The 102749-nt window shown below is 62.8% G+C and carries 92 protein-coding genes and 2 tRNA genes; 45 read left to right on the plus strand and 49 right to left on the minus strand.

Annotation, left to right across the window (positions count from 1 at the left end):
- Positions 1-454: 454 nt before the first annotated feature.
- A complete protein-coding gene (locus L2I41_RS16150; protein WP_237154612.1) occupies positions 455-1825 on the plus strand; it encodes a methyl-accepting chemotaxis protein in 1371 nt (456 codons plus the stop codon).
- Positions 1826-1953: 128 nt separating this feature from the next.
- Here the strand turns inward: L2I41_RS16150 and L2I41_RS16155 are convergent, their stop codons facing one another.
- Positions 1954-2709 (minus strand): glucose 1-dehydrogenase, encoded by a 756-nt coding sequence (locus L2I41_RS16155; RefSeq protein WP_237154613.1) that lies wholly within the window; start codon positions 2707-2709, stop codon positions 1954-1956.
- An 81-nt stretch (positions 2710-2790) separates the two neighbouring features.
- Between L2I41_RS16155 and L2I41_RS16160 the strand changes: the two genes are divergently transcribed.
- The 4 genes from L2I41_RS16160 (at position 2791) to L2I41_RS16175 (ending at position 5079) form a co-directional block, all read left to right on the plus strand.
- The gene (locus L2I41_RS16160) at positions 2791-3120 is read left to right on the plus strand and encodes an ArsR/SmtB family transcription factor (protein ID WP_237154614.1); all 330 of its coding nucleotides are present in this window, start codon (positions 2791-2793) and stop codon (positions 3118-3120) included.
- A 43-nt stretch (positions 3121-3163) separates the two neighbouring features.
- Positions 3164-3670: a DUF1993 domain-containing protein gene (locus L2I41_RS16165; RefSeq protein ID WP_237154615.1), complete on the plus strand. Its 507-nt coding sequence runs from the start codon at positions 3164-3166 to the stop codon at positions 3668-3670.
- A gap of 96 nt (positions 3671-3766) precedes the next feature.
- Positions 3767-4198 carry a metallopeptidase family protein gene (locus tag L2I41_RS16170; RefSeq protein ID WP_237154616.1) on the plus strand — a complete coding sequence of 144 codons (432 nt, stop codon included), beginning with the start codon at positions 3767-3769 and terminating at the stop codon, positions 4196-4198.
- Positions 4195-5079, plus strand: coding sequence for an MBL fold metallo-hydrolase (locus L2I41_RS16175; protein WP_237154617.1), 885 nt, complete (start codon positions 4195-4197; stop codon positions 5077-5079). The genes L2I41_RS16170 and L2I41_RS16175 overlap by 4 nt, the downstream gene beginning before the upstream one ends.
- Positions 5080-5230: 151 nt before the next feature.
- Here L2I41_RS16175 and L2I41_RS16180 read toward each other — a convergent pair whose 3' ends face one another.
- A complete protein-coding gene (locus tag L2I41_RS16180; RefSeq protein WP_237154618.1) occupies positions 5231-5761 on the minus strand; it encodes a single-stranded DNA-binding protein in 531 nt (176 codons plus the stop codon).
- A gap of 441 nt (positions 5762-6202) precedes the next feature.
- On the opposite strand from L2I41_RS16180, the gene uvrA reads away from it, so the two are divergent.
- The 14 genes from uvrA to L2I41_RS16250 all read left to right on the plus strand — a co-directional run bounded on the left by uvrA (position 6203) and on the right by L2I41_RS16250 (position 21172).
- Positions 6203-9112 (plus strand): excinuclease ABC subunit UvrA, encoded by a 2910-nt coding sequence (gene uvrA, locus L2I41_RS16185; protein WP_237154619.1) that lies wholly within the window; start codon positions 6203-6205, stop codon positions 9110-9112.
- A 539-nt stretch (positions 9113-9651) separates the two neighbouring features.
- Complete coding sequence (locus tag L2I41_RS16190) at positions 9652-10830, plus strand: GGDEF domain-containing protein (RefSeq protein WP_237154620.1); 1179 nt, start codon at positions 9652-9654, stop codon at positions 10828-10830.
- Positions 10831-10931: 101 nt separating this feature from the next.
- Positions 10932-12035 carry a molybdopterin-binding domain-containing protein gene (locus L2I41_RS16195; protein ID WP_237154621.1) on the plus strand — a complete coding sequence of 368 codons (1104 nt, stop codon included), beginning with the start codon at positions 10932-10934 and terminating at the stop codon, positions 12033-12035.
- A complete protein-coding gene (locus L2I41_RS16200; RefSeq protein ID WP_237154622.1) occupies positions 12032-13669 on the plus strand; it encodes a formylmethanofuran dehydrogenase subunit A in 1638 nt (545 codons plus the stop codon). Before L2I41_RS16195 ends, L2I41_RS16200 begins: the two co-directional genes overlap by 4 nt.
- The gene (gene fhcD / locus L2I41_RS16205) at positions 13657-14562 is read left to right on the plus strand and encodes a formylmethanofuran--tetrahydromethanopterin N-formyltransferase (protein WP_237154623.1); all 906 of its coding nucleotides are present in this window, start codon (positions 13657-13659) and stop codon (positions 14560-14562) included. The genes L2I41_RS16200 and fhcD overlap by 13 nt, the downstream gene beginning before the upstream one ends.
- Positions 14562-15368 (plus strand): formylmethanofuran dehydrogenase subunit C, encoded by an 807-nt coding sequence (locus L2I41_RS16210; RefSeq protein ID WP_237154624.1) that lies wholly within the window; start codon positions 14562-14564, stop codon positions 15366-15368. The genes fhcD and L2I41_RS16210 overlap by 1 nt, the downstream gene beginning before the upstream one ends.
- 19 nt (positions 15369-15387) lie before the next feature.
- Positions 15388-16017 carry an FMN-binding negative transcriptional regulator gene (locus tag L2I41_RS16215; protein WP_237154625.1) on the plus strand — a complete coding sequence of 210 codons (630 nt, stop codon included), beginning with the start codon at positions 15388-15390 and terminating at the stop codon, positions 16015-16017.
- A gap of 119 nt (positions 16018-16136) precedes the next feature.
- Positions 16137-16952 (plus strand): dihydropteroate synthase, encoded by an 816-nt coding sequence (folP, locus tag L2I41_RS16220; protein WP_237154626.1) that lies wholly within the window; start codon positions 16137-16139, stop codon positions 16950-16952.
- Position 16953: 1 nt separating this feature from the next.
- Complete coding sequence (gene folB, locus L2I41_RS16225; protein WP_237154627.1) at positions 16954-17319, plus strand: dihydroneopterin aldolase; 366 nt, start codon at positions 16954-16956, stop codon at positions 17317-17319.
- The gene (gene folK, locus L2I41_RS16230; protein ID WP_390634340.1) at positions 17316-17786 is read left to right on the plus strand and encodes a 2-amino-4-hydroxy-6-hydroxymethyldihydropteridine diphosphokinase; all 471 of its coding nucleotides are present in this window, start codon (positions 17316-17318) and stop codon (positions 17784-17786) included. Before folB ends, folK begins: the two co-directional genes overlap by 4 nt.
- A 61-nt stretch (positions 17787-17847) precedes the next feature.
- On the plus strand, positions 17848-18534 hold the full coding sequence (locus L2I41_RS16235) for a (5-formylfuran-3-yl)methyl phosphate synthase (protein ID WP_237154628.1): 687 nt from the start codon (positions 17848-17850) through the stop codon (positions 18532-18534).
- Positions 18535-18542: 8 nt separating this feature from the next.
- A complete protein-coding gene (locus L2I41_RS16240) occupies positions 18543-19202 on the plus strand; it encodes an amino acid kinase family protein (RefSeq protein ID WP_237154629.1) in 660 nt (219 codons plus the stop codon).
- A 3-nt stretch (positions 19203-19205) separates the two neighbouring features.
- Positions 19206-20612, plus strand: coding sequence for a DUF6513 domain-containing protein (locus L2I41_RS16245; RefSeq protein WP_237154630.1), 1407 nt, complete (start codon positions 19206-19208; stop codon positions 20610-20612).
- Positions 20612-21172 (plus strand): DUF447 domain-containing protein, encoded by a 561-nt coding sequence (locus tag L2I41_RS16250; protein WP_237154631.1) that lies wholly within the window; start codon positions 20612-20614, stop codon positions 21170-21172. The genes L2I41_RS16245 and L2I41_RS16250 overlap by 1 nt, the downstream gene beginning before the upstream one ends.
- A 12-nt stretch (positions 21173-21184) precedes the next feature.
- Here L2I41_RS16250 and L2I41_RS16255 read toward each other — a convergent pair whose 3' ends face one another.
- The 4 genes from L2I41_RS16255 to L2I41_RS16270 form a co-directional block, all read right to left on the minus strand.
- Positions 21185-22867, minus strand: a complete 1683-nt coding sequence (locus L2I41_RS16255; RefSeq protein ID WP_237154632.1) for a tetratricopeptide repeat-containing diguanylate cyclase — start codon at positions 22865-22867, stop codon at positions 21185-21187.
- A 139-nt stretch (positions 22868-23006) separates the two neighbouring features.
- The gene (locus L2I41_RS16260; protein WP_237154633.1) at positions 23007-23777 is read right to left on the minus strand and encodes a metallophosphoesterase family protein; all 771 of its coding nucleotides are present in this window, start codon (positions 23775-23777) and stop codon (positions 23007-23009) included.
- 50 nt (positions 23778-23827) lie between these two features.
- Positions 23828-26548 carry a valine--tRNA ligase gene (locus L2I41_RS16265; RefSeq protein WP_237154634.1) on the minus strand — a complete coding sequence of 907 codons (2721 nt, stop codon included), beginning with the start codon at positions 26546-26548 and terminating at the stop codon, positions 23828-23830.
- 122 nt (positions 26549-26670) lie between these two features.
- Complete coding sequence (locus L2I41_RS16270; RefSeq protein WP_237154635.1) at positions 26671-26913, minus strand: hypothetical protein; 243 nt, start codon at positions 26911-26913, stop codon at positions 26671-26673.
- Positions 26914-27015: 102 nt separating this feature from the next.
- On the opposite strand from L2I41_RS16270, the gene L2I41_RS16275 reads away from it, so the two are divergent.
- A complete protein-coding gene (locus tag L2I41_RS16275) occupies positions 27016-27954 on the plus strand; it encodes a LysR substrate-binding domain-containing protein (RefSeq protein ID WP_237154636.1) in 939 nt (312 codons plus the stop codon).
- Between the two features lie 46 nt (positions 27955-28000).
- Here L2I41_RS16275 and L2I41_RS16280 read toward each other — a convergent pair whose 3' ends face one another.
- From L2I41_RS16280 to L2I41_RS16305, 6 genes are all read right to left on the minus strand, one after another.
- Positions 28001-28633: a PopZ family protein gene (locus tag L2I41_RS16280; protein WP_237154637.1), complete on the minus strand. Its 633-nt coding sequence runs from the start codon at positions 28631-28633 to the stop codon at positions 28001-28003.
- Between the two features lie 209 nt (positions 28634-28842).
- On the minus strand, positions 28843-30255 hold the full coding sequence (locus tag L2I41_RS16285) for a TolC family outer membrane protein (protein ID WP_237154638.1): 1413 nt from the start codon (positions 30253-30255) through the stop codon (positions 28843-28845).
- A gap of 375 nt (positions 30256-30630) precedes the next feature.
- Positions 30631-31287, minus strand: coding sequence for a protein-L-isoaspartate O-methyltransferase family protein (locus L2I41_RS16290; RefSeq protein WP_237154639.1), 657 nt, complete (start codon positions 31285-31287; stop codon positions 30631-30633).
- A gap of 139 nt (positions 31288-31426) precedes the next feature.
- Positions 31427-31500: transfer RNA gene (locus L2I41_RS16295), tRNA-Cys, on the minus strand.
- Positions 31501-31603: 103 nt separating this feature from the next.
- The gene (locus tag L2I41_RS16300; RefSeq protein WP_237154640.1) at positions 31604-31867 is read right to left on the minus strand and encodes a hypothetical protein; all 264 of its coding nucleotides are present in this window, start codon (positions 31865-31867) and stop codon (positions 31604-31606) included.
- Positions 31868-32420: 553 nt separating this feature from the next.
- Entirely contained in the window at positions 32421-32678 is a 258-nt protein-coding gene (locus L2I41_RS16305; RefSeq protein WP_237154641.1) for a PGPGW domain-containing protein, read from the minus strand.
- 249 nt (positions 32679-32927) lie between these two features.
- Between L2I41_RS16305 and L2I41_RS16310 the strand changes: the two genes are divergently transcribed.
- Positions 32928-33003 (plus strand) — tRNA-Asn (locus tag L2I41_RS16310).
- Positions 33004-33198: 195 nt separating this feature from the next.
- Here L2I41_RS16310 and L2I41_RS16315 read toward each other — a convergent pair.
- Positions 33199-34557, minus strand: coding sequence for an L-serine ammonia-lyase (locus L2I41_RS16315; protein ID WP_237154642.1), 1359 nt, complete (start codon positions 34555-34557; stop codon positions 33199-33201).
- A 415-nt stretch (positions 34558-34972) separates the two neighbouring features.
- Between L2I41_RS16315 and L2I41_RS16320 the strand changes: the two genes are divergently transcribed.
- The gene (locus tag L2I41_RS16320; protein WP_237154643.1) at positions 34973-36409 is read left to right on the plus strand and encodes a cryptochrome/photolyase family protein; all 1437 of its coding nucleotides are present in this window, start codon (positions 34973-34975) and stop codon (positions 36407-36409) included.
- A 78-nt stretch (positions 36410-36487) separates the two neighbouring features.
- Positions 36488-37636 carry a ribonuclease D gene (rnd, locus tag L2I41_RS16325; RefSeq protein ID WP_237154644.1) on the plus strand — a complete coding sequence of 383 codons (1149 nt, stop codon included), beginning with the start codon at positions 36488-36490 and terminating at the stop codon, positions 37634-37636.
- 10 nt (positions 37637-37646) lie between these two features.
- On the opposite strand, the gene L2I41_RS16330 is transcribed toward rnd, so the two are convergent.
- The 5 genes from L2I41_RS16330 to L2I41_RS16350 all read right to left on the minus strand — a co-directional run bounded on the left by L2I41_RS16330 (position 37647) and on the right by L2I41_RS16350 (position 43854).
- Positions 37647-39209: a Ppx/GppA phosphatase family protein gene (locus L2I41_RS16330; RefSeq protein WP_255720276.1), complete on the minus strand. Its 1563-nt coding sequence runs from the start codon at positions 39207-39209 to the stop codon at positions 37647-37649.
- Positions 39151-41367 (minus strand): RNA degradosome polyphosphate kinase, encoded by a 2217-nt coding sequence (locus tag L2I41_RS16335; protein ID WP_255720278.1) that lies wholly within the window; start codon positions 41365-41367, stop codon positions 39151-39153. Before L2I41_RS16335 ends, L2I41_RS16330 begins: the two co-directional genes overlap by 59 nt.
- A 124-nt stretch (positions 41368-41491) precedes the next feature.
- On the minus strand, positions 41492-42175 hold the full coding sequence (locus L2I41_RS16340; protein ID WP_237154645.1) for an HdaA/DnaA family protein: 684 nt from the start codon (positions 42173-42175) through the stop codon (positions 41492-41494).
- On the minus strand, positions 42172-43284 hold the full coding sequence (locus tag L2I41_RS16345; protein ID WP_237154646.1) for an AI-2E family transporter: 1113 nt from the start codon (positions 43282-43284) through the stop codon (positions 42172-42174). Before L2I41_RS16345 ends, L2I41_RS16340 begins: the two co-directional genes overlap by 4 nt.
- A 36-nt stretch (positions 43285-43320) precedes the next feature.
- Entirely contained in the window at positions 43321-43854 is a 534-nt protein-coding gene (locus L2I41_RS16350) for a CDP-alcohol phosphatidyltransferase family protein (protein ID WP_237154647.1), read from the minus strand.
- Positions 43855-44038: 184 nt separating this feature from the next.
- Here L2I41_RS16350 and purM point away from each other — a divergent pair, with 184 nt between their 5' ends.
- The 4 genes from purM (at position 44039) to L2I41_RS16370 (ending at position 46794) form a co-directional block, all read left to right on the plus strand.
- Positions 44039-45103 (plus strand): phosphoribosylformylglycinamidine cyclo-ligase, encoded by a 1065-nt coding sequence (gene purM, locus L2I41_RS16355; RefSeq protein ID WP_237154648.1) that lies wholly within the window; start codon positions 44039-44041, stop codon positions 45101-45103.
- A 49-nt stretch (positions 45104-45152) separates the two neighbouring features.
- Positions 45153-45809, plus strand: coding sequence for a phosphoribosylglycinamide formyltransferase (gene purN, locus L2I41_RS16360; protein WP_390634350.1), 657 nt, complete (start codon positions 45153-45155; stop codon positions 45807-45809).
- Positions 45810-45974: 165 nt separating this feature from the next.
- On the plus strand, positions 45975-46313 hold the full coding sequence (locus L2I41_RS16365; RefSeq protein WP_237154649.1) for an ArsR/SmtB family transcription factor: 339 nt from the start codon (positions 45975-45977) through the stop codon (positions 46311-46313).
- 1 nt (position 46314) lies between these two features.
- Positions 46315-46794, plus strand: coding sequence for an SRPBCC domain-containing protein (locus tag L2I41_RS16370; RefSeq protein WP_237154650.1), 480 nt, complete (start codon positions 46315-46317; stop codon positions 46792-46794).
- Here the strand turns inward: L2I41_RS16370 and L2I41_RS16375 are convergent, their stop codons facing one another.
- Entirely contained in the window at positions 46795-49029 is a 2235-nt protein-coding gene (locus L2I41_RS16375; protein WP_237154651.1) for a hypothetical protein, read from the minus strand.
- A 123-nt stretch (positions 49030-49152) separates the two neighbouring features.
- Positions 49153-49971, minus strand: a complete 819-nt coding sequence (fabI, locus tag L2I41_RS16380) for an enoyl-ACP reductase FabI (protein ID WP_237154652.1) — start codon at positions 49969-49971, stop codon at positions 49153-49155.
- 198 nt (positions 49972-50169) lie between these two features.
- Between fabI and L2I41_RS16385 the strand changes: the two genes are divergently transcribed.
- Positions 50170-51600 carry an FAD-binding oxidoreductase gene (locus tag L2I41_RS16385; protein ID WP_237154653.1) on the plus strand — a complete coding sequence of 477 codons (1431 nt, stop codon included), beginning with the start codon at positions 50170-50172 and terminating at the stop codon, positions 51598-51600.
- On the opposite strand, the gene L2I41_RS16390 is transcribed toward L2I41_RS16385, so the two are convergent.
- From L2I41_RS16390 to L2I41_RS16410, 5 genes are all read right to left on the minus strand, one after another.
- The gene (locus L2I41_RS16390) at positions 51584-52285 is read right to left on the minus strand and encodes a hypothetical protein (protein WP_237154654.1); all 702 of its coding nucleotides are present in this window, start codon (positions 52283-52285) and stop codon (positions 51584-51586) included. The genes L2I41_RS16385 and L2I41_RS16390 overlap by 17 nt on opposite strands.
- A 75-nt stretch (positions 52286-52360) precedes the next feature.
- Positions 52361-52630 carry a hypothetical protein gene (locus L2I41_RS16395; RefSeq protein WP_237154655.1) on the minus strand — a complete coding sequence of 90 codons (270 nt, stop codon included), beginning with the start codon at positions 52628-52630 and terminating at the stop codon, positions 52361-52363.
- 141 nt (positions 52631-52771) lie between these two features.
- Entirely contained in the window at positions 52772-53188 is a 417-nt protein-coding gene (locus L2I41_RS16400; RefSeq protein ID WP_237154656.1) for a TIGR02301 family protein, read from the minus strand.
- A 7-nt stretch (positions 53189-53195) separates the two neighbouring features.
- Positions 53196-53630: an NUDIX hydrolase gene (locus L2I41_RS16405; protein ID WP_237154657.1), complete on the minus strand. Its 435-nt coding sequence runs from the start codon at positions 53628-53630 to the stop codon at positions 53196-53198.
- A 5-nt stretch (positions 53631-53635) separates the two neighbouring features.
- A complete protein-coding gene (locus L2I41_RS16410; protein ID WP_237154658.1) occupies positions 53636-54229 on the minus strand; it encodes a hypothetical protein in 594 nt (197 codons plus the stop codon).
- Positions 54230-54256: 27 nt separating this feature from the next.
- Between L2I41_RS16410 and L2I41_RS16415 the strand changes: the two genes are divergently transcribed.
- Entirely contained in the window at positions 54257-54997 is a 741-nt protein-coding gene (locus tag L2I41_RS16415) for an SOS response-associated peptidase (protein ID WP_237154659.1), read from the plus strand.
- Between the two features lie 9 nt (positions 54998-55006).
- Here L2I41_RS16415 and trpC read toward each other — a convergent pair whose 3' ends face one another.
- From trpC to L2I41_RS16435, 4 genes are all read right to left on the minus strand, one after another.
- Positions 55007-55801: an indole-3-glycerol phosphate synthase TrpC gene (trpC, locus tag L2I41_RS16420; RefSeq protein WP_237154660.1), complete on the minus strand. Its 795-nt coding sequence runs from the start codon at positions 55799-55801 to the stop codon at positions 55007-55009.
- A 12-nt stretch (positions 55802-55813) separates the two neighbouring features.
- The gene (gene trpD / locus L2I41_RS16425) at positions 55814-56827 is read right to left on the minus strand and encodes an anthranilate phosphoribosyltransferase (protein WP_237154661.1); all 1014 of its coding nucleotides are present in this window, start codon (positions 56825-56827) and stop codon (positions 55814-55816) included.
- Positions 56828-56838: 11 nt separating this feature from the next.
- Positions 56839-58731, minus strand: a complete 1893-nt coding sequence (locus L2I41_RS16430) for a SurA N-terminal domain-containing protein (protein WP_237154662.1) — start codon at positions 58729-58731, stop codon at positions 56839-56841.
- A gap of 150 nt (positions 58732-58881) precedes the next feature.
- Positions 58882-59382, minus strand: a complete 501-nt coding sequence (locus L2I41_RS16435) for a TIGR00645 family protein (RefSeq protein WP_237154663.1) — start codon at positions 59380-59382, stop codon at positions 58882-58884.
- A gap of 153 nt (positions 59383-59535) precedes the next feature.
- Here L2I41_RS16435 and tpiA point away from each other — a divergent pair, with 153 nt between their 5' ends.
- The 5 genes from tpiA to lexA all read left to right on the plus strand — a co-directional run bounded on the left by tpiA (position 59536) and on the right by lexA (position 64408).
- Entirely contained in the window at positions 59536-60279 is a 744-nt protein-coding gene (gene tpiA, locus L2I41_RS16440) for a triose-phosphate isomerase (protein WP_237154664.1), read from the plus strand.
- Between the two features lie 209 nt (positions 60280-60488).
- Positions 60489-61811 carry a dihydroorotase gene (locus L2I41_RS16445; protein ID WP_237154665.1) on the plus strand — a complete coding sequence of 441 codons (1323 nt, stop codon included), beginning with the start codon at positions 60489-60491 and terminating at the stop codon, positions 61809-61811.
- Between the two features lie 9 nt (positions 61812-61820).
- Positions 61821-62303, plus strand: coding sequence for a cyclic pyranopterin monophosphate synthase MoaC (gene moaC / locus L2I41_RS16450; RefSeq protein WP_237154666.1), 483 nt, complete (start codon positions 61821-61823; stop codon positions 62301-62303).
- Positions 62304-62345: 42 nt separating this feature from the next.
- Positions 62346-63551: a molybdopterin molybdotransferase MoeA gene (locus tag L2I41_RS16455; protein ID WP_237154667.1), complete on the plus strand. Its 1206-nt coding sequence runs from the start codon at positions 62346-62348 to the stop codon at positions 63549-63551.
- 137 nt (positions 63552-63688) lie between these two features.
- On the plus strand, positions 63689-64408 hold the full coding sequence (gene lexA, locus L2I41_RS16460) for a transcriptional repressor LexA (protein WP_237154668.1): 720 nt from the start codon (positions 63689-63691) through the stop codon (positions 64406-64408).
- Between the two features lie 286 nt (positions 64409-64694).
- On the opposite strand, the gene L2I41_RS16465 is transcribed toward lexA, so the two are convergent.
- Positions 64695-66230, minus strand: coding sequence for an NAD(P)H-hydrate dehydratase (locus L2I41_RS16465; RefSeq protein WP_237154669.1), 1536 nt, complete (start codon positions 66228-66230; stop codon positions 64695-64697).
- Positions 66231-66621: 391 nt separating this feature from the next.
- On the opposite strand from L2I41_RS16465, the gene L2I41_RS16470 reads away from it, so the two are divergent.
- Together L2I41_RS16470 and glnA are read left to right on the plus strand one after the other, a co-directional pair.
- Positions 66622-66960, plus strand: a complete 339-nt coding sequence (locus L2I41_RS16470; protein ID WP_026790983.1) for a P-II family nitrogen regulator — start codon at positions 66622-66624, stop codon at positions 66958-66960.
- 204 nt (positions 66961-67164) lie between these two features.
- Complete coding sequence (gene glnA, locus L2I41_RS16475; RefSeq protein WP_237154670.1) at positions 67165-68574, plus strand: type I glutamate--ammonia ligase; 1410 nt, start codon at positions 67165-67167, stop codon at positions 68572-68574.
- Between the two features lie 109 nt (positions 68575-68683).
- Here glnA and L2I41_RS16480 read toward each other — a convergent pair whose 3' ends face one another.
- The 3 genes from L2I41_RS16480 to L2I41_RS16490 form a co-directional block, all read right to left on the minus strand.
- Positions 68684-69175 carry a hypothetical protein gene (locus tag L2I41_RS16480; protein WP_237154671.1) on the minus strand — a complete coding sequence of 164 codons (492 nt, stop codon included), beginning with the start codon at positions 69173-69175 and terminating at the stop codon, positions 68684-68686.
- 92 nt (positions 69176-69267) lie between these two features.
- Positions 69268-70518: an Hsp70 family protein gene (locus L2I41_RS16485; RefSeq protein WP_237154672.1), complete on the minus strand. Its 1251-nt coding sequence runs from the start codon at positions 70516-70518 to the stop codon at positions 69268-69270.
- Positions 70519-70583: 65 nt separating this feature from the next.
- The gene (locus tag L2I41_RS16490) at positions 70584-70742 is read right to left on the minus strand and encodes a hypothetical protein (protein ID WP_237154673.1); all 159 of its coding nucleotides are present in this window, start codon (positions 70740-70742) and stop codon (positions 70584-70586) included.
- 302 nt (positions 70743-71044) lie between these two features.
- On the opposite strand from L2I41_RS16490, the gene parE reads away from it, so the two are divergent.
- Together parE and L2I41_RS16500 are read left to right on the plus strand one after the other, a co-directional pair.
- Positions 71045-73078, plus strand: coding sequence for a DNA topoisomerase IV subunit B (gene parE, locus L2I41_RS16495; RefSeq protein WP_237154701.1), 2034 nt, complete (start codon positions 71045-71047; stop codon positions 73076-73078).
- Between the two features lie 101 nt (positions 73079-73179).
- Positions 73180-74073, plus strand: coding sequence for an SPFH domain-containing protein (locus L2I41_RS16500; RefSeq protein ID WP_237154674.1), 894 nt, complete (start codon positions 73180-73182; stop codon positions 74071-74073).
- A gap of 69 nt (positions 74074-74142) precedes the next feature.
- Here L2I41_RS16500 and L2I41_RS16505 read toward each other — a convergent pair whose 3' ends face one another.
- On the minus strand, positions 74143-74700 hold the full coding sequence (locus tag L2I41_RS16505) for a cupin domain-containing protein (RefSeq protein WP_237154675.1): 558 nt from the start codon (positions 74698-74700) through the stop codon (positions 74143-74145).
- Between the two features lie 304 nt (positions 74701-75004).
- On the opposite strand from L2I41_RS16505, the gene L2I41_RS16510 reads away from it, so the two are divergent.
- Together L2I41_RS16510 and L2I41_RS16515 are read left to right on the plus strand one after the other, a co-directional pair.
- Complete coding sequence (locus L2I41_RS16510; RefSeq protein ID WP_237154676.1) at positions 75005-76513, plus strand: DEAD/DEAH box helicase; 1509 nt, start codon at positions 75005-75007, stop codon at positions 76511-76513.
- A 206-nt stretch (positions 76514-76719) separates the two neighbouring features.
- Complete coding sequence (locus L2I41_RS16515) at positions 76720-77787, plus strand: GGDEF domain-containing protein (protein WP_237154677.1); 1068 nt, start codon at positions 76720-76722, stop codon at positions 77785-77787.
- A gap of 8 nt (positions 77788-77795) precedes the next feature.
- On the opposite strand, the gene L2I41_RS16520 is transcribed toward L2I41_RS16515, so the two are convergent.
- Complete coding sequence (locus L2I41_RS16520) at positions 77796-79856, minus strand: ComEC/Rec2 family competence protein (RefSeq protein WP_237154678.1); 2061 nt, start codon at positions 79854-79856, stop codon at positions 77796-77798.
- A 353-nt stretch (positions 79857-80209) separates the two neighbouring features.
- Here L2I41_RS16520 and gltX point away from each other — a divergent pair, with 353 nt between their 5' ends.
- Both gltX and gltA read left to right on the plus strand, forming a co-directional pair.
- Entirely contained in the window at positions 80210-81628 is a 1419-nt protein-coding gene (gltX, locus tag L2I41_RS16525) for a glutamate--tRNA ligase (RefSeq protein ID WP_237154679.1), read from the plus strand.
- A gap of 397 nt (positions 81629-82025) precedes the next feature.
- Complete coding sequence (gene gltA / locus L2I41_RS16530) at positions 82026-83318, plus strand: citrate synthase (RefSeq protein ID WP_237154680.1); 1293 nt, start codon at positions 82026-82028, stop codon at positions 83316-83318.
- Between the two features lie 90 nt (positions 83319-83408).
- Here gltA and lpxB read toward each other — a convergent pair whose 3' ends face one another.
- The 14 genes from lpxB to rpsB all read right to left on the minus strand — a co-directional run bounded on the left by lpxB (position 83409) and on the right by rpsB (position 98383).
- Positions 83409-84599 (minus strand): lipid-A-disaccharide synthase, encoded by a 1191-nt coding sequence (lpxB, locus tag L2I41_RS16535; RefSeq protein ID WP_237154681.1) that lies wholly within the window; start codon positions 84597-84599, stop codon positions 83409-83411.
- Positions 84596-85474, minus strand: coding sequence for an LpxI family protein (locus L2I41_RS16540; protein WP_237154682.1), 879 nt, complete (start codon positions 85472-85474; stop codon positions 84596-84598). Before L2I41_RS16540 ends, lpxB begins: the two co-directional genes overlap by 4 nt.
- On the minus strand, positions 85471-86277 hold the full coding sequence (gene lpxA / locus L2I41_RS16545) for an acyl-ACP--UDP-N-acetylglucosamine O-acyltransferase (protein WP_237154683.1): 807 nt from the start codon (positions 86275-86277) through the stop codon (positions 85471-85473). The genes L2I41_RS16540 and lpxA overlap by 4 nt, the downstream gene beginning before the upstream one ends.
- A 159-nt stretch (positions 86278-86436) precedes the next feature.
- Complete coding sequence (gene fabZ / locus L2I41_RS16550) at positions 86437-86862, minus strand: 3-hydroxyacyl-ACP dehydratase FabZ (protein WP_237154702.1); 426 nt, start codon at positions 86860-86862, stop codon at positions 86437-86439.
- Positions 86863-86909: 47 nt separating this feature from the next.
- Positions 86910-87959: a UDP-3-O-(3-hydroxymyristoyl)glucosamine N-acyltransferase gene (gene lpxD / locus L2I41_RS16555; RefSeq protein WP_237154684.1), complete on the minus strand. Its 1050-nt coding sequence runs from the start codon at positions 87957-87959 to the stop codon at positions 86910-86912.
- A 184-nt stretch (positions 87960-88143) separates the two neighbouring features.
- Positions 88144-90417 carry an outer membrane protein assembly factor BamA gene (bamA, locus tag L2I41_RS16560; RefSeq protein ID WP_237154685.1) on the minus strand — a complete coding sequence of 758 codons (2274 nt, stop codon included), beginning with the start codon at positions 90415-90417 and terminating at the stop codon, positions 88144-88146.
- Positions 90418-90667: 250 nt separating this feature from the next.
- Entirely contained in the window at positions 90668-91777 is a 1110-nt protein-coding gene (rseP, locus tag L2I41_RS16565) for an RIP metalloprotease RseP (protein WP_237154686.1), read from the minus strand.
- Between the two features lie 28 nt (positions 91778-91805).
- The gene (gene dxr, locus L2I41_RS16570) at positions 91806-93017 is read right to left on the minus strand and encodes a 1-deoxy-D-xylulose-5-phosphate reductoisomerase (RefSeq protein ID WP_237154687.1); all 1212 of its coding nucleotides are present in this window, start codon (positions 93015-93017) and stop codon (positions 91806-91808) included.
- Positions 93018-93022: 5 nt separating this feature from the next.
- A complete protein-coding gene (locus tag L2I41_RS16575) occupies positions 93023-93883 on the minus strand; it encodes a phosphatidate cytidylyltransferase (protein WP_237154688.1) in 861 nt (286 codons plus the stop codon).
- Complete coding sequence (locus L2I41_RS16580) at positions 93883-94641, minus strand: isoprenyl transferase (protein WP_255720288.1); 759 nt, start codon at positions 94639-94641, stop codon at positions 93883-93885. The genes L2I41_RS16575 and L2I41_RS16580 overlap by 1 nt, the downstream gene beginning before the upstream one ends.
- 234 nt (positions 94642-94875) lie before the next feature.
- Positions 94876-95439 (minus strand): ribosome recycling factor, encoded by a 564-nt coding sequence (frr, locus tag L2I41_RS16585; RefSeq protein WP_237154690.1) that lies wholly within the window; start codon positions 95437-95439, stop codon positions 94876-94878.
- A gap of 75 nt (positions 95440-95514) precedes the next feature.
- Complete coding sequence (pyrH, locus tag L2I41_RS16590; protein WP_237154691.1) at positions 95515-96231, minus strand: UMP kinase; 717 nt, start codon at positions 96229-96231, stop codon at positions 95515-95517.
- A gap of 225 nt (positions 96232-96456) precedes the next feature.
- Entirely contained in the window at positions 96457-97383 is a 927-nt protein-coding gene (gene tsf, locus L2I41_RS16595; protein WP_237154692.1) for a translation elongation factor Ts, read from the minus strand.
- A gap of 226 nt (positions 97384-97609) precedes the next feature.
- Complete coding sequence (gene rpsB / locus L2I41_RS16600; RefSeq protein ID WP_237154693.1) at positions 97610-98383, minus strand: 30S ribosomal protein S2; 774 nt, start codon at positions 98381-98383, stop codon at positions 97610-97612.
- Positions 98384-98951: 568 nt separating this feature from the next.
- Here rpsB and L2I41_RS16605 point away from each other — a divergent pair.
- The 3 genes from L2I41_RS16605 to L2I41_RS16615 are packed head-to-tail and all read left to right on the plus strand — an operon-like array spanning position 98952 to position 102181.
- The gene (locus tag L2I41_RS16605; RefSeq protein ID WP_237154694.1) at positions 98952-99440 is read left to right on the plus strand and encodes a MarR family winged helix-turn-helix transcriptional regulator; all 489 of its coding nucleotides are present in this window, start codon (positions 98952-98954) and stop codon (positions 99438-99440) included.
- A 15-nt stretch (positions 99441-99455) separates the two neighbouring features.
- Positions 99456-100649 (plus strand): HlyD family secretion protein, encoded by a 1194-nt coding sequence (locus L2I41_RS16610; RefSeq protein WP_237154695.1) that lies wholly within the window; start codon positions 99456-99458, stop codon positions 100647-100649.
- Positions 100646-102181, plus strand: a complete 1536-nt coding sequence (locus L2I41_RS16615; protein ID WP_237154696.1) for a DHA2 family efflux MFS transporter permease subunit — start codon at positions 100646-100648, stop codon at positions 102179-102181. The genes L2I41_RS16610 and L2I41_RS16615 overlap by 4 nt, the downstream gene beginning before the upstream one ends.
- Positions 102182-102749 lie beyond the last annotated feature (568 nt).

Here is a 102749-nt window from a genome sequence, read left to right on the forward strand (position 1 = left end):
ACGCCGTCTGTGACTTCACGCGGCATCGTCAACATGAGCGCCTTCTCTCTGGCTTCGAGCGTCTGACAGCACGAAGCACTCTGACGGCCTTGAGGCCAGCCAGGAATTTATAGTGTGTAGTCCGCCGCCGGTCTGGTTTTCACAACCCGACCGGCGGCTTTCTTGTGCGCAAGCTGCCCCCAGTGCCGCATCCGTCTGGTCTCCCGTACTGGAGGCTCTTCACATCAGGTGCCGATCGCCCCTGCGCCTCCGACCGCCAGATCTGATAGACCTCGCAATATTACCTATGTGATCGACGCATACATGAGATCAATGTGAAAATATTTTCAAATTGTTTTCAGATCAACCGAGCTCCATTGGCCCATCTCGCGTCTTTTCAATCTTAGAGAAACATTAAGCCCAATCACCGATGCTTGAGCAATCAACTCAATAAATACAACATCGGTTCAAAAGAATGAGTTCTCTGTCGCCAGCATACGCCGTCCGCATCAAGATGTACCTGGTCGACGAGGAGGTCCTGAGGCTCAAGCCAATTCTCGCACCACTCGTGGAAGCCTCGGTCGGCGGCTCGATAGAGCGAAATCACGCGGAGATTCCGAAGCTTGCCACAGCCTATGTGGCCGCCTTTGCCCAGTATGGAACGAAACTCGCGTCGAGCGACAAGCAGTCGACGATAGCCCTGTTTTCCAAGCCCTTCGACGGCGATTGGGAAGCGGCCTGTGAAGCCCGGGCGAAACTGGAGAAGTCGGCCGGCTTTGATGCCCGCTACCGGGCTACACTGGCCAGCCAGATCATGACCGACCTCTGTGTTGCCATCGGCCGCAAGAAGCGGTGGAGCGGCGTGCAGGCGGCCACGCTCTGCTCCGCAGCCATGCGCATCATCCAGCTCGATACCGCCATCGCCTTTGCCTGCCACACCGCGCTGGAAGCTTCGGCAAAGCGGGCGGATGTGAGTGACGCGGAACGGAACTTCGAGGGGTTCAACAAGTCCATCGCCGATATCGACGCGGCGATTGGCGCTGTTGCGCGCGAACTGTCCGAGGCATCCACCGAACTCAACAGCACCTTCGCAAAAGTGGTAGAGCAAACCGAAGATGCCGGGGCGTCGGCACATTCGACGTCGCACCACATCGGCACCACCGCGGCGGCGGCAGAAGAGGTTTCCGCCTCGATCAACGAGGTGGCGGGACAAGCGCAGGAAAGCGCGCGGCTTGCAGAACGCGCCGTCAACGAGACCGAAGTCAGCCGCGCCACGATCTTCGGGCTCGACGAGTCGGTGCAGAAGATCGGCTCGTTCGTCGACTTGATCGCCGACATCGCCTCGCAGACCAACCTGCTGGCGCTCAATGCCACAATCGAGGCGGCGCGTGCCGGCGAGGCTGGACGTGGATTTGCCGTGGTTGCCAGCGAAGTCAAGCAACTGGCCTCGCAGACGGCCAAGGCTACCGAGGAGATCTCCAACCAGATCTCGGTCGTTCAGACCGCAGCGCGCAAGTCGGTCGACGCCATTCAGTCCGCGACGATCATCATCGGCGATATCGCCCGGCTGGCGTCGTCGGTCTCGGATGCCGTGGTTGCACAGCAGTCTGCCAATGGCGAGATCGCCGAGGCCTCGGCGCTCGCAGTCGGCAAAGCCGAACAGGTCAACGCGGTGCTCAACGGCATTGGCGCCAGCGTTTCCAGGACTCGCGCCACCTCCGACCGGATCAATGCCATTGCCGGACGTCTCAACGGGCACACAGCGGCCTTGAAAGCCTCTGCCCGTGAAATGGCCGAACTGGCCGCCAGAAACTCGCAGGTCAAGGACCTCAAGCTGACCGGCTGACGGCTCCTTGGGAAGGGTCTGGCGGAATGGCTCAGCGGGAGCCATTCCGTATCTTGCATCTCCCAAGTGCGCCGGTGTCATTGCCGGCGGCGACCCTGGGTGCCCCGACGGGACTTCGCGTTGTCGTGTCAGACCTGTGCCAAGCCGCCGTCGACGCTGAGTTCGACGCCGGTGATGTAGCTTGCTGCGGGGGAGGCCAGGAAGGCGATCGCGTCGGCAATCTCTTCGGGTTCGCCGAAGCGCCCAAGCGGCGCGGATTGTGCGACGGCGGCCTTGAAGCCATCGACCTGGGCAGCGTCCATCTTGAGGCCGTTGGCCATGATCGGCGTCTCTACGGGACCGGGGCTGACAGCGTTCACACGGATACGGCGGGCCTTCAGGTCATTGGACCAGGAGCGCGCGAAGGAACGGACCGCCGCCTTGGATGCGTTGTAAAGGCTCAGGTTCGGCATGCCCTTGTTGGCGACGATGGAGGCGGTGAGCACCACGGAGCCACCATCCTTCAAGAGCGGCAGCATGGTCTGAACCGTGAAGAACAGGCCCTTGACGTTGATGTCGAAGGTCTTGTCGAAGGCGGCTTCATCGGTCTCGCCAAAGGTATTGCGCTCGGCGATGCCGGCGTTGGCGACAATCACATCCAGCCGGTCGCCAGCCGCAGAAATCTGATCCCGCAGGGCATTGAGATCAGCAAGGCTTGCAACGTCGGACCGTACGGCGACAGCCTTGGGGCCGAGGGTGGCACGGGCCGCCTCAAGCGAATCGGCATTGCGGCCGGTGATGTAGACCTTGGCGCCTTCCTTCACAAACAACTGCGCCGCGGCAAGGCCGATACCCGTTGAGCCACCGGTGACAAGTACGACCTGATCGAGGAACCTCTGGGACATGGCAAACTCCTGCTTCGTTATTTCCATAATTTCGAAATATAGAATTATTGAACTTTGTCAAGCCGCACTGTAGAAGGAGCCATGGCTCAATTTTTCCACCCAGCGACCGATGACATCACCCTGACGGGCGTGCTTGCCGCACTCGGCGATCCCGTGCGCCTCAGGATCGTGCGCAAACTTCACTGCCAGAAGGACGGGCTGAGCTGTCACGGGGCAACGCCCTGCGAGGGGCTGGCGCCATCGACGCTGTCACACCATTTTCGCATTCTTCGCGAATCCGGCGTTGTCCGGACCTCGAAGGTCGGCGTGAGCCACATCAACGTGTTGCGGGCCGAAGACCTGGAAATGCGCTTTCCGGGCGTGCTGCAAACGATCCTTGGGCAATCGCCCGAGAAGGACGCGGCCGCCTGACCTACGGCGGCGGCACGTCTCATAATCCACAGGGAGGACGTTCGTGACCATCAGCCTTTACTCCGCCGCAGCACCTGTCTTCGTCCAGATGCTGGGTGCGCTGTCGCGTGTACTCAAAAAGGCGGAAGGCTATGCCGCCGAGCGCAAGATCGACCCGTCGGTCTATCTCAACATGCGCCTTTGTGCCGACATGTTCCCGTTGACGCGTCAGGTCCAGATCGCCTGCGATCATGCCAAGGGTGCCACCGCCCGCTTGTCGGGCAGCGAGAATCCGAAGTTCGAGGACACGGAGGCAACGTTCGCGGAACTCCAGGCGCGCATCGAGAAGACCCTGGCTTTCGTGAAGAGCGTTCCGGCCGACAAGATCGACGGACAGGAAGAACGCCCCATCAACATCAGCTTCCCCGGCATGTCGCTGGATTTCACCGGGCAGGATTATCTGCTGCATTATGCTCTGCCCAACTTCTACTTCCACGTGACGACCGCCTACGCCATCCTGCGCCACGCTGGGGTGCCGCTCGGCAAGGCCGACTATTTCGGTCGCACCTGATCGAGACCGATCTTGCAGACCGGCGTTCGTTCGCCGGTCTGTTCATTTGCGGCGCCTGCCGCGGAGGCAGCAGCCCTCAAGTTGGGACAAGGCTCAATGACCCGGCAATCCTCTGATCACGATGCCACCTGGTGGAACGCCAAGGCGCCGGATATCGACCTCTTCGAACGCCTGGCTGCGGCAGCCTATGCGGAACTGCCCGAAGAGTTTCGCAAGCTGACCGGCGACGTTGAAATCCGGGTTGCCGACTTTCCCGACGAGGAAACATTCGAGGCGATGGAACTCGAAAGCGAGTTCGACCTGCTCGGCCTGTTCGTCGGTGTCGGCCTGGCCCATGACAGCGCCGTGCCGCAGACAGGGCAGATGCCGAACCGCGTCTGGCTCTACCGCCGGCCGATCCTCGACTATTGGGCCGAGCATGACGAGGCTCTGGGCGACATCGTCGCCCATGTGCTGGTGCACGAAATCGGCCACCACTTCGGTCTTTCCGACGACGACATGTATGGTATCGAGGACGGCACCCCATGACTGGTCACAACCTTACGGCCACCTTGCGCATCTTGACACCGTCACCCGGCGTCTACGCCTATTACGACGGGCGCATCGAGGGGCGGCGTCTGCACTCCCAGGCGGAGAACTGGCTCGACGACGGCGCCTACAAGCTTGGCATCGCCTCCTATGCCATCGTCGATGGCGACGAGGCGCTGGTCTACGACACACACATGACGCTGGATCATGCGCAAGCCGTGCGCCGGCATCTGCGATCGGTGGGCGTCGGGCACATTCGGGTGATGCTGAGCCATTGGCATGACGATCATGTGGCCGGCAACGCGGTGTTTGCCGACTGCGAGATCATCGCGCACAGGCTGACGCTGGCGGCGCTTTCGGAGCATCGGTTGAAGCTGGAAGCGGGTGATCCACCCATTCGGCCGCTGGTTCTGCCGAGCCACATCTACGAGGATCGCATCGATCTCAAGATCGGCAGCCGGCTGGTCTCGGCACGGCATTTCGACATTCACAGCGCTGACGGGACCGTGTTGCTGCTCGAAGATGCCGCCTTGTTGTTCGCCGGTGACACGGTGGAGGACACGGCGACCTATGTGTCCGAGCCCGAACATACTGCGAGGCATGTGAAGGAACTCAAGAGGCTCGCTGCCCTGCCCTTCAACCGCCTGCTCCCCTGCCACGGCGATCCGGACATCATCGCCGGTGGCGGCTACGAGCCGACGCTGATCGGGGCCAACCGGCGCTACCTCGAACGTCTGCTCGGCGGCGAGGGACGGGATGGCGAGAGCTTGGCCACCTTCGTCGCCGACGACATCAAGGCGGGCTTCATCACCTATTTTGCGCCTTACGAGGATGTGCACCGGGCGAATTTGAAGGCTATGGAAAGCGCAGGCCGCGTCTGACGCGGCCATGCCTGCCTGTTCGGTGCACTGATCCAATCGTCGACCTGCGCAGACTGCGCATGCCTGTTGCCGCACAAGCATGGCGGTCCATGACTCAGGATGAGTCGCCCTGACTCATCCTGACCTCATATGGACTCGCCGAAGACGGTCGTCAGAACGGGATCTCGTCGTCCATGTCGGAGCCGAAGTTCGACGGCGCCGCCGCCGGGGCGCGACCAGCGCCGCCGCTGCGCGGGCCGCCGCGGCTTTCCATCGGGCTCGACGAGCCGAAATCGGAACCGCCATCGCTGCCATAGTCGCCGACCTCGCCACGACCGCCACCGCCTTCGCCACGGCTGTCGAGAATGGTGAGTTCGCCGCGGAAGCGCTGCAGCACGATTTCCGTGGTGTAGCGTTCCTGGCCCTGCTGGTCGGTCCACTTGCGGGTCTGCAGCTGACCTTCGATGTAAACCTTGGAGCCCTTCTTGAGATACTGCTCGGCCACCTTGGCCAGGTTCTCGTTGAAGATGACCACCGAGTGCCACTCGGTCCGCTCCTTGCGTTCGCCGGACTGGCGGTCGCGCCAGTTTTCAGAGGTGGCGATGCGCAGGTTCACCACGGAGTCGCCCGAACCCATGCGGCGGACTTCCGGATCGCGCCCCAGATTGCCCACCAGGATCACCTTGTTGACGCTTCCCGCCATTGCCCTTCTCCTTGCCCACTGTTGGGCCCAATGCTGGGCCGATGCCCAAATGCCAAAGCCGCCGCCCGAAAGGCGACGGCAAAATCGCGTCACCCTAGCTCTCAGGCTTGCCTGGCGAAACCGGTAAGCTCGATTTTCCACAGCGGTGAAAAAGCGCTGGCGTCGCCAGATCGTTCCTGATACGTTCTAGCGAACGACAACGCCGGGCACAATGGAAATCTACACCGCCTGCAACTTTTCGGTTGAAGGTCGGAGGAGAGATTTGGCGATGTGAGCCTGCTGACAGGTATCGTCAGGAGAAGAGGCTAGGACTTGAACATTGCCGGCACGCCCGCTCCGAAGCGGACGGGCGTCGCACGGAGTGACTTGACGCGCGGCGCCAAGTCGATTTCTTGAAAGGTTCGGCCCCAGCGAGGCCTTGCAGTCGGGAACGGATGACCCATGACAACCAAGCAGACCAGCGCGTTCGATATTGCCCGCCGCCATCTCTCCGTCCGCGGCGCGCGCGAGCATAATCTCAAGAATGTGGACCTGGATCTGCCGCGCGACAGCCTGATCGTCATGACCGGCCTCAGCGGGTCGGGCAAGTCGTCGCTCGCCTTCGACACCATCTATGCCGAGGGCCAACGCCGCTATGTGGAGAGCCTGTCGGCTTATGCGCGCCAGTTCCTGGAGATGATGCAGAAGCCGGATGTGGACCAGATCGACGGCCTGTCGCCGGCCATCTCGATCGAGCAGAAGACCACCTCGCGCAATCCGCGCTCGACGGTGGGCACGGTCACCGAGATCTACGACTACATGCGCCTGCTGTTCGCGCGCGTCGGCATTCCCTATTCGCCGGCCACCGGCCTGCCGATCGAGAGCCAGACGGTCAGCCAGATGGTGGACCGGACGCTGGAGTTGCCCGAGGGCACGCGGCTCTATCTGCTGGCACCGATGATCCGCGGCCGCAAGGGCGAGTACAAGAAGGAACTGGCCGACCTGCAGAAGAAGGGCTTCCAGCGCGTCAAGATCGACGGCAGCTTCTACCCGATCGAGGAAGCGCCGGCACTGGACAAGAAGATCAAGCACGACATCGACGTGGTGGTGGACCGCATCGTGGTGCGCGCCGATCTTGCCGCGCGCCTTGCCGACAGTTTCGAGACCGCCCTGCATCTGGCCGACGGCATTGCCATCCTGGAGTTTGCCGACCGCAAGGAGGGCGAGGAAGAGGCCGAGCGGATCACCTTCTCGGAGAAATTCGCCTGCCCCGTCAGCGGCTTCACCATTTCGGAGATCGAGCCGCGGCTCTTCTCCTTCAACAATCCCTTCGGTGCCTGCCCCAAGTGCGACGGTCTCGGCACGACACTGCGTTTCGAGGCCGATCTGGTGGTGCCCGACGACAGCCTGTCGCTGCGCGGCGGCTGCGTCCTGCCCTGGGCCAAGACCGGGACGTCCTCGCCCTATTATGCGCAGACGCTCGAAGCCATCTGCCGGCATTTCAAGGCGTCGATGACCACGCCGTGGAAGGATCTGCCTGAAGAGGTCAAGCGCGTGATCCTGCACGGCTCCGGCGAAGACGAGATCACCTTCACCTATGACGACGGCTTGCGCACCTATACCACCAAGAAGAGCTTCGAAGGCGTGGTCGGCAATATCGAGCGGCGCTGGAAGGAAACCGATTCCGACGTTGTGCGCGAGGAGCTCGGGCGCTTCCAGTCGGATCATCCCTGCGAGGCTTGCAATGGCTATCGCCTGAAGCCGGAGGCGCTGGCCGTCAAGATCGCCGGTCTGCATGTGGGCGAGGTGTCGCGTCAGTCGATCCGGGAAGCGGGCGAGTGGTTCAACACCCTGCCGGAGCGGCTGACGGCCAAACAGAACGAGATTGCCGGGCGCATTCTCAAGGAAATCCGCGAGCGCCTGCGCTTTCTGAACGACGTCGGTCTCGATTATCTGACGCTGGCACGCTCCTCCGGAACGCTGTCGGGCGGCGAGAGCCAGCGCATTCGCCTGGCGAGCCAGATCGGTTCGGGTCTGACCGGCGTGCTCTACGTGCTGGACGAGCCGTCGATCGGCCTGCACCAGCGCGACAACGACCGGCTGATCGATACGCTCAAGCATCTGCGTGACCTCGGCAACACGGTGATCGTGGTCGAGCATGACGAGGATGCGATCCTCGCCGCCGACCATGTGGTGGACGTGGGGCCTGGCGCCGGCATTCACGGCGGCGAGATCATCGCTGAAGGCACGCCTTCGGAGATCATGGCCAATCCCAACAGTCTGACGGGCAAGTATCTCTCCGGCGCAATGGCGATCCCGGTGCCGGACAAGCGCCGCAAGCCGCAGAAGGGCAAGTATCTGCGCGTGGTCAATGCGCGCGCCAACAATCTCAAGAATGTCACGGCCGACATTCCGCTCGGCGTGTTCACCTGCGTCACCGGCGTGTCCGGCGGCGGCAAGTCGACCTTCCTGATCGAGACGCTGTTCAAGGCGGCGGCTCGACGGCTCAATGGCGCACGCGAGCAGGCGGCGGCACATGACCGCGTCGAGGGGCTCGAGTTGCTCGACAAGGTGATCGACATCGACCAGTCGCCGATCGGTCGCACGCCGCGGTCCAATCCGGCCACCTATACCGGCGCCTTCACGCCGATCCGCGAGTGGTTCGCCGGCCTGCCGGAATCCAAGGCGCGCGGCTATCAGGCCGGTCGCTTCTCCTTCAACGTGAAGGGCGGGCGCTGCGAAGCCTGCCAGGGCGACGGCGTCATCAAGATCGAGATGCACTTCCTGCCCGACGTGTACGTCACCTGCGACGTCTGCAAGGGCCATCGCTACAATCGCGAGACGCTGGAGGTGCATTTCAAGGGCAAGTCGATTGCCGACGTGCTCGACATGACCGTGGAGGAGGCCTGCGACTTCTTCCAGGCGGTGCCGTCGATCCGCGACAAGATGATCTCGCTGCGCGACGTGGGGCTCGGTTATGTCAAGGTCGGCCAGCAGGCGACGACACTGTCTGGCGGCGAGGCCCAACGCGTGAAGCTCGCCAAGGAATTGTCACGGCGCGCGACCGGCCGTACCCTTTACATCCTCGACGAGCCAACCACCGGCCTGCATTTCCATGACGTCGCCAAGCTCATGGAAATGCTGCACGAACTGGTGGAACAGGGCAATACCGTGGTGGTGATCGAGCATAATCTCGAAGTGATCAAGACCGCCGACTGGATCGTCGACATGGGCCCGGAAGGCGGTGATGGCGGCGGTCGGGTGGTGGCGGCAGGGACGCCGGAAGAGGTGATCAAGGTGCCCGACAGCTATACGGGACGCTATCTCAAGGATCTGCTCGGGCGGCGGCCAAAGCGGGCTGCGGCGGAGTGACGACAGTTTGGGCTTGCCCCGCCTCGCGGGGCAGCCGGGCGTCAGTTCAGGCTGCACCATTTCACCCGACTGCGGGCGCGGCATAGGCTCGGCGGCGTCATCCGGGGCCGTGCCGCTCTGACAGTGATGTGCTTGTGCGCGAGGCAGCTGAGAATGGGCCTTGATCCTGCTGACAGACGCAACCTGCACTTTTGACTGGCCGCTTCCCAGTTCAAGCTCCAGGGGCCTTTACTGCGGTGTTTCCAACCAACAGACGCAAGGGCCGAGAGAGGCTCAAGGTCTCCTGGCGGGATTCGGCAGGCAGCAGAAGTCTTGAGCCGATCCTGCGACCTTAGTAGCCTTCGAAAGATGGCCGAGCATTGCTGTTCACTGGAGGACGCAAACTCAAGCTTCGCACCCATATGAATATGAATTTCTGCATATTTGAAAAGATCCGCACCAAGATAACGTTTTGGAGATGCTCTGGAAGTATTTTGATTTCCAGCGGCTGTTGATGCTTACGATTATAGAGCCTGCTTGGCGCAACCGGTGCCCTCAAGATGCTTCAAATTCTCCAGTTCGACAACCCGACAGTTTTCAATCTGAATTTTGCGCTTCATATACTATCGATGTCAATAACCTTGCTCGTGGCCCTCAACACAGGTCGCGACAAGGGAATACTACTCATCTCGGCGTCGGATTTTTGTTACGCGGTCGGCTTCTTTCTCATGTCGTCCTACGACCTATTTCCAGACCTCGTCTGGGAGTTTGTGGGAAATCGTGTCGTGGATTTTGCAAGTGTCGTGGCGCTTGCCGGCATGGTCGTGTTTCTGCGGCGTCCTGCCTACTATCTCCTGCCGGGGCTGCTTTTCCTGCCGGCTTTTGCGCTCCAGTTCTACTACTTCGCTTTCGACAACTATGAGAACATGAAGGCGATCACGATAGCCGAGGCCGGATTTCGCGGAACCATCGCGCTTTACACGGCACTGGTCCTGATGTTCCGCAGCGACGACTCCTTGAGGCCCGCCTCGACCTGGGCCGGTCGTTTCTACGTACTCTGGTCGATGATGCTGGCAACACGCATCCTTTACTGGCTCATCTATTTTGACCCCGGTGTCACCGCACCAGATGCAGATCCGACGACGACCTATGCCCTGGCCGCCCGCATCATGCTGACCTTCATGATCGCGCCTTGCTATATCTGGATGGTGACGCGGCGGCTGGATCAGGAAATCCGGCACCAGGCGATTACCGATCCCCTGACAGGCGTCGCCAATCGTCGGCGGATCTGGGAAGTGGCGAGCCGGGCGCTCGACGACGCTCAACGCGGTTCGCAGCCCTTGTCGGTGCTGGCCCTCGACCTCGATCATTTCAAGCTGGTGAATGACACGCATGGCCACGCGGCTGGCGACCAGGTGCTGGTGGCCGTGGCCGCGGCCGTTTCCTCTGCCTTGCGCAGTGTGGACGTTCTCGCCCGAGTCGGGGGTGAAGAGTTTGCCGTGCTGTTGCCCGGAACCTCGCTCGAAGGAGCGCAGATCGTTGCCGAGAGGCTGAAGAAGGCGATCGCACAGATTTCCATCGCCTGTGAGGGCAATGTGCACCTGCGCGTGACGACCTCGATCGGGGTCGCGACAGCAGGACGCACGACCCGCACGTGGGACGAGTTGATCCGAAAGGCGGACAGAGCGCTCTACAGCGCCAAGCAAACCGGGCGAAACCGCGTGGTAGCGGCGGAATAGGCGGTTTGGGCTCCGCGACAAATGCCCGCTGGCCGAACGCTTGCCTCGCCCCGATTCGAAGTGCGATCATGGCACAAGGAACAACACGTGGGAGGCTTGCCTTGTCCGATCATCGTGGCACTCGGCCGAAAGGGCGGGAGAGCCTTGTCGAGACTGTCGAAAGTGCGGCGCGCCTCATTGCGAAGGCACGCCAGCCAGCCATCGGCGGGCTTGGCACAGACGTGGATGGCGTAAGGGCTGCCCTTGCGCTCGGCCTCAAGATTGGTGCCATCGTCGATCACGCAGCGACGGTCTACGAGCGGGTGGACCTGCGCGTCCTCTCCGACAGCGGCGTGATGGTCACCACGGCGGCGGAAGCCCGCCATCGCGGCGACCTGATCGTCCTGGTCGGGCCGGGCGCGGTGGCGTGGGCCGGTCACGCCAGCGTCTTCGACAACGGCGGCGGCCTCTATCCCTGGCGCGGACCGCGCGGGGTGCTTTGCATTGGAACCGGCGGCGCACGGCCGGCGCATATGGCCATAGACGGCGACGTGGCGGTGCTGGGTGACGATCTGCCACTGGACCGGGTGATCGGCCTGTTGCGCGCCCGGCTCGGCGGGCGGCCCGTTGCGGCATCGCCGGAAGGGCTCGATGTCACGGCCATCGACGCGGCGGCCTTGCAGATGAAGGCGGCGAGTTTTGGCGTGGTTGTCGCCGACGCCCATGACTTCGACCATGTGGCCTATGACAGCCTGATGGCGCTCGTGAAGGCGCTCAATGCGGAGACGCGCTTCACGACCTTGGCAGTTCCGGCGCACCACCATGGTCGCGGCGCCAATCTGGTGTCCGCCTGGACCACCGGCGGACGGCTGCCTGTCGGCATGGGACGGGGCTATCCAGAGCAGGACGATTGGCGCTTCGATCTCGAGCGGGCCGTGGGGGCCGGAGAAATCGATGCGCTGGTGTGGGTCGGGGCCCTCGGGCCGGAGCTGCCTGAATGGGCCGGCAAGGTGCCGACCGTGGCGCTGATCCACCACGGCGCGCAGGAATGCAGGGCCGACGTGGTGATCGAGGTCGGTGTCCCCGGCATCACCCATGCCGGCGTGTTGACCGACGCCATCCGCGATGGATTTGCGCATGTGGAACCTCGCGCGCCACAGGATCTGCCGTCGGTGGCCGAAGTTCTCAGCCTCCTTTCCGCCGCCATCAAGGACAAGGCAGCATGATTACCCAGCTCAAGGGCGGTACCGTCGTCGACCCCGTTTCCGGGGAGACCCGCGTTCGCGACGTCTTCATCGAGGATGGCCGCATCATTTCGTCCCCCGCCGCCGGCGAGGCCATTGACCAGGTGCATGACTGCCGGGGCAAGATCATCATGGCCGGCGCGGTGGACGTGCATTCGCACATCGCCGGCGGCAATGTGACCATGAGCCGGCTGCTTCTGCCGGAGCTGCATGTGAACGAAGCGCCGGGCGATGCCGGCCTGCCCTTCTCCACGTCGAAATGGTCGGGCTATGAGATCGGCCGTCTCTATGCGGAGATGGGCTACACGACGGTAATCGAGCCGGCTCTGGCACCGGCGCAGGCCATGCAGACCCATCTCGAGATGGCTGACATCCCGATCATTGACCGCGGCGCGCTGACGGTGGTGGGCAATGACGACCACTTTCTGAGTCAGCTGCGCGCCCGCGAAGGGCGCACCGCCATTCGCGACAGCATTGCCTATGCGTTGAAGGCCTCCAAGGGCCTGGGTCTCAAGGTGATCAATGCGGGCGGTCCCGCGGCATTCCATTCCGGTCTCCGGACCTTCGATCTGGACGATACGGTGCCGCACTACGGTGCGACGTCGCGGCAGATCGTGTCGGCACTCCTGACCGCCGTCGACGATATCGGCGTGCCGCATCCCCTGCATGTGCATGCCAACAATCTCGGCGCCATCGGTGCGCCGGATACCATCGATGCCACCATTGCCGCCGCCGAGGGGCGCCGGCTGCACTTCGCCCATATTCAGTTCTATGCCTACGGCAAGGACGCCGACGGCTCGATGCGCTCGGGTGCCGAGCAGATCGCCGCGGCACTGGCGGGTGCCCCCAACATCACCTGCGACGTGGGACAGGTGATGTTCGGCTCGACTGTGACGATTTCGCTCGACCTGATGAAGCAATGGTCCGGTTCGAAGTTTGCGTCCCCGCGCAAGTTCTCGATCACCGACGGCGATGCGGAAGGCGGCGGCGTGGTGCCCTTCGCCTACAAGGCCAAGAACTGGGTCAACTGCCTGCAATGGGCGATCGGCCTCGAGATCTTCCTGCTGTCGCCCGATCCCTGGCGGGTACTGTTGACCACCGACCATCCCAATGGCGGCGTGTTCACTTCCTATCCCGACATCATCCATCTGCTGATGAGCGCCGACGAGCGGGCGCGCTGGCTGGAGAGCATGCCCGAGAAAGTACGCGAGAAGTCGTCGCTTGCGTCGATGACGCGCGAATACAGCTTCGAGGAAATTGCCATCATGACGCGGGCTGCCCCGGCTCGGCTGCTTGGGCTGCACGACCGCGGCCATCTGAAGCCGGGCGCCGTGGCGGACGTGGCGGTCTACGACGACCTCGCCGATCGTGCCGCCATGTTCCGCTCGGCATCGCTGGTGTTCAAGGATGGGCGTGTGGCGGTGAAGGATGGAAAGGCGCTGGGCTGGATTGCCGGGCGCACATCGATCCTGACGCCGGACTATGATGCCCAGATGGACCGGCGAATGTCCGACTATCTCAACGACCGCTATGGCCTTGGCCCCGCAGCCTTCGCCGTGCCGGAAGCCGCCTTCGGCGAACGCAGCATCTTCAAGGTGGAACCATGCAGGACATGATCGTCAACGGCGTCCGCATCGATGACACCTTCGCCGAGGCCTTCGACATGTCGGCCACCGGGGTGGTGATCACGGCGCCGACACGCAAGTGGGCCGAGATTGCCGCCAAGACCATGACGGGCTTTGCCACCTCGGTGATCGCCTGCGGCTGCGAGGCGGCCATCGATTGCGAGCTGTCGCCCGAGGAGACGCCCGACGGGCGGCCCGGCTTCCGCGTGCTGATCTTCGGCTTTGACGCAGCCGGCCTCGAACTGCAGCTGCGCAATCGGGTGGGTCAGTGCGTGCTGACCTCTCCGGGCGCGGCCTGCTTTTCCGGCATCGACGGCGGCAAGCGGCTGAAGCTCGGCGCAACCTTGCGCTATTTCGGCGACGGCAACCAGATCGCCAAGAAGCTGGGTCGCAAGCGTTATTGGCGCGTCCCCGTCATGGAAGGCGAGTTCCTGATCGAGCATGACACGGGCATGGCGGATGTGGCGATCGGCGGCGGCAACGTGCTGATACTCGGCCGCAGCCAGGCGGAAGTGCTGGCGGCGGCCGAGGCGGCGGCGGAAGCGGCCATGACGGTGCCCGGCGTGATCCTGCCCTTCCCTGGCGGCATTGTGCGCTCCGGCTCCAAGGTCGGCTCCAAATATGCCGGCATGTTCGCCTCGACCAACAACGCCTTCTGCCCAAACCTGCGCGGAGAGCCGGGGTCGTTGCTCGACATGGATACCGGCTCCGTGCTCGAACTGGTGATGGACGGCCTCTCCTTCGAGGCCATTCTGGAATCCATGAAGCGCGCCCTGCACGCGGCCTGCGCCTTCGGCCCGGACAAGGGCATCCAGCGCATTTCTGCGGGCAATTACGGCGGCAATCTCGGCCGTCACCATTTCCGTCTGAGGGATATCGTCTGATGGCCGCGCTCACGTTTACGCTGAAGGCCGCCCCGCCCGAAAGGCTCGACCTTTCCCTGCTGGTTCCGGACAAGCTCAAGGATCTGTCGGCGCGCGAGATCGAGCGCCTCGGCATCGGGACAACGCCGACGGGCGTGGTGGTCGGGGATCTCTTCACCGTCAGCGGGACCGATCTGACGGATATCCGGTTTGCCGGCGGCTCTGACCGATTTGACGGCGTGGGAACCGGGCTCAAGGGCGCGTCCCTGCATGTGGACGGCGATGTCGGTGCCTATCTCGGGCGTGGCATGAAGTCGGGCAAGATCGTTGTCGCGGGGTCTTTGACCGGCCCCTATGGCGCGACTGCGGCGACTGGCGGGGTTATCCGCGTCACGGGGAATGCGGCCGACGCCACCGCCGCGTCCATTCCGGGCGCCATGGCCGGCTTGGCTGGGGCGACCCTGATCATCGAGGGCAATGCCGGCGATCTTCTCGGCGACCGGCTGAGGCGCGGCGTGATCCTGGTGCAAGGCAGTGTCGGTGCACTGGCGGGAGCGCGCATGGTCGGCGGCACGATCATAAGCGCGGCGCTCGGACGGCGCGCCGGCCAGGGCATGAAGCGCGGGACGCTGATTGCCGGAACGGTCGAGGATATCGAGCCGACTTTCGTCTTCTCGGGGAGCTATACGGAGGCCTTCCTGCCGCTCCTGCGCCGTTGGGTAGCGAGCGAAGCCGGGGCCGGCTTTGCCGCTCTGGTGCCTCAGGTGGCACAGCGCTATCGTGGGGACATGGCTTCGCTCGGCAAGGGCGAAATCCTGATCGGTTGACCACAGAGGACAGAACGCGGTGTATGTTCCGCCCGCCTTCCGGGAAGATGATCCGGCCGTCTTGCACGCGCTGATGCACGAGGTACGGCTTGCGAGCCTGGTGACGATGACGGCCGACGGGCTGATCGCCTCGCCGCTGCCGCTTCATCTGGTTCCGGACGAAGGGCCGCTCGGCACGCTCTATGGTCATCTGGCCAAGGCCAACATCCAGGGGACGCTGGCGCCGATCGGCCAGGCCCTGGTGATCTTCAGCGGGGCCGACGCCTATGTATCGCCGTCCTTCTATCCATCCAAGGCGGAGAGCGGCAAGGTGGTGCCAACCTGGAACTATGTGGTTGTGCATGCCTATGGCACGGTCGAGTTCTTCACCGACACGGCGCGCCTCAGGCCGCTGCTGGACAGGCTGACTGCGCGGCACGAGGCCGGCAGCCCCAGCCCGTGGACGCTTGACGATGCTCCAGCGGAGTATATCGCCGCGCAGATGAAGGGGATCATCGGGCTGCGCATCGAGATTTCCCGCCTGGACGGCAAATGCAAGCTCAGCCAGAACCGCAGCGCCGCCGACCAGGCAGGCGTGGCCGCAGGGCTGGCGGCAAGCGAAAGGCCTGGTGACCGCGACATATCCGAGCGGATGACGAAGACGGGTTGATTTTCGCCTGTGCTTCTGTCTGTTAAGCTTGGAAAACGTGGCTGTCCCAAGGGCTTGCTGCGGAGTTGTCGTCGGACCTCCCTGGAGCTGCCGACGCAGTCGAAACATGTGGACCCCCTATGGCCATTTCCTGTCTCCCCGAACTCGGCAAGCGCACCCTGGTGATGGGTATCCTGAACGTGACGCCGGACAGCTTTTCCGATGGCGGGCATTTTGCCGCCGTCGAGACGGCGCTGGCGCATGCGGCGGAGCTGGAAGCGGAAGGCGCTGACATCATCGACATCGGCGGTGAATCCACCCGTCCCGGCGCGACGGAAGTGCCGGTCGAGGAAGAGATCGCACGTGTGGTGCCGGTGATCGAGCGTCTGGCCACGCGCAGCTCGGTGCCGATCTCCATCGATACTTACAAGGCGCGTACTGCAGAGGCCGCTCTCAAGGCAGGCGCGAAGATCGTCAATGACGTCTGGGGCCTGCAGCGCGAGCCTGACATTGCAAAGGTGGCAGCGGCGCATGGAGCGCCGGTGATCATCATGCACAATCGTCAGGTGATCGACGGTGACATCGACATCATAGCCGACATGAAGGCGTTCTTTGCCCGCTCGATCGAGATCGCCCACAAGGCCGGCATTGCCGACGACCAGATCATTCTCGACCCCGGTGTCGGCTTCGGCAAGACCTTTCCGCAGCATCTGCAGGCCATCTCCAAGCTGCCGCAGATCAAGGCACTCGGCTATCCGGTGCTGATGGGCACTTCACGCAAGAGCCTGATCGGCATTCTCAACGACAACAAGCTGGCGCCCAAGGACCGGATCAACGGCACGATCGCATCGAACGCGGCCGCCATCCTTCTTGGTGCCGACATCATTCGCGTGCATGACGTGAGGGCGCATCGGGAAGCGGCCGCTGTCGCCGATGCCATCAAGGGCCAAATGTGACATGACCGACAAGATTTCCGTGCAGCGTATCGCCGTCTTTGCCTATCATGGGGTGTTTCAGGAGGAGAGCAAGCTCGGTCAGCGCTTCTACATCTCCTTCACTGCCGAACTCGACCTCAAGGCGGCAGGACAGAACGACGATCTCAGCAAGACCGTTCACTACGGCGAAATGACCGATGTGGTGGTTCGTGTGGCCACAATGCAGCGGTTCCGGCTGATCGAGGGGCTGGCGGAGACGATTGCTCGGGAACTGCTGGAGGGCTTCCCGCTGGTTGACGCCATCACCGTCAAGATCGAGAAGCCGGCGGCGCCGGTGACACATGTGATCGATACCGTCAGCCTGGAAATCACCAGGAGGCGCTCGTGATCGAAGCCGCGCTCAGCCTCGGCGGCAACCAGGGGGACGTGCGGTCGACGCTGACGACGGCGCTTGCCAAGCTGGAACAAGGGGGCGCGCGGATCAAGCGTCGCTCGTCGGACTACCAGACCCCGCCGTGGGGCAAGACCGACCAGCCGGCCTTCGTCAATGCCGCCGTGATCGTCGAGACCGACCTTGCAGCCCATGCGCTGCTCGAGCTCTGCCTGAAGGTCGAGCGGGAGCTCGGACGCATCCGCATGGAGCGCTGGGGGCCACGCATCATCGACATTGACGTGCTCACCTATGGCGACGCGGTCATCGACAGCGAAGATCTGAAGCTGCCGCATCCCTTCATCGCTGAACGGGGTTTCGTTCTGATTCCGCTTGCGGAGATCGCACCCGACCTGTTGGTTGGAGGCCATCGGGTGGCCGATCTCGCGGCGCGATTCGCCGACGAACCGATCGTGCGCCTTTGAGGCAAAGAACTGCGAAAGCCGGGGTGAACCTGGCGGACGAAGAGTGCGGGAGGAGACGCGCATGACCCGAATCCTTGTTTCGGTGACGAATGCTGCGGAAGCCGCCGCGGCCTTGTCGGCCGGTGCGCAGCTGATCGATGCCAAGGATCCCGCAAAAGGCGCACTCGGGGCGCTGCCGCCGACCACAGTCAAGGCGATCGTGGACGCCGTCGGTGGCAAGGTGGAAACATCGGCTGCCGCGGGAGATCACCCGTCTCTCAATCAGCTGATCGACCTGGCGAGTGCCGGTGCCGACTATGTCAAGGTGGCGATCCCCGGCGGAGACGAAGGTGCGGCTATGCTGAGCCTCATCGGCCGATCGCTCGCCGGTAGAACGAAACTCGTGGCCTTGTTTGCCGCGGATAAGGAACCTGCCCTCGACCTGGTTCCCGTTGCAGCCATGGCGGGATTCTCCGGCGTGATGCTGGATACGGTCGACAAGTCGGCGGGCCTCCTGTCGGTGATGGAAATGGCGGACATCGCCCATTTCGTCGCTGCGGCGCGACGCGCCAAGGTGATGGTAGGGCTGGCTGGTTCTCTGAAGATCGTCGACGTGGGAACGCTGTTGCCGTTGAAGCCGGATCTGCTTGGCTTTCGCGGTGGTGTCTGCATCGATGGAGATCGGAGCCAGGCGCTGGATCCATCGAAGATTCGCGCACTCATGGCCGCGATGGCCGTGCACGGGATCCGGTCGACAGCGGCGGAGTAAGGCAGGAAGTGGCACCCGTACCCTTCTCGCGCACTGGAAATCTGGTCATCGTGAAGATCGGTGGCAGCCTGGCCACCGACCGCGTTGCGCTTCACGGAATCATCGGCGACATCGGCCGTGCAGCCTGTCGCAGCGTCATCGTGCCCGGCGGAGGAGCCTTTGCAGACGCGGTCCGGAGCGTGCAGGCTGGCCTTGGCTTCAGCGACAAATTGGCTCACCGCTTGGCCATGCAGGCCATGAGCGATTACGCTGACGTACTGGCGGAACTCTACCCTCAGCTTGTGGTCACGCGCCTGAAGTATGAGATCGAAGCGGCACACCACGCGGGGCGAATCCCGGTGTGGTCGCCGGCAGTTCTGGAAGCCGGCGTGGCGGGTTTGCCGGAAAACTGGACTATCACCTCGGACAGTCTCGCCGCCTTCCTCGCGCGGAGCCTGCGGGCGAGCGCTCTGCTGCTGATCAAATCCGTGGATGGGCCCGATCTTGCGAGCGCCACGCATCTGACGAGCGCAGGGCTCACCGACGATGCCTTTCCTGATTTTGCCGGGGCACTCGACTGCCCTGTACGGCTCATCGGTCCTGCCAATCACGGAAGGCTCTCGGAATTGCTGGCGCGACCGGATAAGACGATAGGAACCGTTGTCCCCCAATCGTCATTGCCACACTGATCCATGTCCGACCGCCAAGATCACATCGTCCTGCTGACCGGCCACCTCGCCTTGCGACGGGTCGAAGCGGCCATGCAGTCCCTGAAGTCACCGCCATTCACCTGGTCGGTGATCGACGTCGGCGTGAAGGTGGCGGCGCTGATGACCGGGGAGATCATTCGCCGGCGCGTGAGCTTGCCGGAAGGAACGACCAAGGTAGTCGTGCCCGGGCGTTGCCGGGCCGATCTCGATCTCCTGGCGCAGCATTTCGGGGTCCCCGTGGAGCGGGGACCGGACGAAGCGGTGGACATTCCGCAGTATTTTGGCGGCAAGAGCCGTTCCGGGCGGCTCGATCGGCACGATCTGCGCATCTTTGCCGAGATTGTGGATGCGCCAGAAAGTGCCATCGAGGCGGTGCTGAAGCGCGCCGCAGCGCACAAGGCAGCGGGCGCTGACGTGATCGACATCGGCGGTCTGCCCGATACGCCGTTTCCGCATCTTGGCGAACTGGTGCAGGAGCTGAAGCGGCAGGGCTATCTGGTATCCGTCGATAGCGCCGACATCGGCGAGATCGAGACTGGCGTGAGAGCTGGCGCGGACTTCATCCTGTCGCTCAACGAAACCACGCTAGAACGCGGTATGGAGTTGCCGGCGACACCGGTGCTTGTGCCGGCATTGCCCGGCGACCTGCCGTCGCTGATCCGTGCCTGCGAGCGGATGGAGAAGCTTGGCCTGCCCTACATGGCCGATCCCATCCTCGATCCCATTCATTTCGGCTTCACCGAGTCCATTGCGCGATATCACCAGTTTCGCAAGGAGATGCCGCAGGCCGAGATGCTGATGGGGACGGGCAATCTCACCGAACTCACCGAAGCCGACACGACCGGCATCACAGCCGTGCTCACCGGAATCTGTTCGGAACTGTCGATCCGCAACGTGCTGATCGTGCAGGTGAGTCCCCATACTCGGCGCACCGTGCAGGAGCATGACGCGGCGCGGCGCATCATGCATGCGGCCAAGACAGACGGCGGACTGCCGAAGGGCTACTCGCAGGCACTGCTGGGGTTGCATGATCGCAAGCCATTTGCAAACACGCCGGAGGGCATTGCCGAGATGGCAGGCGAAGTGCGTGACGCCAACTTCCGCATTGAAGTCGCCGCAGACGGCATCCACGTCTACAATCGCGACCTGCATCAGGTCTACAGGGACGCCTTCGACTTCTTCCCGCATCTGGGCGTGGAATCCGATGGGGGGCACGCCTTCTATCTCGGCGCGGAGTTGACCAAGGCGGAGATCGCCCTGGCACTCGGCAAGCGTTATGCGCAAGACGCGCCGCTGGACTGGGGGATTTCTGCCGACCGGCGGCAGGAGGACCTCTCACGTCTGCAGGAGGCGGGACATACGCTGAAAGGCAAGGAGCGCAAGAGCTGATGCCCTTCATTCTGGAAACCATCATTGCGACACGCAACGCCGATGGGTCATTTCATGTGCGGCCTTACGGCCTGCACCGGGATGGGGACGAGTGGATCTTCCTCCCGTTTCGCCCGTCGCCGGCGATCGACAATCTGGCGCGCCATCCGTTTCTGGTTGCCTCACATCCCAGCGACGTACGAGTACTCGCCGGCTTCCTGACCGGGCGGTCGGAGTGGCCTTTGGTGCCGGCCGAGACGGTCGATGGCGTCCGACTTGCCGATACTTCCGGTCATATGGAGATGGAAGTGGTCGGCGTCGAGCAAGACGATGTCCGGCCCCGCTTCCGCTGCCGCGTCGTGCATGAAGTGGCCCATCGCGCCGTCACCGGCTTCAACCGGGCCCAGGCCGCCGTGCTGGAGGCGGCAATCCTGTCGACGCGGCTTGATCGGTTGCCGCCCGACAAGATCAAGGACGAGATCGCCTATCTGAAGATCGCCATCGACAAATGTGCGGGGCCGCAGGAGCTGGAAGCCTGGGGCTGGATCATCGAGAAAATCGGGGCAAGCGTTGCGCTTTGAGTGTCCGGGCTGTCAGACCGCGATGCGGTTTCTACCAGCATTCTTCGCCCGGTAAAGGCTTGCATCGGCGCGCCTAATCAAGCTGTCGCTGTCATCGCTCGGCGTGACTTCCGCCAGCCCGAAGCTTGCAGTGACCTGAAGCCCGGGCGCCAGGTTGTCCCACACATGGTTCGCAATGTGCTGACGCAAGCGCTCACAAATCCCATGAGCCCGGCCGAGGCCGGCGTCATCCAGCAGGATCATGAACTCCTCGCCGCCGTAGCGAATGGCAACATCATCGCCGCGAAGATCACCGCGCAGGATCTCGGCGATTTCCTTCAGCACCCTGTCCCCTGTGGAGTGCCCGAAGCGGTCGTTCACCGTCTTGAAATGATCGACGTCCACGAGGACGATTGAAAAGGCCTTGCTGTCGGCGCGGCTTGCGGCCAGTCGCTTTTTGAACTCCCTATCGAGGAAGTGGCGATTGAACAAACCCGTCAAGGCATCCTTGAGGGCCATCTCGTCGGCGCTTCTGGCAAGGGCGGCGAGCGACTTGATAGATCGCTCCAGCTTTTCGCTGTGATCGGACAGCTCACGATGGCGAGCAGCTGCCTTCTCAGCCTCGAGACGGGCATTCATCAGCGCGACGCGATCGACCATGATGGAGGCCTTGAGCGCGGCCTGAGCGCTGGAGATCTTGCGATCGAACTGATGATAGTCGCGATAGTGGCGCAGAGCTGCTCCGGTATCGCCGATCTGCTCGCAAGCCGTCGCCAGGCAACGGCAAATGTCGCGGCTCGATGTGTCTTCCGCAATGTCGGTTGAAAGCACCAGCGCCGCTTCAAGGACCGAGATGGCTTGTTCGGGCTGCTTCTGAATCAACAAGATCTTGCCGCGATAGTGGATGGCCGACAGCCCCAGGGAGCGATACTCGCGCGCGGCCGCAATCTGCTCCGTGCTGGCAAGAGCCTGGAATGCTTCGTCAAATCGCTCCAGCAGACCAAAGACGAAGCCAAGATTGCAAAGGATCAACGCCTCGCGGTAGGGATTGCTGGCCTTTCGTGCGAAGAACAGTGCCCGCTCGCCGTATGTCAGAGCCCTTTCCAGATCCTCCTTCGGCAGGTGCTGGCCGGTCTCGGCAAGATTATCCTCCCAGACACACAGATTGTCGGTCAGATTGTTGAGAATGCAGAACTTCTCCTCATCGCCGAGCTGCTCGGCATAAGCGAGAGCCTTGCGCATCATTTCATCGCTTGCCTGATGATGCCCAAGCTCATTCTGAAGCGTAGCGGCGCGATTGTGGCACCAGTAGAGAAGTTCTCCGTCGTCCAGACGGGTCGCAATCTCCAGCGCCTGTTCGATGTCCGTGAAGGCGTCTTCCAGCAGTCCCAGCAGTCTCTTTACCGCGACACCGAGGTAAAGCGTCGTGGCAATCAGATGATCGTCGCCAATCTGCCGTGCGGCAGCGGTTGCCTCGCCAATCACGGTGAAGGCCGCTTTCGGATCGCCCTGGACCATGTGGACCTTGGACAGCAGGATCAGTGCCTTGCTGCGCTGCATCTGATCTGCAGCCTCAAGGGCCATCGATACAGTCACCTCACCCAGCGCGCGCGCGTCGTCGTAGCGGCCAGCCAACCGGGCAGCCTCAGCAAAGTCATAGGCTTCCTGTGCCGTTGACGGCCTCAAGTCCGGCTTGATCTGACACGCGGTCTTCATGAAGGTTGGGAGCCCCGAAGCAATAATTTTGCAATGATGCACTTGAGAGTTTTGCGGATAAGCAATTTAACCGCTCAAGTTTGAACGAAATGCAAATATTTGCTGCAGAAAGAGCGACTTCACGGTCGCCAGGTCGGTCTCAGGCGATCCAGCCGCCTCCAAGAGCCTGACTCCATTCGCGGCGCCCCGCATCTGCCGCCATTTCCGCCACACGCCTGCTGTCATAGGGAATGGCATGATGGCTGACGCGCCAGGAGGCGCTCCCTCTTTCAGCGATCGCAAAGCGGGCGTCAGGACTGCCGACCTGCATGACGTGAACCGGATGGTCATCGGTATAGCCCGGGCAACCGACCGAACCGGGATTGACGATCGTCAGCCCGTGCGACGTTCGGACCACGCGCGGCACGTGGGTGTGGGCACAGAGTGCAAGGCTAGCAAAGACACCTGCCGGGATCGCCGAGGCGTGGGCCTCAACCTGCGCCTTGTCGGCAAGACGCATGCGCCCGGCCTCGACTGTCTCCAGCCAATAGGTCTCGTCGGAGGTCGGCGTGCCGTGGCAGCAGAAGATGTCGTCCAGAACCAGGGTGGCGGGCAGCGCTTCCAGCCACTGAAGATGACGCTCTTCAAGCTGGGCAAAGGCCACGCGATCCGATGGGCCTAGAACATCCAGCTCCCATTCGCCGAGGGAATGGCGCGGGACAGTGACAAGATAGCGATCATGATTGCCGGAAATGCAGACGATGTCGCTTCGCGCCATCAGCATATCCGCCGTGCGACGCGCTTCCAGCGGTCCGCTCAGGTGATCACCGAGACACACAATCCGGTCGCAGGTCATGCCTGACAGCTCGTGGAGTACCGCTTCGAGCGCGTCGGCGTTGCCATGGATATCAGCGATAACAGCGATGCGCATGAACGGCTCTCTCCATGAAAAAAGGGGGGCTTCTGGCCCCCCTCGCATTCCTACTTCAAGCGCTCCAGCGCCTCGCGGACCTTCGACAATCGCTCGGCGTAGCCCTCGCGTTTTGCCTTCTCTTCCTCGACCACTTCTTCAGGGGCCTTGGCGACGAAGGCAGCGTTGCCGAGCTTCTTGTCGATGCGCTCGATTTCACCGGCAAGCTTGGTCTCCTCCTTGCCGAGGCGACCGCGTTCGCCGTCGAGATCAACGACGCCGCTGAGCGGCAGCGCGATGGTGCCGTCGGCGGTAACGATCTGGGCCGACTGGCCGGGCGCCGCATCGGCGACGGAAACGTCGGACACGCGAGCCTGACGCTGGATTGCCGCCTTGTGGGTGTCGAACCAGGCCTTGACCTTGTCCGACGCCCCCACCAGCACCAGCGGCAGCAGCGTTGCCGGAGCAACATTCATCTCGGCACGAACCGAACGGATCTCGGTGATGACCGAAATCAGCCAGTTGATCTCGTCGGCCGCGTCGGTGGAGGCGGTGGAGCCTTCCGGCCATGCGGTCAGGACCAGAAGGCCGTCGCGCGCCGGACCGGACTTGCCGGTCTCCGCCCAGAGCTCTTCGGTGATGAAGGGCATGAAGGGATGCAGCACCTTCAGGATCTCGTCGATCACATAGGCGCAGGTGGCGCGCGTCTCTGCCTTGGCGGAGCCGTCTTCACCCGTGAGCACCGGCTTGGTGAACTCGAGATACCAGTCGCAGAAGTTGTTCCAGACGAAGCGGTAGATGGCAGCTGCCGCGTCGTTGAAGCGATAGGCGTCGACCGCCTCGGTGACCTCGGCGGCTGCCTTGCGAGCCTCGGTGACGATCCAGCGATTGAGGGTCTCGACGACCGTATCCGGATTGAAGCCGGCGACACGTTCGCAGCCGTTCATCTGGCTGAAACGCACGGCGTTCCAGAGCTTGGTGCCGAAGTTGCGGTAGCCGCCGACACGGCTGGTGGCGAGCTTGATGTCGCGCCCCTGCGCGGCCATGGCGGCCAGCGTGAAGCGCAGGGCGTCAGCGCCGAACTCGTCGATCAGGTTCAGCGGATCGATGACGTTGCCCTTGGACTTCGACATCTTGGCGCCCTTCTCGTCGCGGACGAGGGCGTGGATATAGACGTCCTTGAAGGGCTCGACGCCCATGAAGTGCTTGCCCATCATCATCATGCGGGCGACCCAGAAGAAGATGATGTCGAAGCCGGTCACCAGCACGTTGGTGGGATAGTAGCGGGCGAGCTCCGGCGTCTGGTCGGGCCAGCCGAGCGTGGAGAAGGGCCAGAGCGCAGAGGAGAACCAGGTGTCGAGCACGTCCTCGTCGCGCTTGAGCGGCGTGGGCTGGCCATAGTGAGCATCAGCCTCCGCCTGTGCGGCCGCTTCGCTTTCGGCAACGAAGGTCTTGCCATCCGGACCATACCAGGCCGGGATCTGGTGGCCCCACCACAGTTGGCGCGAGATGCACCAGGGCTGGATGTTCTCGAGCCAGTCGAAATAGGTCTTTTCCCAGTTCTTCGGCACGAAGCTGGTGCGGCCTTCCTTCACCGAGGCGATGACCGGTTCGGCCAGCACCTTGGCGTTGACATACCACTGGTCGGTGAGGAAGGGCTCGATCGGCACGCCGCCACGGTCGCCATGGGGGACCATGTGGACGTTGGGCTCGATCTTTTCGAGCAGGCCCTTTTCCTCGAAGGCAGCGACGATCATCTTGCGGGCGATGAAGCGGTCGAGGCCGTGCAGCTTCTCGACGGTTTCGTCCAGCTCGCTGGACGGATTGACGCCTTCAAAGAAGTCGGCGTTGTCCTTCAGCGCCAGCTTGGCTTCTATGTCGAGCACATTGATGGCCTTGAGATCATGGCGCTTGCCGACCTCGAAGTCGTTGAAATCATGCGCCGGAGTGATCTTCACCGCGCCGGTACCCTTCTCGGGGTCGGAATAGTCATCCGCAACGATGGGGATCAGACGGCCGACCAGCGGCAGCTTCACCAGCTTGCCGATGAGATGCTTGTAGCGATCATCTTCCGGGTTTACCGCCACGGCGACGTCGCCGAGCATCGTCTCGGGGCGCGTGGTGGCGACGACGATATAGGTGGCGGGATCTTCGCTGTCATAGCCCTCGCCGAGCGGATAGCGCAGATACCACAGGTGGCCCTTCACCTCGGTCTGGATCACCTCGAGATCGGAGATGGCCGTGAGCATCACCGGGTCCCAGTTCACAAGGCGCTTGTCCTTGTAGATCAGACCTTCGCGATAGAGCTGGACGAAGACCTTCAGCACGGACTTGGACAGGCCCTCGTCCATGGTGAAGCGTTCGCGCGACCAGTCGCAGGAAGCGCCGAGGCGCTTCAACTGATTGACGATGGTGCCGCCGGACTCCGCCTTCCACTCCCAGACCCGCTTGACGAAGGCCTCGCGGCCCATGTCACGGCGACCGGGCTGCTGGCGATCGCGCAGCTGGCGCTCCACCACCATCTGCGTGGCGATGCCGGCGTGATCGAGGCCCGGCTGCCAGAGAACGTCGCGACCGCGCATGCGCATGATGCGGACAAGGATGTCCTGCAGCGTGTTGTTCAGCGCGTGGCCCATGTGCAGCGAGCCGGTTACATTCGGCGGCGGGATGACGATGGTGAAGGGATCGCCCCCTTCCTTCTTGCCGGCACCGGCGGCAAAGGCCTTGGCATCTTCCCAGGCCTTGGCAATACGGGGCTCCACGTCCTGCGCTTCGAATGTCTTTTCCAGCATGATCGCCGTCTTTTTCCGTCACGATTTTGGGTCTGCGACGGTTAGCCCCTGGACGGCGGAAAATCAACAATGTTGGCAGCCGAGGTGGAGGACAATCGGACGCCGGGACAGCGACTGGCCGCCTACCAGCGGTGACTTGCCTGCTGCAACAGGCGACTCAGGCTCTCGTCTGACGCCTCACGCATCTGCCCTTCCGTCAGGCGCCCTTCCGTGAGGCCGATGTCGCGCAGCTCCGCAGCGCTCAGATCAGCCGTGTTGATTGCGGCGCGAATGCGCAGTCCGAAGCGCACGCGCGCCCTGACGAACCGCAGGAATTTTGCGAACAGATGGCCCTGCCCGGCCTGTGTGAGACCAGCATCGCTCATGGGATTACCCTTGACTGTTTGATGTCTATGATCACAGTTTGTCAGGTAATTCCGTTAGATACCAACGGAAGCTCCCTCTCTACCCATAAAGAGAGCTTATCCATGAAGCTGTCGCGCCAGATCCCTCTCAATACGCTGCGCGTCTTCGAAGCCGTGGCGCGCCTGATGAGCTTTACCAAGGCCGGTGCGGAACTCGGCATGACGCAGACGGCGGTCAGCTATCAGGTGAAGCTGCTGGAGGACACGCTGGAGACGCCGCTTTTCCTGCGTCGACCACGACAGATCGAGTTCACAGAGGCCGGCGCACGGTTGGCGCCCAAGGTGGCGGAGGCCTTCGCACTGATCGACGACGCGCTTGCGGGACTGAAGATGGTGCAGGATGAAACGCTGACCATCTCGACAACGCCGACCTTTGCCGCACATTGGCTGGCCCAGCGCATCGGCAAGTTCCAGCTCGCCGCGCCAAACATCGCCGTCCGCCTGCAGACCAGCCTTGACCTGTCCGACTTCAGCCGCGAACCCGTGGATCTCGCCATCCGCTATGGAACATCCGGCGGGCAAGGGCTCGCCAGCCACCATGTGATGCGGATCGACTATACTCCGATGTTGAGCCCTGCCCTCTTGGCAAGCGAAGGGCCGCTCACCGAGCCGCGCGATCTCTTGCGCCTTCGCCTCATCGACCCGGGTGATCCCTGGTGGCCCGCCTGGTTCAGCGCCGCTGGAGTGCCGGATGCCGATCTCAAGGGGCGCCCGCGCACACGCCTTGGCTCCCAGACCTTCGAGGCCAGTTCGGCCATTGCCGGGCATGGCGTTGCCATCCTCACGCCAGCCTTCTATCGGCCGGAAGTGGCAACGGGGCAGCTCGTTCAGCCGTTCTCACTGGTGTGCAGCGACGACCGCACCGGCTACTGGCTTGTCTATCCAGAAGGGCGAAAGCATCAGCCGAAGATACGAGCGTTCAGAGACTGGCTGCTGGCCGAAATCGCCGCCGATGAAAACATTCGCTATCTGGTCGGAAGCAACATGGCGCGATCGGACTGAGCTTCAGGCTCGCTGTGCAGCAGTCCGCCTTCACGAGGGCCGCGACTTATCGCCCACGCGATACGCGTTCGATCTCCGCCCGCACCAGCCGTTCGACGATCGCGGGCAGGTTCTCGTCCAGCCACCCCTTCAGCATGGGGCGCAGCATTTCCTTGACGAGATCATCCAGCGTCTTGGCATTGGCGGCGAGGATGGTGTGCGTGAGCTGACCGAAGGCCGAGTGAACCGATGCCCCGGTCGTCTCGGACACAAGAGGCTCTTCTTCCACCGGGTCCGGTCGGCGCGCTTCGACACGCGGAGCCGGCTTGGGCGCGACGCGAACCGGTTCGGGCTCCGGTTCGGGTTCCGGCTCAGGGGCTTCGGGCTCAACGAAAGCCAACTCTGCCTCGTCGGGGCGCAGCCCCTCCACGAGGTCGAGCACCTCCTCAGGCTCAGAGGCTGCCATCGCGCCAAGGTCGAGGACCTCAGCATCATCCTCGGCCTGAGCTTCCGTTTCATCCGACTGGGCGAAGAGACGATCAAGATCGTCTTCGGACATGTGTTCATTGGCAAAATCGGGCTCAGGCGCAGCTTTTGGTGCCGACTTGGCCGGCGCGTCCGACTCGTCCGAAATGATCCGACGAATGGAAGCCAGGATGTCTTCCATTGAAGGTTCAGCGGACTGGGCTGCCTTGGCCATCGATATCACTCCGCGCGGTACGCCTGAAACACGTCTGATGCCTCACAGGAGGCCCAGCAGAACAACCGGGAAAAGGCTGTCCTGATTCGATAATCCTTGAAAGTATAAGGTGTTTTCTTGAAAAGCGGTATGTCCAGAAAAGGAAAAGCCGGGGATTAACCCCGGCTGCCATTCATTTTTCACGCTTGTAACCATGAGCGGGCGAACCATCAGCGCCCATCAGGCGTGCGCAGGCCGAACCACTTGTCACGGACTTGGGTGTAGTGCTGCTCGGGCTTGTAGGCCGCGACCTTGAGGCCGAGGCGATCGTGGTCAAGGCGGCCCATGGCGGAGAGCACTGCATAGCTGGCAACCACAGAGTTCCGTTGAGCGCTGACAAGTTGGATCTTTGCGGCAATCAGGTCGCTTTGGGAGTTCAGAACATCAAGTGTGGTGCGCTGACCGACCTTCTGCTCTTCAATGACGCCTTCGAGTGCGAGTTGGCTAGCGTCCACCTGAGCTCGTGCAGCCCCAATTTGAGCAGACGAAGACTCAAGCACCCCCCACGCGGAGACAAGCGCAGTATTGACTTGGTCACGCACGGCGTCAGCTTGAATCCTAGCTTGACCGAGAGTTTCCTTAGCCTCACGAACCGATGAGTACTCGCTGCCCCCCTGATAGATCGGGATTGTCAGTTTACCCATTATGGAACCTGACAAGGACTCCGACCTGTCAAATGAAGCTCCACTGCCACTTAAATCATCGTAACTCTTTTCTACGGACGCAGTAATATTAAAGGTGGGCAATAATGCGCCCTCGGCAATCGCTACATTTGCTGCAGCAACATCGATGTTATTAATCGACGAGAGAATAGCTGGGTGCTCCTTCACCGATACGGAGACAGCTGTGTCAACTGATTTTGGGAGCAAGGCGCGAACGGTTCCCGGCTCTCTCAACGCTGTTGGCTTATGACCAATAACTTCCAAAAACGAAGCACTCGCACTGAGCAAATTTGCCTGCGATACACTGACCGCTGACGTAGCAGCAGCTAAAGCAGCCTCGGCCTGAGAAACGTCCGTCCTAGTGCCTTCGCCCACCTGAAATCTATCTCTGGCTGCACGCACCTGTTCTCGCAAGAACTCGACATTTGATTGACGCAAACTCAATATCTGTTGCGCTTCAATCACATCCATATATACGGTCACAGCATTCTGCAACGTAACCTGCTCGGTGTTGCGCAGCATCTCTCTTGCGGCACGAACTGCAGCCTCTGCGGCTTTGACGCCATTAGCGACTCGCCCACCAGTGTAGACCGGCTGGACAATCTGAAGCCCATAAGAGAACTGATACGCGTTCGTATCCGTTGGGTTGGGCTTTGCTAACTTGAGAGTCGGCTCACGACTACCGTCAGTCCACTGAGCGGTACCTTGAATGAATGCACTGATCGACGGCCTATACCCCGCCAGCGCCTGCGGCACACGTTCATCCGTCGCCCGCACGCCAGCCCGCGCCGCGTTCAGCGACGGGTTGTTCGAGTAAGCCGCCGACATGGCATCCAGCAGCGATTCTGCCGAGGCTGCGGAGGTCATGGCCAGAACGGCACAGAGCGCGCCGGACAGGAACAGAGTTCTATTGATTGCCAAGACGGACCTCACGCTGCTTGCTTTGTCGCTGGTACGATCAGCTTAGTGGTCCCGATCGAACGCGCATCTCACAGTTCCGTGAGGCGCAGCCCCTGACCGCCAAATCGTTAAACCAACGTTAATTGTCGCCGTTTCGCACTATAGTCGGAAGCCCCGCGAGCGAAAGGCGGCGACACCCTCAATCCACCGATAAGACCCGACTGGTGCACGGAAGCCACAGCTTTGTTCACCTGTGGGATCTATTTCTTTTGGTCATGTTTTCAAGACCATAGCTTGGGGCGAACAAAGAACGGCGTGCGCAGCAAAAAGGGCCGCCAGCGTTCGGCTGGCAGCCCTTTTGATTCTCCAGATAGAGATTCGCTGTCCGCGCGATCTTCAGAAGACGAATGCAGGCTCCGCAGCAAAGCCCGGCAGCAGCGGCACAGATGCATTGAACAATATGCGACCGGAAACATCCTTACCCGTGCGCAGGTAGACCTTGGCAACAGCGCTGTTGCCCTTGCCCTCGACCAGAAGGAGGCGGCCTCCGTCTGCCAGCTGCGCAGCCAATGCGCTCGGAAACTCTTCAACGGAACCGTTGAGAAGGATCACATCGAAAGGCCCCTTGTCGGCCGCACCGGTGGCGAGCTTGCCCGTGACCACGGTGACAGTGCCCAAACCGGACAAAGCCTTGGTGGCAGAGGAAGCAAAGCTGGCGTCTTCTTCGAGCGCAACGACAGAGCCGGCCAGGCGAGAGAGGACCGCAGCGCCGTAGCCCGTGGCACTGCCCACTTCGAGCACCTTGTCCGTGGCCTTCACGCCGGCTGCCTGAACGAGCTTGGCGAAGACCATCGGGTGCACCAGCACGCGCGACTTCTCCGACTCACCGACCGGCAGGTTGCGATCGATATAGGCCAACGCCTTGCGCGGCTCCGGCACGAAGTCCTCGCGCGCCACCGTCAGCATAGCGTCGATGATGCGAAGGTCGGTGACGTCGTTCGTCCTGACCTGACCATCAACCATCTTGGTGCGCAAAACCGAAAAATCGACCATGGCTTTCCGAGTCCCGTGTTCACAACATGCCGTCGGCATCCATTATCCGTCCGGCGCGCGCGAAACAAGCATTTCCGTGCGATGCACAAAATCCAATTGGAAATTGGTGCAAGTGGACTGCTGATTTTCATCTGGAAAATGGAGGCCACGGAGGGAATCGAACCCCCGTGCACGGATTTGCAATCCGCTGCGTCACCACTCCGCCACGTGGCCCCACGGCCCGGCTTATTATGGGAGTTCAGGGCGCGTTGCAAGAGGGGTAAAGCGCGCGCCCTGGAAAATGCGTGCCATGGGATGATTCCCTCGCCGCGAAAGGTCAGGCATTGGCAACGAGGCGGTCCTCGTTCATGGCCTGATAGGCAGCGATGTGGGCCACGCGCAGAGGCTCGACCTCATCAAAGGCACGCCCCTTCGACAGCAGAGAGCTCGCAGCCCGCTGTGCGTCGCGAACAGTGGCAAACACCTGGCCGTCGAGATCCCACACCTCGAACTTGACTGCGACAAAGCGGTAGGCGCCCCGCTCGGGAGCGGCGACCGCAACGGCCTGGCCTGCGACTTGGATGACTTCTGACTTTGACATGAAATAATCTCCTGGCCCGTAAAGCTACGGGTCATCATCTTGTTGAATTTTCTGATTGTTTGACTGGTGGCCGTCAGACGGCGCACATTCGCCAAAGTCGTTTCGAACACAGATGATCGGGAAGGAACGTGGAAAGGCATACATTCGTTCGCGTTACAAACGCTTCCGTAATGAATGTCATTTCAGACCTCCTTTCCCTAGGCTGCGGGTCTCATGCCCCCCGCTTGACGACACCTCATAAAGGCCAACGGCGACCAAAATATGACGTGCCCTTTGATGAGACTCCAAATCGGATTTTGAATCCTCGATTCAAGTCTAATTGGAATGAACTTTTTGTGAGATCCGAAAAGCTCGGCCCAATCTCGGAAAAATATGCCACACACAGCCGGTGGTGCAAAGGCGTAGAATTGCCAAGACTGCCGCATTTGGCGATTAACTTTGCGTGAACTGGCGAGGCGTGCTTCGTGAAAGTGCCGGATGGTAAACACGAGGTTAAGGCCGCCCGCCGAGGCTACATCGCCCCCCCCAACCTGCAATCTGGGCGGCGACGGCTCTAGCGGCGCCATCGCGCAACAAGGCGGGCGAACCAGACGTCCAGTCGGCGCCGCAATCGCCGAGCCCAGTGGGAATCGACGGAGAGAATCGCCAGCCCGACGGGAACCATCCAGAATCCCAATACCGGCAGAAATCCGAACAGCCCCAACAGCACGAAGAGAACACCGAGACCGGTCCGCGCCAATCGGCTCGCCGGCAATGGGATGGCGCGCCCCAGAATGCGGACGCGTGTCGGCTTGTCCTTGTGCGCTGTCATGCGGGTTCCCGTGTTGCAAGGCCGGATTCGCCCGGCTGGAGGCTCACTGCAAATCGGTACCCAAGCCTCCTGTTTCAATGCCGGCCTGTCCGGCATTTTCCACGAAACAAAAAATATCTTTTTGTTTCAGTTAGTTACTGGCAAAATGCACAAGATCCGACGGCAAAATGCACGAGTTTTGCAAATTCCTTCGCAAAGGGGCTTTGCAAACCGAAAGGGCTTTGTTATACGCACCGCCACCGAAGCTGTTCCGCGATAGCTCAGTTGGTAGAGCAGGTGACTGTTAATCACCGGGTCGTAGGTTCGAGTCCTACTCGCGGAGCCATCGGTTTCCAAACAAAATCAGAAGCTTGCCGTTGACCGGATGGTCAATGAATCCACACGTGCGAGCCGCTTGCCGACGGTCGCAAGGCGCGATCAATCGACAAGGTTTCGTGCGTGCGAGAACACAGCCGCCAGCTGTCCCTTGAGGGACGCTGGCGATGGCAAGGCGCTCAGGGAGTTGGCTTCGCCTGGCGGCTCAGCAGGCGGTCACGTTGACCGCGAGGCCGCCGAGGCTGGTTTCCTTGTATTTGCTCTGCATGTCCAGGCCGGTCTGGCGCATGGTCTCGATCACCGTGTCCAGGCTGACGATATGCTCGCCGTCGCCGTGCAAGGCGAGGGAGGCGGCATTGATCGCCTTCACGGCGCCAAAAGCGTTGCGCTCGATGCAGGGGATCTGCACGAGACCACCGACGGGATCGCAGGTCATGCCGAGGTGGTGCTCGATGGCAATTTCGGCTGCATTTTCGATCTGGGCGTTGCTGCCGCCGAGCGCGGCGCAAAGACCTGCCGCCGCCATGGCGGCCGCTGACCCTACCTCCCCCTGACAACCGACTTCGGCGCCGGAGATGGAGGCGTTGCGCTTGATGAGCCCGCCGATGGCCGTGGCGGCCAGGAAGAAGGTCCTGATTCCCTCGGCGTCCGCACCCGGGCAGAAGTCGCGGTAATAGCGCAAGACCGCCGGTACGACACCGGCAGCGCCATTGGTCGGCGCGGTGACGACACGACCGCCGGCGGCGTTCTCCTCATTCACGGCAATGGCAAAGCAGGAAACAAAGTCCATCACCGAATGCGGGGCCCGGTCGTTGGAGGCGTGTTTGGCCTCTATCCGTTCGAAGAGCTTTCGCGCACGACGCTTTACCTTGAGGCCACCGGACAGCTCGCCTTCCTGCATCAGGCCGCGATCGATACAGGCAAACATGGTAGCCGCAACACGATCGATCTCGTCGAGAACCTTGATTTCAGCCCGACGCGCGCGCTCGTTGGCCAGCGTCAGCGCGGCAACGCTGAGCCCGGCCGCCTCCGCCTGGATGAGCAGTTCTTCGGCCGTGCGATAGGGATAGGGTACACGGACATCCTCTGCACCTTGCCCTTCGTCACCGTCGCGAACGACGAAGCCGCCGCCCACCGAGTACCAGACCTCGGCATAGGCAACGTCGCCGCGCGAATCGAGCGCCTGGAACTGCATGGCATTCGGGTGGCGGGCAAAGGTCTCGATACAGTCGAAGACCACGTCGGTGTCCGGGTCGAAGGGGATGTGGCGGCCATTGGCCAGCACAAGACGTCGATCTTCCGCAAGTTCCGCCAACTCGGTTTCTGCGAGGTCAGGATCGAGACTGTCGGGACGCAAGCCCGCCAACCCGAGGATCATCGCCTTGTCGGTAGCATGGCCCTTGCCGGTCCAGGCGAGCGAGCCATAGGCGGTCGCGGTGATGCGCGCGACCTTGCCGAGATGGGGCTCGAGATTGTGCATGAAGGTCACCGCCGCACGCATCGGCCCGATCGTATGCGATGACGACGGCCCGATCCCGATCTTGAAGAGCTCGGCAAAGGTCACCGGTGCTTCCGCCGCAATCACGGGAGAGTGGTTGGCTGATTCAAGGCTGGGCGTGGGAAGCACTTCTGGACACCTGGACGTTCGGGGGGACGCTCGGGAACAAAGGCAATCGGATCAGATTGGCGTTCGGCAACCTACTCTGTTTCGGCTTGCCTTCATAATCCGGTTTCGGACGAAAAGCTTCGGAGACTTGCCAGAGCCGACGGCACCTTCGCGCAGGGCCGCACGGGGAGATCCGAGCCCGTTTGCGAAAAATGCCATCCTGTTCGATAAGTGGCCTGCGCTGTTATCATGTGATTGATACGTCTCGACACTTACATAGAAGCACTTATGGGTTACATCGACGGTGTCTCGCAAGTGCCATCAGTGCCAACACTTCGGCTAGGTTTGCGACATTTGGGACGTGGAGACCGACATGCAGCCAACACTGGTCTGGTTTCGCAACGACCTTCGGGTCACCGACAACTCAGCCTTGTCGCAAGCGGTCAGCGAGAACCGTCCTGTCATCGCGCTTTATGTCCTGGAGCGCTCCCCGAATCGCCGACCGCTTGGCGGGGCGACACGCTGGTGGCTGCATCACAGTCTCGTGGCCCTCTCTCAGGATCTGGCGCCCCTCGGCATCCCCTTGATGTTGCGCGAAGGGGACGCGGAAGCCGTTGTCACAGATGTCGTCAGGGCGGAAAACGTTGGCTCGGTGCACTGGAACCGGCGCTATGATGGTCCGGGCAAGGCGACGGACGCCGCACTCAAGCAGGCCCTGCGTATGGCTGGTGTCAGCGTATCGAGCCATGCCGGCTCGCTGCTCGCCGAACCGTGGACCGTCAAGACGAAGACGGGCGACGGCTTCCGGGTGTTCACGCCCTTCTGGCGCGCGCTGTCCGCTCGATTGCCGGACGCAGGCACTCCCCTGCCCCGGCCGAAGCCGGTGGCGGCGACGATCGTGGCGCGTCTTGATGAGATTGAGAAACTCAACCTCCTTCCGCGAGCGCCGGACTGGTCGGATGGTCTGGCTGAGGCGTGGAAGCCAGGCGAAGCGGCGGCGCGCCAACGTCTCGATGCGTTCATTGGCGGCGCGTTGCGCCAATATGCCGAAGAGCGTGACTTTCCAGCGGCGGCGCGAACATCGGGTCTCTCACCACATTTGCGGTTCGGCGAAATAAGCCCACTGCAGATCTATACGGCGGTCACCCAGGCGGCGGACAGCAGCGAAGCCTTGCGCGCCGGCGCAGACAAGTTTCTCGCCGAACTGGGCTGGCGGGACTTTTGCTGGCATTTGCTGCATTTCAATCCGGACCTCGCGACGCGCAACTTCCAACCCCGTTTCGACGGCTTTCCCTGGGGCGAAGCGGATCCGGTGCTGCTGAAGGCCTGGCAGCGCGGACAGACGGGCTATCCCATTGTTGACGCCGGCATGCGCGAGCTCTGGTGGACGGGCAGCATGCACAATCGCGTGCGAATGATCGTCGCGAGCTTCCTGTCAAAGCACCTGCTCATCGATTGGCGGCAAGGCGAAAGCTGGTTCTGGGATACGCTGGTGGACGCCGACGAGGCCTCCAATCCGGCAAGCTGGCAATGGGTTGCCGGATGTGGGGCGGATGCCGCGCCCTATTTCCGCATCTTCAATCCCATCCTGCAGAGCCGGAAATTTGATCCGGACGGGCGATACATCCGCCACTGGGTGCCCGAACTTGAGAGCCTTGGAAATGAGGAAATCCACTGGCCACACGAGGGGCGCGGACGGCTGGTCACATCAACGACGCCCTACCCTGCGCCGCTGGTTGATCATGACAGAGCCCGACAACGCGCGCTCGCGGCCTTCGAGCGGATCAAGTCCGGCGCAGGCGACGCGTAGAGACAGCATAAATTCGCCAAAATGTGGTGTGTGGGCGGGCGACAAAGCGGGTTGCATCGGCTATAGACGTGTTCAGCCATGTCTATGATTACTTCGACCCCCGCCCTCGCAGATGCCTGCGCCCACCTCGCCCGCTTTGACTTCGTCACCGTCGATACGGAGTTTCTCCGCGAAACGACCTTCTGGCCGAAGCTGTGCGTCATTCAACTCGCAAGTCCCGAGAGGGTCTTTGTCGTCGATGCCTTGGCCGACGGCCTGGATTTGACACCCTTCTTCGACTTGATGCGCAATGAGGCCGTGATCAAGGTGTTCCATGCCGCACGGCAAGACATCGAGATCATCTGGCATCTGGGCGGCTTCGTGCCACAGCGCGTGTTCGATACGCAGGTGGCCGCCATGGTCTGCGGCTTCGGCGATTCGATCTCCTATGATCAGCTGGTCGCGCGGGTGACCGGGGTCTCGCTCGACAAGTCGCACCGCTTCACCGATTGGTCGCGCCGCCCGCTCAGCCAGAGCCAGCTCGACTATGCGGAAGCGGACGTCACGCATCTGCGCGATGTCTATCGTCACCTCAGCGACACCCTCGCCGCACGCGGTCGTTCGGACTGGGTGAACGAGGAGATGAGCGTTCTGACCTCCGAGAGTACCTATCGCACTGAACCGGAAGATGCCTGGCAGCGCCTGCGCATGCGGGTGAAGAAGCCTCGGGAGCTGGTGATCCTCAAGGAGGTTGCTGCCTGGCGCGAACGCGAGGCGCAGGGACGCGACGTGCCGCGCTCGCGCGTGCTGAAGGACGACTCGCTGTTCGAGATCGCGACGCAGGGGCCGACGACCGTCGAGGCGCTCGGCCAGCTGCGGACGATTCCCAAGGGATGGGAACGCTCGCGTGCCGGCGAGGAAATCATTGCCGCGGTGAAGCGCGGTATCGCCGTGCCCAAGGAAGAGTGGCCGAAGCTGCCCAAGGGCCGCCAGGTGCCCGAAGGGACCGGCGCAGCGGTTGACCTGATGAAGGTGCTGCTCAAGCTCGTCTCGGAGAACGAGGGCGTTGCCTCCAAGGTGATCGCCACCGTCGACGATCTCGAAGACATTGCCGCGTCGGACAATGCGGACGTTCCGGCCTTGCACGGCTGGCGCCGCGAGATGTTCGGCGAACTCGCCCTAAAGCTCAAGCGCGGTCAGTTGGCCCTGAGCTTTGACGGCAAGAAAGTGGTCGCCATCGAACAGTAAGTGGCGGGGATTACCCCACCACTCTGATCACGGCGTCCCTCAGGCCGCCGACCTTGGCGAGCTGCACCAGCCGTTTGGAGAGGCGTTCGCCCACGAGATCGCCGAGGTTCGTCGGCAGTTCCAGAACCAGGCAATCGCCCTCGGCGTAGATCCGCGTCCGGGGGATGACCCCATGCATGGCCGCCGATACAAGATAGGCGACGCGCAGCACCGCACCGAGAATGCGGGCCCGCTCCTTGAGGCGCGTTGACGCCAGTTCGCGAATTCGCGGGCTGACGGCATCGTCGACAAGGCCGACATGCCGATAGAAGACTGCCAGCGCCAGATAGGCACGCCCAGGATGATCGACACCGACGAAGGCGGCGTTGGCAAGAATGCCGAGGCTCTGCTCGCCGCGATAGTCGGGATGGGCGCGCCAGCCGATATCCGACACAAGACAGCCCGCAGCCCGAAGGCGCTGCTCGTCCGGCGTCTCGTCGATACCGAGAGCAGCGAAGGCGGCGGCAGACCAGGGAATCAGCTCTTCCGCGTGGCGGGGCGAGCGCGAGCGAACGAGATTGAGTTCGCGACAGGCTTCGAGCAGCGGATCGCGGGCGCGTTCCTCCTCGCTGAGGTGCTCATAAAGGTAGCCCTCGCGCACGCCAAGGGCGGAGATCACCACATGAGCCGGACGAATGGCGCGGATAACCTGCTCCATGACCAATGCGCCGTAGGGCAACAACCCACGCCGTGACTTCGAGACCACGTCGATCTGGTCGATCGTCTCAAGGTCACGCCGGGCGATGATGCGGGCAAACTCGAGGGCCTCTTCCGCCGGGATGGTGTAGCCGTGCATCACGTGCAGCGGATAACCGGTCTCGAACATGTGCAGATGGGCCAGAGAACGCCAGGTGCCGCCGACGGCATAGAATGGCAAGCCGGCGCAAGGCATCTGTTGCGCCGCAGCTTCAAGGGCCTCGGCGACGATCTTTTCCGCCTTGCGAATGGAGCCCTCGGCCGCTTCCGACAGGCGCAACCCGCCAATGGGAAAGGTGCGGCCAACGCCGATGGCGCCATTTTCGATGCGGACGAGTTCCAGACTGCCACCGCCGAGATCACCGACGATGCCGTTGGCTTCATTGACGCCCGATCGTACGCCCATGGCCGACAGGCGCGCTTCGTCGGCGCCGGACAGGAGGTTGACCTTGACGCCGCAGATATCCTCGACGGCCTTCAGGAACTCCTGCCCATTGCTGGCATCGCGGGAGGCGGCTGTCGCCAGGATATAGGTCGCGACAGATTGGCTCTGGTCGGCCAGCATCTTGAAGCGGCGGATGGCGGCCAGCGCCTGCTCGACGGACTCGGCTTCCATGCGGCCGGTCGCCGCCAAGCCTTTGCCCAGGCCAGCCAGGATCTTTTCATTGAAGAGCATCGTCGGTGCGCGGGTCTGGCGTTCGTAGATCACCAGGCGCACCGAGTTGGAGCCGATATCAATGATGGAGACAGGCCCGTAGCCCTTCAGGCGGCCTGGTGCCTCACACCGGCAAAGAGCGCTTTCTGCGTCCGGAGAGTGACTTTGGTGCGTCTTTTTCAAGCGAATGCCCACGTCCCGAAAGTGAGGGGTTAGTCATGAAGTACTGATGCACATTGAACAGCTCGTCCCCCGCCTCGGGCACGATGCGCTCATGCGTTCCATCCGACAACAGGCGCCAGCTCTGCATGTTGTCGCGGAAATTCGCCACCATGATCTGATCCACCACCTGCGCGTGGACCGTCTCGGTCATCAACGGCACCAGAATCTCGACTCGTCGATCGAGATTGCGCGGCATCAGATCAGCAGAGCCGATGTAGACCTTCGCCTTGGGGTGTGGCAAGCCATGCCCGTTGCCGAAGCAGAAGATGCGGCTGTGCTCAAGGAAGCGGCCGACGATCGACTTCACGCGGATATTGTCGGAGAAACCCTGGATTTGCGGGCGCAGGCAACAGATGCCACGCACCACGATATCGATGGAAACGCCGGCCATGCTTGCCCGGTAGAGCGAATCGATGATCTGGGCATCCACAAGAGAATTCATCTTGAACCAGATCTGCGCGGGGCGACCGGCCTGCGCATGAGCGATTTCACCCTCGATGCCGTCGAGGATGGTCTTGCGCAAGGTCAGGGGGCTCATGGCCAGCGCGTTCAACGATTGCGGCTCGGCATAGCCGGTGATGAAGTTGAACACGCGCGCCACGTCCTGCGCGATGGTGTTGTTGGCCGTGAAATAGCTGAGGTCGGTATAGATCTTGGCAGTGATCGGGTGATAGTTGCCCGTGCCCAGATGACAGTAGGTCGTAAGACTCTGCCCTTCGCGACGAACGACCATGCTGAGCTTGGCGTGGGTCTTCAGTTCAAAGAAGCCGAAGACGACCTGGACGCCGGCCCTTTCGAGGTCGCGCGCCCAGCGGATGTTGGCCTCTTCGTCGAAACGCGCCTTGAGCTCGACGAGCGCCGTCACCGACTTGCCAGCCTCGGCGGCTTCGATGAGCGCCCGGACGATCGGGCTGTCGTAGGACGTCCGATACAGGGTCTGCTTGATGGCCACCACGTCAGGGTCGAGCGCCGCCTGATGCAGGAACTGCACCACCACGTCGAAGCTTTCATAGGGGTGATGGACCACCAGATCCTTCTGGCGGATGGCGGCGAAGCAGTCGCCGCCGTGTTCCTTGATACGCTCCGGATAGCGGGGGGCGTAGGGGATGAACTTCAGGTCAGGACGGTCGAGGCCGACAAGCTGGCTGAGTTCGTTGATCGCGAGCGCACCGTCCAGCAAGTGCACTTCGTCGGGCGTACAGCCGAGGGAGTTGGCGACGAAGTTGCGCAGCGAACCCGGCGTCGAGCTTTCGAACTCAAGGCGAATCACCGAGCCGCGGCGGCGACGCTTCAGTGCCGTTTCGAAGAGGCGGACCAGATCCTCGGCTTCTTCTTCAACTTCAAGGTCGCTGTCGCGGATGATGCGGAAGGCGCCCTGACCACGCACGGTATAGCCGGGGAACAACCGGCCGATGAACATGGTGATCAGCTGCTCCATCATGACGAAGCGCGCGACACCGGCCTGGCCCGGCAGCTCGGGCAGGCGGACGAAACGCTCGATCTTGGCGGCCATGCGAATGAGCGCCACCATGGAGACCTTGCCCGTCATCTTCACCAGATCAAGGGCGATGGTGAAGCCCAGGTTCGGGATGAAGGGGAAGGGATGGGCCGGGTCGACGGCCAGCGGCGTCAACACCGGGAAGATGGAGGAGAGGAAATAGTCCTCGAGCCAGGCTTCTTCCGACGGCTCCAGCTGGTCGGGGTTGACGAGGACGATGCCGACCTTCTCGATTTCCTTGCGCAGCGTCACCCAGCGGGCTTGCTGGGCGGCGGCAAGACTGGCGGCGGCGGCCGAAATCTTCACCAGCTGTTCGGAGGGTGTCAGACCATCGTCGGACAAGGTTGTGACGCGCTCGCGGATCTGCCCCTTGATGCCGGCAACGCGCACCATGAAGAACTCATCGAGGTTGTTGGCCGAGATCGACAAAAAGCGCAGACGCTCCAAGAGCGGATGGTGCGGGTTCTCGGATTCCTCGAGGACGCGGCGATTGAAGCCGAGCCAGGAAACCTCGCGATTGATGAAGCGTGCGGGATCGTCGAACATCGGATGATGTTCGATGGCGTGGGCGGTGGTCTGGGCGGCGGTCTGCTCAGTCTCGACGGCCGCAGTGTCGTTCATTTCCACAACGATCCCCTTGTCCTCTCGCACGGCGCCTTTGCGCCTCGAAGCTAACCGATACTATCGCCATTTCTTCTGCGTCACTATTGTGACAGTTCCACAAAATCACATTAGACGGCTTCGGTCATTCATCCTCAAAGGGATTGAGAACCTCCGCCGCAATGGCCCGCGTGATCTTGCGTCCACGCGCCAGGGATTCGCGATCCAGCGCGTCCACGAGCGTGCAGGCGGCTGCGAAGGATCGCTCCATGCGCAGCAGCAGATAGTCGAGCACGCCCGGATCCACCTCCAGCTGGCGGTCGGCCAGCAGCTTGACCATCACCTGCATCAGAAGTTCGTCATCGGGCGGGCCAAGGAAAGCGGGCTGGGCGGCGCGCAGACGGGAAATCAGATCGGGGAGCGACAGCCCCCAATCCTTGGGAATCGCGTGCGCCGTGATCAGCACCGACGCGCCGCGACCGCGTGCGGCGTTGAGGAGATGAAACAGCCCCTGTTCATCAAGCGCAGGATCATCCGCATCTTCCACCGCGACCGCACCACGAGAGACGAGGGCCATGGGGTCGGATCCCGCGAGATCGTGCGCGTCGATGATCTGCGCACCGCTCTTGGCGGCCCAGATGTTGACGAGATGGGTCTTGCCGGAGCCCTGCGGACCGATCAGCAGGACAACGGAAGCCGGCCAATCGGGCCATGCATCAATGAAGGCCGTGGCGTCGCGATTGGCCTCGCCCACCAGGAAGTCGGCCCGGCCATATTGTGGCTCGTGCGGCATGGTGAGGGGAAGCTGCTTGGGTTTGGTCCTGCTCATGAAACCTCGTCACGCCGTTCGTAATCCACTTCCAGCACCGGGTCGCCGGGAGGATGGCCGCGATAGAAAGAACTTGCTAGATACTTGCCGATGCCGAAGCGCACCAGCACGGCCATAGCCGCCGCGGCGGGAACCGCGACCAGCATGCCGACAAAGCCGAAGAGGTTGCCGAAGGCGAACAAGGCGAACATCAGCCACACCGGATGCAGCCCCACATGCGAGCCGATGAACTTGGGCTGCAGGATGTTACCTTCAATGAACTGCCCCACGGCGAAGATGGCAATGATGATGGTGATCGAGGTGTAATCGGGCCAAAATTGCATGACCGCGATACCGATCGCCAGCAAACCGCCGCCCATGGAGCCAACATAGGGGATGAAGCTGATCAGGCCGGCGAACAGACCGACCAACAGGCCGAACCGCAAGCCGGCGATCGACAGGGAGATCGCGTAGAACAGGCCGAGCAAGGTCGAGACGGTTACCTGACCACGGACGAAGTTGGACACACCATCATCCATTTCGCGCGCCAGGGCGCGAATGGTCTCCTGGTGATCGAGCGGCAGCCAGCTGTCGATCTTGCGGATCATGTGGTCCCAGTCGAGCAGCATGTAGAATGCGACCACCGGCGTCACCAACAGCAGCGAAGCAAGCCCCATGAGCGCCTGACCGCCGCTGAGCAGCGAGGTCAACAGACTTGATGCCCAGGACGCCCCGGATGACACCATGTCACCCAGCGAACTCTTCACGTCCGCCGGCGAGACATGCAGCACCTTGAACAGCTTGCTGCCGGCCTGTGCCGTGACGAACTTCTGCAGGCGGTTGAAGATATCCGGCAGGTGCGTGATCAGGCCGTAGAGCTGATCGCTCAAGACCGGCAGCATCAGAATCAGCAGCACCACGGCCGTGACGACGAAGACCGCGAGAATGAACAGCGTCGCCAGCACACGGGACAAGCCCAGAGCTTCAAGGCGATCGGCCAGCGGGTCAAGCAGATAGGCCAGCGCCATGCCGGCAACGAAGGGCAGGAGAATCGAGGAAAACAGATACAGGAAAATGCAGAACAGGAGAGCGAAGCCCATCCAGAACAGCAACGTATTGCGCAGCTTCACGGCAGCCCCTTGCTCCTCTTGCCCGATCGATCGCGGTCAGCCCTGCATGTAGCGCAGCCAGCCCTTGAGGTAGGCGGCAGCCGACAGCACCGTCAAGACCGCGACGAGCCAACCCATGATATCCACAAACTGTTCAAGGCGCCACGCCAGCCCGAGATCACCAAGGGTAATGGCCGCATAGGCGATCTGTGCCGCGGTGTTGGCCTTGGAAATGGGGAGTGGCACGATCGGCACCGGCTTGTTGGCCCCCCAGGAGAGAATGACGCCACCGACGATCAGCACGTCGCGGCTGACCACCAGCACCGTCAGCCAGACTGGCACATGCCCTTCGACCGCCAGCACGACGAAGATGGACACGAGAAGGGCCTTGTCGGCCACGGGGTCGAGCAGACGCCCGAGTTCGCTGGCCTGCCCCGGCACGTGCCGGGCGATGGCGCCGTCGACGCCATCGGAGATGCCGGCGGCCAGGAACAGGCCGAATGCCCAGCCGAAACTTCCATCGATCAACAGAAGTACGACCACTGGAACGGCGATCAGTCTGGCTATGGTGATGATGTTCGGAATGGTCATGCAGCCTCCCAACCACAGCCCAACGTAGTGATTATGTGATCCCCCTTCGTCGGCTTTCCAAGTCCGGACAGTCTCTACTTGCGCATTTTCCCTCCGAAATCGGTGGAACGGTCAGTTTCCCCTTGTCATTTGCGTCCGTTTCGGCTTTCACCCACAGCAACAGCAATCGTGGCGGATTACTCCCATGCAAGGCAGGAACGGTCTCACCTATCGCGACGCCGGTGTCGACATTGACGCGGGCAATGCCCTCGTCGATCGTATCAAGCCGCTGGTCAAGGCAACCCGGCGTGTGGGCGCGGATGCCGACATCGGCGGCTTCGGCGGCCTGTTCGATCTGGCGGCCTGCAAGTTCAAGGATCCGGTGCTGGTTGCCGCCAATGACGGGGTCGGCACCAAGCTGGCCGTCGCCATCGAAGCGAACATCCACGGCACCGTCGGCATCGACCTCGTGGCCATGAGCGTCAACGATCTCGTGGTGCAGGGTGCGGAGCCGCTGTTCTTCCTCGATTATTTCGCCACCGGCAAGCTCTCGGTGGACACCGCGACTGACGTGGTCGCCGGCATTGCGAACGGCTGCAAGATTGCCGGCTGCGCCCTGATCGGCGGCGAGACCGCCGAGATGCCCGGCATGTACAAGGACGGCGACTATGACCTCGCCGGCTTTGCCGTCGGCGCCGTCGAGCGGTCCGACATCCTGCCGCGCCCGACGGTGGCTGCGGGCGACGTGATCCTCGGCCTGGCGTCCTCGGGCGTGCATTCCAACGGCTACTCGCTGGTGCGCAAGATCGTCGAGCGTTCGGGCCTGAGCTATGCCGACGCCTCGCCCTTCGCCGAGGGCAAGTCGCTGGGTGAAGCTCTCCTCGAGCCGACGCGCATCTATGTGAAGCCGGTGCTGGCGGCTCATCGCGAGACGGGTGCCATCAAGGCGCTGGCGCATATCACCGGCGGCGGCTTCGTCGACAACATTCCGCGCGTACTGCCGGAGAAGATGTCGGCCCGCATCAATCTGGACGCCGTGCCGGTGCCGGCCGTGTTCGGCTGGCTGGCGGCGGTCGGCGGTCTCGATCAGGCGGAAATGGTGCGCACATTCAACTGCGGCGTCGGCATGATCGTCGTTGTGGCCCCTGAAGACGCCGACAAGGTTGCCGCGGTGTTTGCCCGTGAGGGCGAAAGTGTCGTGCGTCTTGGTGTCATGGAAGCCGACGAGGCCGGCCCGCGCACCCTGTTCGACGGGGCTCTGGCGATCTGAGGACTGAGGCGGTGGGGGATCTCCCCTGCCCCGACAAGACGGACAGGCAATGATGACCAAACTCCCGGTGGGCGTGCTGATTTCCGGTCGCGGCTCCAACATGGCGGCGCTGGTGGAAGCCTGCGAGGCGCCTGAGTTTCCGGCAAAGGTGGTCTGTGTCGTCGCCAACCGTCCGGATGCCAAGGGACTGGATTATGCCCGTGCCAAGGGGATCCCGGCCGTCCTGATCGACCACAAGGCTTATGGCTCCAAGGCCGAGTTCGAAACGGCGATGACGGCGGCACTTGAGGCAAATGGTGTCGGGTTTGTCTGCCTCGCCGGTTTCATGCGCATCCTGTCGCCGCAGTTCATCGAGCATTGGCGCGACCGGCTGATCAATATCCACCCCTCGCTGCTGCCGTCCTATCCGGGCCTGCACACCCATGAGCGGGCACTGGCCGATGGCGTGAAGCTCGCCGGTTGCACGGTGCATTTCGTGCGGGCGGAAATGGACGTCGGCCCGATCGTGGCGCAGGCGGCGGTGCCGGTGCTGACGGGTGATACACCCGACGATCTCGCCGCGCGCATTCTGACGGCAGAGCACAAGCTATACCCCGCTTGCCTCAGCATGATCGCCAAGGGTACGGCCAAGGTGGCTGACGAGCAGGTGGAGATCGCAGCGGAGGCCGTGGAGGCCGCGGCCCGGCTCTATTCGGCGGGCGTGTAAGCCGCAAGTCGCGGGCCTGCGATCAACAAACTGAAATTGATGACGGATTCAGACCGGGGGCAGACGCGCCCGGTCCGGCCCCCGTTTGCCATTCACTCGCCCTTGACAGCAAACCTTCCGGCCATTATTTAACCAATAAGCTAATTAACTGATAAGCTAATCACGATGCAAACCGACACGCTTTCCGCCACCTTCGCCGCCCTTGCCGATCCGACGCGTCGGGCCATCCTCGCGCGCCTCAGCGAGGGTGAGGCCAGCGTATCGGAGCTGGCCGAACCCTTTTCCATGAGCCTGCCGGGGATTTCCAAGCATCTGAAGGTTCTGGAATCGGCCGGTCTCATCAGCCGCAGCCGCAATGCGCAGTGGCGGCCGTGCAAGCTGGAAACAGAGCCACTCAAGGCCGTCGCGGGGTGGCTCGAAGGCTATCGCGCAATGTGGGAAGACAGGCTGGACCGGCTTGAAGCCTTCCTCAAACTCACCGACCCGAACGCCAGGGAGCACTGACATGCTGGACAAGTATCGCGACCACGCGCCGGCCGACAAGCCGATCATCGTCACATCGCGGATCATGGCGGCAACGGCGGAACGCATCTTCGCCGCATACTCGGATGCCGAGACCATTGGCCTCTGGTGGGGGCCGGACGGCTTCCGCACCACCACAACCCGCAGGGACTTCAGGGTCGGCGGGGAATGGCTCTACACCATGCACGGCCCCGACGGGACCGACTATCCCAACTATTCCGTCTTTCGGGAGATCGAGCCGAACAGCCGCATCGTCTACGATCACGGCACCGCACCGGACCAGCCGTTCATGTTCACCGGCGCGATCCTGTTCGAGCCGGTCAGCAGCGGCACGAAGGTGACCATCCTGCTCACCTTCGCCGGAACCGAGTTGCGCGACGAAGTCGTGATGAAATATGGCGCCGTCGAGGGCGGTATCCAGCATCTGGCCCGCCTCGACAGCTACATCACAAGCCAGCCCTGATCAGAAGCGCGGCTCCTTGCGGCCGTTGTCCGGCACCGGTTCATCTTGCCCGTCATCGACCATGTCGACGCGGATGACCGGTGCAGAGCCGGGCTCTTCCTCCTGAGCGTCGCTGCCGAAGGTCGGCTCACGGCGATCGTCGGCGTCTTCCTCCGAGTCTTCGACGTCGGGTGTCAGTTCGACACTCGGCGCGCGGCCGGAAAGCGTTGGGTAAGCCGGCACCACGTCGAGGCGGGAACTTTCGTAGGTTTCCTCAGGCTCGGCAGGGGCGACGATCTCGCGCGGCGGGACAGGCGCCACCGGCTCGACCGGGTGCGATGCGGCCTGCCGCGCCTGCACGGTCGGCTCCGGCGTCACCAAAGGCGAAGGCTCTGCCACCGGCTCTTCGACTGGTTCCGGAGCACCCTCATGCCAATCGTCGGCAACTTCGCTGGCGGCCACCGCCGCAGCGGCAGGAACAACGACGGCGGCGGCCGGGGCAACGGGGGCCGGCTCATCGGGGAACCACTTGGCGCTGCGCTGTTCCCAATAGCGATCCCAGGCCTTGCCGAGCACGGTCCGTCGACGCGGGAATGGGGCGAGCAGTGTGAACAGCAGACCCAGCACCGCCGGCGAGAAGTCGAGCGCCAACTGCAGGGCCACATAGCCCATCAGGCTGCCGGCATAGGACACCACCGCCCAGAACGGACGCAGCGGCACGAAGACCGGCACGTCATTGGCGTTGGTCAAGCGCACCGCGCTGTTGGGCACGGCATCCTCGCCGTGGAACAGGCGGTCGATGAAGCTGATGCTCTCGATGCGCGTTTCGACGGGGATGGCGAATTCCGGCGAGTTCTTCTTCGCCTCGATGTCGGTTTCGGCGGTGGTGGCCGCTTCTTCGACCGAATCGATCAAGGTGTTGATCTGGGTGAGGATCACGTCCTTCTTGGCGATGGTGCAGGAGGACCAGCCGGAGAAGAAGGCGTCGGAGTTGACGGTGGCGCGGGTTTCCTTGACGAAGGTGGCCACCGAGGGGAGCGCCGACGAGTTGTCGGTCTCCATGATCTTCTTGCGGATCACATCCGCCTGTGCCGCGAGATCGGGCTGCAGCTCTTCCAGCTTGCGCTCGGGGTTGCGGATGCGGGCGCGCAGGGCTTCGATGTCGGCCTTGATGTCGAGATTGGCATTCTTGCGCGTGTTGACCACGTCGAGAATGGTGCCGGTGCGGGCGGCGCTATCGGTGTAGAAAGTCCAGAGCGAGCCCTTGCCGGCGCCGCAGCCCTGCCCCGTCTTTTCCTCGTTGTCGGCCGCCGACTTCAGCTGGTTCGACATGTAGCTGAGCGCGCCTTCCAGCCGATTGGCCTCGATGGCGCGGATGCCGTCGACGCGCCGTTCGTAGGCGTCGAGCACGTCGGTGTACCAGAGATTATGGGCGCGAATGCCCTCGGTGCCGCCGACGCCGATGATGCCGAACACGGTGTGGATGGCGAGCGTCATCGGCACGAGCACGACGAAACCGACCATGTAGCCGAACAGGCGGGAGATCATGTTGGAAGCGAGGCGGATGCGCAGGAAGACGAAGTTCCAGCCCGCCCAGATGATCAGGGCGGCGAGCGCCGACAGACCGATGGGCACACCGAAGCGCACCAGCGGCGTGTCGAGCGGGTCGACGATCTCGTGATAGAAGCCGATGGCGGTGGTGGCGAAGGAGCCGACCATGGCCGCACCGGTGACGAAGGAGGCGATCTCGTACCAGCCGTTGGACGGCAGCTGCTTGAGTTCCGCCTTGTGGCGGGCGGAGGCGAGGCGGGCGGCGAGATATTCCTCGCGCTCTTCCTCGGTCATGCCCTCAAGCTTGCGGGCCGGATGCAGCCACAGCACGACGCCGCGATAGGCGAGCACGAAAATGGCGGTGAAGATCAGCCACGCCTGCCATTCCTGCACCGTGGCGCCATTGCCGGAGAAGGCATCGAACAGCGCGAGGGCGGCGGCAAAGCCACCGAAATAGACGGCAATGGTGCCGAAGGCATTGAAGGCCCTGGATTCACCGCCCCGCATCCACAGACCGATGGCCAGGCCGGCCATGCATATGACCAGCGCCAGGATCTCCCAGGTGGGCAGATCGGTGATGAGGGTCAGCACATGCCAGGCGATGGCAACGCCGAGGACGAAAGTCGCCACGGCATAGATGCGCTCATACCAATGCGAAAGAAAGCCGTTCAGCCGCTCGAAGAATGCATCTGCAGAAGTTTTCATGCCAAGCCCCACCCGTCATCGATCCGGAGAAATCGAATCAATACGTCTATTTAAAGGCTTGGGGCCGGACTGTCGCGCGGTTAGCCGCGCGATTTGCAGCGCAAACTGGAAAAGTGCCGCCGGTCAGTCCTTGACGACCGAGATATCGGGCGCATCCACAGCCTTCATGCCGACGACATGGTAGCCGCTGTCCACGTGATGCACTTCGCCGGTGACCGAACGGCCAAGGCTGGACAGGAAGTACAGGCCACTGTCGCCCACTTCCTCGATGGTCACGGTACGGCGCAGCGGCGCGTTATACTCGTTCCACTTCAGGATATAGCGGAAGTCGCCGATGCCCGAGGCGGCCAGCGTCTTGATCGGGCCGGCGGAGATGGCGTTGACGCGGATGTTCTTGGGGCCGAGGTCGACGGCGAGATACTTCACCGAAGCTTCAAGTGCGGCCTTGGCGACGCCCATGACGTTGTAGTTCGGCATCACCTTCTCGGCGCCGTAGTAGGTCAGCGTCAGGATCGAACCACCGTTGGGCATCAGCTTCTCGGCACGCTGGGCCACGGCCGTCAGCGAATAGACCGAGATCAGCATGGTCTTGGTGAAGTTGTCCTCGGTGGTGTCGACATAGCGACCGGTCAGTTCGTTCTTGTCGGAGAAGCCGATGGCGTGCACGAGGAAGTCGATGGTGCCCCACTTGCTTTCCAGCTCGGCGAACACGGCATCGATGCTGGCGGCGTCAGACACGTCGCAATGGCCGGCGACGATGCCGCCGAGCTCTTCGGCCAGCGGCTCGACACGCTTCTTCAGCGCGTCGCCCTGATAGGTGAGCGCAATCTCGGCACCGGCATTCTGCAGGGACTTGGCGATACCCCAGGCGATCGAGCGGTTGTTGGCGACGCCCATGATCAAACCGCGCTTGCCCGCCATCAATCCCTGTGTACCCGACATTTTATCACCCCGTACCAATTGCATCGCGTCATCGCTTCCCGGAATTTCCGACGGCCGCAACAGGGCGGCCAGCGCGATTGAATTTCCGGGTAAGGTTCTTTGCGACCGTATGACACAACGATTATGACAATAGCAAGTCATCCCGGTCCGGGTTGTCGTCCTCTCGACACGGCGGAACGCCACCTCTAACGTCCTCACATGATGAAGTTTCCTGCGCCCGACCTGATCGCCCGTTTCGCCGAGATTGTCTCGCCACGCCATGCCATCACCGATCCCGATCTGATGGGACGCTATCTGGTGGAATGGCGAGACTTGTTCCGTGGCGAGACCCCGCTCGTTCTGCGCCCCGGCAGTGTGGATGAAGTGGCTGCAATCCTGGCGCTGGCCAATGAAAGCGGTGTCGTCGTGGTCCCGCAGGGCGGCAATACCGGCCTCGTCGGCTCACAGATTCCCCCTCCGGGTTCAGGGGAGATCATCCTTTCTCTCGAACGACTTAACCGGATCAGGTCGATCGATCCGCAAGGCCTCAGCCTCGTGGTTGAGGCCGGAGCTACGCTTGAAGCGATCCACGCGGCGGCGGAAGAGGCGGATCGTCTGTTCCCCCTCACCCTGGCCAGCCAGGGCTCCTGCCAGATCGGCGGCAACATCGCGACCAATGCTGGCGGCACCGCTGTGCTGTCCTACGGCAACGCGCGCAGCCTGGTCCTCGGACTGGAAGTGGTGCTGGCCGACGGGCGGATCTGGAACGGCCTGAGGCGTCTCGGCAAGGACAATAGCGGTTATGATTTGAAACAAATGTTTATCGGCTCGGAAGGCACGCTCGGGGTGATCACGGCTGCAGCGCTCAAGCTTTTCCATCGCCCTCGCGGTCAGTCCGTCGCCTTCGCGTCCGTGGCCTCACCACGTGACGCGCTTGCGCTGCTCGGTCGGGCGCAAAGCATTGCCGGCTTCGGGTTGACCGGCTTCGAACTGATGATCGGCAAGGCCATGGAGTTCGCGCTGCGGCACATTCCCGGCAGTCGCTTGCCGGTGGGCGAGCCGGCGCCGTGGTATGTGCTCCTCGAGATATCCTCGGGCCTTTCCGAAGCCGAAGCCATGGCGGCCATGGAGCGGGTCCTGGGCGAAGCGCTCGAAGCCGAGGAGGTGGTGGACGCCACCCTCGCCGCCTCTCTGACGCAGTCGCAAGACTTCTGGAAGCTGCGTCACGGTCTCAGCGAAGTGCAGAAGCACGAAGGAGGTTCGATCAAGCACGACGTATCAGTGCCGACCGGCGATATGCCGGCTTTCCTCGAAGAAGCCATTTCTGCGGTGACCGAGGCTTTCCCGGGCTGCCGCCCGGCTGCCTTCGGCCACATGGGCGATGGCAACATCCACTTCAATGTCAGCCAGCCGGTTGGCGCCGACAAGGAGGCCTATCTGGCGCAGTGGGAGGCGATGAACGAAGTGGTACACCGCGTGGTGCTGAAATACGACGGTTCGGTTGCCGCCGAACACGGGGTCGGGCGCTTGAAGCTCGATCTCATCGCGCGCACCAAGCCCGAAGTGGACCTCGATCTGATGCGCACCTTGAAGGCCGCACTCGATCCCAAGGGGACGCTCAACCCCAACCGCGTCATTCGCCGGACATGAACAGCAGCCAGCGCCCGTCGGCAGCGATCTCGACACGATAGAACTCGTAGGCGCCCACCGCCTTCATGTCCTCGAAGTCTCCGGCGGTGAGGACTCGGTACACCTCGACCAGTTGGTGCTTGGTCAGGGAGTCCGGCGGGAACTCGGAGAAATAGGGCCAGATGTAGCGCTCGCGCGAGGTGCCGGGATCCTTGACCACCCAGCCGGCATCCAGCACGTCGAGCAGAATGGCCAGAGTTTCCAGCCCCTCGCCGTCGCCAGAACCGGCCTTGAGGATGTCGATCGGGTCGCCGTCGTCGAGTGCGGAGAAAGCCGGCGGGGGATTGGATAGACCGATGACCTGCCGCATCGCCTGCATGTCGCCGGCCATGGCCGCGGCGACGATGCGGCCGCGCATGTCGGCGACCTTTGGCGGCAAAGCCGAGAGATCGTAGTGCACGTCGGGGAGCAAAGCAGGAGACGCCCTTGGCGGAGCTGGCTCAATGACGGGCGGCTCGTCCGGATTATCCTCCGGCGTATCCCCCTGAATGATGTCATTGTTTCCCGGCACGGCCACATTCGGGCCGAGGCCGTTGTCCGAAGGGCCGGTGATCGACGGCTCCGTGCCGAATGCCTGCGCCTCGCCGCTGAAAGCAAGGATGGAAGCGCTCAGCACCAAGGCCAGCGGGAAGGCTGAAATCGACATTTTCACCAAACCGGAGAGACGCATCCGCATCCTCCAGGCGCCCGCGATCGGTTCGCGGCGCCTTCAAACAGGGTCTTACTGAAGCGTACGCAGCAGCGTGTAGCTGCCGGACGTGATCTTGGACGGCAACTCAGACACCATCTTGGCGACACTATCCTCGCCAAAGCACTCGACGAGTGTCGTGAGGGCAGCAAACAGCGCGGCATGCGCCATGGCGTCGACCGGAATGCCCTCATCATCGGCGTCGTCAAAAGCCCGTTCCATGTGATTCATGGCCCGATGCTTGAAATTCTCGCCCGCCGTGAATTCCACAGGCTCCAGCAGTTCGTCACGCACATCCGACATAGATAAACCCGCTTGTCAGGAGACGATTCGCCGGAGGATTACCCACCGGCCCTTGCTCCTTCGTGGTCGGCACACTAGCACCCTCTGCCGATTTCGCAATGCGGAGTCTTAAGCAGCGTTAACATGTTTGAAGATACGGGGTTAATTTGCGGGTAACCCTGAAGGCGGCGGCGGCGATACTGTCGGCGCTTCGCCACCGAAACGGGCCGTAATGCGCCGCGCAAGAGCCTCGCCCTCCCCCATCAGGCGCATGAGGATGTCGCGCGAACGATCCGTGCAAATGGTGTGGACGACTGCGAAGGTCCGCTCACCCCGATTGAAGGCCTCCACATAGGGGCGGCGATCGCCCCCCGTCAAGCCTTGCGCCTTGATCAGCTGCTCCATGCTCTGGCGCCAGTAGCCCCCGGCGCCACCGCAGAGGCGATCAAGATAGGAGACGCTGCCGACGACCTCGGAAAAGCGAAGGAGATCAGCCTGATAGGCGGGCGCAGGTGTCTGGCTGCGAGCGTCGGTGGCCGCCAGAGTCAACACGATCAGGAGCGCCGTCAGACCGCGCATGTGGACCTCAAGGCCGCACCATCTGGCGCGTCAGTTGGATGAAGCGATCGAGCCCCGTCGTCAGGGGCATCTTCGCCGCATCTTCGACGGAAACGAAGCGGGCATCAAGCGCGTCCGAGGCGAAGGCAGGCTCGGCGTTGGCCGCCGTTGTGGCGGCAAAGACCATCAGCACATAATGGCGACTGACGGTTCCCGCGGCGTCCCTGAGAATGATCTCGTGATGCAGCGGCTCGCCCTTCAGGACGATGCGCAGCCCGGTCTCCTCCAACGCCTCGCGGCGAACGGCATCTGCAAGCGCCTCGCCCCATTCCACGTGACCGCCCGGGAAACTCCACAGGCCTCCGAACGTCTCGCCGCCACGACGAACGAGCAGGACCTCGTTGCCGCGCCAGATGCCGGCGCTGACGCCAAGCCTTGGGATGGGTGGGGACTTCGAGACCATGATCTTCAGGAGAACAGGGCGTCGACGGCCTGCTGCGCGTCGCCCGATTCCTCAGTGACCATATCCACGACGGGCGCGCCGTTGATCAACCCCATGGCGTGCGCCAAGGCCGGCTTGATTCGCATCTCCGCCAGATCCTGGATCGTCTCGACAGGAAGGCAGTCCATGGGCGCCTCGCGAATCATGCGCTGGATGTCGCCGATCGCCTGTTCGACCTTGAAAATTGTTCGCTCGAAGGTTTCACGCCGATTGCGGTCCACGGTCTCATAGGCACGGATGGCGAGATCGCGGCCCTTGAAGTGCGACAGGAAGAAGTGATCGGTGTAACTGACCGGTGTCCAGGTCACCACGTCGGGGGCACAATCGGGCATCATCGGGAGCATGTCGATGAGCATGACCACCTCGTTGAAGTGGTTGAGGTAGTCCGTCGCAAGGCGCGTATCGGGATGAATATTGGCCTCTGCCAGACGAGCCGGCGAGAGCTCGTCATCCAGTAGCTCGCCATCCACGGAGGTCGCCATCGCGCCCAATTCAATTCCCCCATTCCGCTTGATAAATAGATTTACCTTGGCAAGGTTGCCAAAAGCCTTACGCAGCATATGAAAAAAGTCATTGGATCGAGACAGATGTGCGGACGATTTGCCCTGACCCTGCCGCCGGACGCCATGCGCCGATTGTTCCGCTATCCTGAGCAGCCGAACTTTCCGGCGCGCTACAATATTGCTCCGACCCAACCGATCGCCATCGTGCGCGAGAGCCTCGATCACACGCCGCATTTCATGCTGGTGCGCTGGGGCCTGATCCCAAGTTGGGTGAAGGATCCGTCGGCGATGTCCCTGATCCTGAATGCACGCGCCGAGACGGCGGCTGAAAAGCCGTCCTTTCGCGGTGCACTCCGGCACCATCGCTGCCTGATTCCGGCGAACGGCTTTTATGAATGGCGTCGCCAGGGAGACGACAAGCGCCCGTTCTTCATCTGCCGCCGCGACGGCAAGCCCATGGCTTTCGCCGGGATAAGCGATCACTGGCTCGGCGCTGACGGCAGCGAGATCGACACCGCGGCCGTGCTCACCACGGTCGCGAACCGACTGATGGCGCCCATCCATGATCGCATGCCCGTGATCGTCGACGAGAAGGACTGGTCCGTCTGGCTCAACTGCAGTGACTATTCGCCAAAGTACGTGGCGCCACTCATGAGCCCCGCCGATGACGATCTCCTGGAGGCTATCCCCGTCTCAGACCGCGTCAATGCAGTGCGCAACGACGACGCGGGGCTGATCGAACCGCTGGCAGAGCCAATGGTTGTCGAGACGAAAACGCCGCCGAAGACATCCCGCACACCGCCCGAGCAGGGGAGCCTGTTCTGACCAACCTGGTCAGCTGCGCGCCAGCAATGCCTTGGTCGCCGCGGCCACGTCGTCCTGCCGCATCAGGCTTTCGCCGATCAGGAAGGTGCGAGCGCCAACCTTGGCCAGACGCGCCAGATCGGCCGGCGTGAACAGGCCGGACTCGCCCACGAGAATGCGGTCGGACGGCACCTTTGCCGCCAGCTCTTCCGTCGTCTCCAGACGCGTCTCGAAGGTGCGGAGATTGCGATTGTTGATGCCGAACAGGGGCGAGTTCAGCTTCAGGGCCCGCTCGAGTTCCGCCTCGTCGTGAACCTCGAGCAGAACATCCATGCCGAGCTCGAACGCAGTGTCTTCAAGCGCCTTGGCCGTGTCGTCGTCGACGCCGGCAAGAATGATCAGGACGCAGTCCGCACCCCAGCTGCGCGCTTCATAGACCTGATAGGGAACGTAGAGGAAATCCTTGCGCAGCGCCGGCAGGCTGCAGGCGGCCTTGGCGGCACCAAGATACTCGGGGCGCCCCTGGAAGGACGGCGTGTCCGTCAACACCGACAGGCAAGCCGCGCCGCCGGCTTCGTAAGCCTTGGCCAGGGACGGCGGATCGAAGTCAGGGCGAATGAGCCCCTTGGAGGGGCTGGCCTTCTTGATCTCGGCGATCAGCGCATAATCACCGGCGGCAAGCTTGCGTTCGATTGCCGCGCGGAAACCGCGTGGCGCCGCAGCGTCGCGGGCACGAGCCTTGATCTCGGCAAGCGGTATCGCCGCCTCGGCGGCCGCGATTTCCTGGCGCTTGTAGGCTTCGATGCGGGCGAGAATATCGGACACGAAGCTCTCCGTTCAGGCGTTGGACCGGGCGACCAGGCGGTCGAGACGGGCCCTGGCCGCGCCACTGTCGATGGACTTGACCGCCAGTTCGACACCCGCGCGCAGGTCGCTCGCCTTGTCGGCCACGATCAGCGCGGCGGCAACGTTGAGCAGGACAGTGTCGCGATAGGGCCCGGGGGCGCCGTCGAGCAAGGCGCGCAATGCTGCAGCGTTCTCTTCGGCGGTGCCGCCCTTGACGGCATCGAGACCGTGCCGCGGAAGACCAGCATCCTCAGGCGTCACTTCGAAGGACTTGATGTGTCCGTCCCGCAGTTCGGCCACATAGGACGGACCGCTGATGGAGAGCTCGTCGAGACCATCGGCGCCATGCACAACCCAGACGGATTCCGTGCCGAGCGCTGCCAGCACTTCGGCAAGCGGCGTCACCCATTCCCGCGCGAAGACACCGAGCAGTTGACGCTTCACGCCAGCCGGATTGGACAGGGGGCCGAGCAGATTGAAGATCGTGCGGGTGCCCAGTTCGACGCGCGAGGGGCCGACATGACGCATGGCCGAGTGGTGGGCCGGCGCGAACATGAAACCGACGCCGGCCTCGCGCACGCAGGCGCTGATGACCTCGGGGCCGATATCGATCTTGACGCCAAGTGCGGTCAGCACGTCGGCCGAACCGGAGCGAGACGACAGGGCGCGGTTGCCATGCTTGGCGATGGTCAGCCCAGCACCGGCCGCAACGAAGGCCGAGGCGGTGGAAATGTTGAGGCTGCCTGACGCGTCACCGCCTGTTCCAACGATGTCGACCGCATCGGCGGGCGCATCGACCCGCAGCATCTTGGACCGCATGGTGGTGACGGCACCGACGATTTCCTCGACCGTTTCGCCACGCACCCGAAGGGCCATGAGGAAGCCACCGATCTGGGACGGGGTGGCCTCTCCACTCATCATGATGTCGAAGGCGGAGGTCGCCTCATCCCGCGTCAGCGGCTTGCCTGCAGCCGCCTTCGCAATGAACGTCTTGAAATCCGCCATCGAGCGCTCCCTCAGTTGGCGCCGTTTGCACCGATCACGGCATCAACCATGGACTGGTTGACGGTGGTTCCGAGGCTGTCCTGCGCGGCACCGACATACTGGGCGAACAGGCTCTTCTGCAGTTCCTCGGCCATCTTGGACTGGATGTCGACGGCGTCGCCGGCATCGGCGATGAAGGCCGGATCGACAACGCGGGAGACCACCAGAACGACGCGCGTTCCATCCAGCCCCTCGACAGTCGCCACCGTACCCTGCGGGCCACGGAAGGACTCGGCGACACCGGCCTTGCCGAGACCGACATCATCACTGTTGCGGGTGATGTTATCGGCGGTCTGCACTTCAACGCCCGCATCCTTGGCAAGATCGGCGATCGGCTTGCCGGCCTTGATGGCGTCGACCATGTCGGTCGCCTTCTTCTTGAGGCGGTTCTGCGCTTCCTCGTCGGTCCAGGCGGCGACAGCCTTGTCCTTGACCTCGTCGAGCGTGCGCTCGCGACCGGGCGTCACCTTGGTGACCTCGTACCAGATGAAGCCGTGATCCAGCTGCAGCGGATCGTTCTCGTCACCTTCACCGGCGGCGAATCCAGCGGCGAGCAGCTTCTGCTCCTCGGGAATGTCGGCAACCTGGCTGCCATCGGTGCCGTTGCCGTCCGGATCGACCTCGAAGGTCTGCAGCTTGAGCTTGAAGCGATCGGCGACTTCCTTGAGCGTCGCACCACCAGCGAGAGCGTCTTCCACCTCGTCATGGGTCTCAAGAACGGCCGTCTCGGCGGACTTGGTGGCCAGAGCCTTGCGGATGTCCGCAGACACTTCCTCGAAGGGCTTCACCTGCGCCGGATCGATCTCCGTGACGCGAACAAGGACCGGACCGAAGGTGGACTTGACCGGATCGCTCGGTACGTTGAGCGCCAGCTTGAAGGCGGCTTCGGCCACGGCAGGATCGAGGACCTTGTCCTTGGTCAGCACACCGAGATCGACGTCCTCGGGCTTGGCGCCCTTGTCCGTGATCAGCTGATCGAAGGTCGCGCCAGACTTGAGCTTGGCGACAGCGGCCGCAGCCTCCGCGTCGGAGGTGTAAAGGATCTGCTGGATGTGACGCCGCTCGGCCACTTCGTATTGCGACTTGGTCCGCTCATACTCCTTGCGGGCGTCCGCATCGCTCACGGTGGACGGGTCGGAAACCGCCTCGGGCGTTACGGCGACCACGGTCAGCGAACGAAACTCGGGCGCCTTGAAGTTGGATTTCTTGGTGTCGAACCACTTGGCCAGCACGTCATCCGCGGGCTTGCCGATCGGCTCGACCTGGGCGCGGGCCAGCGTCAGATAGTCAACGGTGCGCACCTGGTTCTGGAAACGATAGACAGCTTCGACCATGGCCTTGGGCGTCGTCAGACCATCGACAAGGCCTTGTGCCAGCTGGTCGCCAAGCGCCTGACTGCGGCGCTCCTTGACGTAGGCCTCTTCGGTCAGGCCGTTCTGGCGCAGCAGTGCCTGGAAATAGGCGCGATCGAAGGCGGTAGCGCCCTGCGGCTTGAAGGCCGGATCGTCGGCGATCAGCTTGGCCAGCTTGTCATCGGAGAGGCCAAGGCCGAGAGCGGCGGCCGTATCGTCGAGCGTGGCGGTCGACATCAACCGTGCCAGCACCTGCTGCGGCAAGCCGAAAGCCTTGGCAAGGTCGGCCGTGACCGGCTGGCCAAGCTGCTTGGAGAAAGCCTGCGCCTGGCGCTGATAGGTTCGCTGGAACTCGCCAAGCGTGATGGACGTGCCACCAACCGTCGCGATCGTGTCCGAGTGCACGTTGCCAAGGCGGGAGCCGACGCCCCAGCCGATGAATGAGAGGGTCAGCAGTCCCAGGAGGATTTTAGCGACAAGCGTATTCGCCCCACGGCGCAAGGTATCAAGCATTCTCTCGTCCATCTCCGGGCGCAAATACCCGCGCCCTGCCTCGTCTCGGTCGGCACCCGGCGAAACACTCGCGTCGGGCGCGCGGATCATAGGGATGCTGGCGCCGCCCCGCAAGCGCGGATAACTCAGAAAATCAACGCCGTCGCCGGCTCAATGCTTCAGCGCCGTCATGATCTTCTCGAGGAAGCCGAGAAGCAGGGCCGAGGCCACGAAAGTCAGGTGCATGATGGTCAACCACATGATCTGGCTGTCGGTGTAGCTGTCCACATTGAGAAACACCTGCAGCAGATGGATCGAGGAGATGGCGACGATGGATGAGGCCACCTTGATCTTCAGCGATCCGCTGTCGAGCTTGCCGAGCCAGGAGAGTTCGGCCTCATGTTCGTCGAAACGTCCTACAAAATTCTCGTAGGACGCAATCATCACCATCACCAGGAGGCTGGCGACCAATGCGGCGTCGATCAGGCCGAGCATGCCGAGGATCATCTGCGCTTCATCATAGTCGAGTACGTGGCTCATCACCTTGAAAAGCTTGGCGCAGAAGGAGACTGCATAGCCGGCCAGCGCCACGGCGAGACCGCCGAGGAAGACCACAAGGATCCATCGGCTGCCGAGGATGACGCTTTCCACCAGTCGTTCGAGTGCCTTCATAGTTGTTTGCCCCGTCTGGAAACGATCTCACAGCCGCATTAAACGGCACGTGACGAACTGCCAATCTCAAAAATGGGTGGTATTTCACCACTGGTCGATGTCACCTGATTTGGATATGACCCTGACATTCAACAAGACGCGAAGGAACATGCCATGTCCGTCAAGCCGCTGGTCGCTGGAAACTGGAAAATGAACGGCCTCAAGGCTTCGGTTGCCGAAGTCGAAACCATCGCCGCCGGCTTTGACGCCGCGCTGGCCGAAAAGGTCGCCATCGCAATCTGCCCGCCGGCCACGCTCGTGAGCGTACTGGCCGATCGCGCCCTGGTGCCCGTCGGCGGCCAGGACTGCCATGCAAACGTTTCCGGAGCCCATACCGGCGACATCTCGGCCGAAGGCCTCAAGGACGTCGGCGCCACCTACGTGATCGTCGGTCATTCCGAGCGCCGCACGGACCATGCCGAGACCGACGCTGTGGTCGCCGCCAAGACCAAGGCTGCCTGGCGCGCCGGCCTCATCGCCATCGTCTGCGTCGGCGAGACCAAGGACGAGCGCGTGTCGGGCAAGACCCTCGACGTGGTCGGCACGCAGCTCAAGGGCTCGCTGCCCGAGGGCACGACGGCCGCCAACACCGTGATCGCCTATGAGCCGGTCTGGGCCATCGGCACCGGCCTCACCCCCACCGCTGCGGACGTCAAGGAAGTGCACAACTTCATCCGCAAGGAAATCGTCGCCCGCTTTGGTGCCGACGCCAATGGCGTGCGCATCCTTTACGGCGGTTCGGTCAAGCCGTCGAATGCGGTTGAACTGATGGCGGTCGAGAATGTCAACGGCGCGCTGGTTGGCGGTGCCTCGCTGAAGGCCGCCGACTTCCTGGGCATCGTCGCCGCCTACAAATAATCCAGAGGCCGCGTGTCGGTCACTTGCACACCATGCGCCCTCTCCAGGCTGGAGAGGGCGTTTTTGTTGCTGTCATGCAGGGCAGCGGACGGATGTCGCCACCGCCAACAGCCTATTTCGTGATGGGCGCAGCCCAATGCCGGCTTGCAATCGCCGGCATTTGGCCCTAACCGGCTGACATCCCTCCCCGCAGCAAGCGAGGCCAGCCGATGACCACATTCGACCTCCTCCTCAAGAATGGCACCGTCGTCAATCAGGATGGCGTCGGTACGCGCGACGTCGGCATTCGCGACGGTCGGATTGCCGGGATCGGCGCGTTCCATGCCTCTCAGGCCGGTGAAGTGATCGACTGCAGCGGTCTCCACATTCTCCCGGGCGTCGTCGACAGCCAGGTACATTTCCGTGAGCCGGGCCTCACGCACAAGGAAGACCTGGAAAGCGGGTCGCGGGCGGCGGTGCTCGGCGGGGTTACGGCCGTCTTCGAGATGCCCAACACCAATCCGCTGACCACGTCGGCCGAACGTCTCGCCGAGAAGGTGGCCGCCGGAACCAACCGCATGCACTGCGACTTCGCCTTCTGGGTCGGCGGCACGCGCAACAATGTGGACGACATACCCGAACTCGAGCGTCTGCCGGGAGCGGCGGGCATCAAGGTATTCATGGGGTCGTCGACCGGCGACCTGCTGGTGGAGGATGACGCCGGGGTGGCCGCCATTCTGGGCAAGACGCGTCGGCGCGCCGCCTTCCATTCCGAGGACGAGTATCGCCTTAACGAGCGCAAGGATCTCCGGGTTGCCGGTGATCCAGCCTCCCATCCGGTCTGGCGCGACGAGATCGCTGCCCTGCAGTGCACCCAGCGTCTGGTGCGCATTGCCCGGGAGACCGGTGCCCGCATCCACGTGCTGCATATCTCCACCGCCGAAGAGATCGACTTCCTAAAGGATCACAAGGACATTGCCACCGCCGAGGTGACGCCGCACCATCTGACGCTGGCCGCCGACCAATACGCGACGCTGGGTACGCTGTTGCAGATGAACCCGCCGGTGCGCGATGCGCGGCATCGCGAGCATATCTGGTGGGGCGTCACGCAGGGTATCGCCGACGTGCTCGGCTCGGACCATGCTCCGCATACCCTCGAGGAAAAGGCCAAGGCCTATCCGCAGAGCCCGTCGGGCATGACCGGCGTACAGACGCTGGTGCCAACCATGCTCGACCATGTGAACGCCGGTCGTCTCTCCATCGAGCGCTTCGTCGACCTGACGTCGGCCGGCCCCGCCCGCATCTTCGGCATGGCCGGCAAGGGCCGCATTGCCGTCGGCTATGATGCGGACTTGACCATTGTCGATCTCAAGAGGCAGGAAATCATCCGCAACAGCTGGATTGCTTCCAAGGCCGGCTGGACGCCCTATGACGGGAAGACGGTGACAGGCTGGCCTGTCGGCACCATCCTGCGCGGCGCCCGGGTGATGTGGGACGGCGAACTGGTGACGCCCGCGACCGGGCAGCCCGTCCGGTTCCAGGAAGCGCTCTGAGGAGAGGCCATGACCGGCATTTTGACCCATCTCGACGACAAAGGCGCCGCCACCATGGTCGACGTGTCGGAGAAGTCCGACACCACGCGCACCGCCGTCGCCACCGGCCGCATCGTCATGCAGCGCGAGACGCTGAGCCTGATCGTCGACGGCAAGATGCCCAAGGGCGACGTGATCGCCACGGCGCGCATTGCCGGCATCATGGCCGCCAAGCGCACCCACGAGCTCATCCCGCTCTGCCATCCGCTGCCCGTCACCAAGGCGGCCGTGGAGATCGAAGCGGACGAGAGCCTGCCCGGCTTCATCGTCACCGCCACGGTGCGCTGCACCGGCAAGACCGGTGTGGAGATGGAAGCGCTGACTGCCGCATCGGTGACGTGCCTCACCATCTACGACATGGCCAAGGCGGCCGAAAAGGGCATGGTCATCCAGGAGATCCGCCTCCTTGAAAAGGAAGGTGGCAAGTCCGGCCACTGGGTCGCCGCCACCTGACACCTTGACGCTCCCGTCCCCTCCTGTTGATGCGAGGCCGTAATGTCGCTGCTGTCCGTTGATGAGGCTCAGGCGCGCCTGCTTTCGCAGGTCAAGCGCATGCCGGTGGAATGGGTTGGGTTGGCGGAAGCCGGCGGACGCGTGCTTGCCGAGGATCTGGTCGCCCTTCGTACCCAGCCACCGACCGACGTCTCGGCGATGGATGGCTATGCCGTGCGGGCAGCCGAAATGGGCCCGGGCGTGTCCTTCGAGGTTATCGGCGAGTCCGCCGCTGGCCACCCCTTTGCGGGAAAGGTCGGCCCAGGAGAGTGCGTGCGCATCTTCACGGGCGCTGCGATACCTTCCGGGGCCGACGCGGTGGTCATGCAGGAATATGCCGAAGTTTCGGAACACGGTGTGAGCTTCACACGCACCGAGCGATCCGGCACGCACATTCGAGCCGCTGGGCTCGATTTTGCAGAGGGGGTGACGGGCCTGACCTCGGGCACTCAACTGGGCATGGGACAGATCGGCCTCGCAGCGGCGATGAACCATGCCCGTCTGCCGGTTTCACGTCGCCCCAGAGTGGCGCTGCTCGCCACAGGCGACGAACTTGTTGCCCCCGGTCAGGCGGCAGATGCCAGCAAGATCGTCGCGTCCAACACCTATGCGGTTGCCGAACTGGTCAAGGAGGCCGGTGGCGAAGCGGTCGATCTCGGCATCGCCCCTGACGATCTCGACGTCATCCGCGCAACACTGCGCGCTGCTCTGGACAGCGGAGCCGATATCGTCGTGCTGACCGGCGGCGCCTCTGTTGGCGACCACGACTACACCCGCCCCGCCCTTCTCGCTGAGGGCGTTGACATCGCCTTCTGGAAGCTTGCCATGCGGCCTGGCAAACCGCTGATGTTCGGTCGCCATGGCGACACCCACGTGCTGGGTCTGCCGGGCAACCCTGTCTCCAGCATGGTCTGCGGTCTTCTGTTTCTCACGCCGCTCATTCGCGCCATGCTCGGCGCGACAGACGTATTGCCGTGCGTCGAAACCGCCCGTCTGGCGGAACCGTTGAAGGCAAATGACATCAGGCGAGAATATTTGCGGGCAATCCTCACCCCAGCGCCGGATGGCCTTGTCGCAACGCCGGTTGTCATGCAGGATTCCTCGTTGTTGTCGATGATCGCGCAAGCGAACGGGCTGATCATTCGTCCGGAGTACGCCCCGCCAGCACAACCGGGAGACCGGGTCTCCGTCATTCGGCTCGCCGGATAGGCGACAAATTTCGCTTCGGATGCAAGCGAATATTGCGGAACACACCCGGAACATGCTACCTGTGTTCGTGATTTGTACCGAATCATCTGGTTCGGGGATCTAGCGGTCCATCAGCGGCCGTCGGCGGGGACACGATCATGCTCACACGCAAGCAGCTTGAGCTGCTGATGTTCATCCATGAAAGGCTCAAGGAGTCGGGGGTGCCACCGTCCTTCGATGAGATGAAGGATGCGCTAGACCTCAAGTCGAAGTCCGGGATCCATCGGCTGATCACCGCGCTGGAGGAGCGCGGCTTCATCCGCCGTCTGCCCAACCGGGCGCGCGCCCTTGAGGTCATCAAGCTGCCGGACTCGATGCAGCCGAGCATCGGCCGGGTACGCAAGGGCTTTGCGCCGAGCGTGATCGAGGGCGATGCCGGCAAGCCGCGCCCCGCGGCGGCGCCAAGCGTCGAGCCTGTTGCGCACGAGAACCGTGACACTGTGCCCGTGCCCGTTATGGGCCGCATTGCGGCGGGCGTGCCGATCGCGGCGATCCAGAACCAGTCGCATATCCTGCATGTGCCGATCGATCTGGTCTCCGGCGGGGAGCATTTCGCTCTGGAAGTGCGCGGCGATTCGATGATCGAGGCTGGCATTCTCGACGGCGATACGGTGGTGATCAAGCGCTCCGACTCGGCCGACTCTGGCGACATCATCGTCGCACTGGTTGATGACGAGGAAGCAACGCTGAAGCGCCTGCGCAAGAAGGGCGCCTCCATTGCACTGGAAGCGGCCAATCCCGCCTATGAGACGCGCATCTTCGGACCGGATCGCGTGCGGATCCAGGGGCGTCTCGTCGCCTTGATGCGGCGCTACTGATCGGCAGCGCCCTATTTCTTGATTGATCCGGTGTCCGGAGCCTTTGAGATGGCGCCCGGCCCCGGTTTCAGTGCCATCCCCATTCGGCTGAGCGCCCGGACGGGGGTGTCCACCGATCGGAATTGGGCAGCCTGATCGACGATTGCGTGCCGGACGGAGGCGTTCCAGCCGATCAGGCTCCGTGCGATCGAGCTGTGACGGCCGCCGATTGATTGCGTGCGGGCCGTTTGCCGACAATCTGCACCGCCCAGTGGAGCTGGCTTGGGCTCTGACCTTCAGGGCCGCCTCAGTCATCGATATCGGGCGGCGGGGGAGCACCTTCCGCCATGACCTGTCGGACCGCGCCGGCGATTTCGTCGGCGAGACTGCCCGGGCCGGCGATCTGCCCGGCACGACCGTGGATCCAGGCGCCAAGACAGGCCGCCTCGAAACCTGGCAGGCCACTCGCCAGCAGTCCCCCAATGATGCCGGCGAGCACATCGCCCGAGCCGGCCACAGCCAGCGTCGGGGGAGCATTCTCATTGATGGCTGCGCGACCATCCGGTGCGGCGATCACGGTGTCCGGGCCCTTGAGCAAGACGATGGCGCCACTCATCCTGGCGGCCTCGCGCGCTCGGAACAGCTTGTTGCCCTTGATATCGGGAAACAGCCGGGCGAACTCGCCTTCATGCGGCGTTAGCACGGTTACCGCAGAGCGCGATTTGAAGTTCTGGAAGGCGCTTGCTGGATCCGATGCCTTCAAGGTGATGCCGTCGGCGTCCAGGACTATAGCGGCGTCGGAGTTGAGGGCCAGATCGACGGCGTCGCCTGCCTTCCTTTCGAGACCAAGACCAGGCCCGACCACGATGGCCCGCAGCCTGCGATCGGATGTCAGACGCGCGAAATCCTCCGCCGTCGCAAAGGGTTTGACCACCAACGCCGCGCGTCCCGCGGCAATCACCGGCGCAGCGTCCGGTGGCGCGGCTACAGTGACGATCCCCGCACCGACCCGCAGCGCCGCCTCCGCCACAAGCCGGGCTGCGCCACAGCCATAGAGCGGGCCACTGGCGACCAAAGCCGCGCCGCGGCTGAACTTGTGGCTATCGACGGCAGGTTGGGGCCAGTCATCTCGCCACAAGTCGGGGCCATTGGCGGAGACCTTGGGCGCAATCTTGTCGATCACGGCAGGGGAGATGCCGATGTCGGCCAGAACCACGCGACCACAATGAATGCGCCCCGGGAGCAGCAGATGGCCAGGCTTGCGGCGAAAGAAGGTGATGGTGGTGTCGGCATTGACCGCAACGCCTCGCACCGCGCCACTGGCCCCGTCGATGCCGGAGGGCAAATCGACGGCGAAGACGCGCGCACCGCGATCGCGGGCAGCGTTCATGGCGGCAACAAGCAAGGCGTCCGCTCCATTGAGGTCGCGCGACAGACCTGCCCCATATAGCGCGTCAACAATAACCCTGGCCTTGGCGAACAGCCCTTCCGATGCCGGCTCGGTGTCGCCCCGCCAGGCAAGCGCAGCGCGCCGGGCATCTCCCTTCAGCGTTGCAATGCCGCCCTCTGCTTCGCCCACGAAGCCCAGGCGGACGACGAAGCCGCGCTCCTTCAGCACTTGCGCCACGACGAAGCCGTCGCCGCCGTTGTTGCCGCGCCCGCACAACACCGCGGCTCGCGTACCCTGAGAAAACTGGCGACAGATCTCATCGGCGACGGCGTAGCCGGCGCGCTCCATCAGGGTGAAGCCATCCGTACCATCGGCGATTGCCAACCGATCGGCTTCGGCCATCTCTTCAGGCGACAGCAAGGCCGCCCTTCCGATGTGATCCTTCGTCTGCATATCACGCATTCCCGTTCGGCCATTTGCCAGCTTGAGCCGTGGCCATGTGGACTGATGGCGACAATAGCGCAGCCCCTCCCAAAGGATAGGAGCGAATTAGCCCGGTTAGGACTTGCCGTGACGGGCCTTCCCTTTCATTGTGAAATGGCGAGCAAAGCCCTCGCCCCGATCCTGAGTAATTGTTGGACATTTGCCTATTTTTTATGCCAATCACACCAGCATTTGCGGCGCAGTCGGCGTATCAGAGTGAGATCTTCGCCTCATTTTTCGCCAATTTCCGGCAGGCGACGGATCTGGCACGTGCCATGCTACAGGGCTGCCGTCCCGGTCGGCGGGCAATGGAAGAGCAGCCTCTCCCCGGCGCTGCCACGCAAACGGAGACAGGGAAGCGATGAAAAAGATTGAAGCAATCATAAAGCCGTTCAAGTTGGACGAGGTAAAGGAAGCGCTCCAGGAGGTCGGGCTTCAGGGGATCACTGTCACCGAGGCCAAGGGCTTTGGCCGGCAGAAGGGACATACCGAACTCTACCGCGGCGCCGAGTATGTGGTGGATTTCCTGCCCAAGGTGAAGATCGAGGTCGTCATGACCGACGACATGGTTGCCAAGGCCGTGGACGCGATCCGCAATGCGGCGCAGACCGGGCGCATCGGCGACGGAAAGATCTTTGTTTCACCGGTGGAAGACGCAATTCGCATTCGCACTGGAGAGTCGGGCAACGACGCGATATGAGTTGGCGGTCGTTCGGTGTCCTCGCGGGCGCCGGGCCAACATAATCCGCGTGTCCGAACATTACATCGCAAAGACACGTATGCACGGCCTGTTTCGGCATGCCGTGTTTTCGTGCGATCGTATGGGTTCACTGGGGAAGGGAGTCTCGGCTCTCTTCGGACGGCGCCGGCAAGACGAAGCGAATAAAAGCTGAAAGGAAGGCACATGACCACTGCGGCCGATGTATTGAAAATGATCAAGGACAACGACGTCAAATTTGTTGACCTGCGTTTCACCGACCCGCGCGGCAAGATGCAGCATGTCACGTTTGACATCGGTCTGGTCGACGAAGAGATGTTCGCCGACGGCACAGCCTTTGACGGCTCCTCCATTGCCGGCTGGAAGGCGATCAACGAATCCGACATGACGCTCGTCCTCGACCCGGACACCGCTCATATCGACCCCTTCTTCGCGCAGACCACGCTGGTGATCTTCTGCGACATCGTCGATCCGGTTTCGGGCCAGTCCTATAACCGCGACCCGCGCTCGATCGCCAAGAAGGCCGAAGCCTATGTCGCTTCTCTCGGCATCGGCGACAAGGTGTTCTTCGGGCCGGAAGCCGAGTTCTTCGTGTTCGACGACGTGCGCTTCGCCTCCGAGCCCTACAACACCGGTTTCAAGCTCGACATGGTCGAACTGCCGACCAACGGCGACACCGAATACGAGACCGGCAACCTCGGTCACCGCGTGCGCAAGAAGGGTGGCTATTTCCCGGTTCCGCCGGTGGACAGCCTGCAGGACATGCGTTCGGAGATGCTCTCGGTCATGGCCGAGATGGGAGTCACCGTCGAGAAGCATCACCACGAAGTCGCCTCGGCCCAGCATGAACTCGGCATGAAGTTCAACACGCTGACCCGCATGGCCGACCAGATGCAGATCTACAAGTATGTGATCCATCAGGTTGCCAACGCCTATGGCAAGACCGCCACCTTCATGCCGAAGCCGGTGTTCGGCGACAACGGCTCGGGCATGCACGTGCACCAGTCGATCTGGAAGGACGGCAAGCCGATCTTCGCCGGCAACCAGTACAACGACCTTTCGGAAACCTGCCTCTACTACATCGGCGGTATCCTGAAGCACGCCAAGGCCATCAACGCCTTCTCCAACCCGTCGACCAACAGCTACAAGCGTCTGGTCCCGGGCTATGAAGCGCCGGTGCTGCTGGCCTATTCGGCCCGCAACCGTTCGGCCTCCTGCCGTATCCCCTACACCACGAACCCCAAGGCCAAGCGTGTCGAGACCCGTTTCCCGGATCCGGCCGCCAACCCCTATCTGTGCTTCGTGGCGCTCTTGATGGCCGGCCTCGACGGCGTCAAGAACAAGATCCATCCGGGCGCGGCCATGGACAAGAACCTCTACGACCTGCCGGCCGAAGAGCTGAAGGCCATCCCGACCGTCTGCGGTTCGCTGCGTGAAGCGCTGGCCGCCCTCGATGCCGACCGCGACTTCCTGAAGGCCGGCGGCGTCATGGACGACGATTTCATCAACAGCTGGATCGAGCTGAAGATGGAAGAGAACATGCGCTACGAGATGACGCCGCATCCGATCGAGTTCGACATGTACTATTCGGTCTGATGGAACACGGGGGGCGGACGTAACAACCCGCCCCTGCTCCTCAATGCACAAAGGCCGCGTCGGCATCCCGGCGCGGCCTTTGTCATATGTCGCTATTGACCAAGAGCCCTCAGCTGTAGCAGGCGTCCATCACCTTCTGGATGGCGGGGCCAGAGCCCTTCAGCGAGAAGGTCACCGGCGGCAGGAGATTGTTCTTGTCGGTGATGGTCAGCTTGTCGCCGGTCATCAGCAGCTTGACAACGTCGCTCTTGCGCTGAGGATTGGCGGTCATGGCGCCATCCATGGCTTCGTAGGACAAGTCGATCGGCGCGCTCATGCCCTTTGACGAAAAGATGAAGTTGCCGACATATTCGGGCTTGTCCGAAGGCGGATAGTCCTTGACCTCAGGCGGCAGGTAGCGCACGGCCACCTTGCCCTCGCCACCGCAGGCGACGAAGAAGGCGATCTGCTGGTTCTTGGGATCGCAGATGGTCGCTTCCATCACGGTGCCTTCCTCTTCCTCGGCAAGCCCCGCGTGCCAGGCCTTGGAACAGTCGGCAGCAAACGCGCCGTGGCAGCCGAGAGCGGCAATGGCGAATGCGGCAAGTCCGATGATTCTCATCCCAGTCCTCCAATGCAACTGATGCTGAAACAGTCGTAGGGATAGAGATCACAACGGTCAAATTTGTGGCAAGAACAAAGGACTGAGATCCGTCAGTGTCCGTATCTGCGACCAGCTTCCACCGTGAGCCCGGTCCCGACGGAGCCAAAGACATTTCCGTCCACAACGCGGGCATCGGGAACGGCGGCAAGGATCGCCTGCCGCACATGGCTGAGCCGCGTCGAACCACCCGTCATGAACACGGCATCGACGTCGGATGCCGATACGCCGGCCTGGGCCAGACAGCCATCGACGCGGGCGCCGATCTTGACCGCGAGGTCGTCGGTATGGCGAACGAGCGCGTCGTGATCGATGCGCGTCGACAGGCCCTTTTCGACGAAGCCAAGATCCATCACCACTTCGCCTTCCTCGGCCGTGGTGATCTTGGCCCCTTCCACGGCGATGGCGAGACTGTGGCCCCGCTCATCATCGACAACATGCGCCAGGCGACGGATCAGCTCAGGCTGGGCCGCATCGCGCTCAACTTCGTAGAGCTCGCGGTGCACCTTGGGTTCATAGAGGCGGTTGATGGCCGACCAGGTGGCGAGGTTGTGAAAATAGGTCGAGGGAACATCGAGACCGTTGGCACGCATCTTGGTGCGGAAGCCGAGGAGCGGCATGACCGTGCCAAGGCTCAGCGTTCGATCGAAGTCGGTGCCGCCGATGTGCACGCCGTCGTTTGCCAGCACATCCGCCGCCCGTTCCGGACGCTTGGCGCGCTCCGGGCCAAGGCGGACGAGGGAGAAGTCCGAGGTGCCGCCGCCGATGTCGGCGATCAGTGCCAGCTCCTCGCGGTCGAGCTGCTGCTCGTAGTCAAGCGCCGCGGCGATGGGCTCATACTGGAAGGAGATGTCCTTGAAGCCGATCGCCTCGGCAATCTCGCGCAGGGTGGTTTCGGCCTCGCGGTCGGCCTTCTCGTTGCCATCGACGAAGAACACCGGGCGGCCGTGGACGACGTGGTCGATGGGAGCTCCAATGGCGGCCTCGCCGCGCGCCTTGACCTCCGTGAGGTAGCGGCGGATGACGTCGCGGAACTTGACGCGGGAGCGACCAACCAGGGTGGTCTCGTCGATCAACGACGAGCCCAGCACCGACTTCAGCGCTCGCATCAGGCGGCCGTGTTCGCCCCCGACATAGGCAGCGATGGCGGCGCGGCCAACTTCGATGGTGCCATTCTGGCGGTAGAAGATGGCACTTGGCAGCGTATCCGAAGCGCCTTCCAGGCAGGCGAGCTCCGCCCTGCCCGCGCGGCTGACGCCGAGCGTGGTGTTGGACGTGCCGAAATCGAGGCCGCAGGCTGCCATGGAACCAGTCTCCAGATGAGGGGCGGACTGGTTACAGGTGCGCGGCGCAAAATTCCAGTGGGAATTTACAGAAGAAGCAGAAAGGCCGCCGCGAACATCAGCGCCAGCAGGACCGCAGGCATGCCGGCAAGACCGGCGGACAGCGGCGGTTCGGCCGCGAGCGCGGTGAGATGGCGCCGCGCTCCTTCCAGGCGATGCGCTGATTCAAGCGACTGCAAATGCACGGACGCAATCTCCGTACGGATCGTGCTTTGATACTGGCTTTGACGCATGACAGGACCGCCGTGTTACTGGTCGCACCATGCACTGCGCAGAGTTAACAGCCGCTCAACGACGACAAGGCATCTGACCCTCCGAATATGTGAACACAAATAGAACAGGCATGGAAAGCTGCGGAAAGCCGTGGCAAACTCCAGTCCAAGCGAATCGACGGATTGCCAAGGAATGGCCGGGGCGCTAGCCCTCTGCGCACGGATATCAGACAGCGAAGAACGGACGCATGGAGAAGGAAGACCTCTTCGGATCGATGCCTGCCGCCAAGGCCGGGCCGGACGTGCTATCGCCTGCGCGGGCGTCAAAGGCGGCTGCGCCCAAGGCCAAGCCTGAAGCGGCGGCGGCTCGCCCCACGACACTGGGCGAAGGCGAATACAACGCTTCATCGATCGAGGTGCTCGAGGGGCTCGAACCCGTGCGCCGGCGTCCGGGCATGTATATCGGCGGCACCGACGACAAGGCTCTGCATCACCTCTTCGCCGAAGTCATCGACAACTCGATGGACGAAGCTGTGGCCGGCCATGCCTCGTGGATCGAGGTCCGGCTCGACGCCGAAGGTTTCCTGGCGGTCACCGATAATGGCCGCGGCATTCCTGTGGACCCGCACCCGAAGTTCCCCGACAAGTCGGCGCTGGAAGTGATCATGTGCACGCTGCATGCCGGCGGCAAGTTCGACAGCAAGGCCTACGAGACCTCTGGCGGCCTGCATGGTGTCGGCGTGTCGGTGGTCAACGCCCTGTCGGAATGGCTGGACGTGGAGGTGGCCAAGGGACGCCAGCTTTATCGCCAGAGCTTCTCGCGCGGTGTGCCGCAGGGCGGCCTCGAGCGTCTCGGAGAAACCATGAACCGGCGCGGCACAAAGGTGCGCTTCAAGCCGGATCCGCAGATCTTCGGCGCTGAAGCGCGCTTTGAGCCGGCGCGCCTGTTCAAGATGGCCCGCTCCAAGGCCTATCTCTTCGGCGGCATCGAGATCCGCTGGTCTTGCGACCCTGCCCTGGTCGAAGGCCAGAAGACGCCGGCGGAAGCCGTGTTCAAGTTTCCCGGCGGCCTAAAGGACTTTCTTGGCGAGGCGCTCGAGGGCGAGAAGCGCGTGGCCGACGAGGTCTTCGCCGGCCGGGTCGGCAACGGCGGGCACGGGACCGTTGAATGGGCCGTCGCCTGGTTTGCCGGTGACGGTTTCGTCAACTCCTATTGCAACACCATTCCGACGCCGGATGGCGGCACCCACGAACAAGGCCTGCGCCTGGCACTCACCCGCTCCATCAAGGCCTATGGCGAGATGGCCGGCAACAAGCGCGTCGCGCAAATCATGCCGGAAGACGTGATGACGTCAGCCGGCGCCATGCTGTCGGTGTTTGTGCGCGAACCGGAGTTCGTCGGTCAGACCAAGGACAAGCTGGCCACGGCCGAAGCCTCCCGCATTGTGGAAAACGCTGTCAAGGATGAGTTCGATCACTGGCTGACCGGCTCGCCACAGCAGGCAGGACGGCTGATCGAATGGATCGTCGAGCGTGCCGACGAACGCATGCGCCGGCGCCAGGAGAAGGACGTGCTGCGCAAGACGGCCGTGCGCAAGCTGCGCCTGCCGGGCAAGCTGGCGGACTGCTCGCAGAATGCGGCGCAGGGGTCGGAGCTGTTCATCGTCGAAGGTGACTCGGCCGGTGGCTCTGCCAAGCAGGCCCGCGATCGCGCCAGCCAGGCTGTGCTGCCGCTGCGGGGCAAGATCCTGAATGTGGCCAGCGCCGGTCGCGACAAGCTCGCGGCCAATCAGCAACTCGCCGATCTGCTGCAGGCACTCGGTTGCGGCACGCGTTCGTCCTATCGCGAGGACGACCTGCGCTATGACAAGATCATCGTGATGACCGACGCCGACGTGGACGGCGCCCATATCGCCTCACTGCTGATCACCTTCTTCTACCGCGAGATGCCGCAGATGATCCGGCACGGCCACCTGTTCCTGGCTGTGCCTCCGCTCTACCGCATCACCCATGGCGGCAAGACGATCTATGCGCGGGACGACGCCCATCGCGAGGAGTTGCTCCGGACGCAGTTCAAGAACAAGAAGCCGGAGATCGGTCGGTTCAAGGGCCTCGGCGAGATGATGCCGAACCAGCTCAAGGAAACCACCATGGATCCGAAGTCCCGTACGCTGTTGCGCGTGGTGCTCGTGGAGGACGAGAGCACCCTTACCGCCGACACCGTCGAGCGACTGATGGGCAACAAGCCTGAGGGGCGCTTCCAGTTCATTCAGGAGAATGCCGAGTTTGCGGAGGACCTGGACATCTGATGAAACTGCCAAAGACCGGAAAGTCGGGACGCGTGCCGCCGGATGAACCGGGTGGCACCGTCGTTTCCTTTTACCCCATTGCTTCCAAAGGATTTTCCATCATGCGCTTTCTGAAGTTCATCCCTGTGGCCATTCTCGGCCTGATCGTTCTCAGCGCCTTTTCCGGTTCCTGGTACACCATCAACGAGACCGAGCGCGGCGTGATCCTGCGCAATGGCGCCTTCATCGGCACCGCCGAACCCGGCCTGCACTTCAAGCTGCCCTTCTTCGACAATGTCGTGCTGATCGACGTGACGCAGCGCACGCTGCACTGGGAAGGGGACTCCCGCCTCAGCGCCTATAGCCAGGACCAGCAGCCGGGCGATCTGGTGGTGTCGGTGATCTATCACGTGCCGCCGGTCGATGCGGAGAAGGTCTACAAGCAGTTCACCGGAGTTGATGGCCTCGAGAACCGGCTGATTGCCCGCAATGTGCCGCAGGACCTCAAGTCGGTGTTCGGCCGCTACACCGCGGCGTCGGTGATCCAGAACCGCGGCAAGTTCGCTGCAGACGTCGAGGAAGCGGTCAAGACCGGCATCAACGGCCCCGTGGTGATCGATCAGGTCAATATCGAGGACATCACCTTCTCCGACGCCTATGAGAACTCGGTCGAGCAGCGCATGCTCGCCGAGATCGAGGTGACCAAGCTGCGCCAGAATGCCGAACGCGAGAAGGTGCAGGCGGAAATCACCGTCACGCAGGCCAAGGCGCAGGCCGACAGCCAGGTGGCTACTGCGACTGCCGCGGCGCAGGCGACCGAGATCCAGGCCAAGGCGGATGCGGAACGAATCCGGCTGCGGGGTGAAGCGGAAGCGGCTGCCATCAAGGCTCGTGTCGAGGCCCTCGGCTCGAACCCGGATGCGATCATCCGGCTGACCGGCGCCGAAAAATGGAATGGTCAGCTGCCGAACACCTTCGTGCCCGGCTCGGCGACGCCGTTCGTGGACGTGAAGTAAACGCCGGTCGTTCAGGGATCGGACCTGACTGGCGGCGACTTGGTGGGCCGCCAGTGTCCAGATTGACGATCAGAGCGGCAAAAGATCAAGGTTGCCAAGCACTTCGGCAGCAGCAAGCGACGTCGCCGTTGCAACACCGGCCCCAACCGACACCTTCACCACGCCGCGCATGCGATCACGCAGCTTGAGAGCAAACTGCAGCGAAGACGGGAAGACACGCCGGCAGAAGGCGAGTTTGCGCACGTAGGTGTCGATCTCCCAGACGGCCCAGGTTCCGGCAGCGAAATAGGCCACATCGCCTGCGACAAGCGTCCGCTTGGTACCGTCTTCGGCAGTGACATGCACCTGGCCTTCGAGGATGAACACCGTTTCTTCCCACCCGAAGTGCCAGCGGAAACGGCCCGCCGTGCAATCCCACATGGTGGTGCTTGCTGCATCGTCGACGCTGCGCGAATGCAGCGCGGCGCGTGCCTTGGGTGTGCCGCTCAGGATCCAGTCGGGGTCGATGGGGGCATCGAAGAACTCGAACTCTTCCAAAGCGGCTGCCACGAAGATCGGCGTCTCGACCGGCGCATCACTGGCCGACGGGGAGGAGGAGGCAAGCAAGGGGTTGGAAGCGATCGCCATCAAGGACTCCGGCACACAAGGATCTTGTAGTCTGTCGCGCAGTCTAGGGTATAAATGCTCACCGGCAGGTTTACGTCCTGCAGTGGAATTTGAATCAAGCTACGCAAATATTGGCCTGAGGCATTCAAGGCGCTTTCAGTAACAATATTTCGCGGAATTCTGCAGGATTCGGTTGACAATGCGCTGATTCGACATATGGTCTCGGACCAGTTGCGCATTCTCATACGCGACAAGACCTGAAGGAAAATCAGCAAGCTCACCGAGCCGCTGATCTCCCTCCCAAATCCTAGAGATCGCACTCCTAATGAATTTTACCGATCTTGGACTGAGCGCCAACGTGTTGGCTGCTGTTGAGGCGGCCGGCTATACCACGCCGACCCCCATCCAGGCCCAGGCCATACCCCATGCCGTCGCAGGTCGAGACGTGATCGGCATCGCCCAGACGGGCACCGGCAAGACTGCCTCCTTCGTGCTCCCCATGCTGACGCGCCTCGAAAGCGGGCGCGCCCGCGCGCGCATGCCGCGCACCCTCATTCTCGAACCCACGCGCGAACTCGCCGCGCAGGTGGAAGAGAATTTCGTCAAGTATGGCGTGAATCACAAGCTGAACATCTCCCTGCTCATAGGCGGCGTCTCCTTCGACGAGCAGGATCGCAAGCTCGATCGCGGCGCTGACGTGCTGATTGCTACGCCGGGTCGCCTGCTCGACCATTTCGAGCGCGGCAAGCTTCTGCTCAACGGCGTCGACATCCTTGTGATCGACGAAGCCGACCGCATGCTGGACATGGGCTTCATCCCCGACATCGAGCGCATCTGCAAGCTGATCACCAAGGGTCACCAGACCCTGTTCTTCTCGGCGACCATGCCGCCGGAGATCCAGAAGCTCACCGAGAGCTTCCTGATCGATCCAGTCAAGATCGAAGTGGCCAAGCCGGCCACCACGGCCAAGACCGTTGCCCAGCGCCTCGTCGTCTCGGGTTCCGAGGATTACGAGAAGCGCGATACGCTGCGCCGCATGATCCGTGACGCCGAGGACCTCAAGAACGCCATCGTCTTCTGCAATCGCAAGAAGGACGTGTCGGTGGTGTTCCGGAGCCTCGAGAAGCACGGCTTCAACGTCGGCGCCCTGCATGGCGACATGGACCAGCGCTCCCGCATGGCGACGCTGGAAGCGTTCAAGAAGGGGACTCTGACCCTGTTGATCGCCTCGGACGTGGCCGCGCGCGGTCTCGACATTCCCGACGTCAGCCATGTCTACAATTATGACGTCCCCATTCACGCCGAAGACTATGTGCACCGTATCGGTCGCACCGGTCGCGCCGGTCGCTCTGGCACCTCGGTTACCATCGTGACGCAGGACGATCAGAAGCATCTCAGTGCCATCGAGAAGCTGATCGGCGAGGATATCGTCTGGATCGGTGAGCCGATCGCGTTCGATCCGTCCGCCCGCAAGCGTCCGCGCCGCGGCAAGGCCGACGAGCGCACTGCTCGTCCCGAGGGCGAGCGCAAGCCGGCCCGTACGCGCGGCGAAAGCCGTGACGGTCGTCAGCGTTCTGCTCCCAGAGCCGTTGAAGAAGATGTGGTCGAGGCAGCGCCGGTCGAACGTCGCGCACCCGTGAGCAAGGATGTGGCGCGCGCCGAACGCCCTGCCCCGGTGCGCCGTGAAGAGCGCCAGCAGCCGGTTCGCCCCGGTGACCGGATGCGTCCGCGCGACCGTCGGGAGACCGATGACGGCCCGGTGGTGATCGGCATGGGCGAGCACGTCCCGGCCTTCCTTCTTCGCCCGGTCCGGATCGCCAAGCAGGCGTCCTGACAGCTAATCTGATCCGAGCGTGTCTGGTCGCACGGGAAGAGGCAACAAGGCCTTTTTCCGTGCGACTTTTTTGTAACCCCTCAAATTACCAACAATTGCAAAGCGTTAGTCGCAATTCTTGGCATTTTTTTGCGTACCCTTAACTCCGTCTTCACCGGTGCTCGATAATTTACCTCTGTGAAACAGAATGTTTCGGGCGGGCCGGTATGTCGCAGCGTGAGGATTTTCAGCGAACGATTGGGTATGGCGAGGCTGCACTTGGGCAGCTGCGTCGCAACGAAACGCCTGCGTATCCACGCAACTACGAGCTTTGGTACACGTATTGTGCCGGCTTCAATCACGCGCTCAACAAGGCGGTGAACGAGATCCTCAGGTCGCGCGGCGTGATCGACCCCGACGAGGTCCAGAACATCTACAACCGTTTCCTGGCTCCCTCCCGTCTTGGTGACAGGATCGAGGAAGTCGGTGGCCGGATTTCCGGCGAGATCGAGGAAGTCGTCGAGAGCGTCGAGCGGACGCTGAACGCCAATGCGACCTATTGCGACTCGCTGTCGGGCGCTTCGACGCAACTGTCCGACACGACGGATGCCCAACGCGTCCAGTCTATCATTCAGCACCTGATCACCTCGACCCGGGCGACGGAGTCGGTGAACCGGCAGCTGGAGTCGCAGCTTTCCGAAAGCCGCAAGCAGATCGCCGAATTGAAGGACAGTCTCGATGCCATTCGCTTCGAGAGTCTGACCGACGAGTTGACCACGCTTGCGAACCGCAAGCACTTCGACCAGTCGATCGAAAGGTTCGTTGCGCAGTCGAACGAGATCAAGTCACCGTTCACGCTGCTGATCACCGACATCGATCACTTCAAGAACTTCAACGACACCTACGGACACCAGACGGGCGACCAGGTGTTGCGCCTTGTCGGTCTGGCCGTGAAGCAGAGTGTCAAGGGGCACGACGTGGCCTGCCGCTATGGCGGCGAGGAATTTGCCATCATCCTCCCCAACAGCACGCTGGAGAGCGCCGCGGCCCTGGCCGAGCAGATTCGCGTGGCGGTCATGTCCAAGGAACTGGTCAAGCGTTCGACCGGAGAGAACCTCGGGTTCATCACCATCTCGATCGGCGTGTCGACCTTCAAGCCCGGCGACAGCGTCACGTCCATCGTCGAACGTGCCGACAGCGCGCTTTATCTCGCCAAGCGGTCCGGCCGCAATCGCGTCTGCACCGAGCGCGATCTTGCGCCTCCGGCCACGTCGCCCAAGGGCAAGGTGGCCTGATCAGGCAGTCAGGGCAACCGGTAGGGGGGCTCCTTCGCGTACCAGATGCGCGGGGGATCACCGAGGACGCGGGCGCTTTCCCGGTAGCGGAATGGCCCCGTGCCGCCCCAGAAGGCCGCGTCCACATCGAAAAATTGCGCTCCCGATCGATCAAGCTCCGCCCGCGACAGGACGACGCTGCCCTTGCACCAGGCGGGTGCGTCGAGTGCACTGACGATCAGCTTGGCCCGTCCGCATTCATCACTAAAAGCCGGATAAGCGAACACAACCGCAGCGAGGCTGTTGCCGGTCGAGCCAGCCAGCACACAAGCCTCACTGTCGCAGGCCACACCTCCCCGGACTGAAGGATCCTTGTAGGGAACACCGCTTCCCGTGGATGACAGCCAGAGTGTCGAGGCAAATCGCTCACCCTTGCCAACAAGATGCAGGGTTCCCTGGGGATCTCGAAGCATCAGCAGCCGTCCGTCCCCCGAGACAATCCCGCCCGGAGCGGGCGCCAATACTGCCGTGATGACGCCGACCAGCATGAGAGCGACACCGGCCCAACGCTTGCGTCCCGTCCACAGGCAGAGCCACAGACCGCCGAAGGAGACCAGGGCGATGCCAACAGCCGAGGGGCGCCCGACATAGCCGCCGGACGGCGTCCATTCGGCAGCGATCCGCGCCACCGCAATCATCATGTCGATGCCGTACCCCATGGCCTGCAACGGCCAGTGTTCGAGACCAAGGGGCATTGCAAGAGCCACCAGCAGGGCCATGGGCATGATCAGGAAGCCGACCACCGGGGCAACAGTGAGGTTCGCCAACACGGACAATGGGGCAAGACGTCCGAAATGATAGAGCGCGATGGGCGTGGTTGCCAAGCCGGCGATGAAGGAGGTCGCCATGGCGGCAATCGTCCAGTGCCAGGCATGGTGCAGGAGCCGTATGAACCAGTTGATGTCCCCAGCGTCGCGGACGTCAGGTTCCTTCGCCGCGCGCGCTTCGTTGGCCGCCAGAAGAGCTACGACGGCCGCAAAGGACATCTGTGCGCCCGGATCCATGACGGCTTGCGGCGACAGGATCAACGTCAGGAGAGCCGCCACCGCGATCACGCGCATGGAAAGGGCCTGACGGTCGGCGACCACAGCCAGAAGGGCGACGACCACCATGATGGTGGAACGCTCCGACGGCACGTCCATACCGGAGATGACGAAATAGGCCACCGTGGTGAGCAGGGCCGCCACTGCGGCGATCTTCTTGGTAGGCAGCGTGAGGGCGAGCGGCGGAACCAGAGCCATAAGGAGACGCAGCCCGCCAAAGACCGCCGCCGCAACGAGGCTCATGTGCAAACCGGAGATCGACAGGATATGCGACAGGCCTGCCGCCCGCATGGCGTCCTGGGTGTCCTTGCCGATGCCGCCACGATCCCCGACGATCAGAGCCGCGGCAATGCCTCCAGCGTCCCCTTGGAGACCAGACCTTATGCGCTGCGATACCTGCAGGCGGAGTGTCTCTACAGGTCGCCAGAGGCGCGCCCACGCCGACGCCTGAGGTGGATCTGGCCAGGGCTCCGGTGCGCCGTAGGAAAAGCCGGTGGCGCCGATCTGCTGGAACCAGGCTGTTCGGGCGAAATCGTAGCCGCCCGGCAACTGCGGCGGCGAGGGAGGCATCAGGCGGGCATGGAACAGCAAGCCGTCGCCTGGCTCCGGCAGCACCTTTGCGCCGCGTACGGTCATGCGAATATGCAGGGGCATGCCCACCTTGGGCGCCGGTTCCATCTGCCGGGGCTGGACGAGAAGCCGGAGGCCGCTCCGATCGCGGTCCTCAACGGCCTCCACGATGGCCCAGAGCTTCACACTGCGCTCAGTGTCATAGACGGGCGCGGCGACCCAATGGGTGACCAGATCGGCCTGCGCAAAGCCGAATGCGCCGAAAGCCACGAGCGCCAGGGCAAATCGCCAGCTGCCGTTTGTACAGATCAGCCAAGCTCCCAGAGCCAGAGCCAACCCAGCGAAGGCGATGGCCGAGGCAAGAGGGGGGTCGTCGAGTAACGAGAAATAGGCAGCAGCCCCAGCTCCAAGCGCCACGGGCCACCACAAAAAGCCGCGCCCGCGGTCGAGATCGCGGACAAATCCGGCGTGCAAATCAATCGCCGCCTGACGCAATCGCCCTGCCAACTGCAGGCGAACGATTGGAAGCGGCGCCCACTTCACGGCCGGACCACCCGGGCAATCATCTTATCGTCACCTTTGCCGTCCATGCACAGGGTGTCAGAGGCTCGAAGGCATCTCCCTCGAAAGGCCGTGAATTTCCGCTGACAATCCCGAGTTTTTTTTGCGAATTGCTTGGGGATCATGTAAGACGCCTGCCACAAATTGATGTGAACGCCGTTGCCGAACACCGCGTTGCATCATCCTCGGAATGCACGGAATTATTGTCCATGACCACGCCTGTCGTCACGCGTTTTGCCCCGTCACCCACCGGTTTTCTTCATATCGGCGGCGCACGCACGGCTCTTTTCAACTGGCTCTACGCCAAGCGCCATGGTGGCACGATGCTGCTACGCATCGAGGACACGGATCGTGAGCGGTCGACGCAAGCGGCTGTGGACGCCATCATCGACGGACTGAAGTGGCTGGGACTGTCCTGGGAGGGTGAGCCAATCTCGCAGTTCCAGCGTGCCGACCGCCACGCCGACGTGGCGCGCGACCTGGTGGCCGCAGGCAAGGCCTATTATTGCTATTGCACGCCGGAAGAGCTGAACGACATGCGCGAGCATGCCAAGGCAAATGGTCTGCCGCCGCGCTATGACGGCCGCTGGCGCGATCGCGATCCCAAGGAAGCTCCCGAAGGCGTCAAGCCGGCCATCCGCATCAAGGCTCCGCTGGAAGGCGAGACAGTGATCGAGGACGCCGTGCAGGGCACGGTGGCCTTCCCCAACAAGGATCTCGACGACTTCATCATCCTGCGGTCCGACGGCACGCCGACCTATATGCATGCGGTGGTGGTCGACGACCATGACATGGGCGTCACCCAGATCATCCGCGGCGACGATCACCTGACCAACACGGCGCGACAGAGGATCATCTATGACGCCCTCGGCTGGGCCATGCCCAAGGTGGCGCATATTCCGCTGATCCATGGGCCGGATGGCGCCAAGCTGTCCAAGCGTCACGGCGCCCTCGGCGTCGAGGCCTATCGCGCCATGGGCTATCTGCCCGTTGCCCTGCGCAACTACCTCGTTCGCCTTGGCTGGGCACATGGGGACGCGGAGATCCTCTCCACCGACGAGATGACGGCGCTGTTTGACCTCGAGGGCATCGGCCGCTCACCGTCGCGTTTCGACTTCGTCAAGCTCGAGAACCTCAACGGCCACTATATCCGTCAGTCGGACGACGCCGAACTGGTGGCGCAGGTCATCGCGCTGCTTGAGCACATTCCGCAGGGCGCAGAAATCAAGGCGAAGCTGACCGACAAGATCAAGGGGCAGTTTCTGGCGGCCATGCCCGGCCTCAAGGAACGCGCCAAGACGCTGCTGGAGTTGCTCGACGGCGCCGGCTTCCTGTTCTCGGTGCGCCCGCTTGCCTATGATGAGAAGGCTGCCTCTCTGCTCGATGAGGCCGGCAAGGCGGCACTGGCTGCCATCCTTCCGCGTCTTGAAGCCCTGCCCGACTGGACCGCTGCTGCGACCGAGGATGTGGTTCGCACCTATGCCACCGAGACCGGACTGAAGCTTGGCAAGATCGCGCAGCCGCTGCGAGCCGCCGCCACCGGACGCTCTATGTCGCCGCCGATCTTCGACGTGCTCGCCGTGCTGGGCCGCGACGAAGCGCTTGGGCGTATCCGCGACGCAATCTGAAGGGCGTCGCCACCCCCTACCAAAGTCTAATCAATACGGATCGGGCGCCTTTCGGGCGCCCTTTCTTTTTGCGAAGCAATAGGGAAAAGCGCTTAGGGTGCGCCAAGGTTGCAAACACTGGATTGTCGCAAAGACGTGATAATCTCCAGCGCTCTGCCAAAAAGTTGCATTTCTCACGGCAAATTTGGGCAAAGCCACCGCATCGGTCACTTCCCTCGCAATTTTATGATCGATAGGACAGTGTTTCTGCCCCATGGGGCGCTTGCCGCAACTGAGTTTTTCCGCTACGCACAATGCGGCATGTGACTTGGGAGAAGAGCGGCATTTTACGTAAACGTAAGGCAGCGCAGATCATCCCCTTGGCTGGTCCACCCGCCCCCTTAGGAGGACAGACCTGATGAGCGACAAGACTGCATCGGTAACAATCGACGACAAGACTTTCGAGTTTCCCCTCAAGGACGGCAGTGTCGGCCCTTCGGTGGTGGATATCTCCACGTTCTACAGCAAGACCGGCCATTTCACCTATGACCCGGGCTTCACGTCGACGGGTTCGTGCGAATCCAAGATCACCTATATCGATGGCGACAAGGGCGTTCTGCTCTATCGCGGCTATCCGATCGAGCAGCTGACCATGGAAGGCGACTTCCTGGAGACCTGCTACCTGCTGCTTTACGGCGATCTGCCGACGCCCGCCCAGAAGCGTGATTTCGACAACCGCGTGACGCGCCACACCATGGTGCACGAGCAGATGACCCGCTTCTTCTCGGGCTATCGCCGTGACGCGCATCCGATGGCGGTCATGGTCGGTACGGTTGGCGCGCTTTCGGCCTTCTATCACGACTCGATCGACATCTCCGATCCGCATCAGCGCATGATCGCGTCGCTGCGCATGATCGCCAAGATGCCGACGATCGCCGCCATGGCTTACAAGTATTCGATCGGCCAGCCGTTCATCTTCCCGAAGAACGACCTGGACTACGCCTCGAACTTCCTGCGCATGTGCTTTGCGGTTCCGACCGAGGATTACGAGGTCAACCCGATCCTCGCCCGCGCCATGGACCGCATCTTCACGCTGCATGCGGACCACGAGCAGAACGCGTCGACCTCGACGGTTCGTCTGGCTGGTTCGTCGGGCGCCAATCCCTTCGCCTGCATCGCCGCCGGTATCGCCTGCCTCTGGGGCCCTGCCCATGGCGGCGCCAACGAAGCCGCGCTCAACATGCTGGCCGAGATCGGCACCGTGGACCGCATTCCCGAGTATATCGCCCGTGCCAAGGACAAGAACGATCCGTTCCGTCTGATGGGCTTCGGACATCGCGTCTACAAGAACTACGACCCGCGCGCCCGCATCATGCAGCAGACCACGCATGAGGTTCTGTCTGTGCTCGGCCACCAGGACGACCCGCTTCTGCATGTCGCCATGGAGCTTGAGAAGATCGCGCTCAGCGACCCGTATTTCGTCGAGAAGAAGCTCTATCCGAACATCGACTTCTACTCGGGCATCACGCTGCGCGCCCTCGGCTTCCCGACCAACATGTTCACCGTGCTGTTCGCCCTGGCCCGTACGGTCGGCTGGATTGCCCAGTGGAAGGAAATGATCGAGGATCCGCACCAGAAGATCGGCCGTCCGCGCCAGCTCTACACGGGCGCGCCGCGTCGCGACTACGTGCCCATCGACAAGCGCGGCTGATAGGTCGGCCTGCGTTGCAAGTTCAGCCCTCCGTGCCCCGGCACGGAGGGTTTTTCATTTGCTGAGTGTCTTTGGGTTCAGCCCTGGGGTTCAGCCAGGTCGTACCAGCGACAGGACAATGTCGGCGGCGGTGTCGGCGGCGCGCTTGCCATTGGGCAGCGCCATCACGGCCCAGAGGCGCTCCATGGCGTCCGATTGCGCCGCGCGGGCCGGGCTCGGCTGCAGGAGCTCGGCCAGCGCATCGGCCAGCTTGGCCGGATCAAGGTCCGGATCCAGAAACTCCGGAATGACGTTCTGCCCGAGGATGATGTTGGGGAGCACCATGGAGGAGACACTGACCTGCCCCGGAATCCGGCGGATGATCTCGGTTACGACGCGGAACAGGGGATCACGGGCGTAGGCGACCACCGTCGGCACGCCGGCGAGCGCCAGTTCAAGCGTCACGGTTCCGGACGTGGCGAGCGCCGCATGCGCCGAGCGGAAGGCGGCGAACTTCTCCGCTTCGCCGCGAACGATCTCCGGATGAACCGCCCAGGCGCCGGTCTCCTCGGCAATGCGGGCTGCGAGGCGCTCGACAGCTGGAATCACCACCTTGAAGCGGATTCCCCGTTCCGCCAGCTGACGGACCACCTGGCCATAAAGGCCGAGCATGCGATCGATCTCGCCACCGCGACTGCCCGGCAGCACCAGCAGGGTCGGAACCGCCGTTGCTTCAATGGCGGGGCGCTCTCCCGGCTGGGAGCGGAGGAGTTCCGGCCGGTCGATGAGGGGATGCCCCACATAAGTGGTCGCCGGCCCACCCAGGCGCCGGTGCACCTCCGGCTCGAAGGGCAGCAAGGCCAGAAGATGTGTCACATAGGCCGCCATCTTGCGGGCACGCCCGGAACGCCAGGCCCAGACCGAGGGCGAGACATAGTCGACGATCGGAAGATCGGGGCGCGCCTTGCGGATGCGACTTGCCACGCGATGGGTGAAGTCGGGACTGTCGATGATGACGACCACGTCGGGAGAGGCCGCAATGGCAGCCTCTGCCGTCTGCCGGATACGCTTCAGCAAGGTCGGCAGGCGACGCAGAACGGGTCCGATGCCCATGACGGCAATGTCATGCAAGGCAAACAGGCTTGGCAATCCCTCGGCAGCCATGCGGTCGCCACCGACGCCCGCGAACTCGACGGCGTCGCCAAGACGGCTGCGCAGGGCCGTCATCAGCCGCACCCCGAGCTGATCGCCGGACTCTTCACCGACCACCAGGAAGACACGGAGCCGACCGCTGTCGTTCATTGGAAGGACGTTCCTTCTGCGAAGGCCTGGGCGCGCAAGAACAGGCGTCCGGCATCAGCCAGGCGAATGGTCTCCAATCGGTCCACGATCATCACACGGCCGCTTTCGATGACAATGCCTGCCAACCCCGCCTCAATGGCGGCCGTGACCGTCCTGGGGCCAATGGTGGGCATATCCACCCGCAGGTCCTGCTGCGGCTTGGCGCGCTTGACGAGAACGCCGGAGCGGCCCGATGCCTTGAGCCGTCCCCGCTTGCGCAGGTCCGCAATGCGTCCGATCAACTCGTCGGTGCCCTCGATGCCCTCCACCGCAACCACACGACCGCCAATGGCAATGGCAGCCTGTCCGATGTCGAGGCCGCCGAGCAGCAACGAGGCCTCCGAACCGCGGAGGATGTCCTCAAGAGCGTCCCTGGATGGCTTAGTCCTGGTCAGATCGCCGTCGCCACCCACAAGTTCGGGAGCGATTTCATGGGCTCCGACGACGCGGTAGCCACGGTCCTCCAGAAAGCGGACGACATTCTTCAACACGGTGTCATCACCGCCGACCATGAAGGAGAGAATCTTCGGCAGGCTGAGCACGGCACCGAGGTCGACGCGGATCGCCGAGAAGTCCGGCCGATTCACCGCGCCGCAGATCACGACATCGCCCACCTTTTCGCGGGCCATCAGATCGAACAGGCGGCCGATCTCTCCCCAGCGCACCCAGTGATGGGGATAGACCTCAACACCCTTGCCGGCCTCGCCGACAATCGGGAACAGGCAAACCTGACGCCCCGATGCAGCAGCGGCGGCAGCGACGATTGCCGGTACATCCCCGCCGCCCGCAATGATGCCCAGCGTCGGGCGGTCAGGTTCGTTGCCGCGGTCGGTCATTCGGTCTCCCTGTCGCGCAGCCGTGGCGTACAAATGGCGCGATCACCGCCGGCACGGATGAACTCCAGCATGCGATCCACCAGCGGAGAGCCGCCAAACTCAGCCGCAACGCGGTCGACACGTGCCTGCAGCGGGTCGTCGCCGTCGAAGAGCGCCTTGTAGGCGTTGCGCAAGGCATGAATGTCCTCGCGGGGAAGGTTTGCCCGGCGCAGACCGACGAGGTTGAGACCGCCGAGACGCGCCCGATTGCCGGTGACCATGCCATAGGGAATGATGTCGTTTTCAACACCCGTCATGCCGCCGACCATGGCGCCTTCACCGATGCGCACCCACTGGTGCACGGCCGCCAGTCCGCCAACGATGGTGTTGTCGCCGACATGCACATGACCGCCCAGGGTCGCGCAGTTGACCAGGATGACATTGTTGCCGACCATGCAGTCATGCGCCACGTGGGCATTGGCCATGATCAGGCAGTTTGAACCGACCTTCGTCAGGAGCCCGCCGCCTTCGGTGCCGAGATGCAGCGTGGCGTTTTCACGAATGACGGTGTTGGCGCCGACCTCAAGCCGGCTCGGTTCGCCGTGGTACTTGAGGTCCTGCGGCACCATGCCGACGGTGGCATGCGGGAAAACCTTGACGCCAGCACCCAAGGATGTGCGGCCGCCAACCACCACATGCGGGTGGATCTCCACACCGTCACCGAGGCAGACATTGGACCCGATGACGCTGAACGGTCCGATTGTCACGTCGGCGCCGATTTCTGCACCTGGCTCGATGACGGCGGACGGGTGGATGGCGCTCATGGTTTCTCTACTCTTCACGTAACGTTATATGGCGAGGCGGCACCGCTTCTGTCCATGCGGAAGCAATCACTCGTGCTGCCTCCGCATGGCATGCTCACACACATTACATTGCGGAGCCTTACCAATCCCACAGCAGCTCCATCAAATCCCCGAGACCGATCAGGGGACAAGCATGGCGCTGAGTTCGGCCTCAGCCACCTTGGCTCCATCGACCTTGGCGACAGCTTCGTACCACCACATGTTGCCGCGCTGCTTGGTCTTCTTCACGTGATACTCAAGCACGTCGCCGGGGCCGACGGGCTTGCGGAATTTCACCTTGTCGATGGTCATGAAGTAGACGAGCTTGGGCGGAGCGCCATCCCATGCGCGCACACAGATTGCACCTGCGGTCTGGGCCATGCCCTCGATCATCAGCACGCCGGGCATCACCGGCTGCGCCGGAAAGTGCCCCTGGAACTGTGGCTCGTTGAACGTGACGTTCTTGATGCCCACGGCCGACTTGTCGGAGTCGATCTCGACGATCTTGTCGATCAGCAGAAACGGATAGCGGTGTGGCAACGCCTTCAGCAGAGCCATGATGTCCATGGCACCGAGGGTTTGCTTCTCGCCCGTGGCGTTGTTGTCCTGTTCGCTCACGTTTCGTCCTTTCCCGTCACTTGCCGAGCGGCCTTCTTGAGGGCCATCTGCTCCTTGGTCCATTCGCGAATTGGTCTGGCCGGCATGCCGATCCAGCGCTCTCCCGCGGGCATGTCGTCCTTCAACATGGAACCGCCGGCCAACTGGGCACCGACGCCCATGGTGATATGTCCCGCAAGGCCGCTGTAACCGCCGATCGCCACATAGTCACAGAGCTTGCTGGAACCGGAAATTCCAACCTTTGCCACCAGCACGCAGTGGCGCCCCACCTCGACGTTGTGCCCGATCTGCACATCATTGTCGATCTTGGTGCCCTCGCCGATCACAGTGTCCCGGTTCGAGCCACGGTCGATCGTGGAATTGGCGCCGATCTCCACATCATCCTGGATCACGACACGGCCGATCTGCGGCACCTTCAGATGGCCACCAGGACCCATGGCAAAGCCGAAGCCGTCCTGCCCGATACGGGCGCCGGGATGAATGATCACACGATTGCCCACGAGGGCAAAGGACACGGTGGCTCCGGCGCCGATATATCCGTCGCGGCCAACGCGCGTTCCGGCACCAATGACTGCGTTGGCGCAGATCACGGTACCGCGCCCGATTTCCGCGTTCGCGCCGATGACAACACCAGGTTCAACCGTCACGGCCTCTTCTAGTCGGGCGGTCGGATGGATATGCGCTGCGGGGGAAATTCCCTCCTCGCCCCAGGCGCCTTTCAAGCGGAAAGCGTCAGGGAACAACGCCTGCATCACCAGGGCAACGGTCCGGTAGGGCTGGCGGGAGACGACAACGCAGGCGCCTTCAGGTGCGGCGGACACATGCTTGGCGGCACAGATCACGATGGATGCGCGCGTTTCCCGGAACTGCTGAAGATAGCGCGGGTTCTCGAAGAAGGTGAGATCGCCTTCCCCGGCCTGCTCCAGCGGAGCGATCCTCGCAATCGAAACTTCCGCGCTGCCCTGGGCAATTTCCCCGCCGCCAATTCTGGCGACATCAGCGGCCGTCAGCGGGCCGGAAGGGGTGAAGAATACTGGATCTGCCATCATCGCATCCTGAACGCCTTGGCCAGATAGCGCCGGAACGGTGCGGTCCGCAAGCGACGGCGAAAGCGTGCCGCGTCATAACCATCAGTTCATGGACGTGTCAATTGCGCCCGCAACGCTCTGCCCCAAAAAGCAATTCGGCCGCTACCCGAAAGCAGCGGCCGAACCGATCACATCATTCAGATCAGAACTGGGTACCGCCGGAGAAGCGGAAGATCTGCGTCTCGTCGCCCTTTTCCTTCATGACAGGGACAGCGAAGTCCGCACGCAGGAGACCGAAGGGCGACTGCCAGAGGATACCAGCACCAACAGAGGCACGAATGGCAAAGTCCTGGGAGATGACTCCCGACGTCGGATTGTCACTCCCCCACACGGAGCCAGCGTCGGCGAACAGAGCGGCGGAGAAACCATAATCCTTGGCGATCAGAGGCATCGGGAAGATGGTCTCGGCCGTACCGGCGACGTAGAACTTGCCGCCCAATGCGTAGCCGGTGTCCTTGTCACGCGGGCCGAAGCCTTCCGGAGCAAAGCCGCGGATCGTTTCGCCACCAATCCTGAACTGATCGAGATAGCTCAGGTCTTCACCGATACCCTGCACATAGCCACCCTTGGCCTGCAGGTGACCGACGAGGCCCCAATCTTCAAACAGTTCCTTGTAATAGTCCGCCCGGGCCGTCGTCCGGAGGAACGTTGCATCACCACCAACACCGGCGAACTCCTGACCAAACTCAGCGTAGATGCCGTTACGCGGGAAGGCCACGTCGTCGATCGTGTTGTAGTTAAGCGTGTAGCCAACCGAAGAGATGAACCGCTCCTGTTCCTTGATCAGGCCTGTCCGGAACTCATCATTCCACTTCGTCGGATCGCTGCTGTTCGACGGGTTTGTAATCGACTGCTTGTACCCGGAATAATAGAGGTTCAGCGTCGCATCTTCCGTGATCGGCACACCAAGACGGAGTTTGCCACCGGTCAGTTCTTCATCATAGGGATGCACGTCGCTGGACCCTTCGGAATAATTCTTCCGATAAAGATCAAAGCCACCCGCAAGACGACGATCGAACAGATAGGGCTCGGTGAACGACAGTTCGTAGGAAGAGGAACCCGAGTTGCCGTCGGTATTGATGCCGCGGGTCACCTTCGCACGCAGATACTGGCCACGCCCGAGGAAGTTCTTCTCGGTGAAGGACAGTTCGGCAATGATTCCCGACGACGTGTTGTAGCCGATGCCGACACCCACTTCGCCCGTCGGCTTGTCGTCCACCTGAACGTTGACGATGACCTTGTCCGGGGCTGACCCCTGTTCGGACCAGATCTTCACGTTCTTGAAGTAACCGAGATTGCGCAGACGGCGCTCAGCCTTTTCAATCAGAACCTGATTGTAGGCATCGCCTTCGCCGATATCGAACTCACGACGAATGACGTAGTCGCGGGTATGGTCATTGCCGATGATGTTGATGCGCTCGATATAGGCGCGCGTTCCTTCATCGACGAAATAGGTGATGCTGATCTTGTGGTTCGCATAATCACGATCACCACGCGGACGCACCTGAACGAAGGCGTAGCCCTTGGCAGCGACGGCAACCGTCATCTGCTCGAGGCTCTTCTGCACATCCTTGGCCGAATAGATGTCACCCGGCTTGGTCAGCGCCAGCGCTTCGAGGTCAGCCGGCTTCACTTCCGACAGGGTCGACTCCACGTGGATGTCGCCATAGCGATACTGTTCGCCTTCATCGATCGTGAAGGTGATGAAGAAGGAGTTCTGCTCGCGATCGAAATCGGCGACGGCAGAGACGACACGGAAGTCGGCGTAACCGCGGTTGTAATAGAACTGACGCAGGGCTTCCTGGTCGGCGTTCAGCTTGTCCGGATCATAATTGTCCGAGGTCTTCAGCCAGCCGAGGAACCCGGATTCCTTGGTGGCAACCACGTCCTTCAGACGCCAATCGGAATAGGCCTTGTTGCCGACGAAATTGATCTTGGAAACTTCCGTGCGCGGGCCTTCATTGATCTGGAAAATGAGATCGACACGCCCCTGGCCGAGATCGACTTCCTTAGGCTCGACGGTCGCATTGTAGCGCCCGGTGCGGCGATAGAGTTCGAGGATGCGCTGGGTGTCGGATTCCACCTTGGCCTGGGTCAGCACCGAACGCGGCTGCAGCTCGACGGTCGCGCCCAGGATTTCGTCGGACTGAGCATCATTGCCTTCGAAGGCAACGCGGGCGATCACCGAATTCTCGATGACCTTCACCACCAGCGTGCCGCCGGACTGGTTGATCTGTACGTCCGAGAACATGCCGGTGGCGAAGAGAGCCTTGACCGAGTCATCAACATCGACAGCGGAGAAGGACTTGCCTGGTTTGATCGTCAGATAGGATGCAATGGTCTGCTGATCGACACGAGAATTCCCGACCACCGAGATCCGGCTGATGGTGGCAGCTTGCGCAGCCTCAACACCCAATACAGGAACTCCACCGCCGATGACGGGGAGCGCTCCGGACAAAACAACCGAGAGCGCGATGACTTTCGTCCATTCGTTGAATGAGCGCATTTAAACACATACCCGTTAATAAGCAGCCAGACAGCTACCGGACGATCCCGACAGAATCTCGACACTCGGTTTTTACAGCCTTTGACGCGATGCGCAAGCCAAGTCGCACCAGGTCACACCCTTTTCCAAACCAACAGTGGCCACAAGGCCACGATCCTGTTCAGCCTGTTGCCAGTTTGGCGACATCGTTGATGACACCAAAAGCCATCAGGCCAAGCACCAGCGCCAGTCCGATTCCGAAGCCGATTTCCTGCGCCCGCTCTGACAACGGGCGCCCTCGAACGGCTTCGAGCGCATAGAATGCCAGATGTCCACCGTCCAGCAACGGGATGGGAAAAAGGTTAATCAAACCAATCGAAATCGACAGAATTGCCGCAAGGTTAATCAACGGTAAAAAGCCGAGCGAGGCCATCTGACCGGAAATCTGGGCAATGCCGATGGGGCCGCTGATCTGCGAGGTCGAAGTGCGCCCCGAGAACATGCCGGCGACACCCGACAAGCTCGTCTCCACGATGGACGCGGTCTCGTGCAAGGCTTCGCCCACCGCCCCCCAGGGCGTGAAGCTGCGTATTTCAACGGAGGGCTTGGTCTGCTTCAATCCGAGGACCGGAACCGTCTGCTTGTGCCCGAAGGCATCGGTGATCTCGGTGTCGCGGGGCGTGGCATTGAAGACCAGACGCTGGCCGTCGCGCTCCACCTCAATGGGGATATCGACGTTGCGTCGGAGCACGATGATCCGCTGGATGTCCTCGAAGCTGTCGACGCCATAACCGTCCACCGACACAACACGGTCGCCAGCCCGGATGCCCGCGGCCTCTGCGGGGCTACCAACGGTCACTTCCTGCGCAATCGGCGCGAGATAGGGACGGCCATACACATAGAAGAGGGTCGAGAGGACGGCGATTGCAAACAGGAAGTTCGCGAAGGGGCCGGCAGCGACGACCGCCGCACGCGCCGCAAGACTCTTCGACTGGAAGGAGCCTTCCACTGTCGCCTGCTCGCCGTTCGGAACGCTTGCAGCGTTCATGTCGTCGATGAACTTCACATAACCGCCCAGCGGAATGGCCGCCACGCGCCAGCGGGTCCCCTTGGAATCCGTGCGACCAAAGAGTTCCGGTCCGAAGCCGATGGAAAAGGTGCTGACGGCAACCCCCACCCGGCGCGCGACCCAGAAATGACCGAGTTCGTGCACAAACACGACCACAAGCAGAACGACCAGGAACGGCAGGACCGTTCCCTGGAGGAGACTGAGAAGTGCGGGCAGGGTCAAAACTGGGATTCCCTCGTCTGGTTGCGGTTCAACTGGCGACCGTACCCTTGAAGTCTAGGCCCTCGCGGGCGATCTGGCGAGCGGTCTGATCGAGATCCATTGCCGCGTCCAGCGATGCCGGCGCCGCAAGCGGCCCTGAGGCCGCCATGTGGCTCAGCGTCCGTTCAACGACAACCGGTATGTCCGTGAAGCCGGTCCGCCCCTGAAGGAATGCCTCGACGGCCACTTCATTGGCTGCATTCAAGACGCAGGTCGCGCCATCGCCCTCGCGCAGCGCGGCCTCGGCAAGGACCAGACACGGGAAGCGATCACGGTCGGGTCGTTCGAAGGTCAGAGTGCCGACTGCGGCCAAGTCCAGCGCCTTCACCGACGTCGGACGACGGCGGGGCCAGGACAGGCAGTAGCCGATGGGCGTGCGCATGTCCGGCTCACCCAACTCCGCCAACAGCGAGCCGTCGCGATAGCGGACGAGCCCGTGCACAACGGATTGCGGGTGCACCAGAACCGAAAGCTGATCGGGCTCAACCGGGTAGAGGTGAAAGGCCTCGATCAGCTCGAGCCCCTTGTTCATCAGCGTCGCGGAATCGATCGTGATCTTCGGACCCATCACCCATTTGGGATGCCTGAGCGCCATTTCGCGCGTCACCGTCGCCAGGGCTTCGCGCGGCATGCGCAGGAACGGACCGCCCGATGCGGTGATGATCACCTCGGCGATTTCTCCGGCATTCTCGCGCTCGAAGACCTGGAAGATGGCGTTGTGTTCGGAGTCGACCGGCAGGATCTCGGTGCCCGCCTTGGCCGCAGCACCCATGAACAGCGAGCCCGCACACACGAGGGTTTCCTTGTTGGCGAGCGCGATCGCCTTGGCAGCCCCGATCGCCGCCAGGCTGGGCGCGAGACCGGCGGCGCCGACGATTGCCGAAACCATGATGTCGACAGGACGACCCGCCGCAGCAACCACGGCGTCACGACCGGCTGCCGCCTCGATGCCGCTCCCGGACAAGGCCGCCTTGAGTTCGCCGTAGCGGTCGGGATCTGCGATGACGGCAAGGCGAGCTCCGACGCGGCGCGCCTCGTGGGCCAGCTTTTCCGCATTGGTGGACGCCGTCAGACTGTCGACGGAAATGCGATCGGGATCGGCAAGCACGAGATCGATGGTGCTCGCCCCGATCGATCCAGTGGCGCCGAGAATGGAAATGCTGATGGCATCTTGCGCGGATGCAGGTGCGACGGTGGGCATTGCGCTCACCATACCAGCAGGCCGGCACCAAGGCCGTCGCCTCCGGTCCGGGCGAAGGCGATGGCCGTGGCGGCCACAAGCGCGAAGACCAGGCCGTCGACACGGTCCATGATGCCGCCGTGGCCCGGGATGAGATTGCCCGAGTCCTTGACGCCAAAGTGGCGCTTCATGGCGGATTCGATGAGATCGCCGATCTGGCTGATCACGGACAATACCAAGGAAATCAAGGCAATGATGATGCCGGCCTCGACGCCGCGCAAGCGCAGCATGGCGACACCGACCACGACCGCACCAGTGGCGCCACCAATGGCACCGGACCAGGTCTTTTTCGGAGAAAAGCGGGGGGCAAGCTTGGGGCCACCGATCAGGCGCCCGGCAAAATAGGCCGCCGAGTCCGTCACCCAGACGACAACGAAGACGAAGGCCACAGCGAGGAAGTCGAGCGAAGGCACACCATCGTCGCCCTGCCCGCGCAGCAAAACCGCACAGATACCGGGAATGGCGGCATAGATGACGCCGGCGGCAAGCCAGCGCAGGCGCTGATCGGCGACACCGGCGAGCATCATGCCGAGAGCCACAAGACAAGCGGCTGCCAGCGACGTCGTGGGGTCGCGATAGGCCATGACGACGGTCACCGCGACAAAGAGCATGGACGCCTTGGGCGCGGCGCGCTGGGCGTAGGGACCGGTCATGCCGATCCACTCATAGAGGATGGCGGTGGACGCAAGCGCGGTCAGCACTGCAAAGACCCAGCCGCCCAGCCAGAGAGCGGCAAGCGCCACCACCAGGAGGACGACGGCGGATATGACGCGAAGTGCCAGTTCGGAGCTGACTTTCCCGCTTGGTGTTGAGGGATTTGCAGCCATCAGACGGCGCTCCTCGCCGTCAGGCCGCCAAAGCGACGCTCGCGCCCCTGATATTCAGAGATGGCTTCATCGAAGGCCTTGGCGTCGAAATCGGGCCAATGCACCGGCAGGAACACGAACTCGGCATAGGCGGCCTGCCACATCAGGAAGTTGGACAGGCGCTGCTCGCCGCTCGTGCGAATGATGAGGTCGGGGTCGGGAATGGCGGCGGTGTCCAGGCGCCCGGCGATGGACGCTTCGGTGATATCCTGCGGATCGATCACACCCTTGGCGACATCGGCCGCCAGAGCGCGAACCGCGCGGGCTATCTCGTTGCGGGCGCCGTAGTTGAAGGCGACCACCAGGGTCAGACCGGTGTTTTCCGCCGTCTTGGCTTCAGCCTCGTCAAGCAGGTCGGCAATGTCGGCGGGCAGACCGGCGCGTTCGCCGATGACCCGCACGCGCACATTGGCCTTGTGCAGATCCGCCAGATCGCGGCGAATGAACAGCTTGAGCAGGCCCATGAGTTCCTGCACCTCGTCGAGCGGACGAGACCAGTTTTCCGAGGAAAAGGAGTAGATGGTGAGCCACTCGATGCCAAGGCTCTGGGCGTGGCGTACGGCTTCGCGAACGGCATTGACGCCACGGCGATGGCCTTCGACGCGCGGAAGGCCGCGGGACCGAGCCCAACGACCGTTGCCGTCCATGATGATGGCGACATGGCGGGGCATGCCTGCCTCGTGGCTTCCCCCGGCCTTGGCCGCCTCAAAACCCGTCATCCTCTAGCCCCCGGATCGCCACCCGCCAATGTGGCCCGACTTGCCCAACCGCTCGGAAGCCACCCGCCGCTTTTCGGCCCCAGGCCTTCTGAGAGGCTGCATGCTTGCCTACACATTGTGAAGGCAACAAGGCGAACTGCCTAGCAAAATTTCCAGACAGTTCACCCATTTAGCCGCGGTCACCCCTATCACGCCAGCCCGGAGCGCACATAGGGGCAACGCCGCCGCAGCGCGTCAGACCTGCATGATTTCCTGTTCCTTGGTCACCAGCATCTTGTCGGCTTCGGCGATGGAATCGTCGGTCAGCTTCTGCACGCGATCGGAATAGACGCGGCTTGAGTCTTCCGACAGCAGGCCTTCCTTCTCGAGGTCCTTCAGCTCGTCCATGCCATCGCGGCGGACGTGGCGGATCGACACCTTGGTGGCCTCGCAATACTTGTGCGCGAGCTTGACCAGTTCCTTGCGGCGCTCGGTGTTCAGCTCGGGGATCGGCAAGCGCAGAAGCGTGCCTTCCGTCACAGGGTTGAGGCCGAGGTTGGACTCGCGGATCGCCTTTTCGACGGCGTTGACCATGGAGCGGTCCCACACCTGAACCGAGAGCATGCGCGCCTCCGGCACCGAGATGGTGGCCACCTGGTTGAGCGGCATGGTGCTGCCATAGGCCGTGACGACGATCGGCTCCAGCAAGCTTGCGCTGGCGCGACCGGTCCGCAGACCGGACAGTTCGTTCTTGAACACACCCAGCGCGCCCTGCATGCGACGCTTGAGGTCGCTCATATCGAATTCTTCGTCAGCCATGCCCGTAACCTTCCCAATGCATAGCCGGTCGCGCTGCTTGTGACGGCGCGCGACCGGATCCTGAATTTTGCGCGGTCAACCTTCGATGACGGTGCAGACACCCTTGCCCAGCAGCACGTTGACGAAAGCGCCGTTTTCGTGAACCGAGAACACCACTACCGGAATCTTGTTGTCGCGGGCAAGGGCAATCGCGGCGGCATCCATCACCTGCAGGTTCTTGGACAGAACCTCCTGATGCGACAGGCGATCGTAGCGCTTGGCGGTCGGATCCTTCTTGGGATCGGCCGTGTAGACGCCGTCCACCTGCGTGCCCTTGAGGAGTGCGTCACAGCCGATTTCGGCCGCACGCAGGGCGGCGCCGGAGTCGGTGGTGAAGAAGGGATTGCCCGTGCCACCGGCGAAGACCAGCACCTTGTTGGCCTTGAGGTGCTCCATGGCGCCGCGCTGCGTGAAGGTCTCGCAGAGCGCGGGAATGCCGATGGCCGACAGCACCACGGCAGGCACGCCGAGACGATCGATGGCCGAGCGAACGGCCAGCGCATTCATGACCGTGCCGAGCATGCCCATGTAGTCGCCCGTGGTGCGGTCCCCGCCCTGGGCAGCCACGGACACGCCGCGGAAGATGTTGCCGCCACCGACCACGACACCGATCTGAATGCCGAGGCGATAGGCTTCGACAATTTCCTCGGCGATGCGGTTGACCACCTTGGGATCGATGCCGAACCCGCGGTCTCCCATCAAGGCCTCACCGGACAGCTTCAGCAGGACACGGCGGTACTTCAGTTCGCTCATGATATCACTCCGGTAGGGGGCGGGCAGAAATAAGCGCGACTCGTGGTGAGACGGCCGCGCATTCATACGGTTTCCCCTACCCCGGACCGCCGGATGAGAAAACCCCTGCGAGGTGAAATTTCAGGCGGAACGGGGACAATTTTCACCGTCGATGCTTAATGCGCAAAAAAGAAGGGCCCCGGCGTGCCGGAGCCCTCACTCAGGATTTCAGGTGAAGCCCTATCCTCAGCCCTTGGCTGCGGCGGCAACTTCAGCAGCGAAATCAGTCTCTTCCTTCTCGATGCCCTCACCGAGAGCAAAGCGGGTGAAGGCGGTGACCTTGATCGGCGCGCCGACGGTGGCTTCAGCAGCCTTGACAGCGGCTTCGACGGTCAGGTCCGGATTGATCACGAAGGCCTGCTTGAGCAGGGTGGACTCTTCGTAGAACTTGCGGATACGGCCTTCGACCATCTTCTCGATGACGGCGGCCGGCTTGCCGGATTCCTTGGCCTGCTCGACGAAGATCGCGCGCTCGCGCTCGACCACGTCGGCAGAGATCTCCTCAGCGGAGAGCGCCAGCGGGTTGGTGGCGGCCACGTGCATGGCAATCTGACGGCCGAGCTTGAGGAGCTCGTCGGTGTTGCCGGTCGACTCCAGAGCCACGAGAACGCCGATCTTGCCGAGGCTGTCGGCGATCGAAGCGTGCACGTAGGGGGCGACGACGCCGGCGGAAACCGACAGCACCAGCGAACGGCGGAAATTCATGTTTTCGCCAATGGTGGCAACCAGTTCCTTGACCTCGGCTTCGACCGAATGGGCCTTGCCGGGGTAGGTGGCGGCGGCGATCGCAGCGGTGTCGCCACCGTTGGCGACGGCCACGGCGGCCACGTTGCGCACCAGCGCCTGGAAGGCGTCGTTACGGGCGACGAAGTCGGTCTCGGAGTTCACTTCGACCACGGCGGCCTTGTTGCCGGAGACGGCAACGCCAACCAGGCCTTCGGCGGCCACGCGGCCGGCCTTCTTGGCGGCCTTGGCGAGACCCTTGGCGCGCAGCCAGTCGATGGCGGCTTCCATGTCGCCATTGGTCTCGATCAAGGCGCCCTTGCAATCCATCATGCCAGCGCCGGTCTTCTCGCGGAGATCCTTCACCAATGCTGCGGAGATGCTGCTCATCTGACCCTCGTTTTCGTTCGGAAAGTGGCGGATGCCCAGGGCTTTACAGGGCCTGGCTGACAAACTTGTGAAACGCACCCAGCCACGGGATTTCATTGGGGTCCGGCCGCGTGTCTGGCTGTCGCCATCCTACGCAAAGGCACGGACCGGTCAGGGGCCGTAACAAGTCGGGCGGACCCATCCGGACCCGCCCGCCTCATCACGATTAGTTAGCGCCTGCCTAGACTTAGGCCGCGGCGTCGTCGGACTCGGTCAGGGCCGGCTCGACCGGCTCTTCCGAAGCGCCGAGGTCCATGCCCATGGCGCCGGCAGCGCGCGAGATGCCGTCGATGGCAGCGCGCGAGATCAGCTCGCAATAGAGGGCCAGAGCGCGGCCGGCGTCGTCATTGCCCGGAACCGGGAAGGTGATGCCGTCGGGATCGCAGTTCGAATCGAGGATCGCGGCGACCGGAATGCCCAGGCGGCGGGCTTCGTCGATGGCGATCTTTTCCTTGTTGGTGTCGATCACGAACAGCAGGTCGGGGGTACCGCCCATGTCCTTGATACCGCCGAGGGCGCGCTCAAGCTTGTCGCGCTCGCGGGTCATGACCAGACGTTCCTTCTTGGTCAGGCGGTTGGCCTGATCGGAATTCAGCGTTTCGTCGAGCTTGCGCAGGCGCTGGATCGAGCCGGAAATGGTCTTCCAGTTGGTGAGCATGCCACCCAGCCAGCGGCTGTTGACATAATACTGGGCCGAACGGCGGGCGGCCTCGGCGATCGGGTCCTGAGCCTGGCGCTTGGTGCCGACGAGCAGCACGCGGCCGCCACGGGCGACGGTGTCGGACACAGCCTTAAGTGCCTGATGCAGAAGGGGAACCGTCTGCGCGAGGTCGAGGATGTGGACGTTGGCGCGCGAGCCGAAGATGTAATCCTTCATCTTCGGGTTCCAGCGGTGAGTCTGGTGACCGAAGTGGACGCCGGCCTCGAGGAGCTGACGCATGGTGTATTCAGGAAGAGCCATTGAATTCGCTTTCTTTTCCGGTTTCAGCCTCCGCGGGGGAATCGGTGGGACGAACCCTTCCGACCGGATGGATACACAAAAGTGCACCCGCGGCCCCGCGTGTGGGATGGCGCGGCATATAGGGGAAAAGGGCGCAAAAGGCAAGAGGGCAGCAGCACATGCCTGGCAGGCATGTCTCAGCTTTGTCGCATGAGCCCCCGATGAGGGCGGCGACCATGTCACAGTAAAGACGCGCGCGCGGGCGCCGTCAAGCCGACGGCCGCGGGGAGAAGTGGGATCGAACGGGGATAAGCGGGCGCACCTCGGGCCGGCGCGAATGTCACGGATATGTCGCCCAAGACCTCGTGCAGTAGGGCGCCAATGCCACGGTTTGGTCGCACGGACATACGGGAGTTGAAGGGGCACCCGGGAGGGGCTTTGGGCTCCGTCACGTGCCGAGGACGGCGGCATGGACGCGGCCCCGACGCCCCAACTGCAGGGGTGATCCGGACCGTGGACAGTGCCTTCAGCCAGCAAGGGGAGAAAGGTCCGCGCTTGTATTATGAGCATGCTTATCATATAAGGGCTTATGAAATCCGCCTTACGCTCCCTTGGCTTCCTCATCCATGAAACCGACCGCCTGCTGATCCGCCGCTTCGAGCGCTTTGCGGCGACCACCGGCCTGTCGCGGGCGCAGTGGCAGGTACTGGCGCGGGTGGCCAAGATGGAAGGGATCAATCAGGCCTCGCTGGCCGATCTCACGGGGGTGGAGCCGATCACCATCTGCCGCATGGTCGACCGCCTGGAGGGCCTCGGCTATCTCGAACGACGTAGTGACCCCAATGACCGGCGTGCCAAGCTGATCTACACCACCGAGCAGGCGCGACCGGCGATCGAGAGCATGCGTGCGGTGGCTGCCGACATTTTCGCCGGGGCGCTCGAAGGTTTCGACGCGGAGGAGACCCAGACGCTGCTCGCCCTGCTCGAGCGCGTCTATGACAACTTGCAAGCCGGGGCGGCGCCGCCTCTGCCCGGCGAAGCCGAAGGACCGCGGCGCGAAAGCAAAGCAACGACATAACAAGGCCAGATCCAAATGTCCGAAGTGGAAACGCCCTCCCCCGTCCCGCCGCAAGCCGCCCCTGCGATTGCGCCGGCGGCTGCCCCGGCGCCGCCGAAATCCCATTCCCCCGAGCCGAGCCGCCGCGCCAAGCGCCGCGTCTGGCGCCTGCCGGTGATGCTGGCCCTGCCGCTCGCGATTGCCGCAGCGGGCGGTTGGTATTGGGTGACCGGGGCGCGCTGGGTGTCGACAGAGAATGCCTATGTGCAGCAGAACAAGGTTCTGATCAGCCCGGAAGTGAGCGGTCGCATCGCCGAAGTGTTCGTCGGGCAGAACCAGAGCGTTGCGCCGGGCACGCCGCTGTTCCGGCTGGATGACGCCAGCTATGCCATCGACCTCAAGAAGGCCGACAGTGCCGTGGCGCTCGCCCGGCTGCAGGTGGAGCAGCTGCGCACCGCCTACAAGGACGCGCAGCTGAAGGCGGAGACCGCGCGCGGCACGCTCGAGTTCCAGCAGACCCAGTTCAGCCGGCAGGAGCGCCTGCGCAACAGCGGCAATGCCACCGAAGCGCAGTTCGACAGCGCCCGCCATGATCTCGATCTGGCCCGGCAGGCGGTTGCCGAAGCCGACCAGAGCGTGGCGGATGCGCTGGCGGCACTGGGCGGCGACGCCAACATCGAGACCGACCGGCATCCCTCCGTGCTGAGCGCACTGGCGGCTGAGAGCAGCGCCCGGCTCGACCTTCAGCATACGCTCGTCACCGCCCCCGCCAAGGGGACCGTGTCGCAGGTGGCCAACTTGCAGGTAGGGCAATATGTGGCGTCTGGCAGCCCGGTGATGGCGATCGTCGACACCCAGTCGGTATGGATCGAGGCCAACTTCAAGGAGACCGATCTCGAACACATGCGCACCGGCCAGGTGGCCGCGTTGACGTTGGACGCCTATCCGAGCCAGCCGCTCAAGGGGAAGGTGGAGAGCATCGGTGCCGGCACCGGCGCGATCTTCTCGCTGCTGCCGGCCCAGAATGCCACGGGCAACTGGGTGAAGGTGGTGCAGCGCGTGCCGGTGCGCCTGTCGGTGAGCGACGCCGGCAGCCTGCCGCTGCGGGCCGGCCTCAGCGTTTCGGTGGACGTGGACACCGGCTTCGTGCGTCCCCTGCCGCCCGTGGTGAACAGGCTGCTGACCGACGTCGGCCTCGACCACGCGGTTGCCGCGGTCACCCAGCCATGAGTGACGCCGTCGCCCATATGGAGGTCAAGCACAAGGGCCTGATCACCCTGTCGATCATGCTGGCCACCATCATGCAGGTGCTGGACACGACGATCGCCAATGTGGCCCTGCCCTCCATGCAGGGCAATCTGGGCGCGGCGCAGGACACGATCACCTGGGTGCTGACCTCTTATATCGTCGCCTCCGCCATCATGATGCCGATGACCGGGTGGCTGTCGGACCATATGGGGCGCAATCGGCTGTTCCTGGCCTGCGTCGGCGGCTTCACGCTGGCCTCCATGCTGTGCGGGCTGGCGACCAGTCTCACGGAAATGGTGTTCTTCCGCCTGTTGCAAGGCCTGTTCGGCGCCGGCCTTGCGCCGCTGTCGCAGGCTGTGCTGCTCGACATCAACCCGCGTGAACGACACGGCCAGGCCATGGCCATGTGGGGCGCCGGCATCATGGTGGCGCCGGTGCTGGGGCCGACGCTGGGCGGCTGGCTGACCGACAGCTTCGACTGGCGCTGGGTGTTCTACATCAACCTGCCGGTGGGTATTCTCGCCTTTCTCGGCATTGCCATCTACATGCCACCGGCGCCCAGACGGCAGCGCCCCTTCGACTTCTTCGGCTTTGCCATGCTGTCGCTGTTCATCGGCGGCCTGCAGCTGATGCTGGACCGGGGCGAACAGCTGGACTGGTTCTCGTCGGGCGAGGTGATGGTGGAGGCGGCCGTCGCGGTCTCGGCGCTGTGGTGTTTCGTGATCCACTCCATGACCACGGAACATCCCTTCCTGCATCCGCAGCTGTTCACCGACCGCAACTTCGTCGCCGGCTGCGTGTTCACCTTCGCCATCGGCATCGTGCTGCTGGCGACCACGGCGCTCTTGCCACCGATCCTGCAGAACATCCTCGGCTATCCGACCGAACTCACCGGGCTGGTGCTGGCGCCGCGCGGGGTGGGCACCATGCTGTCCATGCTGGCGGTGGGACGGCTGATGCGCAGCGTGGACGCGCGGTTGCTGATCCTGATCGGCCTGTTGCTGACGGCCTGGTCGCTCTATGACATGACCGGCTTTTCGACGGAGATGGACTCCTGGCCGGTGATCAAGACCGGGCTGATCCAGGGCCTGGGGCTCGGACTCGTGTTCGTGCCCATGTCGACCATCGGCTTTGCCACCCTGCCCGGCCAGTTCCGCACCGAGGGCACCGCGCTCTACAGCCTGGTGCGCAGTATCGGCTCGTCGATCGGCATTTCCGTGGTCTCGACCCTGCTGTCGCAGAACACGCAGGTGAACCACGCCGAACTTGCCGAGCGGATCACGCCCTTCACCCCCGGTCTCGACCAGATGGCGGCGGCGCTGAAGATGCCGGTGACCTCGCAGGCTTTCGAGAGCGTGCTCAATCAATATGTCAACGGTCAGGCGATCATGATCGCCTTCATCGACGACTTCAAACTGATGATGTTCGTGACGCTGGTGTCGGTGCCGCTGCTGGTGCTGCTGCGCAAGCCGAAAGTGGTGCCCCGGCAGGCGCCGCCACCGGATGCGCATTGAGGGGACGCCTTCCCTGCGAGCGATTGGGTTGAGCTGAGCTTTGGAAGAGAGGCGATCGCTGGACTGGCCGGCAAGCCCATGTTTTCCTTCGGATTTACCCCTCTCTCCAACTCTCCCCCCGCAAGGGGGGAGAGGGTGCCGATTGTTTCCCGTGCAAACCTACCAGCCTTGGAGGTTCTGGCCGGACACTCCGACAGGCTCTCCTCCCTCTTTCGGGAGAGAGGGGTGAACGCCGGTTCCGTTTGTGCGAGGTGCGAGGATAGGACAGCCAAGGCAGGGGGCCAGCCCTGCCGATGACGGATTGTTGCGAGGCAAAGCGTCGAGCCGGTACCCCTCTCTCCAACTCTCCCCCACAAGGGGGGAGAGGGTGCCGATTGGTTCCCTCAAAAGCCTATCAGCATCGAAGGTTTGGGCCGGACACTCTGACAGGCTCTCTCCCCCCTTGCGGGGGAGAGTGGGAGAGAGGGGTGAGCGCCGGTTCCGTCTGCGCGAGGTGCGAGGATAGGACAGCCAAGGCAGAGGGCCAGTCCAGCCGACGAACGTTTGTTGCGAGACAAAGCGTCGAGCC

This window comes from Oryzibacter oryziterrae (assembly GCF_021864535.1).
GTDB classification, from domain to species: domain Bacteria; phylum Pseudomonadota; class Alphaproteobacteria; order Rhizobiales; family Pleomorphomonadaceae; genus Pleomorphomonas; species Pleomorphomonas oryziterrae.

What these genes read in the sequence shown, in the direction of transcription:
- L2I41_RS16150 (WP_237154612.1), top strand. Translation starts at nt 455, where the DNA reads ATGAGTTCTCTGTCGCCAGCATACGCCGTCCGCATCAAGATGTACCTG.
- L2I41_RS16155 (WP_237154613.1), bottom strand. Translation starts at nt 2,709, where the DNA reads ATGTCCCAGAGGTTCCTCGATCAGGTCGTACTTGTCACCGGTGGCTCA.
- L2I41_RS16160 (WP_237154614.1), top strand. Translation starts at nt 2,791, where the DNA reads ATGGCTCAATTTTTCCACCCAGCGACCGATGACATCACCCTGACGGGC.
- L2I41_RS16170 (WP_237154616.1), top strand. Translation starts at nt 3,767, where the DNA reads ATGACCCGGCAATCCTCTGATCACGATGCCACCTGGTGGAACGCCAAG.
- L2I41_RS16175 (WP_237154617.1), top strand. Translation starts at nt 4,195, where the DNA reads ATGACTGGTCACAACCTTACGGCCACCTTGCGCATCTTGACACCGTCA.
- L2I41_RS16180 (WP_237154618.1), bottom strand. Translation starts at nt 5,761, where the DNA reads ATGGCGGGAAGCGTCAACAAGGTGATCCTGGTGGGCAATCTGGGGCGC.
- uvrA (WP_237154619.1), top strand. Translation starts at nt 6,203, where the DNA reads ATGACAACCAAGCAGACCAGCGCGTTCGATATTGCCCGCCGCCATCTC.
- L2I41_RS16190 (WP_237154620.1), top strand. Translation starts at nt 9,652, where the DNA reads ATGCTTCAAATTCTCCAGTTCGACAACCCGACAGTTTTCAATCTGAAT.
- L2I41_RS16200 (WP_237154622.1), top strand. Translation starts at nt 12,032, where the DNA reads ATGATTACCCAGCTCAAGGGCGGTACCGTCGTCGACCCCGTTTCCGGG.
- fhcD (WP_237154623.1), top strand. Translation starts at nt 13,657, where the DNA reads ATGCAGGACATGATCGTCAACGGCGTCCGCATCGATGACACCTTCGCC.
- L2I41_RS16210 (WP_237154624.1), top strand. Translation starts at nt 14,562, where the DNA reads ATGGCCGCGCTCACGTTTACGCTGAAGGCCGCCCCGCCCGAAAGGCTC.
- folP (WP_237154626.1), top strand. Translation starts at nt 16,137, where the DNA reads ATGGCCATTTCCTGTCTCCCCGAACTCGGCAAGCGCACCCTGGTGATG.
- folB (WP_237154627.1), top strand. Translation starts at nt 16,954, where the DNA reads ATGACCGACAAGATTTCCGTGCAGCGTATCGCCGTCTTTGCCTATCAT.
- L2I41_RS16235 (WP_237154628.1), top strand. Translation starts at nt 17,848, where the DNA reads ATGACCCGAATCCTTGTTTCGGTGACGAATGCTGCGGAAGCCGCCGCG.
- L2I41_RS16245 (WP_237154630.1), top strand. Translation starts at nt 19,206, where the DNA reads ATGTCCGACCGCCAAGATCACATCGTCCTGCTGACCGGCCACCTCGCC.
- L2I41_RS16250 (WP_237154631.1), top strand. Translation starts at nt 20,612, where the DNA reads ATGCCCTTCATTCTGGAAACCATCATTGCGACACGCAACGCCGATGGG.
- L2I41_RS16255 (WP_237154632.1), bottom strand. Translation starts at nt 22,867, where the DNA reads ATGAAGACCGCGTGTCAGATCAAGCCGGACTTGAGGCCGTCAACGGCA.
- L2I41_RS16260 (WP_237154633.1), bottom strand. Translation starts at nt 23,777, where the DNA reads ATGCGCATCGCTGTTATCGCTGATATCCATGGCAACGCCGACGCGCTC.
- L2I41_RS16265 (WP_237154634.1), bottom strand. Translation starts at nt 26,548, where the DNA reads ATGCTGGAAAAGACATTCGAAGCGCAGGACGTGGAGCCCCGTATTGCC.
- L2I41_RS16270 (WP_237154635.1), bottom strand. Translation starts at nt 26,913, where the DNA reads ATGAGCGATGCTGGTCTCACACAGGCCGGGCAGGGCCATCTGTTCGCA.
- L2I41_RS16275 (WP_237154636.1), top strand. Translation starts at nt 27,016, where the DNA reads ATGAAGCTGTCGCGCCAGATCCCTCTCAATACGCTGCGCGTCTTCGAA.
- L2I41_RS16280 (WP_237154637.1), bottom strand. Translation starts at nt 28,633, where the DNA reads ATGGCCAAGGCAGCCCAGTCCGCTGAACCTTCAATGGAAGACATCCTG.
- L2I41_RS16290 (WP_237154639.1), bottom strand. Translation starts at nt 31,287, where the DNA reads ATGGTCGATTTTTCGGTTTTGCGCACCAAGATGGTTGATGGTCAGGTC.
- L2I41_RS16300 (WP_237154640.1), bottom strand. Translation starts at nt 31,867, where the DNA reads ATGTCAAAGTCAGAAGTCATCCAAGTCGCAGGCCAGGCCGTTGCGGTC.
- L2I41_RS16305 (WP_237154641.1), bottom strand. Translation starts at nt 32,678, where the DNA reads ATGACAGCGCACAAGGACAAGCCGACACGCGTCCGCATTCTGGGGCGC.
- L2I41_RS16320 (WP_237154643.1), top strand. Translation starts at nt 34,973, where the DNA reads ATGCAGCCAACACTGGTCTGGTTTCGCAACGACCTTCGGGTCACCGAC.
- rnd (WP_237154644.1), top strand. Translation starts at nt 36,488, where the DNA reads ATGTCTATGATTACTTCGACCCCCGCCCTCGCAGATGCCTGCGCCCAC.
- L2I41_RS16335 (WP_255720278.1), bottom strand. Translation starts at nt 41,367, where the DNA reads ATGAACGACACTGCGGCCGTCGAGACTGAGCAGACCGCCGCCCAGACC.
- L2I41_RS16340 (WP_237154645.1), bottom strand. Translation starts at nt 42,175, where the DNA reads ATGAGCAGGACCAAACCCAAGCAGCTTCCCCTCACCATGCCGCACGAG.
- L2I41_RS16350 (WP_237154647.1), bottom strand. Translation starts at nt 43,854, where the DNA reads ATGACCATTCCGAACATCATCACCATAGCCAGACTGATCGCCGTTCCA.
- purM (WP_237154648.1), top strand. Translation starts at nt 44,039, where the DNA reads ATGCAAGGCAGGAACGGTCTCACCTATCGCGACGCCGGTGTCGACATT.
- purN (WP_390634350.1), top strand. Translation starts at nt 45,153, where the DNA reads ATGATGACCAAACTCCCGGTGGGCGTGCTGATTTCCGGTCGCGGCTCC.
- L2I41_RS16365 (WP_237154649.1), top strand. Translation starts at nt 45,975, where the DNA reads ATGCAAACCGACACGCTTTCCGCCACCTTCGCCGCCCTTGCCGATCCG.
- L2I41_RS16370 (WP_237154650.1), top strand. Translation starts at nt 46,315, where the DNA reads ATGCTGGACAAGTATCGCGACCACGCGCCGGCCGACAAGCCGATCATC.
- L2I41_RS16375 (WP_237154651.1), bottom strand. Translation starts at nt 49,029, where the DNA reads ATGAAAACTTCTGCAGATGCATTCTTCGAGCGGCTGAACGGCTTTCTT.
- fabI (WP_237154652.1), bottom strand. Translation starts at nt 49,971, where the DNA reads ATGTCGGGTACACAGGGATTGATGGCGGGCAAGCGCGGTTTGATCATG.
- L2I41_RS16385 (WP_237154653.1), top strand. Translation starts at nt 50,170, where the DNA reads ATGATGAAGTTTCCTGCGCCCGACCTGATCGCCCGTTTCGCCGAGATT.
- L2I41_RS16390 (WP_237154654.1), bottom strand. Translation starts at nt 52,285, where the DNA reads ATGTCGATTTCAGCCTTCCCGCTGGCCTTGGTGCTGAGCGCTTCCATC.
- L2I41_RS16395 (WP_237154655.1), bottom strand. Translation starts at nt 52,630, where the DNA reads ATGTCGGATGTGCGTGACGAACTGCTGGAGCCTGTGGAATTCACGGCG.
- L2I41_RS16400 (WP_237154656.1), bottom strand. Translation starts at nt 53,188, where the DNA reads ATGCGCGGTCTGACGGCGCTCCTGATCGTGTTGACTCTGGCGGCCACC.
- L2I41_RS16405 (WP_237154657.1), bottom strand. Translation starts at nt 53,630, where the DNA reads ATGGTCTCGAAGTCCCCACCCATCCCAAGGCTTGGCGTCAGCGCCGGC.
- L2I41_RS16410 (WP_237154658.1), bottom strand. Translation starts at nt 54,229, where the DNA reads ATGCTGCGTAAGGCTTTTGGCAACCTTGCCAAGGTAAATCTATTTATC.
- L2I41_RS16415 (WP_237154659.1), top strand. Translation starts at nt 54,257, where the DNA reads ATGTGCGGACGATTTGCCCTGACCCTGCCGCCGGACGCCATGCGCCGA.
- trpD (WP_237154661.1), bottom strand. Translation starts at nt 56,827, where the DNA reads ATGGCGGATTTCAAGACGTTCATTGCGAAGGCGGCTGCAGGCAAGCCG.
- L2I41_RS16430 (WP_237154662.1), bottom strand. Translation starts at nt 58,731, where the DNA reads ATGCTTGATACCTTGCGCCGTGGGGCGAATACGCTTGTCGCTAAAATC.
- L2I41_RS16435 (WP_237154663.1), bottom strand. Translation starts at nt 59,382, where the DNA reads ATGAAGGCACTCGAACGACTGGTGGAAAGCGTCATCCTCGGCAGCCGA.
- tpiA (WP_237154664.1), top strand. Translation starts at nt 59,536, where the DNA reads ATGTCCGTCAAGCCGCTGGTCGCTGGAAACTGGAAAATGAACGGCCTC.
- L2I41_RS16445 (WP_237154665.1), top strand. Translation starts at nt 60,489, where the DNA reads ATGACCACATTCGACCTCCTCCTCAAGAATGGCACCGTCGTCAATCAG.
- moaC (WP_237154666.1), top strand. Translation starts at nt 61,821, where the DNA reads ATGACCGGCATTTTGACCCATCTCGACGACAAAGGCGCCGCCACCATG.
- L2I41_RS16455 (WP_237154667.1), top strand. Translation starts at nt 62,346, where the DNA reads ATGTCGCTGCTGTCCGTTGATGAGGCTCAGGCGCGCCTGCTTTCGCAG.
- lexA (WP_237154668.1), top strand. Translation starts at nt 63,689, where the DNA reads ATGCTCACACGCAAGCAGCTTGAGCTGCTGATGTTCATCCATGAAAGG.
- L2I41_RS16465 (WP_237154669.1), bottom strand. Translation starts at nt 66,230, where the DNA reads ATGCAGACGAAGGATCACATCGGAAGGGCGGCCTTGCTGTCGCCTGAA.
- L2I41_RS16470 (WP_026790983.1), top strand. Translation starts at nt 66,622, where the DNA reads ATGAAAAAGATTGAAGCAATCATAAAGCCGTTCAAGTTGGACGAGGTA.
- glnA (WP_237154670.1), top strand. Translation starts at nt 67,165, where the DNA reads ATGACCACTGCGGCCGATGTATTGAAAATGATCAAGGACAACGACGTC.
- L2I41_RS16480 (WP_237154671.1), bottom strand. Translation starts at nt 69,175, where the DNA reads ATGAGAATCATCGGACTTGCCGCATTCGCCATTGCCGCTCTCGGCTGC.
- L2I41_RS16485 (WP_237154672.1), bottom strand. Translation starts at nt 70,518, where the DNA reads ATGGCAGCCTGCGGCCTCGATTTCGGCACGTCCAACACCACGCTCGGC.
- parE (WP_237154701.1), top strand. Translation starts at nt 71,045, where the DNA reads ATGCCTGCCGCCAAGGCCGGGCCGGACGTGCTATCGCCTGCGCGGGCG.
- L2I41_RS16500 (WP_237154674.1), top strand. Translation starts at nt 73,180, where the DNA reads ATGCGCTTTCTGAAGTTCATCCCTGTGGCCATTCTCGGCCTGATCGTT.
- L2I41_RS16505 (WP_237154675.1), bottom strand. Translation starts at nt 74,700, where the DNA reads ATGGCGATCGCTTCCAACCCCTTGCTTGCCTCCTCCTCCCCGTCGGCC.
- L2I41_RS16510 (WP_237154676.1), top strand. Translation starts at nt 75,005, where the DNA reads ATGAATTTTACCGATCTTGGACTGAGCGCCAACGTGTTGGCTGCTGTT.
- L2I41_RS16515 (WP_237154677.1), top strand. Translation starts at nt 76,720, where the DNA reads ATGTCGCAGCGTGAGGATTTTCAGCGAACGATTGGGTATGGCGAGGCT.
- gltX (WP_237154679.1), top strand. Translation starts at nt 80,210, where the DNA reads ATGACCACGCCTGTCGTCACGCGTTTTGCCCCGTCACCCACCGGTTTT.
- gltA (WP_237154680.1), top strand. Translation starts at nt 82,026, where the DNA reads ATGAGCGACAAGACTGCATCGGTAACAATCGACGACAAGACTTTCGAG.
- lpxB (WP_237154681.1), bottom strand. Translation starts at nt 84,599, where the DNA reads ATGAACGACAGCGGTCGGCTCCGTGTCTTCCTGGTGGTCGGTGAAGAG.
- L2I41_RS16540 (WP_237154682.1), bottom strand. Translation starts at nt 85,474, where the DNA reads ATGACCGACCGCGGCAACGAACCTGACCGCCCGACGCTGGGCATCATT.
- lpxA (WP_237154683.1), bottom strand. Translation starts at nt 86,277, where the DNA reads ATGAGCGCCATCCACCCGTCCGCCGTCATCGAGCCAGGTGCAGAAATC.
- fabZ (WP_237154702.1), bottom strand. Translation starts at nt 86,862, where the DNA reads ATGGACATCATGGCTCTGCTGAAGGCGTTGCCACACCGCTATCCGTTT.
- lpxD (WP_237154684.1), bottom strand. Translation starts at nt 87,959, where the DNA reads ATGGCAGATCCAGTATTCTTCACCCCTTCCGGCCCGCTGACGGCCGCT.
- dxr (WP_237154687.1), bottom strand. Translation starts at nt 93,017, where the DNA reads ATGCCCACCGTCGCACCTGCATCCGCGCAAGATGCCATCAGCATTTCC.
- L2I41_RS16575 (WP_237154688.1), bottom strand. Translation starts at nt 93,883, where the DNA reads ATGGCTGCAAATCCCTCAACACCAAGCGGGAAAGTCAGCTCCGAACTG.
- L2I41_RS16580 (WP_255720288.1), bottom strand. Translation starts at nt 94,641, where the DNA reads ATGACGGGTTTTGAGGCGGCCAAGGCCGGGGGAAGCCACGAGGCAGGC.
- frr (WP_237154690.1), bottom strand. Translation starts at nt 95,439, where the DNA reads ATGGCTGACGAAGAATTCGATATGAGCGACCTCAAGCGTCGCATGCAG.
- pyrH (WP_237154691.1), bottom strand. Translation starts at nt 96,231, where the DNA reads ATGAGCGAACTGAAGTACCGCCGTGTCCTGCTGAAGCTGTCCGGTGAG.
- tsf (WP_237154692.1), bottom strand. Translation starts at nt 97,383, where the DNA reads ATGAGCAGCATCTCCGCAGCATTGGTGAAGGATCTCCGCGAGAAGACC.
- rpsB (WP_237154693.1), bottom strand. Translation starts at nt 98,383, where the DNA reads ATGGCTCTTCCTGAATACACCATGCGTCAGCTCCTCGAGGCCGGCGTC.
- L2I41_RS16605 (WP_237154694.1), top strand. Translation starts at nt 98,952, where the DNA reads ATGAAATCCGCCTTACGCTCCCTTGGCTTCCTCATCCATGAAACCGAC.
- L2I41_RS16610 (WP_237154695.1), top strand. Translation starts at nt 99,456, where the DNA reads ATGTCCGAAGTGGAAACGCCCTCCCCCGTCCCGCCGCAAGCCGCCCCT.
- L2I41_RS16615 (WP_237154696.1), top strand. Translation starts at nt 100,646, where the DNA reads ATGAGTGACGCCGTCGCCCATATGGAGGTCAAGCACAAGGGCCTGATC.